The following is a 115343-nucleotide window of genomic DNA, read 5'->3' as shown; positions in this document are numbered from 1 at the left end:
ATTCGAGGAGAGGGCGTTTCCACGATTGGATTATTCTCACAGTCCCGTGTAACGTATCTGACACTTTCCTGCGGTAGCAGTCCTGCGAGTGCAGGCACGTGTGTCGTGACCAATATCTGTCGGTGTGGTTGTGTTGCGAGTTGTAGCAACGAGTGCATGAGCATTTTCTGATAGTTTGGATGCTGGGATGTCTCCGGCTCCTCAATCGCGTAAATCACATTACGTTGAGTCCCGTGGGCGCTTTTTTCTGCCTCTGCGCGAAAAAAGTTCAACAACACCAGCCTGCGTACGCCACTTCCTCGCTTGTTTATGGGAATGCCATTGTCCCCTTCGAGGGAAAAATTAAAGACCCACTTAGGTTTCTCTTTAAACACAGGGGTAAGGGCTTGAGCTATGTCAGGAGCCATCTCAGAAAGCTTAATTAGTGTGCGATTGGCAACATCTAGGACGCTTCTAGTTACCTTATCTTCTAGTTCATTTATCTCTTTCTGGTACGCTAGTTGTGCTTCCTTTACTGCCTGTTGCAGGGGGTTTTTTGCCTCAGAATCTCCGTCGTTACTTTCTCGGTCTGCTTTGAATAAGGCAAATGTAGGCAGAAGGTCTTGTATTTTCTGCCATATCGCCTTGCTGTCGAGAGACAGGCCTTTATTTACGTCGAGGAGAGTCTCATGGAGCGTCGTAGGGGTGTATGAGGCGCGAATCGCTCTTCGCCAAAAGCTCGCGACACGTTTATCAGGGACATGCTCCGCGACCCCTCTCGTCTCCCCTAATTTTCTGAGTTCTCCTATCTTGGTTGCGAGAAGCGTTGAGATGTCGGGGTGGTTTGGATGACTACAACGTAGGTAAGTTCCTTCTATCTTCCCCGTGCTCGCTTTGTATTGCTTTACAACCTCAAGTAGTCCGTCTTCATTGAGGAGGCACTCTTCCGAGAGAGACGTCTCGACAGTATCATCTAATACGATGCTTGGAGGTAGTCCGTCGAAGATGCAGGAAATCTCAAATTGCTCTTCAGAATCTTGGACTGCGAAGCAATTCATATCACTTTTGTCAGATTTTATCCCTTCGGCTTCGAAAAATATTCCTAAAGCTTCGAGGATAGTGGACTTTCCGTAATCATTTCTGCCTACAAGCCCTGTTATAGTGGGTTCGAAAGGCACAGTAGTAGACTTGCGATACCCTCTAAAATTTTTTAGGCGCACAGAATGTAGATGCATCTTCGGTCCCTTCGACATTAACGCATTCAAGTCTGAAAGAGACGGTAGCGTCTCTCCACATCTTAGCGTATCAAAATCTTGCTAACTGTAGATCTACGCGTTGTCTTTTCGTTACCAGATCTGGATACTCTCGAAACAAAAGACGAATTGCTGTGCATTGCCGTCCCAAAAACACCTGTTTTGGGAATAGTCCATTTTTGCATGGCTGTGAGTTTGGTCATGCAATTATGGGACGGGGTTTGTGATACGGTTTTCAGGAGTTCATGGCTCGCCATGCTGTCATCTTGGAGACGTGCAGGAGCTTCGCCACCTCGCGTGCTGACAGCCCCTGTGCCTTGAGGCGTCTGGCCTGAGCGAGGTCTTCCTCTGGCAGGGAGGGGCGCCTTCCCAGACGTGTTCCTCTGGCCTTTGCCGTCTCCAGCCCTGACAGCACACGCTCTCGAATGATGTTGCGTTCGAACTCCGCAAAGCCTGCAAGAAGCAACAGGAACAGCTTGCCTCCGGCGCCTGAGGTGTCGATGCCGAGATTGAGGATACGCACGGCCACGCCTCGTTTTTTCAGCACATCGATGAGCGTCAGCACGTCCAGGGCGTTACGTCCCAGCCTGTCCAGCTTGGCGACAATCAGCGTGTCTCCTGCATGGAGCTTGCGCACCAGTTTCCTGAGCGCCGGTCGCGTCTTCCACGAAGTCGCCCCCGAGATGGTCTCGGTCACGATGCTGTCCTCGCTCACGCCCTCACGGAGCAGGTCGCTCACCTGATTGTCTGTCTGTTGTCGCGATGTGCTTACCCTCGCATAGCCATATTTTCCCATATTCCCGTCCTGTCATTGCGGGACAGCTTTTCGGTACGTCTGCACCCGGTTTCGCCATCCTCCCATTATCGTAACAGAATCAGGTGTTTACGGGATATCCTGGGGGCAGGTTCAGCACTGCACAGGGTGTGTGACGGCCTCGTTCTCTTCGGGATGAGCGTCTGTTTTTCCCCTGTTTATCGGAGGGGATGCACCCGGCATGGATGTCGAGATTTTCGGTCGCAAGGTCTGGATTTACGGAATCCAGGGACGGGTCAGCGGTCTGCGGGCATGGACCGAGACCCACACCACAACCTCGGGAGGACAGGTCAGGGATTGCGGACCTGGCGGTCTCCAGGTGGATGCACCAAGGGTCGATGTCCACACCACCCACCACCAGAGCTTTTGGGTCATTTCGCCCTCAGGCCGTGAGTGGCAGGGCAGGGGTAACTATCCCCTGCGAGAGGGTCAGGAGGTGCGTGTTCTCTGGGCGGGGCTCGGTGGTCAAACCACAACGGGTCATGTCGTGATGCATAACCGGACGCTCCAGAAGTTCTGGACCAATCCGATGGATTTACCTCGTGCGCTGACCTTTCATGGCATCAAGCGCCTGACCCTGAAATATCTCGCCATGCTGGCTCTGGTGTTCGGCGTCTCTTTGTACTTCCCGCTCACATACAGCGACGCTGGTACTGGCGCCTTTTTCAAAGGTCTCTTCGTGTGTCTGGTTCTGGTCGCTATCGGCGCCATGCATCGCGCGCGGATGATACGGGACAACCAGAGCGAAGCGCTCTCCGTCATTCAAAAAGCCGTCGCGAATGACCCAGAACTTCAACTGTCGCTTTCGGCCTGACGCACAGGAGCAGGTTTTGCAGTTCCGGCGCCTCGTCTTCTTCTCCACCTCATAAGGACTGACATCTCATGAGACCCTTCGGTTCTCTGCTCTCCTTGCTCATGCTTGCAGGTCTCACCGCCTGTGCCTCGGCTGGTGATGCGTCGATGAAAAACCTCACGGCATCGGAGGTCGATAGCGCCATCCATGATGGTGTCACGACAGGGGACGAGGTTCAGCGTCGTTTCGGTGCGCCTTCGGAAATCTCTCAGGAGAACGGGGCCACCATCTGGAGCTATGCCTACACGTCTGGCCGGGAGGATGGCCTTTCCATGGCCCAGGAGGCCGTGGGTCTCAGCTTCATCGGCACACGGACCAATAACGAGAGCAAATCCCTCGATGTCACGCTGAGGAACAACATCGTCCAGTCCCATCGCTTTGCCGTCAAGCATATCAGCGGTGGTAGCGGGGTGAGGCAATAACCATGAAACACGCTCTTGCCCTCCTCGTCCTGACGATGCCCCTCACGGCTCAGGCCCAGACCATGACCGAATGCATGATGGCGCGTAATCAGGGCATGATAAGCCCTGCCTGTGGCAAACTGCTCGGCCTGTCAGACAGGTCAGCCCAGCCCCCCGAGGATAATGGTGGGGTGCGTCTCAAACAGACGCTCTCCTACATGCCTCTGGGCAATCGTCTGGGGAATGCCAGCATCCTTGGCCTGTCTCTGGGCATGACGCAGGAGAAGGCCACGCAGAGTCTCAGGAACTGGTGCCTGCGTGACCCGAACATCGTGAACACGGCCATCTCGACCACCTACAAGGGCGCGCATGTCGAGACGCAGTTCTTCCCGAGGCAGATGCAATGCTCCAAAGGCGATGACACCATCGAGATAACGCTCTCCGCCCCTGTGATGGGGTCTGTGGTTACGCAGATAGAGCGGAACGTCTCCTTTGCTCCTGACAGCGCGCCGACCTTTGCAACGCTTCAGGAAGAGGTCGCCGGGAAATACGGTCTGCACCTGCCAGCTCCCGGCCCCTATGGGGAAGCCAGTCGTCAGCTCTATGCCAATATGGCAGGGCAGGAGATCGAGGGGGTGATTCACGCTGTCTCGCCCCGAAGCGAAGACATTTCGACCTATGACGTGCCGGGAGAGACCGGGCTGTTGCAGGTGCGTCTCCAAGGCGTGTCAGGCAATCCGGCCAATATCGGCCATATCAGCTTCGACCTGCACGACATGCGGGCCGAACGCCTGGTAGCAAGCGAATTGCTCAAGCAACTCAATGCATCCGTCGATGCGAAACTTGGCAAGGCGTTATCGCTGAAGCCCGAGCTTTGACGCTCTCATCTGGGGGGAGTTAACCCCTCGGCTGACTTGTCCTCTCACACAATGCTCATGATGCCAGACAGGGAAGGGCGGGGACTGGCTGATGTGGGACGGGTTGGAGAAGGCGTATGGGAGGCGTTGCGTGGTCTGTCGCCTCCGCCTGTGCCTGATTGCACATCACGCGTCTCCATCGCCCCTCTGTCTGCTCTCTGACGCAATGTGGTGACACGGGCCTTGGCAGAGAGAAGGTTGATGCGGGCAATCTTCATGACCTCGTCATCCTGCGTGTCTTTGAGATAGCCCAGAACCTCTTTCAGGGCCTGTTTCTCTCTCAGATAGTCCTTCACCTCCGGCAGGTTCATCCAGTCGCGGTGCTTGTGCTCGCGACTGCGGGCAATCCAGTCCGCCATCCATTTCATCGCATATAAAAAATTGCTGTCATCGTTCATGTCCAGCTTGCCGATATCGTGCCTGCGATAGCCGAGAGCTTCCAACGCCACATCGAAGACGGCTCTGGCCTTGCGGGCTTCTGCTCTGTGCCATGGCGTCCAGAGTGTCACACGGGATTCTGCCTCCAGCCAGTCCTGTCTCAATCCAGCCAGACGCTTCTCATGGCCAGCCCTGATATACGCTGTATCACGCGATTTCGGGTCGGGATGAGGTTCGGCAGGGAGATGGGACCAGCGAGACTGGAAGCTTTCTGACAGTTCGGTGAGCAGGTCAGCGAAACGCTTCTGTCCATGCAAATGGTCGCGGAGTTGCTGTTCCTTTTCTGCCTGTGCTTCGTTGAAATCGAGAACGGCCTGAGCTTCTGATTGTGTCATGCCTTTGGTGATGCTGGCGCGTGTCTTGGGGGAAGATGCAGGTATGGCACCAGTCCCAGCGACACTCCGAGTGATGGCGCCGGTTCTCAGGACAGGCCCTGATATTTTTCTCCCGCTTGCTGGTTCAGGTGCTGTTCTGACGGAATCCTCAGAGGGTTTGCATGGGTCTGGTGAAGGTGTTCCATGTTTATCATCAGAGGGGTCAACGGGGGTTTCCCCCTTGCCAGTTGGGTCTCGTGATGTGTCACGAGGGCCAGGGCTGGCTATGTCTTCCTTATTGCTCGCTATGTCTTCCTTATTGCTCGGACGTATCACGCTCTGTTCAGATGTTTCCTGGCCTAAAACGAAAGCGCTGAACTCCGCCTTGCGAACACCAAGCAGGCGGGACAGTGAGCCCACGATAACGCCATGCTCGTCTTTCAAAAGCACCACGTTGGGCTTTTTGTCTCCTGACATCAGAGACCAGCCCTGCGAGGAAATCGCACTCTGGAAGGCCTGCCAGTCGGAGCTCCCGGCATAGAGGTTTCGGACTTGATACTTGATATCGAACGGCTTCCCTCCCTGTCTCTGACTGCGTCTGGATTGCGGGTCCGAGAGGACGGAATTGGGCAAGGCCCCTTCACACAGCACCTGTAATCTCTCGCGATATTCTTCCGGGACTGCGTGATACACAGCCAGGTTATGGCGTCCCTTGGTCAACTCCAGCCCGTGCTTCAGCTCGAACAGACGAGCGACTTTCTCCTGTCTTTCGTAGCGGTGTGACACGTCCAGAACCTTGCCTGTCTCTGCATTGGTTGTGCGGACCAGGATATGGCAATGGCGGTTATCGGCCTCACCATCATGACGTGTCTTGGTATGGATGACGGCAAGGGCAACATCGGACGCCCTGAACCCGAACTCCTGCGCCAGCATGGTGATGCAGTCTGCAAACTGTTCAGTCGTCAGTTTCTCGCGGGATGATATCTGAAAATGCTGGACAGCATTGACGCGATTGAACGCTGTGGCGTCTGCAATGCAGTCATCGATGTCCTGACGTCTGCCTTTCCAGACATGGATGCGTTCATTGTCGCCGGTCTTTTCGACGAGGTGATGCCATATGGCGCCGGAGCCGGATGCGGTCCTGATGGGGTTGCTCTTGAGTATCATCTGACCCTCCCCAGCACGCGATTGATGCGGGCTTTGAGGTCATCGATATCCTGGGGCAGGGAGGAGGCAGGTACCTGTTCGCCACTGTTCAGCCTGCGAGCAATTTGATTGACATTATTGCCTATCGCTGACAGCTCCTGACGCAAAGCCAGAAGCTCTTCAGCAATAAGGCTTCCGCCTGCCATTTCATTAAGCAGAACCCGGCGACACCAGTCTGAAACCCTGCGTGTGCCTGCCTTGCGTTTTATCCTTGCCTGTTCGTCGGGTCTGACCCGGATGTGTAATGTCTCCGTTTTCATGATGTGTCCTCGTTTCTGAGGACTATTGTGACACGGGATTATGCAAGGGAGGCGGGTGGTTGGGTCAGCCCTGCCACTTTGTAGAGCATGCCAATGCTTGCAAAACGAGATGCTCTTGAGCGCCTTTCTGCCTCAAGCAGAGCCGGATACCATGTTCCGGGTTAGTGAGAAAAATTGTCTCTTGAAGCAACGTTGCCAGTGGCGTCACCGGGCTTGCCTGTTTTCACCGGATTACTATCCATGTAGGCAGACCCAAATCTGGTTAGGTCGGTTCCCGTGATAGGGTCCTTACGCATTGCCGATGTGTCATCGGGGTCTGGACCATGAGTTATGTCGGTTGATGGGGTGTCCTGGTATCCGGGAGGTGGATGATATTTTCCCGTAATCTGATAGGACTCTATGCTTTTCATATTCATGTCGAAACCTTCTCCCTTCCTGAGGGCAGGTGCAGGTTTCGCGTGCGAAAGGTGAAAGGGCACGAAGAACGACATGACTGAGAGGGGGAATGCCCAGTGCTTCAACATATAAGTCTCCAGCCTGTCAGGAAGTCATCTCCCCATGCATCATGGAGGAGGCAAGCCGAATCCTGCAAGTCCATGACGATAAGGATTTTCGCCTCGGTTGCAGGAGGAGGCTGTCCTCTGGAGCTCATACATTCGCAAGGCAGACCGCGAGCATGAACACCTTCTTGGTTCTTATATAAACCAGTTGGAACAGGACCAGAGTGAGAGACTGTGTTCTCCTGCTTCGGCGCCTTTGAAATCATGGAATCCCTAGATGTGTTTGTCTCCCTGAAATCCTTCACGACCCTGAAATGAAGGGTATGCAGGAACATGGTTTGCAGTCTCTGGATATCACTTTCGGCATAATGGAAATCAGGATGGCGAGCTGACAGTCTGTTCAGTCTCTCATCAGCAAACCCACGCAAAAGCAGGAGAACAGCCCCGCCTGATGTCTTCTGCTTCATCAGTTGTCTGGCTCTGCTGACACGCCATTCAGAGAGAGCGCTGGTGTCCTTGCCCTCGTATACACCCCGGTAACGGCGCTTGATGTCTTTCCTCATTCCGATGAAGGTCAGGCTGGTTTCAGGCTTGCCATGGTCCTTGGTCGTGTAACGTGACGCTCTGGCGACATCGCGGATATCCTTGATAGCCTCATCTCGTCTGTCGAATTCATTGGGAAAAGCATCGAGTATCTGTTCCTCGACCCATGCCCTGTGTTTGGGTGAGACGTAGAGCTGGATGTGATAATGCGGTGTTTCATCTTCATGCAGTTCCAGCGCTGTCATGCCCAGCAGGAGAACATTCTTGTCTTGGGCTTTACGTCTGACACTCTTCCAGCGTCTGCCGATTTCAGTCTTGGCCTGTTCGTAGGAGCAGTTGCGGTATTCCCCCGGCAGGGTGAGGGTCAGGAATAATCCGGCGTAGTTGAGGAAGTTGACGGCAAGGTCGTGAATCCCATCTGCTATGGCAAGATTTACCGCATAGCTCCTGCGAAGATGGAACTGGCGCAAATCATGAGCTGACAGGCTTCGTTCGGGGTGTTCTGCATCAGGGATGATGATGAAGCTTTTGGCGCTTGCGGTTCTGGCGTTATCGAAGTCCTGTTGAACCTCGTCGTCTTCTGGATGCAGGCCAATGACCCTGCGGAGATTGCGCCGTAATCTGTTGGCCTTGCGTGTAAAGACACGCCCGGTGATTCGTCTGAGTTCCTTCAGCTCGGCGTGAGATTGGGAGAGAAGGTCGAAGCCGGAAACGAGTTCATCTGGCTGTGTTTCAACCCACGCGATGACCTCACAGGCGATTTGTTCGGCTTCGTCATAGCAGGCGAGAAAGACGCATTTTTCTGCGGTTATTCGTGTGATTTGGTCTTTGTAGAACCCATGCAGGGGATACAGCCTGCGCCAGATATCTGGCCTGTCGGTTTTTATATAACTCTCTATCTCTTCATATTGCACATCATCCTACGCATTCCCCATACAAACGGAGATGCGATAAATGATGTATACTGTCTGTCAGTGGTGCCAATCATAGCGTTACTCCTTCGTACAGCCGGTCTGGGTCAACTTCTGGCTGTAGGAGGGAGTATAGCACCCGGACAGGCGTATTTGTTCAGATGCGGTATATTTCGTCAGGGAGACGAATAGACTGTCTGTCTATTGTTGCAGGGCCTTGATGCGCCAGAACTCGGGATAGACGACAGCATCGGCGACCTTCTTGAGGTTTTCCACCTCGATTTCATCGAGATATTCCTTGATGCCTACCGAACGGCTCTGCCCTTCATGTCCAAGGAACTTGTCAATCCAGACGTCACGCAGACCACCCTCGCCATGCTCATGGATATTGCGAAGCTTGGTGGAAACGTAATGACGAAAGGAGTGGAAAACCATTGTGGCAGGGATTCCCAGCCTCTTCTTGTGGGTCGAAAAGTTCCTGCCAAAAAGCCCTGACCGTCTCTTGTCCTTCCCTGAGAAACTCAGCTCGTGAAACAGATAGGTATGACCCGCCTGTTTCGAACGCATGGCAAAATCGAGAAAGCCCTCGTCAATCAGACGCTGGCAGACAGGAACAACCCGTGTGCCAGCTTCGGTCTTGGGGTTCCACTCGGTCCAGGGTTCTCCCTCTGTAGCTTCATGCTCCTGAATGACGATGCAGGGGATGCCCTTGAGGGTCATGATGTCCTGATTGCGTAGGCGACAGATTTCCTCCACCCGCATACCCGTATAGGCGCCGACACCCACGATGAAGCCAAACGTCTCCTTTGAAATGGATGTGGCAATCTCGAAAGGGGCTTCTGCCAGTCGGGCAAGATGCTCGTCGCTCCAGCGGATGCGCCGAAGTTTCTTCTTGGTATCGAATGACCAGCCTGTGAACAGGTTTCTGTCCACGAGGTCACGCAGGAGATAATAGCGCCAGATGGCAGACAGACGGGAAAAGTTGTTTTTGACGGCCTTGCCCGAGACTGTCCTGAGTTTGAGCCGGGTCGACTCTTCCGCCAGTTCGAGTGCGGTCCTTTTGTCGTTCTTTTTTCTGCCGTGGTATTCCGGAAGCTTCTCCATCACCTCCTTGAATCGTCCGGCATCGGCGCCGGTGTAGAGGCGTATCTCCTTGTCCCCGCAGACTTCGAGAAAGCGCCTGATGACATTGCGATAACCTCTGAAGTCGGCGTCCTTCCACTTTTGCGAAGAGGCGAGGATGAAGGCTTCGCTTGCTTCGGAGAACAGAGGGCTTTTGTCCGGCTCCTTCGGTTTGGTCCAGGTTTCGATATTGCTGAAGTGGCCGAGGATGGCAGACATCTTCTCCTGCACGTCGAATGCGGGAGAGTGTTTCACAATGGTCTGAAGCTCTTCCACGGACTCTTTCGCTGTATCGACGAAGGTCATGAACTGCTTATGGTCCCGCATACGATGGAGCAGGTGTTCTGCGTTCATGACGCGATACTGGGACCGTAGCGCCGACAACTCGCTCTCATAGGCAGAGATGAGACTGTCGAGCAGAGGCCGGAGCTGGTCATCGATGCTCTCTCTCAGTGAATCATTGATGTCCTGAAAGAGCTCCTGCGTCACGCGATGCACTCCTGAAAACAGCCTGTCTGTGGCCAGAGAGATTGCACAGGCCCGGCTTTTTGCAAGCGATTTGTCATTCGTGTCGAGCGTGACCCAGAGCTCGCGTCGTCTCATCAGCTCACGCAGATTTGTCGGAATGACACGTCTGAAAGCATATCCGGCAGGGCGTCGAACCAGCATTGCAAGGCCATGATGGGGCACCCGGATGTAGCAAAACACCGGGTTCAGGTTGCGGGAACCTGAAAAACACAATCATTTCAATGCTTTATGTGGTGCGAACTATGGGACTCGAACCCATACGCCCTTACGGACTCGAGATTTTAAGTCTCGTGCGTCTACCATTCCGCCAAGTTCGCACAGCACGGCTCAGGCTCTAGCACGTGGGCGAGGGGGTGAAAATCCCTTGTGGGCAGCGTAGCTATTATCCCAGTGCCATCAGCGCTGTACCATGCTGCCTGAGCCAGGCTTGTGCCGGCTTGCGGTGTTCATGAAACCGCTCCACCAAAGTCCAGAAAGCCGGGCTATGGTCGAAATGCGTCAGATGGGCGAGCTCGTGCACCATCACGTAACGGCGAACAGATTCGGGCATCATAATGAGGCGCCAGTTCAGCATAATCCGTCCGGCCCGTGTGCAACTCCCCCAGCGGGTGCGAGCATTGCTGCAAGCGAAACGCGAGATCTGGCACGACATTCGCTTTGCCTCATGGGCGAGTTCGGCGGGGAGCACCAACCCGGCCCGATGCCTGAGGAAAACCAGAACCCGGTGCTCGAAGCGCTCAACAGGACCGTTGATCCGCAGAATACCCTTTTCCATAATAGCGCTCTGTCTCTGCTCCGGCGCATGAACCAGGGTGACCGGGTAATCATCAAGTAGGATGGTGCTTCCGGGAACAAGGGCGGTCACAGCCGGCAGGGCATTGAGTCGTTCGCGCACCCAGCTGTCGTGAGTGTGTAGAAAGCGTCGCGCATGGGACAGCGGTAAATGGCGGGGGCAGGTCACCACCACCTGACGGTTGGCGCTGTCGATGCGAAGCGAAATGCGCTTGGCACGCGCAGAGTGTCGCCACGTCACCGGGTAGGCGGGGTCTGTCACCAGCGTCGTTTGGTTGAAGGTCGCTTACGCCGTTTTTTCGCAACGCCGGGGGGAATTTCCGCCGGCCACTCAACGATATGGTCTTCCAGCATCCCGGCTTCGCGCTCGCTGATCATGCGGCCCTTTCCCGAGATTTTCGCTTCGTGCACAGAGTCAGCCGAGCTCGTGCGCAAATGGTGCCAGGCTGGGAGGTCCTGTCCGTCTCGGATCAGCACATAAGCGCAGCTTGGAGGCAGCCAGTCGATATCGGCGAGGATTTCCGGTGTGAGCGACACGCAATCAGGTACCTTGCGAAACCGCGTGGGATACTCCGAGCACTGGCAGGTTTCCAGATCAAGCAGACGACACGCGACATTCGTGAAATGGATCGCGTCGGTCTCTTCATCACGCAGTTTGTGCAGGCAGCATTTCCCGCAGCCATCACAGAGAGATTCCCACTGTTCAGTCGTCATTTCCGACAGGGGGATTACCTGCCAGAACGGATGCTTGGGATCAGACATGGGCGATCCTGCCAAGGGCGAGACAGATAGCGAAGGCGGCAACGGAAATCAGGCAGGAAAGCAGGATTGGACCTCTCAGCAGGGGAAGCCATAGCAGGCGCAGACGGGCACGCGGACCAGCGCCAAGACCGGAAGCGGCCCGCGTCAGACCCTCGATCCTGCCCGATACTCTCCCGTGGATTGGCAGGATACAGAAAGGTGCCACCAGAAAACCGCAGCAGACCCACGCGCCATGGAACGGCCAGCGTGGCATGACGCTGCTCAGCCAGAACGCGCTGATTAAAGCAGCAAAGGCGACAGGGGTCAGGAGGGTTTCAAGAAGCGGCTGGATCCTGTTGGGCGCGCCAAAAAAGGAGAAAGCCGCCAGCAGGCTCAGGCAGAAAGCCCAGCCCGTGGTGATGGCCAGCAGGACCGGAATCATGGCGCGGCCGTCAGCCAGGTCTGGAAACGCTTTTGCAGGGCATAATAATTGATGGCCCAGAAGCTGTCGCTAACGGCCAGCGTACGGATATCGCGTCCGTCCTGAGGGGCATCCTGCGTGTCATCATGCAATGGGGTCTGATCGCGCAGCATTTTCAGAATAGTCTCTGTCTGCTCCGGGGGAACATTGCGCGGTATTGCCCAGGAAACCCTCTGACGCAGGGATTGACGCCACTGCGCCGCAAAACTGGCTTTCTCTCCCAGATCGGCCAGCCTGTCGTGGGGGGTGGAGAGCATGAGCGCAGCCCCGCTGCTCATAATGCGCGAGGCCTCCTCGGGGGTACGCCACCAGACCAGATAAGGACGAAGCTGATCGAGCTTGCGAAAAGCGCGGTCCACTCCAGCGGGAGAGGCAAGAACCGTATAGATATCGCCAGGGGAGACGCCGTCAGCCATGAGGGCAATCTCCAGTGTTCCTCTGGGGTCCAGACGAAGAGCGCGTTTGCCAGGATGGCGTGCAATGTCCCAGAAGTCACTCCAGCTCGGAGCATCATCACCGAGCCTTCCTCGATCCCACGCCAGGACAAGGCTGTCCTCGCCTGCGGGGATAGCGCAAGGTGATTCCGTCGAGCTGCGTGTGGTGGGCGACGTGGCAGGAGCCGGAAGGCTTTGGACGACGCCGTCACGACAGGCCACATACAGCGTCATATTGTCCATCATGGCGGCCAGCCAGGCGGGTTTGCGGGTCTGGGCTGCCAGCCGCAATGTGGGGAGCGTACCATCCCATTCGCGCAGTGGATAAGGCTGATCAGGCATCAGGAGAGAATGCGCGTCGAGACTGCCTGACAGTACGGCCAGACCAAGCTGAGCGGAGGCGGGGCGACTGGCTTTTCTGCCTTTGGCATGATGCGTGACATGATGGACATGGTGGCTGGTCGCCGTCGCCTGGCATGGCAATGCAGGCAGCAGCGCTGGCAGGCAGAACAACGCGAGCATCAAACGCGCTGCGTTGCTGCTCGCGGCACGTATCAGGCAGCCATGTCGGGAACGGGAGGGCGCGGCGGTCAGGAAACGGCCTTTCTATGTCAGGAATATGATCGGAATGCCCCTTATAGATCGTCTTTCATCGGAAAGGCCACAGCCTGACTGGCCTGCCATGCAAGTTGCATCATGGCGCCGGGTGCCAGATGGCGCGAGGACTGGATGAGTGGGCGCCTCATTTCAATTTCCACCCCGTCTGAGAGCCGCAGCCGTAGCCGCATCTGCTCGCCGGTATGCAGCACAGACTGAAGGTTCGCCATGAGCGGAGGTGGCCCCTCCTCATCTCCGCCGGAAGAGGTAAAAAGAGGCGTCATGCGATCGGGGCGAATGCAAAGCACGCAGAGACTGTCCTCATTCAGATCGGGGTCAGCCATGGCTTCCACGACACCGCCGCAGGCGAGGTGTACTGTAGCAACATCGTCTTCGATCGAGAGGACCCGGCCGGTCAGGAGATTGGATTCGGCGAAAAGTGAGGCAACCCAGGGGGTGGCGGGGCGGTCAAGCAGTGTGCTGGCGCTGGCGCACTGGACAAGGGTCTGGTGGTCGAACAAGGCGATACGCCCGCCCAGCCAGACCGCATCCTCACGGCTGTTCGCTGTATAGACCAGGGTCAGACCAAGCGCCTTGTGCAGCCTCGTGATCAGCTGCCGTGTTCGAGCGACTGCGCGTAAATCCAGACCGGCTAGAATATCGTCCAGCACCAGCACGGATGGATTGCAGGCGAGGGCGCGCGCCAGGCGCAGTCTCAGATCATATTCCGGAGAGAGACTCTCCGCCCTTTCTGAAGCAAATCCATTCAGCCCCAGAAGGGCGAGCCCGTGGCTGACGCCCGCACTGATTTCCTGAGGTGCCATGCCGCGTACCTGAAGAGGAAATGCGATATTGGCGGTTACATTGAGGTGGCCAAACGAGGGTTCACGTACGGAAACAAGGGCAATGGCGCGCTCTTCGGGGGGGCTATCCCCAGCGTCCACGCCATCAATGATGATGCGGCCAGCCGCCGGAGCGGCAAACCCAGCCAGAATGTCGCAGAACCGGCGAAGCACTTCAGGTGTTTCGGCCAGCAGACTTAGTGCTTCGCCCCGTGTTATCTGCAGCGAAAAGTCGGGAGCCTTTGTGGTCAATGACAGCGCTTGCACCGAAAGGGGGGGCTGACGCCCCCGTATTGAACCCGACATGAAACCTCGCCTGAACTAGGAACGTTATATCCGAAACCGTAAGATGCGGTTCAGACCGTATGAGGAGTTGTGACATGAGCAAATCTGACGTCAAGAAATCTGTGGACGATGCCAGCAAGTCGGCTCAGGAGCAGATTGACAGCTTGAAGAGTCAGCTGGAGCAACTGCTCAAGGATCGTATCAATCCGGCGCTGCTCGACGTAGCTGGTCGTGCTGACCAGGCAGTTGCCAACGCGCGTGAGATCACGGATGTCCAGTTGCACAACGCCGAGACGCGTGTCCGTGCCCGCCCGATTGCCGCTGTTTTGATTTCTGCCGTCATTGGCTTTATTGCGGGACGTGTCTCCAAATAAGCTGTCTCTCCCCTGCGGTGAGGCGGCTTCCTGTTCCAACCCGTCTCAGGGGTGGATGTTCGGTGGCCGGCTCGCCCGGGTTGATTTCTGGCGGGTTCGCCGCTGGCACGTCCAGCACTGGTACGACCACACCGTAAAGGCTTGCGAATCTCCATGAAGGTCATTGATGTCGGGCAGGAAGCCCTTCAGGCTCAGGGCGAAGTTTTGCAGCGCGTCGCGATGCGTATCGGTCGCCGCGTGGCCTATTTTGTTATCGCAGCTATCTTCGGATTGTTCGCGCTGGTTTCATTCCATGCTGTGCTCTGGGCCTTCGCCTATAGCGTCCTTCACTTTTCCGCTTTCGCTGCAGCGTGCTCAGTCCTGGGGCTCGACCTGCTGTTTGTGATCATCTTCGGTCTGCTCGGTACGCGTAATGTTGCTGACCCCGTCGAGTTCGAGGCCAGATTGCGCCGTGATCGCAAAATGATCGAATTCAAGCAGACGCTGGCGCTTTCGACCATTGCCGGTCTGCTCGTTGGTCCGATTGGTCGTTTCACGGGCAGGCAACTGTTCGAGATCCTGCGCAACATATTTACCCGACGATAAGCCTGCTAACTGCGTTGTGAGGTTTGTTGCGTCATATCTAATGCAAAATTCAGGTTTGCTTCTGGCGGCGAGCCTGGCTTTCCCCTATGACCTTCCATCAGTTGCCTCAGGCGTCGGGTCCGGGGCTCGTCCGGGTTCGGTCAGGTCGTCCGGTGTCTGCGTCCCGATAGCATTGCGGGAATTTCCGCGTTTCATGCTTTCGGGCTTGGCTCTCTCCCTTCTGATCCCGCAAGGTTGATACTGGAAGGAAGAGGGAGGCAGATGCTCGCGGAATTCAACCTTTTCGGCGTGTTCATATCTCCCATTGCCGTCTATTCCCTTGCCGCTATCCCCGTCACGCTCTTTATCCGGTTCCTCCTCTGGCGCACGGGCGCCATCGAGTGGTTCTGGCACGTCGCCCTGTTTGAGGTGGCGCTCTATGTCTGCGTGCTCTGCCTGATGGTGCTTTATGTATGAGGTCGGGAAGCGACATGGTGCCTTGTCCGCCTCACGGAGGCGTATGATGAATCATGTCGCTTATGGTGTCTGGCGTTTTTCCATGAGCGCTCCCTGCATCCCCGCCTCAAGTAAACTGGCCTTTTACAAGGAACTGCCTTCGTGTTGCTCGCTCGTACACTGATCCGGGTCTTTCTGACATTCGCAGTGCTCGGTGTGACGATCCTGCTCGGCTACACGTTGTGGGAAACCTATATGATCGCGCCATGGACGCGTGATGGGCGCGTTCGTGTGTATGTGGTCGATGCAGCGCCTGAAGTGTCAGGGACGGTGGTCAGTGTGCCGGTGCACGACAATGACTTCGTTCATCGTGGTGACCCGCTTTTCGTGATCGACCCGGTAAGGTTCCGCCTCGCGATCAAGGAGGCGGAGGCTCAACTTGCGAGCACTGAGGAAGACCTGAAGCTACGCCGCAATGATGCCAAACGCCGCATGGGGCTGAGTGGCATCGTGTCGGCGGAAGAGCAGGAGATCTACAACTCCAATGTTGAAACGCAGGAGGATGCGGTCAATGCAGCGCGTGCGAAACTCGATGTGGCAAGGCTTAACCTCCAGCGTTCCATCGTCTATTCGCCGGTCGAAGGCTATGTGACCAACCTTAATCTGCGCGTGGGTGACTATGCGCATGAGGGACAGTCCCGCATGGCGGTCATTGATGCGGACAGCTTCTGGATCAACGCCTATTTCGAGGAAACGAAGATGTGGGGTGTGCATGTGGGTGACGTTGCCCGTGTGAAGCTCATGGGTTATCGCGAGATTATCCCAGCCCATGTCGTTTCCATTGCACGGGGGATCAACGACCAGAACGGCTCGCCAGACAAGCTCGGGCTGCAGGACGTGAACCCCATTTTCACCTGGGTTCGTCTGGCGCAGCGTATTCCCGTGCGTATCCACCTTGATCGCGTGCCACCCGAAGTCATTCTGGCGGCCGGAATGACCTGCACAGTCACGGTAGGTACCCCGCCGCAGGGGCAGCGGGGCCGTCTGACCACCTGGTTGCAGAACCATCTCTGATCATGGTGTCTCTCCCCTGCAGGCTTTGCGCCTTCACCCTAGCCGCTTCGCTTCTGGCCGGATGTACGGTCGGGCCTGCCTACAAGCCTGACCACATGAAGCTGCCCAATGGTTTCGTCGAGACCGATCACGCGGCCACCGCAGAGGAAATCGCCCGCACTGAGGCCGAGATGAGGGAGTGGTGGGGGCAGTATAACGATCCGCTACTCAACAGGCTCGTGGCTCAGGCGATCAAGGGCAATTACGACCTGCTCATTGCCGACCAGCGTATCATCGCCGGTCGCGCCATGCGTGAAGAGGCAGCCTCGGCCTGGTACCCGCAGCTTGATGTCAACGCGGGCGGCGGCTCAAGCCGGTATTCCATCAATATTGATAACTGGCCCATAAGGCCTGGCAATCCGCAGAATCGGCCAGAAGCGTCCGTGCTGACATACGGCGCCCAGGCCAGCTGGGAGATCGATGCGTTCGGGCGCATCAGGCGCGAGGTAGAGGCCAGCGAGCGCGCCATCGATGTGAGCATCGAGGACCGACGCGCCACGCTGATGACGCTGCTTTCGGATCTGGTGCGGGCCTATATCTCGCTCCGGGGGGCGCAGCTGCGTTTCTCGATCGCGCAGGCCAACGTCAAGAATGCCCAGAGTGAAGTGGATCTGACCAAACGTCTCTATCTGGAGGGCATAGGCAACACGCTTCAGACCGCGCAGGCGCAGAGCGAACTTGATAGCGAACTGGCTTCACTCGAACCCCTCAGGGCCCAGATCGACACCCTGAGCCACGGGGTGAGCGTCCTGCTGGGCGACATGCCGGGCGATCTCAAGGCAGAACTTGAGGCATTGCCCGATGGCACAGCCTCCCTGCCGGTCATGCCACGCTTTCCGGCCACATTGCCCTCGATCGTCGTGGCCAATCGCCCCGATATTCGTGCCGCCGAGCGTGGTTATGCCGAAGCGACGGCTCGCATCGGCGTGGCCGTGGCCCAGCTCTACCCCAAATTCTCGATACCCCTGACATTCAACCCGAATGCATCCGCCATGTATCAGGCGTTTCAGGTCAATGCGATGAGCTGGTCTTTCATAATGCTGGCAACCCTGCCTGTCATGCACGGGGGGCGTTTCACCTCGCAGGTGGTCGAGGCGCGCGCGCGTGCCGAGGCGAGCCGTCTGACCTATCGCAAGACCGTGCTCAATGCGTTCCGTGAGGTTGAGGACGCCATGACGTCATGGCTGCATAACGATCATTATGTCGCCCAGCTGCATCAGGCTGCAACCGATAGCGGACTGGCTGCTGACCGGGCAAGGCGGCTCTATGCGGCGGGTCTGACCGATTATCTGAATGTCCTGACGACGCAGCGCACCTTGCTGGGTGCTCAGGATCGTGAGGCTGTGGCTCGTACGGCCAGGCTGCACGATTCCGTGGCGCTCTATACGGCGATGGGTGCAGGGTGGCAGGGTGTCGCGATGCGTGATACGGCCTTGCCAATCGATGCGGCAAAGCAAAGTATCCTTGCAAAGGCCTTCTCGCGCTAGCTCACTTGAATTGCGGATGATGGGCACAATATACAACTTATGAATTCTGTAGTATTCACGGAAAGCAAGGAGAAACAGGCGTGAAAGATCCTTATGCAGCGCTTGGCCTGACGCGCAGCGCCACGGATAAGGAGATCCGCAGCGCCTATCGCAAGCTCGCCAAGGAACATCATCCGGACCATAATCCGAACAACAAGAAGGCTGAGGAGGCCTTCAAGGCCGTTGGTGCCGCCTATGCCATTCTGGGCGACAAGGAGAAGCGCGCGCGCTTCGATCGCGGTGAAATCGATGCCGAGGGGAACGAGAGAGGCCCCTTCGGTGGCGGTGGCTTTGGGGGCGGCCAGGGTTTCCATGGCGGCGGCAACCAGTTCAATCAGGAAGATCTGGGGGCTTTTTTCTCGGACATGTTCAGCGGCGGTGGCACCGGCGCCGATTTTGGCGGGGGGCCGTTTGGGGGGCGTCGTCGGACGCGCCGCGGGGCAGACCGTTCCTATACACTCACGGTCTCGTTCGAGGATTCCGTGCTGGGTACGACGAGCCGTGTGACCTTGCCTGAGGCGGGAACGGTTGAGGTCAAGATTCCTGCCGGGATCGAGGATGGTCAGACCCTGCGCCTGAGTGGCAAGGGCGGGGCCGGTATGGGAGAGAACGCCCCTGCCGGTGATGCGCTGATCACGATCTCGGTGACGCCAAGCACGGTCTATACCCGTGATGGCCGCGATCTCAGGGCAAATGTGCCGGTTGATCTGGAAACAGCCATTCTTGGCGGCAAGATCGTGATCCCGACGCCCAAAGGGCAGGTGACCATGAAAGTGCCACCCCATTCCGATACCGGTACGGTACTTCGCCTGGGTGGTCGCGGTGTCGCCGAGCATGGCCAGCACAAGGCGGGAAATTTGTACGTCACGCTTCAGGTCAGGATCGGTGACGTCGACCCCAAACTCGAAGCGTTCTTCGTCGAGCAGCGCGCACAGCAGGCACAGGAGGCCTGATAACGGTGGCGAGGGCCGGGTTTTTCGACTGGAAGCTGATCTTCACCCGTGAGGTGATGGGGGCACTTGTTGCCCTTCTTTCCACCGCATTGCTGGTTGTTCTCTGCTATGGCGGGATGAGGATCTCGGGGATCTGGGCCGGACTTTAGTCTTTCCATCACGGGGGAGTGTGATATCTCGGGTCCACTGATCTGATTTCTTGACCCGGACCCCCCTTATGAGCGCATCCTCTCTCACAGAGCTTCCGACGCGACGACAGGCCTTCTCGGTCGTCTTCGCAATCGAACTCTGGGAACGTTTTGGCTATTACGGCATGCAGGCCGTACTGACGCTCTATCTGGTTCAGCGTCTGGGGCTGAGCGACGTGGCAGCCAATGTCATGATCGCCGCCTTCGTTGGTCTTACCTACATCACCCCCGTTCTTGGCGGCTTTGCCGGCGATCGCATCCTTGGCCCGAGGCGCACCATGCTGATGGGTGCGTTTGCGCTGGTCTTCGGTTATGCGGCGCTGGCACTTGCTGACCAGCATCGCTCACTGCTGTTTTTCGCAATGGCCCTGATCTCGGCAGGGAATGGTCTGTTCAAGCCCAATGCGGCCAATCTGGTACGCCGCATCTATGAAGGTGACGACGCCGCGCTCGATGCAGCGTTCACCATCTATTACATGTCGGTCAATGTAGGCTCGACCGTCTCGATGCTCATCACCCCGCTGCTACAGGATCGCTATGGACCTGCAAGCGCCTTCCTGACCTGTTCGGGCGGGCTTGTCGTGGGGCTGGCCTATTATTTCTGGCGTCGCCGCTGGATTCATCATGCAGGCTCAGCGCTGGATCAGGGGCCTTTCCAGTTGAAACCGTTTCTGACTGTGTTTGGCGGGTTTGTCCTGACCGTACTTGTGCTGACAGGCATCATCGCGAGCCCCGGGATCGCGCGGCTCTGCGTCTGGTGCGCCACGGCGGCCATTGCCTTCCTGTGGGGGCGTCTCTACTGGCGCTCGGGCCATGCCGCCCGACCCGGTTTGCGCCTGACTTTCCTGCTCTGTCTGGAGAGCATGGCCTATCTGATCTTCTATCAGCAGATGATGACATCGCTCACGCTGTTTGCGCTGCGCGCTGTCGATGGTGATCTTCGTATCGGTGGCGTCACCCTGGTGCATCTCAGCGCTGGCCAGTTTCAGGCGCTCAATCCGATCTGGATCATGCTGGCGAGCCCGGTTCTGGCGGCCCTGTATAACCGTCTGGCCCGTCAGGGGCGCGACCTGTCCCTTGCGCACAAGATGGTGCTTGGCTTCGGCCTCGTGACGCTGGGCTTTCTCATCTGGTGGATTGCCGCTTCTCATGCCCAGCCTCTGGTTTCGGCTTGGGTCATGGTTCTGGGTTACGGCCTGATCTCGATTGCCGAGCTTCTTACTATGGCTCTGGGGCTGGCGATTATCGCTCGCTACACCCTGCCCGAAAGCAGCGGCTTCATGATGGGGTCACTGTATCTGCTATGGGGCGTGGCCATGTACGCTGGCAGCCTGGTTGCCAATTTTGCTGCGGCCACGGGCACACCAGCGACGGGCGCGGCGGCGGCGGCGCTCTATGTGCCTCTCTTCCGCGATCTGTTTGTGGCAGGGTTGATCCTGACGGGTTTTCTCGTATGCCTCTTGCCGCTGGCGAAGCGCTGGGATCGTGAGCATGTTCTGGCGACAGGGCTGCACGCCAATCCTGATACCCGCCCCGCCATGCCTGCCGAAATGGAAGGCTAGTGTCCCCCGGGGCGGTGGGTTTCTACGGGCTGCCCCGCAGCTGTGCTCCTGTTTTTCTGGTCACAGGGGGCGGCAGGAGCATTTGTCGCTTTATCATGGCTCCTTTGTCGCAATGGGCAGTTCCTGTTGCTCGGTAGAGGAGCGTGCTTATAGCCCAGTCATGGGTACGAGGCCTAAACGTACCGTTCTGCGGCTTTCGAGAGCAGGCATCTCTTGCGAGCACTCCTACTCTCGACGTGATTCCTTTGGTGCGTGCGAGGCCGAGTGCCGCAGGCGTTGACCAGGTAACCTGCTTCAGGCCCGTTTCCGACATCCTGATATCTCTGAACGATGAGAGACAGAACGGCGCTGCACGCTCGGGTTTTGCCAATTGCTTCGCATGATGCCTATGATCCTGCCGTTCAGAATGACCCTGTTCAGAAGGACGACAACATGAAGCCGAACTCCCGTCTCGCTCTCGCTGGTCTTGCTCTCATGGCCGGTACGGCGGCGCTGCCCTGCCTGCCCGTTACAGGGCTCGTTTCACCGGCATTGGCTGCCAGTGCCCCGGCTGCCAATGCACCGCTGACGCTCAAGATTCTCAAGGTTGAGGGCAACAAGGCCGTCTCGACTGACGATATCATGGCAGCGCTCCCCTATCATGTGGGTGATACCGTCACGCGCGATCAGCTCGATGCAGGCGTGCAGAAAGTGGCTGATCTCTACAAGGCCAAGAATATGGGTGCCAAGTTCAGCGAGAAGGAGCGCTTTGTCAAAAACACGGTGCAGTTCTATCTCGTGATCGAAGAGCAGGCACCGCAGGCCGCCGCAGCCCCCGCGCCGTTCGTGCTCGACAAGGTCGAGTTCGTTGGCAACAAGAAAGTGCCGACCGCCGAACTCGAAGCTGTGACGAAGCTGCGTCCTGGTGCCACTGTAACGGCAGAAGCCGCAACTGCTGACACGGTGGCCATCCAGAAGGTCTATCAGAAGCACGATCTGGGTGTGCAGATCCAGCCAGTCGCTACCCAGCCCAATCACGACAACCATGTCGTGCTGACCTATCAGATCACTGAGAAATAAAGGGGTCCGATATCGTTTCCCGATATCAACCGGTGCAGGGTGCCGCGGTACCCTGCCTGCCGGATCACCCGACCGCTCCCGTCAAGGGATGGGCTGACCATCCAGCGCCTTGAAGAAGGCTTCATCGAGCCGGACAGGCGACAGGGCAGACGGGAGGTAGAGGGGATGCTCGGGTCGGCCGCCCTTACTCAGCCTCAGGACGAACAGGGGGACCCCGGCGGCGTGAAGGGTCTGCGCGACATGGTTGCCGCGTGCCCGCAACGAGGGGTGGGTGGGTGAGCCATAGGCCAGTATCACCTTGTCGGCCTGCTGCGCCATATCGAGCAGCGCCGAGTCATTCCCCGGTCCCACAGGGTCCTCTACTTCGAGCAGACGCTTCTGGTCCGTGCAGCGATAGCCAAAGCTATTGCCGACAAACATTGCACCATACCCCCACTCGCGAGCATAGCGCTGGCATTTGGCAACGGTGCGGTCGTCGCCATACTCGGTGGCAACAGACGGGTTCATCATGAGCCACATGATGCTGGGCTTCTCCGGCGCCCATATTCTGTGCAGGCGGTAGCGGTAGCAGTCACCTGGGCCATCGTAGAGAGCGGTGCTGGTCACGTCGTCCTGCAGGCGCAGGGGGCGCGAAGCACCAACATGGTGGGTCTTGTCTGATGAAATCATGAATGAAGTGGCCACTCGTCACAGCGCGTGGCCCGATCCCTACTTACGGCGGTTCTTCATGGTATCGGCCTTGAAAGTCTTCAGCGCGGCCAGTGCCTGGCTGACATGATTGCCGGGAGAGTCCGTGCTGATTGTTTCGATAATCTGCCCTTCGGGTGCGATTACGTAGGTAATACGCTGCGCAATATCGAGCATGGGCATCTTGGCGTCATACAGGCGCGTGACCTTGCCGTCCGTATCGGAAGCCACAGGGAACTGCCCCTTGATCTGACTGACCGAGAAATTATCCAGTTTGTGGATGTTGTCCATTGATACGCCGATGACGCTGGCGCCAAGTGCCTTGAACTGGGGCATGGCGTCTGCAAAACCATGCGCCTCGGCCGTGCAGCCCTTGGTGAAGGCCGCCGGGTAAAAGTAAAGCACCACGGGGCCGTTCTTGAGGGCATCGTGCAGCGTGTAGCTGGTTTCCTGCCCATTCTGCGTGGCGGGGAGTGTGAAATCCGGTGCTTCACCTCCCTGTTTCAGCGCAGCGTGGGCCGGGGGGGGCGCTGCTGCCATCGAGAGTGACAGGAGAGCGGTAGCAACAAAAAGAGAACGGCGCTTCATGGTGTCTCCACAAGGAGCAGGGTCAGAATGATGATCCCGGAGAGACGACGACGCAGGGTGTGTCGCGGCCCATTTTCCGGCAGGCAGCCACGGCGCTGTCATGGGACAGGTTGACCAGACGCGCACGGTAGAGATGCGCGCGGCCTGATTGCACCGTGGAAACCTGACTACGCGCGCCAGAAAGTGAAGTTCCTGCATGATTCTGGGCCTGTGCAACAGCCCGCGTGGCCTGTACCGCAGAATTATAGGCTCCAACCTGTATGGCCCAGCTGCCAGGTGTCGCAGCTGCATGGGTTGAAGCAGGCTGGCGCGACGGACGCGGGGTCATGACAGCGAGTACCGGCTCTGCGGAGAGGCGACGTCCGACCGGGATCGGCTGCACAGGGGCACGACCGGCCCAGGCCTGCGCAACATTATCAGGGGAGCCTTCAGAAGAATCTGATGCCGAGTTTGTCAGGCTTGCCATCTGTACGGGGGCAGGCGAGGGGGTCGCCACGACACCGCGCGCTGCCCAGGCAGAACTGACCGAGGCCCGGCTGGAAGAAGGACCAGGAGCCTCTGCAACCTGCATGTCCTGCTGATCGGCGTTATAGGTGGCCGACTGCGCCTGGCGCCTCCAGGCTGCACGAACAGACGCGGTTTCGCTGTCGTTCTGGGCCACCATGGTGGCTGCTGAAGGATCATGCTGGGCAACCAGAAGATCGGCTGCCGAGCGGTTGCGTGGCCAGATTCCTGCGATCTGCGGCCCAACGTGGGCGACGTAGCGTCTTGTCTCGCGTGGCAGGGCGCGCCCGCGACGGAGATAGGAATCCAGACTGCCCGGACCGTCATTATAGGCCGCAAGGAAGCCCGGCGAGCCATAGATATCATACATCTGACGGATATAGGCCGTTCCCGCCATGATGTTGTCATGGGGATCATACGCATCATCGCCCAGACTGTACTGCACGCGCATATCATCATAGGTGGGGGGCATGAGCTGCATCAGCCCCATGGCGCCGGGCGCCGATGTCGTGAACTGGCCGTTGCGGTCATAAAGTCTGCCGCCCGATTCCTGCATCATGACAGAGCGAATCCACATGGTCGGCACGTCAAAACGTTGCGAGGCTTCCTCGATATAGGGCCCCCACGGGTCATCAGCCGGTCCGGGCGGTGCATAATAGGATTTGGCGTGTTCGCGGTAGTGCGCGGCTTCCTGTGCTACGGGCACCTGAGGACGTTGCGGGGTCGTTGCGCAGGCAGTCAACAGGGCCGCAAATCCGGTCATCAGCAGGACGCGGTTGGGCGCTATCCCCTCGAAGCGGGACCGGCCAGTACGATCTTGTACAGCCTCAATGGTCGAGTGACGGGAAGGAGCCATGATGGATTTCACCTGATGCAACCGAGCGTGATCCGTAATGTGGGGCAGGATTGAGGCAAAACTACGGAGTGCACCAAGAGAAAGAAAGCCAAAAATGGCGTTATCACACGACCTGGCATGATTCGATGCCGTCTGCAGTGCCGCAGTTGCGGAAACAGGGCTTATCCGCTAGGCGAATTGTCCAGCACACAGGGTGTTTCAGGCGCCTGTCCCAAAAGAGACTGTCAGCAATTCCCGGAGAGACATGAGCCAGCGTCGTTATGCCCTCGCTTGGAAGGATATCGTGTCAGGGCTGCTCATGTGGCGACTGGCAACGACACTCGGGTGGAACGATATTCGTCTGCGTTATCGTGGCTCAGTGCTGGGGCCATTCTGGCTCACCCTCTCAGCGCTCATCATGATTGCCTCAATGGGGGTGATCTATGCGCGCCTGTTCCACATGGTGCTGCGTGACTATCTGCCTTTCCTGTCGCTTTCCCTGGCGCTCTGGCAGGTTGGTCTGTCAAGTTTGCTGACGGAAGCCTGCTCCTGCTTTGTCGAGGCGGAAGCCACGATTCATGCGATAAAACTGCCTTACACGCTTCATGCCATCAGATTGCTGGTACGAAATCTCATTGTATTCGCTCACAGTATCATCGTGCCGATCGGTGTCTTTGTGCTCTATGGTGTCTGGCCGGGACTGATCAGCCTTGCGGCGTTGCCGGGCCTTGTGTTGTGGGCACTCAATGGGTATGCGGCCTGTCTGCTTTTAGGGGCTTTCTGCGCACGTTTCCGCGACATCACGTCCGTCGTCGGGGCGTTCATGCAGATCGCTTTTTACGTTACCCCGATCATATGGCAGCCAAGCCAGTTGGGACCACGTAGTCGTTACCTGCTGCTCAACCCTTTCTATGACCTGCTGGAAATGGTTCGTGGCCCGATATTGGGGCATCTTCCAAGTCCGGGCGTTGTTGCCGTCTCGTGCGGTGTCAGTCTCGTCTGGTGCCTGCTCGGGTTCCTGACATTCGTCAGGACGCGCGAGCGTCTTGCGTTCTGGGTGTAGGAACGATGTCCACCATTACCCTTCGGGATTACTCCCTGATCTATCCCATGTTTCATGGGAGCGCGCGGTCATTCAAAAAGAGCCTGTTCAAGGGGGTTCGACAGAAAATCCAGAACCGTCAGGCCGTGGGTGGCAGCATTGTCAGCCAGGACGATACAACAATCGTCGTGGCTCTGGATGCGATCTCCATGACCATCAGGGAGGGTGAACGCGTCGGGCTGATCGGCCATAACGGCGCGGGAAAATCCACGCTGCTGAGGGCACTGGCCGGAATATATGAATCGTCGATCGGTCATCTTGACGTGCAGGGTGAGGTACATGCGCTGCTCAGCCCGCAGGCCGGTATGAACACCGAGCTGACCGGTCGAGAGAATATCCGGCTCTACGCGCGCGTTCTCGGGATGAAAATGGAAGAGGCTGCAGCGCTTGAGGCCGACGTGGAAGCATTTGCCGAGCTCGGTGCCTTTCTGGATCTCCCTGTGCGGCATTATTCTTCGGGCATGGCCATTCGGCTGGGCTTTGGTCTGGCCACATCGCCGCGTCCCGAAATCCTGCTCATGGATGAATGGTTCATGGCAGGTGACAGTCATTTCCAGGAGAAGGCACGGGAGAGACTGACCCGCCTGATCGAATATGTTCGTATTCTTGTGGTTACATCTCATTCGTTGCCCATCCTGCAGAAATGGTGCACGCGCATCATCTGGATGGACGGGGGGCGTGTTCGTATGGATGGCCAGCCCGTCGAGGTGATTGAAGCCTACGAGGCTGCTGGGTTGGGCTGAGTACTGACATCTATGCCCCCTCCAGAAACAGCCTGGAGGGGGCGCATGGGTCCTGATGTAAACCCGCGCCTCAGCTCTTGAAGATGCCGGTGATGGTGGAGAGGAGAGACAGGGCTTCCTCACGCGGGCGCTGGAATGTGTTGCGGCCGATGATCGAGCCAAACCCGCCGCCAGCATGGATGCCACGGATGGTATCCAGCAGGGCCTCGGTGCTCTCATGCTCACCACCCGAGAAGATCACGATGCGACGCCCGGCGAAGGTTGACTGCACGACGTGACGTACACGGGCCTCCATGGTCGAGATATCGATTTTCTGTTCCAGATAGACCTTCTTGGCTGCGGGTAGTGACAGAACGTCAGTTGGTGGTTTGACCTTGATAATGTGCGCCCCACATTCAGCGGCCATATGCGCTGCATAGGCGCAGATATCGATGGCGGTCTCACCGGCCTTGTCGAGCATCGGGCCGCGGGGGTAGCTCCAGACGATCACGACGAGGCCAGCGGCCTTTGCCTCCTGGGCCAGTTCACGCAGCTCGTTCATCTGATCAAAGCAGTATTCGCTGCCGGGGTAGATGGTGAAGCCGATGGCAGAGCAGCCCAGCCGCAGGGCATCGGCAACCGTGCCGGTGACGGCCTGGTTCTTCTCGGTGGCCAGTGAGTTCGAGCTGTTGCATTTGAGGATGAGGGGAAGCTGACCAGCAAACGTCGAGGCACCAGCCTCAAGCATTCCGAGGGGAGCTGCGAAGGCATTCAGCCCGGCCTCAATGGCAAGCGAAAAGTGATAATGGGGGTCGTAGGCGGGCGGGTTGGCGGCAAAGGAGCGGGCAGGTCCATGTTCAAAACCCTGATCGACAGGCAGGATGACAAGCTTGCCGGTGCCGGCCAGAACGCCCGTGTTCATGAGGCGCACGAGATTGGCCTTCGTGCCGGGATTATCCGACTCATAATTCGCGAGGATTGCTTTGACCTGCGGCGAAAGTGACATGTGATGCTCCTGTTTTACTGGCATGCCCGCCACTTCTGGCTCCCGGGCGGCCATCGTACGGTTGTTTAACTGATGCGCACCCGCTCCGTTTCTTTCGCCGAGATAACGAGCATTCACAGTTACGATATCAGTCAACCAGCCGATGGATCTGCAAGCAACTTGTAGCGTTCCTGAGGAAGCCTCAGGCAGCCTGTATCTCACCCGGATATTCATGGCGTGGCGGGCTTCCGAGTGCAGCAAAGGAGTTTTCATGCGACACCCCGGCCAGGTTTCGATAGTGCCGGTACGGCGCAGCGTTTTGACAATGCCGACATTTGCACTTCTGGCAGCTTTGACGGTTTCACTGGTCAACGCGGCGTCTGCCAGGGCCGAACCGGTCGCCTTGACCCATATGCGCCTTGTAGACGGCTCCGGTAATCCGGCACGCACTGATCTCGCAATGGTGGTCGATCACGGTCAGATTGTCGCTCTTTCTGCGACACCGCCGACCGGGATCAAAATCGTTGATCTGCAGGGCAGGACTCTGATGCCTGCGCTGATCAGCGACCATAGTCATGTCGGGCTGGTGGACGGTATGAGTGCCGCTTCGGCGAACTATACACGCGCCAATATCCTGGCAGCGCTGAACCAGTACGTACGCTACGGGGTACTGACCGTGACGGCACTGGGGTTGAACAAATCCCCCCTGTTCGATCAGCTCCGCCGTGAGCAACATGAAGGGGTCAATCAGGGGGCGGATCTCTTCGGTGTTGACCAGGGTATTGGTGCCCCTGCCGGAATGCCACCCGAGGCCATGATTGATGGGATGGGGCGTGACCAGATTTTCCGCCCGTCCACCCCGCAACAGGCGCGTCAGGCTGTCGACCGGATGGCCGACGAGGGGACGGATTTCGTCAAGATCTGGCTTGATGATCTGCGTCTGACCAATCCGGGCAAACCGCCCTTGCCGTTGCTCGGCGCCTCTGTCTGGGAAGCAGCCATCAAGGAGGCTCACCGGCGCCATCTGCGCGTGGCGGTCCATATTCACGATCTGGATCTCGCCAAAACAGCCCTGCAGCATGGCGCCGATATTCTGGCGCATGGAGTGCGGGACAAGCCGGTCGATCAGGGCTTCATCACCCAGATCAGATCCACCGGAGCGTGGTATATCCCTACATTGTCGCTGGATGAGTCGACCTATTACTTTGCCGAGCATCCGGAAACACTGGGGCAGCCGGTGGCACATGATGCGATGTCGCCAGCCCTTCGCGACAGGGTTGCCGATGAGCAGTGGCGCAAGGACAGTCTGGCGAAGCCTTCGGTCAGCGCGGCACGCGCAGCCTTGGCAATGAACGAACGCAATGTTCTTGCCCTGTATCGTGCTGGAGCAAAGATCGGGTTTGGAACCGACTCAGGAGCGACGCCGCTTCGCCTGCCCGGCTACGCCGAGCATCGCGAGCTTGTCCTGCTGACGGAGTCAGGTCTTACGCCGTTGCAGGCTATCAATCTGGCGACGCAGAAGGCAGCGGCTCTTCTGGGACTAGAGGATCGCGGCGTGTTGGCTGTCGGGAAACGAGCTGATTTTCTCGTCATTGACGGCGCGCCAGACCGCACCATATCTGATATCGACCTGATCTCTCAGGTCTGGCAGCGCGGCAAGCCGGTCTCGGACGGGCTCGTCATTAAAGGGAAGACATTATGATTCGTCATTTCGGGTCAAAGCGTATTCTGGGGGTGGCCCTTGGGGCGCTCTCTCTGGCTGCCTCCTCGCTTGCGTTCGCGCAGCAAGGCCCGGCACCCCATCGCTATGCGGACGGGACTGGCAACAACATGATTGAGCAGCTGAATTCGTCCCAGCTGAACAACAATTACAAGGGGCCGTATTACAACCGCGGAGAGGCGCCACCGCCGTTCAGGCCCGTGCAGGTGCAGCCACCGCCACCACCCCCACCCCCTGTACGCCCGCCCAGGCATCATCATCGCCCGCATCCGGTACCTCCCGGGGCCATGCAACCAGTTCCCCCCGGCGGTCCACGCTGAGCAGGTGCTGCCCATGACCCCTGCTGTCATTCTGGCAGGGGGACAAGGCAGTCGGTTGGGGTATCGGGACAAGGCGCTCATTCCAGCCGGGAAGGGGGCTTTGCTCGATCAGCTCCTTGACCGATTACGGCCACAGGTCGGTCTGGTTGCGCTCTCGACACGACGCGACTGCGAAACACGCTATGGCCGCAACCTGCCACTGCTTCAGGATCGATACACCGGGGCAGGCCCGCTCTCCGGTGTCCTCGCAGCGCTTGAGTGGGCACAGGATCTCGGCGAGACGGCCGTATTGACTGTGCCGGTAGACACCGCGTTTGTCCCGAACGATCTGGTCAGACGGATGAAAGCACCGCCATGTTGCGCCATGAGCCGAGGACGCATTCATCCTCTCGTTGCGTTGTGGCCCGTATCGTCTCTGCCCCTGTTGGACGACTACCTGAGCGCGGGCGTGGCATCGGGCGATCACCGGCAGTTGGCCGTCTGGAGCTTTGCACGACATATCGATATGACCCCCATCTCCTTCGATGATGAGGGGCCGGATCCGTTCTTCAACGTCAATACGCCAGATGATCTGCTGGCTCTGACAACGCTTCTTGAGGCGTGATTACGCGGACTCAGTCATCAACAGCCCGAACTCACGCAATGCCGGAACAAAATTCTCATTTTCATGGCGTGAGCGAGCAAGCTTGACCAAGGCAAAGCGTTGCAGCGACGTCAGCGAGCCCCATGCCTCGCGTGTTGGCGGTGAGACGTCATCTGAAGCGGCCTGCTGAAGGACACAGTCAGGAATCGCCGCGCTATCACGCCAGAGATGATCCTCATTTGCCGGGAGGGGCTTTGGTGGCGCGTCACAGCGTTGCGCGATAAGGGACATGAGGTGAGCATGGTAGCGGCTCTGCTCGTCTGGCGTGACACAGGCGCGTTCCAGTAATTCACGCCGTTCGTCCGCAAGAAGCTGACTCCACTGGCGCAGGCTGAGCTTGATACCTGTCAGATCAAGTTTCATCCGCACGCACATCGGTATGCAGCGTAACGATCCTGCAAAATCCTGCTCGAAACCGAAGATTGCCTGTGAAGCTGGTAAGGCGCTGGGTGTCATGTGGTCATCATTTCCAGAGTTTCGGGTCTGACAAGGCGATGGCCGCCGCAGAACACAGAGAAGCGATCCCGCCGCGCATTGCCGATCAGGGTCATATCTGCCTTGCGGGCAATCTGGATGGCGCGATCCGTCGGAGAGGAGACCGCGACCAGCGTCGAGATACCAAGAGTCAAGGCCTTTTCAACCATTTCGTATGAGCAACGGCTTGTCAGCAGGCAAAAGCCTCGCCCCGGATCCCTTGGTGACTGGCTTAGTATGCCGATCAGCTTGTCCAGCGCGTTATGGCGCCCGACATCCTCACGCACGTAATGGATGATTCCATCGGGTGAAGCCCAGGCCGCAGCGTGTACCATATGCACCTGCTGGTTCAGGACCTGCTGGTCTGGCAAGGCATTGAGCGCCGCACGTATGGACGATACCGGAATACTATGCGCGGGAAGGCTCGGTGTTGCAGTGGCAATATCGTCAAGCGAGGTCACCCCGCAAAGCCCGCACGAACTGCCCCCGGTCAGCAGGCGCTGACCCCGACGGATCAACCGGCTGAAATCGGCACCGGTGATGCGTATATGCGCCGTAAGCTGCTCCTCATGACGTTCGATATGGCAGGAGATCATGTCGCTCGGTGCCGCAATGATCTTCTCAGTGAGGACGAAACCGAGCACGAAATCATGCAGATCAAGTGGCGTGACCATCATGACGGCATGAATATGGAATTCATTGAAAATCAGGGTGAGCGGTATCTCTTCGGCAATGCCAAGCTCGATCCGCTCCTGAACGCCCTCGGGGCCAATTTCGATGGCGTGGCGCAGCACATGGGCCGCTGCAAGACTATCCGGTCTCGTCGTCATGATGCTCCCTCCGCGAGGAAAACACGCACCGGGATCGATTTGGCAGCGGGTGTGCCACTGATCTCGTCGAAATGGTTGAGAGGCAGCAACGGGTTGAGTTCGGGGTAGTAGCCCGCAATCGCGCCGCGCGGCACGGGATAGGCCACCGCCACGAGGTCGCCCACGCGGCGACGGATGCCGTCCGTCGAGATCGTTTCCAGATTGACGACCATTTCCTGCGTAATGCCGCGCTCTTCCATGTCCTCATCATTCATGAACACGACCATGCGGGTGTTGTAGATGCCCCGATAGCGATCATTCATGCTGTAAATGGTCGTGTTGAACTGATCATGAGAGCGTATGGTGGAAAGACGCAGCATGTCAGGATCATCGACCGCATCATCGACGGCAAGGCCCGGGAAGAGCAGGAACTGCGCCTTGCCGGTCGGAGTTTTCCACGCGCGACGACGCGGTGGAATGTCGAGATGAAATCCCTGGGGGTTGCGTATGCGTGCGTTGAAATCGGCATAGATTTCGGGATAGACCGCCGCGATCTTGTCACGGATGAGACTGTAATCGGTCGGGAACAACGCCCAGGGAATGGCGCTATCCGGCAGGGTGGCCTGTGCCATGCCACAGACGATGGCGACTTCCGAGAGCAGGTCCGGGCTGGCGGGCTCAAGCACCCCGCGCGAGGCGGTGACATTCGACATGGCGTCTTCGATCGTCACGAACTGCTCGCCGGTCGCCTGACGGTCGATCTCCGAGCGAGCCACGACCGGCAGGATGAGCGCATCGCGCCCGTGGACGATATGGCCTCTATTGAGCTTGGTTGCGATACCCACGGTCAGGTCCAGACGGCGCATGGCCTCATAGGCGCGCGGTGTGTCCGGGATGGCATGCACGAAATTGCCGCCCATGCCGATAAAGACGCGGGCCGCACCGGCAAGCATTGCCTCGACCGAATCAACAGCATGATGGCCATGGTCCCGCGGAGGCTCGAAACCAAAGACATCGCGCAGTCGGTCGAGATAGGCCTGACTTGGCTTTTCATCGATGCCGACGGTGCGATCGCCCTGAACGTTGGAATGGCCCCTGATCGGGGCAATTCCTGCGCCCTTCTTGCCAAAATTGCCCCGCAGCATGAGAAAGGCCGCAATCTGCTGGATCATGCGGGCACCCTGCTGATGCTGGGTAATGCCCATGCCAAAGCAGATGATCGTGGCATTCGATCGGGCATAGATGTCGGCTGCGCGCTCGATCTGGGTCCTGTCGACGCCGGCGATACGCTCGATTTCCGCCCAGTCCTGCTGCATCACCTCCTGGCGCAGGGCCGCAAAACCTTCAGTGTGGGTGGTGATGAAGTCATGATCCAGCACGCTCTCGCCTGCCTGATCCCGCTCGAACAATGCCTTCATCATGCCTTTGAAGAAAGCGAGATCACCACCGATCCGGATATGGACAAATTCGGTCGCAATCGCTGTTGACCCTCCGGTTGCCATCTGCACGGCATCCTGTGGCTCGGTAAAGCGTATCAAGGCGCGCTCTGGCATGGGATTGACCACAACGATCGGCACGTTGCGTTTGCGGGCATGGGCCAGAAGCCCCATCATGCGCGGTGAATTGGTGCCGGTATTCTGCCCGACAATGAAAATGGCTTCGGCATGGTCGAAATCATCCATGACCACTGTGCCCTTGCCGATGCCAATGGCACCCGGAAGGCCGCGACTTGTCGGCTCATGGCACATGTTGGAGCAGTCGGGGAAATTGTTCGTGCCATAGGCCCGCACAAAGACGGAATACAGAAACGCCGCCTCGTTCGAGGTTCGTCCCGAGGTGTAGAATTCGGCCTGATGTGGCGAGGCAAGTCCCTGTAGATGCTGTCCGATCAGGGCGAAGGCCTCGGGCCAACTGCACGGAACATAATGATCCGTCTGGGCATCATAGCGCATGGGCTCTGTCAGGCGGCCCTGTTCCTCAAGCCAGTAATCGCTTTGAGCGGCAAGATCGCTGACGCTGTACTGCGCAAAAAACTCCCGCGTAACGCGTCGCTTGGTGGCCTCGACCGCCAGACCCTTTACCCCATTCTCGCAGAACTCGATCTTCTTGTGCCGCGTGGGGTCCGGAAAGGCACAGCTCGGACATTTGAAGCCGCCCGGCTGGTTCATGGCCAGAAGCGCCCGCGATCCCTTACCCACCACGCTCTGTTCCAGCAGAGCCTTGGCCGTTGCCTTGACCGCACCCCAGCCACCCGCAGGATGGTGATAAGGGCGATAGACGGTCTTGCGTTCGGACATGGACGGGTCTCCGGTGAGGGGGCAGAACCTCACCTTAAACGCACGAACCTTGCCAGCGTCGAAATCGCAGTCTCATTTCTGCGTGAGGGAAAGCACAAAACGCCTCATGCCGCAGCCCCGGCGTTGCCCGTTGGTTCAGAAACTGCTGACCATGGAGAAGAACATGCCCCGCCGCTGGCCGTACTGGGCCTGGGTGACGCCTACACCGCTGCCGTCGCGCAGCTGGTAACGATGGTCGAACAGATTGACCACATCGGCTCTGACCTTGAGGGAATGACCAACCGGCACCCTCGTGAAGGTATGGGCGTAGCCGATGTTGAAAATGGCGTAGGCGGGCTGCTTCTCAAGATTGGCAAAGCCGCTGCGCAGACCGTAGCCATACATGAAATCGAGATAGGCCATATCGTGCTTATTGGCATAGGAAACCCCGGCTGAGGAGGTGAATTCGCCTTGGTGATCGAGCTGTATGCCGTGGCGTTGGATATAGGCCAGTTCTGCTGTCTCGAACTGATATTGCGCCGAATTGATGTCCTTCGCCCAGGTCTTGACGAAGGAGAAATTGCCATAGACCGACCAACCTCCGTGACGCCATGAATTGCCGATTTCCGCCCCGTAAACGCGGCCGCGGCGATAACTGAATGGCGCAAGAATGACCGCGCGCCCGAACTGCCCCAGATCGCCCTGGTCATGTGCCCATTTGCCAAATGCATCGATCGTGATCTGATAGTCGCGCGTGACATGCTGGAGAACACCGACATCGACGTAATGGGATTTCTCAACCCGTGTGGGTGTGTTGAGCATCGTATCGGGCGCATTGGTCGTGCCCGCGAATTTCTGGAGTGTCGCATCCGATATGTATTGCGGCGAGGGTGGCGCGAAGTAACGGGAATAGCCGAAATGTATTGTGGTCGAGGGGCTGGCTTTCCAGACCATGTTGGCGCGCGGGCTGACCTGTCCCTCACTATGGAAGGACGAGGCAAAGCGGTCATAACGCAACCCGTAATTGAACGTCAGGCGCGGCGTGATGTGAAATTCATCCTGGATATAGGCCCCGGCCTCGACGGCCCAGTTTCCGCTATGATCGATGATGCGCCTCGGGTCGATCGTGCTTTGGGCACCGGTCTCATCAACAGGAAAGGCCAGCGTGTCGGTATCGAGCGTCTCGGCCGTGTATTGCGCGAGCAGGCCAAAGCGCAGCACGTGATGGGGGGTGATATCATAGGAATTGTCGATTTGCAGACCGCCCGTGGTGAAATCATTCACTTCGTGCTGCGATATGCCTGAAAAAGCGAGATCCCTGCTGGGGTCATTGCGATAGTCGATGCGTCCGTAGCGGAAATAGGGCGAGATCTGCAGGTTCGATTTCTCTGTGCTGCGCTGGTAGGACATCACGGCATAATAATTCTGCTCGCTCTGACCGTCGCGCAAAAGGCGCGACTGGATGTCCGGATCATCGGGCGCAATGGTGGAGGACTGATAGAGAATGGGCAGGGCGGTTGTGTTGGGCAGCTCGAAATCGGCGTAGGAAGCGCTGGTCAGGAAACTCAGCCGGCTTTCATCGTCAATCTGATAGGCGGCATAACCGAAGGCCTTGCCCTGCTGGGTCGTGTCATGGGTGGCGCGAAAGCTGTTCGTCGGGTTTTCAATGCCGATGTCATTGCGGTTGTATGAGGCCGTCACGAAGTAGTCCCACCGGCCCTTCGATCCCCCCAGTTGCAGCGACGGAATGAACGTGTTGTAGCTCCCGCCATAGAGCGAGACCTGATTCTCCTTGAGCGTTGCGCCACTCTTGGTCTTGACGTCGATGACGCCCGATGTGCGAAAACCGAACTGGGCGGGTAGCGTGCCTGTCAGCAGGTCCACCGACCGGATGATACGACTGTCGAGTTCCTGCCCGAAACCGTTCAGCCCCTCAGGCAACAGGACCCCATTCACGCGATAGGTGAGGCCACCATGCTCGCCACGCACATGCACCTCGCCATAGCTGTCCATCACGACACCGGGGAGCCGGAGCAGGATCTGGCTGAACGCGGCGTTTTCACCACCCGGTGTGACCTGTATCTGCCGCTGGTCAATGCCATAGGCAACCGCCCCCAACCCCGGTGCGAGACGGCCACGGGCCTGATCCATATGGGCAGTGACAGTAATCTCCTCCGGATGCGGGGGAGGGGCGGCATTTGCCACGGCAGGCTCGCTGCCTGCTTTCGACGGCTTTGCCCTGTCCTTCGACGTTGCGACAGATTGGCGGCCTGCATTCGTGGCAGACGGTACCGCGCGATCCCGATGCGCAGGCGGTTCAGGCGGTGATGCCAATGGGGATTTTTGCAAGGGATCGGCAAGGGTTGTCCCCGACATAAGAAAGAGGGCCGTCGGCAGGCTAAGCCAGAACGCAGGGCGACAAAAAAAGCCTGAATTATGAGTGAGTGCTCTACTGAATCCCATATGCTCATTATTATAGCATTTGCTAATTCCAAATCCGAGACGAGGCATGAAAAGGTCCTGAACAGGGTTGAGAGGCCAGAAGATGAAAGGAAGCGGTAAGATGCGGGATTGCCGAGGCGTCATGGTCCGCCGTGTTGCAGGCTGAGCCAAGACGCGGCGGAAAGTGCGGGGATCAGCTCATGAGCGTATCGTAGAGTAGCTTGAAGTTGAGCAGCAGGATCACGCCAGCGACGCCCCAGGAGAGCAGCTTCATGGGTGTGCCAATCGTGAATTGACCCATCTTGCGCTTGTCAGAGACGAACATCACGAGTGGGATGACAGCAAAGGGTAGCTGCAGGGACAGGACAACCTGACTGAAAATAAGCAACGTGCCCACGCCATGATTGCCATAGAGCGCCGTGACCACCACGACGGGCAGAATGGCGAGGCCACGTGTGACGAGGCGCCGGGCCCAATGGGGCAGGCCAAGCTGGAGGAAGCCCTCCATGACGATCTGTCCGGCAAGTGTGCCGGTAACTGTCGAGTTCGTGCCCGCAGCAAGAAGCGCGACCGCAAACAGGGTCGAGGCCATGCCCATGCCCAGAATGGGCGAGAGCAGGCGATAGGCGTCCTCGATTTCTGCCACGTCCTGATGGCCGGTATTGTGAAAAGCGGCGGCCGAAACAATCAGGATGGCGGCGTTGATGAAGAGCGCCAGCATCAGCGCCACGCTGCTGTCGAGTGTCGCCCAGCGAAGGGCCTCACGCCGTCCGTTCTCGGTACGCGGGTAATCACGGGTCTGCACGATGGATGAGTGCAGGTAGAGATTATGGGGCATGACCGTCGCGCCGATGATGCCGATCGCGATATAAAGCATGGCGGGATGCGTGACGATTTCAGCCCGTGGGATGAAACCGGCCAGCACTTCTGCCACAGGGGGGGCTGCCGCCACGATCTGTGCTGTGAAACACAGGGCAATGATGCTCAGAAGCGCGATGATGAAGGCTTCCAGGTAGCGGAAGCCCCGATTCATCAAAAACAGGACGATCAGCGCGTCAAAGGCCGAAATCAGCGCGCCTGCCAGTAGCGGAATATGGAACAGGAGTTGCAGGGCCACGGCCGTGCCGATCACCTCGGCCAGATCGCAGGCAATGATCGCAAGTTCGCATGTGAGCCAGAGCACGAGATTGAGAGCGGGCGGAAAGTGTTCACGACAGGCCTGCGCCAGATCGCGTCCGGTCACGATACCCAGACGCGCTGCAAGGGCCTGAAGGAGAATGGCCATCAGGTTGGAGATCATGATGACCGAAAGCAGCGTGTAGCCGAACTGCGCGCCACCCTGCAGATCGGTCGCCCAGTTGCCAGGGTCCATATAGCCCACAGCCACCATGTAGCCCGGACCGACGAAGGAGAGGAAACGACGTATCCAGCCCGACCCTTCCGGCGCAAGACGCACGGATGAGAAGACTTCCGGCAGGCTTTGTCCCTCACTGCCCAGTGCACGGACGAACCGCCGGGCTTTGGGCCCGGGAGGAGCCGGGTTGGGATGCGTCCCGCGAGCAGGTGGAAGAGAGGACATGATGCGTTACTCAAACCCAAGGCTTAGAAATATGCAATATACTATATTCACGAGTGATCAGTTTTATGGACGCTAACGGTCCTGATGGCGCGAAGTTGACCGGTCATTTCAGCGAGGGTTGATGAGACTGCGAGCTGCGACGTCTGGACTGATCACGCAGCTTCGTCATTGGGAGGAGACAGGCAGAATAGAAGGGATACGCGGCGGGCGAAGCGATGTCGTCCGGTAGGGGACGTTGTCAGTTCACTATATTCCCCAGACGAAAGGCAGGGTTTCTCTACCGTGTCAGGGCGGTTGCACTGCGAGCGACGCGCGGACTGCAGAAGGGGGAGAATGTTCGTTCAGCCGATCTGCCGCCCAAGGCTGCCGCAGGCGGTGAAGACACGCATGAGATGGCTGGAGCGCTGGCGCTACCGCGTTCCTGTTACAGGGTTGCCAGAAAGCGTGGTCAGGACCGGGGGGATGGCGTCATGAAAGCGATCAGACCTGCTTCCAGAGCCTTGTGGAAAGCGGCCAGGGTCTCGTCACTGACATAATGCTCGATCCCCTCTGCATCGACCCGCACCGTCTCTTCGCTGATACCCAGAGCCCGGAGAAAATTCTCGACGATCTGGTGACGGTTCTTGGCCTGATTGGCAACATCCTGCCCCATTTCGGTCAGGAACACGCCCCGATAGGGGCGGCGATGCACGTAGCCCTCATTGGCAAGGCGGGTAAGCATCTTGGCGACTGTTGGCTGTGAAACCCCCAGGCGGGTTGCGATATCCACCTGCCTCGCCTCATGGCCTTCAGCCAGAAGATCGGCAATGAGCTCCACATAGTCTTCTATCAGGGCATTGCGCCGCGCCGCCCGATTGAGGCGAAAGCCTTCGGACTGCGTGTCGATATCGGGCAGGGTCATGTCACCTGCGCCGCTATCAGGCAGACCCGGCAAGGCAAACGCCTTCTCGCCCGGCTTTACATCCGCCTTTCCGCCTGCATCCTTGCCCGATCGTGTCTTGCCGCCATTCATGGGTTTCTCATCGCAGATTAGGCGGGCAAGCTCAACCGTGGCGCCCATAGGGCACAGCCCAAAAACAGGCGGCGTCATAGGGCCGTAGCCCCCCGTCATCACGTCACGGTGCCTGACTGCTCCCTGCCTGATCCGGCATTGTGCGCCGCCCGCGTGCATGTCATGTCTCTGGCCTCAGCCGGCTGTTTGGACCGGGTGATGAAGGGCCGATGTCTCGCGACTAATGTGGACCCCACGACAGAACAGGAAAAGGCAGGAAGGACAGGATATGGCCGATCTCGACAGCATCGTTGCCGAAATCGCGCGTGACATGCAGATGATCACCGAGCGTGGCCATGTGGCCGATTACATCCCGCCGCTTGCCTGCGTCGATCCTGCCAAATTCGGTATAGCGGTCATTGACGCCGGGGGCACCGCCCATGTGGCGGGCGATGCGGATGAAGCCTTCTCGATCCAGAGTCTTTCCAAGGTATTTGGCCTGACCCTCGCCCTTACGCTTGAGGGAAGTGAACTCTGGAGCCGCGTGCGTCAGGAACCTTCGGGAAGTGCCTTCAACTCGATTGTCCAGCTGGAGAGCGAGCACGGTATTCCCCGCAATCCGTTCATCAATGCCGGGGCCATCGTCATTTCCGATATTCTGGTCTCCCGGCTGGGTCGTCTGGGTGCGCGTCAGGCGTTGCTCGATTTTGCGCTTTCGCAGTCCGGCGCGCCACAGGGGCTGCATATCGATGAGAACATGGCCCGTCAGGAGCGCGATACGGGGTTTCGCAATGCCGCCCTCGCCAATTACATGCGTACTTTCGGCAATATCAGAAATCCGATCGAGGACACGCTCGATCTGTATTTTCACCAATGCGCGCTTACCATGTCGTGCCTTCAACTGGCTGAGATCGGTTGTTACCTCATGACGGGCGGGGTGGATCTGCGCTCGGGGCGGATGATCACTTCTGTGCCCGATGCCCGTACCACCATGGCCCTCATGATGATGTGCGGCCATTATGACGGGTCTGGTGCCTTTGCCATTCGGGTGGGGCTGCCGGGCAAATCCGGCGTGGGCGGCGGTATTCTGGCCATCGCGCCCGGGCTTGCTTCGGTGGCCGTGTGGTCGCCGGGGCTGAACAGCCAGGGAAATTCCCTGCTGGGAACGCTCGCGCTTGAGCGTTTGGTGCAGCGAACCGGCTGGTCGGTGTTCAACCCGTTCCCCCTCTCGGTTCAGACTATTCCCTGATTAATGCGTTAGGTCTGACAGGATGACGCTGCGCAGTGGTGTTGAAGAATGGAAGGAGAGTTACCGTCATGAGCCGTATTACCCAGTTTTCAACCATCGGGGCCCTGATGGCCGGACATCTGCAGGCTGAGCAGAAAATCGCATCGCTATGCGCCTGCCACGAGACCGGGTTCGGTCTCGGCTGTTCTGCCGAGCTCAATGGCGAACTCACGATCTGCGAAGGGCGTGTTTATGAAGCAACGGCGGGCGAGCCCCTGCATGAGTTGCCGCAGCACGACGCGGTTCCTTTCGTGCAGATAACGGCGTTTCGGCCTCAGCTTCAGGTCGAGGTCGAGAACATCACCCATGAGACGGCCTATGACAGGCTTTGCACCCTGATCGCGCCCGATAATGTCTTCATGGCGGTCAGCGTGACGGGGCTGTTCGACCATCTCGTGCTTCGCCGCCCCCATCGGGCCGCAGGTGAGAGCGATCAGCATCGCGATGTCGAGACTGTTGCCGCAAGCCAGAAAGTGGACAGGTTCGAGGGGATACGGGGCCGATTGATCGGTTTCTGGACGCCCGGTTTGTTCGGTCGTATTTCGGTTCCCGGCTTTCATTTCCATTTTCTCGACGATGAGCACCAGATAAGCGGGCATGTGCTGGAATTTGCCTCCAGTCATGCAACGCTCAGCGCGGAGGAAAAGCCGACCATCGAGATTACCAACCCGCAGAGCGACTCGTTCCGGAATCGAATCATTGATACAAGCAAGCTCGATGACATGATCCACCGTATCGAGAAATAACCCGTTTCGGGTCACAGGATGCAGGGCCGGACAGGCCGAACTGGTGAAATGCTCAGGCCGTGTGCTTGCCATGATAGTGTTCTTCGCCATCATGGGCACCTATTCGCTTTTCTGCCAGGTCTGACGCCATGCATCCGCTCGATCGTCTTGTCATCCTGCTCTATTTCGCAGGGCTATCTTTCCTGGTCTGGCGTGTCAGCCGCCGCTCTGTAGGCTCGTCGCGGGATTTCCTCTCTGCGCATCATGACCTGCCATGGTGGGCCCTGTGTCTCTCCCTTGTGGCGACCGAGACATCGACCCTGACATTCATCAGCATCCCGGGTATCGGCTATACGCAGGGAATGGTTTTCCTCGGTATTGCCGGGGGATATTTCATCGGGCGTGGCCTGGTCGCCCTGTGGTTTCTGCCGCGTTATGTCGAGGGCTCGATGACGAGCGCCTACACCGTACTGGGCGCCCGTTACGGGGCACCCATGCAGCGCCTGGCGTCCAGTGCATTTCTGGTCACGCGTTTCATGGCCGAGAGTATCCGCCTGCTTGCCGGCGCGCTGCCCATCGTCTGGCTGTTCACACAAAGCGGGCTGCCTGTGGGCCGCTGGGGCGTCCTGTCCGCCATTCTGGTTTTCACGTTGTTCTACACAATTCTTGGCGGACTTCGTGCGGTTGTGTGGTCAGACGCGATCCAGCTTGGCATTTACGGGTTTGGGGCGGTGTTTTGCGTGGTGTATGTCTGGCTCGGCATGGCAGGGCATGGCGCGCCGGGATCTGGTGCAGCAGGGCAGGGCTGGTCCACGGCGGTACAGGCGGGCAAGCTCGCGGTCTTTCATCCCCTGACCGCACAGAACTGGCTGGGTGACCCCTTCACCCTCGCCGCCTCCCTTTTTGGCGGGGCTGTGCTCTCCATTGCTTCTCACGGCACAGACCAGCTCATGGTGCAGCGTATTCTGGCAGCGCGTTCATTGCGGGAGGCCCGCATGGCCCTGATTGGCAGCGCTGTTGTGGTGGCGGCCCTGTTCGGGCTTCTCTCCCTTCTCGGGGTTCAGCTCTGGGTTGCCCGCGCAGGGCGCAGCCTTGCTGCGGATCATATGATGTCTTCCGACGCGCTTTTTCCTCATTTCATGATTGAGGCGTTACCCGCCGGAATTGCCGGTCTGCTCATGGCCGGGGTACTGAGCGCCACGATGGGGTCGCTCTCTTCCACGCTCAACGCCATGGCCGGGGCAAGCCTGACTGATTTCGGTCCGAGACCCCGTCGCTGGATCGAACAGGCGATGCACCATATCGGCTATCGGCCCGGCCCGCTCTCTGCGCCACGCTTCATGACCCTTTTATGGGGGGCTGTGCTGCTTGTCGGGGCGGCCCTGTTCACGATGGGAAGCAAATCGGCGGTTGTTCTGGGGCTTACCATCGCCGGGTGGTCCTATGGGCCAACACTGGGGGCGTTTCTCTGCGCACTTTTTTTGCCCGGCCTCGGGGCGCGGGCGGTCATGGCGGGATATGTCGCATCCCTTGCTTGCATGGCGCTGGTACTGATCGTTGGCCAGTTGCGTGGTATCGCGATTGCCTTTTCATGGCTTGTGCCACTGGGCATCCTGTTTCACCTTGGCGCAGCGGGACTGTATCGCGCTTTGGCGGGACAGCGCGCCGCTTGCCCAAAAGCCGCCAGTCAGGAGCCCCAACGTGACTGAAACACCGTCAGATATCCTTCCGCAGAAGCACGCTGTGGAGAAACTCCAGACGGAGCAGCAGGACCCGCGCTACGCCACGATCGAGCTTTGGCCAACGGCTACGATCCTCGATGCGCTGGCTGAAGCGCAGCTGGCGGCCACGGCGCTTGTCCGGGCGGCTGTTCCATCGCTTGAAGCGGTCGTTGAGGCGGCCCTGCCGCGTTTACGGCGGGGAGGAAGGCTCTTTTATGTCGGTGCCGGCACGGCGGGCCGGGTGGGTATGCAGGACGGGGTGGAACTGACCCCCACCTATGGTTGGCCGCCTGAAAAGCTGGTGATGCTGCTGGCAGGAGGCAGTGCCGCCGTATCGCAGGCCGCCGAGGGTGCCGAAGATGATGAGCAGGCGGCCTGTGCGGAGATGGACGCCAATCATGTAGGGCCCGATGACGTGGTGTTTGGCATCGCGGCGAGTGGCAACACGCCTTACAGCTGCGCGGCGCTTGGCTTCGCGCGCAGCAAGGGGGCGCTTACCATCGGGATAAGCTGCGTGGCGGAGGGACGCCTGCTGCGTGAGGCCGAACTTGGCATTGCGCTGCCAACAGGCGCCGAAGCGGTCGCGGGCTCGACACGGCTCAAGGCAGGGACGGCGCAGAAAGCAGCGCTCAACCTGCTTTCGACCACACTCATGATTCGTCTCGGGCATGTCTATCAGGGGTTGATGGTGGATATGCGTGTCACCAACGCCAAGCTGGCACGGCGTGCGATCGGCATGGTGCGCCGCATTGCCGGGGGAACTGACGCGGAGATCGGGAATGCGCTGAAACAGGCCGACGGCAACGTCAAACGCGCTGTGCTGCTCCGTCACGGCATGACGCTCGAAGAGGCCGAACTTGCCCTGAGGGTGCATGGGGGTGATCTGCATGCGATACTGGGGCGCAAGGCAGAGACCGATTCATGATCCCGTCCCGACAGGATGACGGGCCCCCAACGGGTCATAACGGCAGATTTGAAGGCACGGGCAGATTCCTGCGCGTGATCGGGCTGATGAGCGGTACATCGCTCGATGGGGTGGATGCTGCCCTGATCGAGACGGATGGCGTGAGCGTACGGTATCGCGGCGCTGCGCTCAGCCTGCCCTATGATGCCTCATTGCGTGAGCGTGTTTATGCCTTGTTCGGCCGGGCAGCCGCCTTTGCCGGTGAGACGCCCGAAGCCCTGCCGGAAGAATTCAGGGCGGTCGAGCGCGATCTGACCGACGCCCATGTGCGGGCCGTGCTGCAGGTGCTGGAGCAGGAAGGCGCGGCCGATCTTGTCGGGTTTCATGGCCAGACACTGTATCACGCGCCGGAACGGGGGCGGACATGGCAGATGGGCGATGCCTCTCGTCTGTCTTATCTGACCGGGCTGCCGGTCATCCATGATTTTCGTTCGGCCGATGTCGCGGCAGGCGGGCAGGGCGCCCCTTTGGCACCCTGGTATCATGCGGCCTGTCTGGGCGATATGCAGGGGCCAGTGGCGATCCTCAATATCGGCGGTGTGGCCAATATCACCTTCGTCGGGGCGGATGGGACCATTCTGGCAGGCGACACTGGCCCGGGGAACGCGCTGCTTGATGACTGGGCCCTGCGCCATACAGGCGTGGCGTGCGACCGGGATGGCGCTCTGGCACGTGCGGGGCGGGTCGATCAGGCTATTCTGGCCGGTCTGATGGCCGACCCGTTCTTTGCACGGCCCCTGCCCAAATCGCTGGATCGGCAGGCTTTTGCGATGGCGCTGGAGCGCGTGTCGGGACTGGCGGCAGAGGATGGCGCGGCGACCCTTGTGGCCTTCACGGTTCGCAGTATCGCCCAGAGCGCCCTGCCGGAGGTGCCGAGTGGCTGGTTCGTGTGCGGAGGCGGGCGTCACAATCCGTCGATCATGCAGGCGCTAGGCCAGACTTTGCCGGGCACTGTCGCGCCGGTGGAAGCGCTAGGGTGGAATGGTGATATGGTCGAAGCCGAGTGCTTTGCCTTTCTCGCCATGCGCAGCTTGCGCGGCTTGCCGCTCTCATCGCCCGGTATCACAGGGGCGCCCGGTTTCGGCTCGGGGGGCAGGCTGAGTTGTTCAGCGCTCGTGTCCTCGTCGGTTCTTGGAGGGGCGTTCGCCCGCTGAAGGTGTTTCGGGGGTGGGGCTGCGCGTTCTTTCATCGTGCCACTCCGGCCATCCCCAAGGCGTGATGCGGATCATGACTGACCCCGATTGACACTCTGTGCAGGCTGGTGCGTTGATGACCTGTAGCAAAGGATGGAACGAGCATGGGCAAATTGATGGCATTTCTGGTGGGCGCACTCGCTCTCACTTCCTGTAACGGGATCGATCATGCGGCCTGCGCCAATGATCCGACGGCCACCTCCTATCAGGTGACGAGCGCAAAATCGGTCCTGCACACCTGCAACTGACCCTGCATTTCCCGGCTGGCCGGCGTTCGCGCAGGCTGCCGGCCTTGCTTCAGCCGGTCTCCATGATCAGCGGCGCAACTCTGGCCGTGCCTTAGGTCATAGGACCGGAGATGCGATGATTTCTCGCTATTGTCAGTAGAAATTCACGTTGCTGAAATATTAACAAATCAGACCAAAAATAGTCATCAAACTATAGTTTGATACGCGGGAACCCCTCGCACAAAGTGCCGCCCGATATCGCAAGCGTAACGACACGCATGCCGTCACAGTATCGGAACCGGGTTATGTCGCGTCCTATTTCCTGCAAAATGGCTTCTCTGCTCGCGTCTGGCGCTCTTGTGGCCCTGCTTCCGCCGCGACCCGCCTGGGCTGTGCATCATGCCCCCCATTCGGCGCATAAGGGCATGCCCGTCAGTTCAGGCATACGGCCTGCGGCAAGCCGGGCCAAACGGCATGAGTCGGTAAAGGGACAGGATGAAAACGTCAGAGTCTCTGGGCGTCGTGCCGTTCTGGGGGGCGGCTTGATGGCGCGGCAGACCGTTGCGCGTTCGATCAGTACGGTGACGCAGGAATATATCGCGAGGCAGTCGCCGCTGGTCAATCCGGGCGTGCTGGTCTCCAGCCTGCCGGGCGTACAGGGTAATAACGAGGGACCGCTCAGCACGAGCTCGGAGACAATTCATATCCGTGGTCTCGACCAGACCCAGATCGGCATGATCTATGAAGGCATGCCACTGGCTGATCCTTTCACCTATAGCGCCTATACATCGGCGATGGTGGATAACGAGGATCTGGCGAATGTCTCGGTCAGCCAGGGATCATCGGACCTTACGGCGCCAACCTATAATGCCGATGGCGCCCAGATGACCATGAGCCTGCGTCATCCCTCGGACCATTTCGCTCTATACGCCGAAGGCTCAGGTGGAACGCACAGCACCAACAAGGAATTTGTACGCGTCGATACGGGCGAGCTGGGCCATAGTGGTGTGACTGGTTTCGTTTCCGGCTCGTATTCCAGCGGTAATCTGTGGCGTGGCCCCGGAAGTCTCTATCGCTGGCATCTGGACGCAGCGCTTTTGAAACACTGGACGGCCAAAAGCAGCTCAGAGGTGATTTTCGGTTATAATTATGCAAACCAGACGGAGTGGGTCTATCCCAATCTCGCGCAATGGCATCAATATGGTACGGGCTATAATACGCATGGTCAGTATACACCGGGAGACACGCTGTATTACAAGTTGAATACCAAGGCCACCAATGCCGTGGTCGGCACCATCAAGAATCATTTCGATCTGGGGAGCGGCTGGTCGCTTGATGCCCAGCCTTACGCCGTCGAGACTTATGGTCCCAATAATTATGGCGCGAATATCCCTGTGACGAACGGGTATCGGGGTACCGAGAAATATGCTGTTCTGGATGGCTATACGCCGCAATCCGGCACGATCACGGCCATCAGCATTCACCCCTGGGTACAAACCTCAAGCGGGCTGAACATGATCGCTGCCTGGCACCGTGGCATCAATACGCTGAAATTTTCCTACTGGTATTCCTATGCCGTGCATACCGAGTTCCAGAACCATTATCCGGTCAATGCCATGGGGCAGTACACGCAGAATAACGGCTATCTGACTGTGGGTGGAAAAGCGGTCACCCAGTATGACATCAACGGCTTCCAGCAGCTCAACGCGCTCGGCATCGAAGATCAGATTAAGCTGTTTCATGACCGCCTGACCATTGATGCGGGTTTGCGCGCCAATATGATCTCGCGCCAGTTCACTGAAGATCTGCCCGGATCGACCCCGTACAAATCGACCAAGAACATGTTCATCCCTGCGCCGCAGGTGCTCATCAGCTATCAGATCGACCCCGATAACCAGATCTATGTGAACGGCACCACAGGTTATCGCGCCCCCTCATCGTTTCAGGCGCAGGTGCCGGTCTATACCTTCACGACGCCCGTACCTGTCACGCAGCCTCTGGCAAATTTCACGCCCGAATACATGATTGGCGAGGAAATTGGCTTCCGGCATTATGGGCCGGTCATGCTGAGTGTGGCGGGCTTCAACTACAATCTGACCCATCACCAGATCAGTTCTGTCTCCTATATTCCTGGGACTAGCATCCTCACCTCGCAGCCTATCGATGCCGGGGGTGAATCAGCGCAGGGCGTGCAGGCTGAGCTTTCGACCCGTCCCTGGCATCATTTCAGCGCCTATGCCTCGGGTCAGTACATGCACACCCGTATCGGCAATAATATCGCCTATATGGGCGATATCCTGCCCACCAAGGGGAAGCAGGAGGTGGCTTCTCCCAAATTTCTCGGAGCGCTCGGACTGACCTTCGATGACGGCACGACGTTCGGCAATTTTAATTTCCGTTACTCCGACTCCCAGTATTCAACCCTCATGAACGATCAGGGCATCCCGTCCTATTTCACGGCCGATGCCTCGATCGGCCGTTATCTGCCCCGCTTCGGGCATGTAAGACCCAAGGCGATGCTCAGCCTGATGAACATCGGCGATGTGCATTATCTGTCATCCATCACGGGTTTCACGCCGAGCGCTGCGAGCCGGATCAAGGGGCTGGGGGGCAAGACGCTTGTCGGGTCTCAGCCCGCCTATGCCGTAGGGACCGGCTTTGCAGCCATCGCGACCGTGTCTGCTACCTTCGAGTGAAAGGCAGACGGAACACGGCGATGTGAGAGCCTGCATGCGGAACATGCAGCGCGTCGCAGCCTTTCTTTTGGCAATCACTGCGAAAGGCTGTTCCGACCCATGAGCCAGGCTCTCATTATCCACGCGCCCCATGATCTGCGCCTTGAGACATTCGAGACGCAGCCCCTCCAGGCCGGTGAAGTCATGGTGCGGGTCGAGGCAGGGGGTATCTGCGGATCGGACCTGCATTACTATCATCACGGCGGCTTTGGCGCGGTGCGCATCAGGCACAAGATGGTGCTCGGTCATGAAGTGGCTGGACGCATTGCGCAAAAGGCCCCGGATGTGCAGGGGCTCGAAATCGGTGATGTCGTGGCCGTCAATCCGGGTCTGGCCTGTGGCCATTGCGCCATGTGTCTGGCGGGACTGTCCAATCACTGCACCGATATGCGGTTTTATGGCAGTGCCATGCGCAACCCGCATGTGGATGGTGCCTTCAGGCGGGACCTTGTCTGCAAGGCCGTTCAATGCGTCAGGGGGCATCACAAATCACCGGCCGATCTCGCCTTGGCCGAGCCCTTCGCCGTTGCGCTCCACGCTGTCAGACGGGCGGGCGCACTGCTTGGCAAAAAGGTGCTGATCACGGGGGCAGGGCCGATCGGAACGCTCGTGGCGGTTGCCGCCCGGCTGAATGGTGCGAGGCGGGTGATCGTGACCGATATCCTCTCCGAGCCGCTCGCAATAGCGCGCAAGGCTGGCGCAGATGAGGTGATCAACGGGCGGGAAGAGCCTGATGCGCTGGCGGCGCTCAAGGGGCAGGTGGATGTGATGATCGAGTGCTCAGGCAATGAGCAGGCGCTCAGAAATGGTATCAATCTGATGAGCCCTTGCGGGACGATCGTTCAGCTTGGTCTTGGTGATGATGTGACTCTGCCGCAAAGTCGTATCGTGACGGGCGAGCTGAACTGGGTGGGGTCATTCCGTTTTCGTGAGGAGTTTTCCCTTGCAGTCGAACTCATCGATAGCGGCAGGGCCGACCTCTCGGCCCTCGTCACGCACCGCTTCGCGCTTGAGAGAGCGGAAGAAGCATTCGATCTGGCCTCGAACCGCAAGGAGGCCATGAAAGTGCTGCTCACGCTCTAGGCTTGATCCCGTCAGAAGGCTGCGGCGATCGACCCGATGAACTGCCTTGGCGATGCGACAAAGAGATTGCTGTTGTTATCGCCCGATACCGATGCCGCGCCATACACGCCACCGATGTAATTCTTGTCAAAGAGGTTGGTGACGCCAAAGCTTGCCTTGAAATGCTCGGCAAAGCCAATGCGGCCGAAATCATGAGCAAGAGTCAGATTGGCGAGCCAGTAGGACGGAATGCTCAGATCATTGAGAAATGTCATGGGTCGTGAGCTGATATAGTTCACGTTGAAATTGAACTGTGTCGCACGCCATGTGTAGGCCAGATTGGCCTTGTACATATAGGCTGGATAATACACCTGACGCTTGCCCTTCAGGCTATAGATCTGACCGCCGTAATTGATGCCCGTTCCCTGATAGCGCGCATTGTTCCAGCTGAAGCTGTTGGTGATTTCGAGCCCCTTGACCGGACGGATGGCACCGAGGATATCGACCCCATCCATGGTTTCGCGGCCGACATTCATATAGGCATTGCGCGTGTTGTTCGATGTGCCTTCGGTGATCGAAGCCAGACGATTATAGTAATCTGTATGATAGTAGTCGACTGTACCGGTGAAAAAACTGGTGTCGTAGCGGTAGCCCACGACGTAATTCCATGTCCGCTCGGGCTTGAGAATTTTCTTGTTCGCGTCAAACACCTGTTGCGCGGGCTGCGAGGCATTGCCGAGCCCGCCCCAGGCTGTGCCGGAAGCGACCTGCGAGTAGTAGTCATAGGCGCGCAGGTTTTCGGCAATATCCCAGTAGATCTCATGATGATCGAGGAAATGATAATCGAAGCTGAAATGGGGCAGGAAGGCGCCTGATGCCGTCAGGGAGCCACTGGCAGGGCGTCGATAATAGGTGTTCCAGCCCTCAGCCTTGAGGCGCTGCGTATAGTCATTTTTCGTGCCGCCATGCGTGGTCTGGGTGAGTGATTTGAAACCCGCCAGCAGTGTCATACCCCTGATGATGGTCCAGCGATCCTGCAGGAAGAACTGGAAACTGTTCGAGTTATAAGTGTTCTCGAACCACGTGGCCCCTGTTCCCTTCCTGAGGTCGGACATCATGTTGTGGGCGCTGGTTGGGGTGTCCTCGTACAGGCGTGCGTTGTAGATCCAGCGATTGTTTTCATACCACAGCCCACCCTCGACGAGATTATGATGCGGCGCTTCGTAGGAAAGCTTCTGCGTAAAGCCGATGCGCTGCATGCCGGCATGGGCCCTTTGCAGCGCCATGGGAACACCACTCACCGTACCATCCGCCAGAAGCATGGGCACACCGTAGCTTGGTGACGTCACGAAATTATTCGTGCCGCCATAAACGCCGCTGGCCACATTGCCATAGGCCACCGTGTCAGAATGCAGGCGCGTAGAGATATCGAAATGACCGTTGACCGAGGACAGGTAGCTACGCTGGATCTGGGAGCCATCCCATGCGTAATTCCCTACCTCGCTGTTGGAGAGAACGCCCTCATAGCCGGGCGGCACATCATCGGTGAACTGGGCATAATAGGCCCAGAGCTTCGCCTTCTCGTAATCGGGTTTGAGGTAGGTGGTATCGCGCCCGAGACGCTCCCACATGTTTTTCGTCAGGCTCAGATAATTGGCCTGGGTGAAATTGCCGAACCCGAAGAACCCGGTGATCTTGCCGTGGTCTCCCACAGGCTGCACGAGTTTGGCATCGGCCTGTAATTCGCGCTGATAGCCTTCGCCCTTCCAGAGTTTGCTCTCGGTGCGGGCAAAGGACGCATAGAATTTCGTACCGCTCGGGTTGAGGATGCCGCTATCGGCCCTTCCATAGGTGCGAAAGGCGTTATAACTGCCAAAGCTCTGACTCACCCGACCGCCGGCCTTGTCCGCAGGGTCGGAGGATGTGTACGTCATGGCGGCGCCCAAAAGCTGCCCCGAGAACGTATCAAGTGAGCCTGCGCCCTGCGAGATGGTCATCCCCGCCAGATCATCCTGAATCATGGCCTGGGTGATCGATACGCCGTTCTGGTTGGTAAAGCCCTGCGTGCCGAGCGGTATGCCGTCAAGCGTTGCGCCGATCTGTGTCTGCGTGAAGCCGCGCACGTAAAAGGTATTGGCGGCGGTATCGAGGCCGAAAGCATCGGACGACGTGAAATTGGCCCCCGGTGTAGTGAGAGAAAGGACCTGCATCGGGTTCGTGCCGGGAATGAAACGATCCATGACGCTGCGCGAGATCGCGACTTCGGCAGCATGGCTGCGCAGGCGCTTGCCGCTGACAGAGATCGACTCTTTCTGCGCAGGGACGGCCAGGGCAGCAGTCTTTCTGGCCGTTCCGGGTGTCTTCTTACGTGCCGAAACGGATTTTTCCGCCTTCTGGCTGGCGTGAGACGCGGCCATGACAAGAGAAGGATTGTAGCCGAGAGATATGAATACCATGAGGAAAGTGCCAGAACGGAGTCTGTTGTCTGGTATCATCACTTTCCATCGACGCATGATCGCTTTTTCCGTAATCAGTTTCTTTCTAATTACGATAAAATGACGATATCGAAATGGTCAATCGCTTTTCGTTACGGGAAGTCACCAAATTTCCAGGTTCGTGCCGGGGTCTCAGGCAAGTGCGCCTGCGTCACGCTCTCTCGCTGGCACCGACAATCAGGCCTTGCCTGTCCACCACCAGCACCCCGATTTCACAGTCTGGATAATCAAGCGTTTTGCGGGCGGTGGCGCAGGCCGCTTCGGCAATGAGGTTGCCCAGCCTTTCATCAGCGAGGGCGGCGTAGCCCTGCGCGATGGTCTTGGCTGCGTCGAGTTGTGCCATGCGGGAGGCGGATAAGCCCAAAGGCGCGGCAATGCTGCGCAGTGCGGCCGGATTGGCCAGGGTGCGGCTGGAATGCAGATCGAGATGGCCCTCAGCCAGCTTGGTCATCTTCGCGATACCGCCAGCGAGGGTCAGGCGCGGCACCGGATGCCGATGGAGATATTTCAGCAAACCACCCGCAAAATCACCCATCTCGATGAGGGCGGCCTCGCTTACTCCGTAGCGCAACCGCGCAGCATTTTCCGAGGTCGCACCGGTGCTCGCCACGATATGGGGGAGATTGAGAGCGCGTGCGACATCGATGCCGCGATGGATCGAATGGATCCAGGCCGAGCAGGAATAGGGTATGACAATGCCGGTCGTTCCCAGAACGGAGAGACCGCCAATGATGCCAAGGCGAGCATTCAGCGTCTGTATGGCCAGCGCCTCACCATCGGCAATTGAGACCGTCACGATGGCATCCGCCCCTTCTGGTGTGACCTGCAGGAGCGCTGAGCGGATCATCTGTCGGGGCACCGGGTTGATGGCGGGCTCCCCCGGCGGCAGGGGCAGGCCGGGCTGGGTGATGGTGCCAACGCCTTCGCCAGCGCGAAACGTGACACCCGTGCCCGCAGAGGCTTGCTCTACCGTCACGCGCATTATGGCACCATGGGTTACATCCGGGTCGTCACCGGCATCCTTGATCACACTGGCCCATGCGGTTCGGCCGTCTTTCCCATGCCCGTTGAGCGCAAAACAGGCTTCCTTGCCGCCGGGCAGGCTGATCGTCACCGGGTCGGGGCAGATATCGTGCCGCAGCAGAGACCAGGCTGCCTTGGCTGCTGCCGTAGCGCAGCTTCCGGTTGTCCATCCGCGACGCAGGGCCGTGGCTTGCGTCATGACGGCGTTGGCTCCTCTCATTGCGGGGGAGGACATACCTCCTGTTGCAGGTCTGTGTGTTCTTTACATAGACGGCCCCGCGCCGCCAGTGCGGCATGGCAGACCGACGGCAACGGAAAGGCGCACGTCTTGTCTGGTGCGCTCAACAATGCGGACGTAACAATTCTCTCTGTATTAGCTGGATAACACGGCTATGGTTGGGGGCTTCTCCTGCAAGAAGGAAACACTGACCATTCCCGCACCCGTTCTTCTCACCATTGTTGTGGTTCTCGCTCTCTTCCTTGTCTTCTGTCTGTTGTTCGGCGGGATCATGATCGTGCCGGGGCGGATGGTTTACGTCACCGAGTTTCTCGGCAAGCCGCAGCGCAAGCTTCTCGAAAGCGGCCTTCACTTCCGTATTCCGTTGCTGACACGCGTTTCGTACAAGGTGTCCCTCCAGCAGATGCAGGTAGAGACCTCTTCAGAGGTCAAGACGCTCGATGACGTGTTCATCGAGATACGCTGGGTGCTGCTTTACAGTGTCCGTGATGATAGCGAGGCCGTGTTCAACTACGCCTACAAGGTATCGCAGCCCGTCAAGCGTCTGGTCTTTCGGGTAGAGAATGAAATCCGGCAGATTGCGTCCACTATGACGCTGGCCGCGCTCTACTCGCAACGCAACGAGATTGCCCGCCGCGTCATTGCCGATCAGGTAGCCGATGCCCTTGAATCGGGTCTCGATATCCATGGCGTTACGATCGAGCAGCCCATGCCACCGCGCGAGATTCAGGAGGCCATGAACAACAAGCTGGCCGCCATTGCGCGCAAGGACGCTGCGCAGGCTGAAGCCGAGGCTGAAATGGTGCGGCGCGTCGGTATTGCCCGCGCCGAGGCCGAGAGCAAGAAGCTGCAGGGTGAGGGTATCGCCAATGAACGCAAGGCGATAGCAGCGGGGTTTGCCGAGGCGGCAGAGCTGTTCCGCCAGAGCGTGCCGGGTGTGAGTGAAGAGGCGATCCTGACCCTCATGCAGAATGTCAATCAGGCCGATATGGTGGTGACCGCCAGCCGCTCGGGCAAGGCAACCGTTATCTTTGTTCCAACCGACATGAATGTCGGGCAGATCGCTGCGGCCACGTCAGGGCAGTTCGTCTCATCAAACGTCTGATCTGCGCGTGACAGATGCGGCTCAGGGGGGTGTGGGGTGTCCCTGACCGTCATCAGGGGCGTCGGTCAGGGTGTCGAGAAAATCCACAATCCTGTCGCGTTCGGCCTCCGTCAGGGCAGGTTTGTCACGCGGCCCGAAAGGCGCGTCATTCCTGTCGATATTGGCGCGGTATTGCCTGGGCAGATCGTCATAAAGGGCGACCGTTCCGTCTCTGTTGCGAGGATAGAAGCGCGCGGGCTCGATATCGCGCAGCACATAGAAATCCATCACCTCACGCAGGGAGGTGAACACGCCATTATGGAAAAAATGCCGACGCGTGGCGCTGTTGCGCAGTGAGGGGGTGCGAAAGAACCCGCAATAGCCGGAAGCGGCGCCGATATCGGTCCGCCCGGCAGCGCACAGGCCCAGATCCACACTGCCGGGCAAGGCGAGTTTCTGTCGTGGCGCGGCTAGGGCCTCGTATTGATGATCGGTAAAAAGCGGTGGTCGCCCCTCCGCATCGACCGTGCTGAGATGACAGGCGGCGCAATTTCCCTTTTCCGGATTATTGAAGAGTGTCAGACCCTCGGCTTCATGAGGTGTCAGACGCGCCTTGCCCTCAAGCCAGGCATCATAGCGGCTGGAGTAAGGGTGAAAGCCGGGGGACTCGATCTGGTACCGGGCAAGGGCAAAGAGGGCCTCTGCGACCAGCATGTCATCGGAGGCTGAGCCACCGACCAGCGCCATCAAAGAATTCGTGTAGGGTGCATGACGCAGGCGCTGAACGACATCAGCCTGCGTGGCGGCCATTTCGCGCGGATCGAAAAGGGGTCCTGCTGCCTGCGCCTGTAGCGTATCGGCCCGGCCGTCCCAGAACAATCCGCCCTGAGGCACGAGGGCCAGGGCAGAGGCCGCCGTGTTGCCTGCAGATTTGGCCGCGTGCGGCGCATCCGGGCCTGCCTGCGCAGGAGCGGCGGGTGCGGCCTCACTGGTGGCATCATCCGGCCCGACACTGAAGGGCGGCTGGCGCTCCCGATAGGTGAGAGACGGTACCGCCCTCACGCCGGCAGCCTGCATCGTCCGTCCACCGCGGGCAAACACACGGTCATCATCGGGCGCGTAATGAGCCTTTGGCACATGGCAGGAAGCGCAGGAAAGCTGCCCCGACCCCGAGAGTTTGGGGTCGTTGAACAGATCGCGGCCCAGTCGGGCCATCGCGGAAAGGGGCGCTGTTACCGGACGCAGCAGTGTGACAGGGCAGGGATTGCTGCCATCGGCACGGATGCTGCATTCAGGTGCGGCGCTTTGCGGGGTGGCAAGGGCCAGACCGGGATGACATCCCAGCATCCAGACGGCCCCGATCCAAAGCGGAAAAACCCGCTTGATCAGACGGGCACGCCAGCCTTGCAAAGGCCTTGGTGCGTCAGTGCGGGATGCAGTGGGTGCAGGCGATTTTTCAGAAGACCGTCGGCGCATCATGCAGGATCGAGCCGTCTCTTGGGGCGAGATAGAGCGGCGACAGGTCGGGCTGTCCCTTGAAGTCGAACAGCGTATCGAGGTCGTTCGCGTCCTGATCGAATGACCCGCCACCAAGGCGCGCCCCGGCAAGCCAGTTATTTTCGATGAAGCGCAGGACTGAACTCTGGGTCAGCAGGGTATGGTCAATCGCATTACGGCGTGCCCAAGGGGAGAGAACCAGAAGCGGCGTCCTCGTGCCCGGACCGCATCGCCCGTTGACCGGTTTGCCCTTCAACCCGGCTGGGGCAGGCGCGTTGCCGCACTGGCCGGGGCCATCCAGCTGATCGGCCTGCGGATCATGAGAGCTGTGCTCGGGTTTGACGAAGGTATGGTCATACCAGCCATCGGAGTCATCATAGGCAATGATGATGGCCGTGTCTTTCCATTCAGGACGGGACTGGATGAAATTGACAAGACGCACCACGCCTTCCTGCTCGTCCAGCGGGTTGGAATAGCCCGCATGGGCATCCTGAAAGGCGGGAAGTTTGAGGAACGATACCGCAGGCATATGACCGGCCCGTGTGGCGGTGATGAAATCCTCAAGATCATACTGGTGGTTGGCGGGGTCTTTCGTCCTGCCGTCCATGCCAAGCGTCTGTCCAATGGCCGCAACACCCGAAGGGCGCAGATGTTTGGGATTGGCGGTGGAGGGATAATACTGGAACCAGTTGTGATGAGGAATGTAATCCACCACTGTCTGGGCGACGATGCTCGAATAGGTGGCGCGCTGGCACCCGGTTGTCCCGTTGCGGTTGCGGGCAGACAGGTCGAACCCGGCCATGAAGCCGCCCCAGCTTACGCCTTTTGCCGTCAGCAGATCACCGATATTGCGGCCTTCCATCCAGACCTGCTCACCGGGAAGCGAACAGACATCCCCACTGGGGTCGATATCGTTGATCATGGTCATACTGCCCTGACCGTCATTGATGAACGGCGAGACGGCCTTGACCGTTGAAGGCTGCTGCGACGAGGCCGTAATATGCAACCCATTGGTCTGACCCGAGACGATTTCAAGCGCGCCGGGCGTGGAGGGGCCATAGGTGTCGGTAAAGGCATTGTCGCTCATGGCGAAACGCTGTGCGTAGCGCCAGAGTGCTGTTACTGTGTTCCCATCAAAATAGCCCATGACCTGCCCCCGCGTGGCAAAAGCCCCGACACCGCCGGGTGAGGCCCTGCCGGTATGGAGCGGGAACAGGTCGGCCTTGCCGCCATTATAGGCCATCTGCTCGGCCGTGTAGCCGTGATTCTGGTCGGCCGTGCTGGCCTGCGTCCGGTCCAGCCGGAAAGGCAGTGCTGCGTCCGCACCATTCGCCGGGTTGGTGTTGGGGTTATGGGTCAGAAGATTGGCGCGCAGAAGGGTATTGGCAGGCGGTGTGCCAAGCTGCGGTAGAAAGATCGGCTCCCCCTCCAGATTGGCTGCCTGGGGATAGGTGGCGAAATAATGATCGAAGGAAACGTTTTCGTCAAAAATGACAACCACATGCTTGATGGGTGTCCTGGTCTGGAATCCTGCTGCCGCATCATTGGCGGTCTGTGCCTGTGCTGGTTTCGCAACAAGGCTAGGGCTCAGGCAGGTCAGGGCGAGAAGGGCAACGGCGAGAGAACGTGTCGGACGAATCATGGTCAACGGCGATAACATCTGTGTGGCGAGGAGAGAAGCGGCCTCTTGTCTGAAACGTGGGACCGGATGTAAGGCGGATTGCGCCTCAGGTCTGGTCATCCTCTCGCAGGGGCTCTTCATCCAGAGCCATGAGCGCGCCGCGACGCGATTGCATGGAAATGGCTGTCAGACGGTGCTCCCGCCATGCCGCAACCAGCGTCTGGCGCCAGCGATCTGAAGGGGCTGAGAATCTGTCGTGCTGAAGCTGAAGTTCCATTGACCTGCTCCTTTTCCAGAAGAGTGCCGGGTTACGGCGCCTCGATAAAGGATTCCCGCCAGCCAGTGTGTGACCGTTGCATGAATTTGCCTGAGTACAGGGCCCATTGATCTGGGTGGGCAGATCTGACTCAGGCTCTGCGAGGAGGCTGGGTATAAGCACCCTGTATTGGCTGACGGACGAGCATATGGCTCGTATGGAGCATTCCTTCTGAAAAGCCCTGGCAGGCCGCGCGTCGATAATCGGCGCGCATTCAGCGGGATCATCTTCGTGAACCGCAACGGGCTGCGCTGGCGGGAGGCATCCCGGAAACATGAATTCCCCAGGACGCTCTACAATTGCCGGAAGCGCTGGGGGGGGGGGGGCTGCCCGGGGTTTTTTGCCCGCATGATGAACGGCCTGGCTACTGGCAGGTCGGGCCATCAGACGATCATGATCGAGGCAACCTGTCTGAAGGCGCACCGCACGGCCGGCAACCTGCGGGCTGAAAAGGGATGCGGGCTGCCTGATCGGGCGAACGAAGAGGGCATGGACACGACGTTGCACGCGATTACCGACAGGAACGGCCAGCCGCTCAGCCTATTCATGGCAGCAGGCTCGATCGGTGATCGCACAGATGCCGCGGCCCTGCAGAACAGTCTTTCCGCGGCGGAATGGCTTCTGGCCGATTGCGGCTATAACGCCGACTGGTTCAGAGACGGACTGGAAGAAAAACGGATCAGATCCTGCATTGCAAGCCGGAGATCCCGCACGACGCCCGTGAGCTCCGGCAAACGTCAGTACCGGCGCCGCAATCGTATCGAGATCATGTTCGGCCGGCTCGAGGGTTGATGCTGCGTCGCCACACGCTACGACAGATGCCCGACCGTGTTCTTCTGCGGCACCTGCCTTGCCGCTACCGTCATGTTCTAACTACAAGGCCTGAGCCTGAACATCCAGGTATCACTAGAAATTACAGACTGCATCTTACTGATCATGAACAGCCATGCAAACCCACCTTATTTTCAGGATATAACGGGTTTAAGTTGCCCACAGATTTAGATTGCCTGAAAAATTGCAGATGCAGGTCCAAAACCGGGCTATTGGTCTATAAAAAGGCATCGAATGCTGAGTGCGTCGAGGCGACATCGGCAATTATTGAAAAATATTTCTTTATTTTGAAGTAAAGAAATTATTTTTTCTCGTAGCAGATATTTACGTATTTGAATAACCAATATCATATAAATTATCTACATATAGTTAATAAAAATTTCATCAAATACCCATGTATCTGTTTGTAGTCGGATGGGGTTCTCACGGCTGTGTGCATCGTGCTAAGCTCACGATAATAGATTGAACTGAAGTATCGATAGGTTGCGACGCACGTGGCGCGTGTAAGATATTCTGCCATTGAAAGACCGAAGCAGTCGCTATCATAATAAGAAGGAATATCAGATGTCAGTTGTGGTAAGCAGTGGTGCGTCTGCATCGGTCAGTAGCACTCTAAACACGAGAGCCGCAGTGGTGCGCGCAACGTCGGGTCCCACAACATACGAAACTTCTGTTCGTATCAATTCGATGTCCAATGGTGGAACGATTTCGGGATCTGCCTGGACCGATAGTAGTGGTACTTTTCATATCCAGGAATATTACTATCGTCTGGGTTCGGTCACTCTATCTGGGGCAACGGCGGTTGGTTACGGTGCCTTGATGGTCGATGGTACCGGCGTGGGGCAGAACCTGAGTGCTACCGCTAGCGGCGCCTTGATAGGAATAGGTGGAACGCTGAACAACGCCGTGGTGAAAGCGCCCGATGCCGCAATTTTTGCTTTGAAAGGTGCGGTCGTTAATGGTTATCAGGTTGATTCGGGTGGCCGAGTTTACGCTGGCAATGTGAGTGGAACCGAGGCTGGCAACATATTGACGGCGAAAGGCCTGACCGACCTTGGTGGGCCGGGAGCTCTTTCAGGAGGCACGGTACTAACCGGCGGCACCAGCTATATTCTCCCTGGTGGAACTGACACGAAATCCATAATCCAAGGTGAGCAATATGTCTCATCTGGAGGGAAGACTGTAAATAATACAGTCAATTCGGGGGGTGCGCAAAATGTCTATTGGAGCGGAACGAGCGTCAGTACGTTTGTGGCCAGCAGTGGTACTATTGTGGCGAGCTCTGGTGCGACGGTCACAGTGCCAACTATTTCGGGCGGCCAGGTTTTTCTAAATCAAGGGGCGATACAGCTTGGGGGTGTGGTTCTTGCTCATGGAACGTTGACGGTCTCGAGCGGCGCAATCGTGTCGGGGGCTTCTGTTGGCGCTGGTGGCACAGAACTCGTCATGTCCGGCGGCATCAATTCGGGCGGTAGCGTCCTTACCGGGGGAACCGAGATTGTATATTCAGGAGGCTCTGCCGACAGCCTGAGCGTAGGATCTGGCGGATCGCTTATCCTCCAAGCGGGCTCGATTCTGACAGGAACCAACATTACCTCCGGCGCTGTCATAGATGTTGACTGGATGCAGTATGTCTCTGGTGGAACAGTTCACCTGAACGGAAATACACTTACTGTCACTCAGGGGGGTAATACATGGACTACGACATTCAATGGAACATTCAAAGATTCTGATTATTTCATTCTATCGGAAGATTCGGACGGCAGTACAATATTGACCTTTATATGTTATCTGGCCGGCACGATGATACGCACTGCTGCCGGCGAGAAGGCAGTAGAGGACTTCGAAATTGGCGACGAAGTTGTGACCTATGAAGATGGCCGTGAGGTTATCAAGACCGTTACATGGGTGGGTGAAAAAACAGCGCAGATCAGGAGAGATCTACCTCTGGATCGGGCAGGATATCCTGTCTGTATCATGGCGAATGCGATTGCGCCTGGGGTCCCAAGTCAGGACTTGTTCGTAACCCCTGAGCATTGTATGTATTTCGAGGGGGGATTTGTTCCGGCACGTATGCTCGTGAACGGCCGAACAATCTATTACGATACCAGCGCAAGCACTTATAAATACTATCATATCGAAACGTCATCGCATTCTGTGCTCTGGGCGAATGGGGCTTTGAGCGAAAGTTACCTCAATACGGGCAATCGTAGAGAGTTTACTCAAAACGGTAATATCGTCCGGTTTGCTGGTGATACGGCTTCGAGTTGGGCCGACGACGCTGCAGCACCCCTCCTAACTTCGCGTCATGAAGTCGAGTCTCTCTTTGAACAGTTGCTTGAAAGAGCAGTGTCAATGAATGTGACACCACGCGAGGCCCAGTCGAATCTGACTCAGGATATGGATCTTCATCTTGTTACTCCTGCCGGGCAACGCATCGATTTCACACGCTCTACCGAAGGCGGACGATTTGTGTTCGTTATACCAGGAGGCGTTGATGAGGTCCGCCTGGTCTCACGTTTCGCACGTCCCAGCGACGTTCATGGGTCCTTTGTTGATGACCGACGTGTTCTTGGCGTGCTGATAGCAAATATTGAGCTTTGGACGCATGGCGGACGTGCTGATCTTGACCATCTCATGACGCATGAGGGGCTCCCGGGGTGGAATAACGTGGAGGACGGAAATGCACGTTGGACCACTGGAGATGCGCTTTTGAAGCTCCCTGATCTGGGTAGCACGGAACAATCAGTTCTTTCGTTCGAAGTCCGGGCAGGTGGCCCTTATACCCTTCACGACAGTGAGCCTCGGCTGCTGTCCGCCAAATGAAAAAGGGCGCCAGACGATATGATCAGGTCTGGCGCTGATTGCCTTTCAACCCGGCTTGATAAATATGAAGAGGTGTTGCCTAGATGTTCGGTCGCTTGACGCTTCGCAGTATAGGCAAGTCACCAGATCAGATAGCAGTGAGTTCACTTGGTTATGAGATCACCTATCAACAGTTAGAGCGGGATATTACGTGTGTTGCAGCTGCGCTGCATGCGCTGCTTGAGTTGTCTCCCAAAGTTGTCGCAATCAGCTACGCTGATAAGTATGTGCATTTGGTATTCATTCTTGCGCTCGCACGGATTGGTGTACCATCTGCATCATTGCTCGATCTGGAAGGGGTGAGATTCCACAAGGAACTCGATCTCATCCGGCCTGACCTCATCATAACTGATCGCGACATACGCTCCGTGACGACGCGTCAGCTCTTATTGGACACGCCGTGGTTCGAACAGGCTCGGCGCTGGAGCGGTACGGCCCCGCCGCCGGCAGTTGTGCATCCGGATCAGGTTGTGCGCGTTGCTGTAACAGATGGAACGAGCGATCTTCTCAAACGCCTCGATTTGACGTCTTCATACATCGAGATCTCGGCGTACCACATTTATTTTGAAGGTGTTTTTGGGCGCGGCTTCGAAATAGATGATCTACGAGTGATTCCTGTATTGTCATTTTCTACGGCGACAGGATTTTTGACGGTCATATCCTGTCTGCTGGCAAAAATTCATGTGCATATTCTGGATGCAAGCCAGCTTGGCATAGCTTTCAGTCAAAGGAAAACCACAGCGGCATTGATTTCTCCAAGACATGCCGAGGCAATTATCTCGCAATTGCCACCAGGCATGCAGCCTATGCAGAATCTTTATTTGACGATCGTTGGCGGTAAGACTCCCTCAGCCTTGAGAAAGTTGATCAGGGATAAGCTGACGCCAAACGTAGAAATTGTCTACGGCGCCGATGAGTGTGGTGCAATTGCCTCGATCTCACGTGACGATCTGCCGGACTCTGCTGTTGGCAAGGTTCTGCCATGGGTGGGGCTTGAGCTGGTTGACGGTCATGGCAGGGTAGTCGGTGCTCAGAGCCTGGGGGAAGTCAGAGTATGTGGTACGGGAATCGTGCGTGAACGAAGTAACTCTTCGGGAAACGCCAATGACCAGTTCAGGGATGGATGGTTTTACACCGGTGACCTGGGATATCTCGATGCGGAGAACATTCTGCATATAACGGGACGTATTGACGATTTGATCAGCCTCGGAGGCGATAATTTTAATTTCGCAGAGATTGACCGTCATATACTTGACTGTGAGGGGGTCAAAGAATGCGCGATGTTTACTGTGCCTGACACCCTCGGTATGTCGATGCCTCATGTGGCTCTTGTCGCTGAGGATAATTTCTCACTGGATCACCTTTCCTTCTGGATACGAAAAGTCTTCCCCACGCTGCCGCCGGTCACTGTCATATGGGTAGACAATATTCCCCATCTTCAAAATGGCCGCCCCGACCGCCTGTTGCTCTCGCAACTTCTTCAGGTTGCATAAACAAAACCTTTGAAATCACCCCAAAAAGGAAAAAGAAACTATATGGTAGACCGGGAAAGCGAAATTGCAGTTGTCGGTATCGGGCTTCGTTTTCCAAGCGGAATTGATACAACTGAGAAGCTCTGGGACTTTCTGTGTAAGCAGGGGGATGCGTCTTCTGATGTTCCTGCAGATCGTTGGGGAAGCAGGCGCTACTACAGCGCAGATATCGCTGCGCCCAGTAAAACATACATGCGACGAGGCTCTTTCATTGACCAGAATATTGCGGAGATGGATCCGTTATTCTTTGGTATTTCGCCGCGTGAAGCAGCCTGTATGGACCCACAACAGCGGCTGACACTGGAAGTTGTATGGGAGGCCATGGAGGACTCAGGCATTCTGCCAGCAGTCTATGCTGCTGGTCGGACTGGCGTGTTTATGGGGACCTTCTCCCTAGACTGGATGGGGGTAAGTGGCTCCGTTTACAATCGCCGCCTTATCAAGGATCATTACTCCGCGACTGCTGCCTCGGTGACCATGCTTGCCGCGCGCGTATCCCACAGTTTAGGTCTCAAGGGACCAAGTATGTCGATTGATACGGCATGCTCATCGTCCTTGACTGCCATCCATCAGGCCTGCCTGAGTCTCTTGACGGGAGAAAGCGATGCGGCGATTGCCGGTGGGGTCAATATCATGGTTTCCCCCATATCATCTATCACGATGTCAAAGGGGCATTTCCTCTCACTGGATGGAAGATGCAAAAGCTTCTCTTCAACGGCGGATGGCTATGGCCGAGGCGAGGGGTGTGGGATCGTCGTCCTCAAACGTCTTGCCGACGCAGAGAGGGACGGTGACAAAATCCATGCCGTCATCGTTGCGACTGGTGTTAATCAAGACGGTCGCACACCTACTCTTACTACCCCTAGCGAGGAAGCGCAGCGCAGTCTGATACTCGAGGTCCTGTCGAAAGCGGGCTATGCGTCTGCCGATGTGAGCTACGTCGAAGCTCATGGCACGGGCACCCCTGTCGGTGATCCTATCGAAGTCAACGCGCTTGGAAGATCGATCGGTCAAGGGGAAGACCGAGAAACACCGCTTCTGATCGGTTCTATAAAAGCGAATATAGGACATCTTGAGGGAGCAGCGGGAGTTGCCGGTTTGATTAAGGCGATCCTGTGTCTTGATAAGCGGGCAATTCCGCCTCAGGCAAATCTTGTCGAACTGAACAAGACAATACCCTTCGCTGATCTCGGGGTCAAAGTTGTAGAGGGGGAACTGGCATATCTCCCGTCAGGCAAGAGCGAGACGATTGTCGGGGTAAATTCATTTGGATATGGCGGCACAAATGCAGTCGCATTTCTGCGGTCTCCATCCGTTCGCTCTTGTTTTGATCGTTCTGAGGCGGCTCGCTCACGCCATACATTGCTCCTCCCACTGAACACAATGGCCGAAGCCGCAACAAGCAAGCTGGCTATTTCTTACCTGGATTTTCTAAAAGGCCCCCAAAACCCTGCAATAGAGGACATCTGTTTTTCAGCTGCCCTGCATCGCGCACGACTACAACTGCAAACTGTCATATGCGGTGAAACTACAAGCGATATTGTCGCCGGTCTTGAGGCGGTTATCGAGAAAAGAGCGTCCGATCATATTATCACAGGTCGACGACAACGCGAGACGACGCGAGATCCTGTTTTCGTGTTCTCCGGGATGGGATCCCAATGGAAAGGTATGGGTCACTCCATTCTGCGAGATCCCGAGCAAAAGGTTCAATCGCTCATTCGGCGTGTGGACAGCTTTTTCACGGAGCTGTCCGGCTGGTCGATCATTGATGAGATATTACGCCCTGAGCCGGAATCCAAGATAGATGAGGCTATCATCACCCAACCGGCAATTTTCGTCATTCAGGTCGTTTTGATAGAGGCCTTGAAGGTAAAAGGTATCATACCTTCTGCGATCGTCGGTCATAGCGTAGGGGAGGTCGCAGCAGCTTATGCGGCTGGCGCTCTATCTCTCGAGGATGCGATAACGGTCATCTACCATCGCAGCCGCCTGCAGGCCTGCTTGTCGGGGCGGGGTGGAATGCTCGCTGTTGCCCTTTCGGGAGCAGAAGCCACATCGAGGTTTCTGGGCAAGTATCCTGGTCTCGTTGCCGTTGCGGCTCTCAATAGTAATGGTTCCTGTACTCTTTCCGGCGATACCAGTGCGCTGGGAATGATTTCCGAATCTTGCCACAGGGATGGTATTTTCAACCGAAGGCTCAACGTCACAATCCCTTATCACAATCCTCTGATGGATGAGATCCGCGACGAGTTGCTGAGTTCACTCGCGGGTATTGACCCGCAAGTGCCGCAGATTCCGCTTTACTCTACAGTGACCGGAGAACGTTGGACCGACGAGGGGCTTCACAACGCTGAATACTGGTTTGCCAACGCACGTAAGCCAGTGTTGTTTCATGATGCGATACAGCGATTGCTTGATGATGAGCATCAGATCTTTCTTGAAATCGGCGCTCATCCTGTCCTGTCATCCTTGATTCGTGAGTCAGCCCGGAACGACGGCAAGGACCTGACGGTCATTCCTACTCTACGTCGTAATGAAAGTGAGAGTTTGGCTATATCTCGCTGTATAGCGCGACTGTACATCGCCGGCGCTCCACTGGATTGGTATAATTTGACCGGAGGTAAGCGTATAACATTACCGCATTACCCTTGGACGCGTGAATATTTCTGGTCAGAAACTGAGGAATCCAGAAGAGATCGACTGGATATCGTCGTTCATCCGTTGCTCGGTAATCCGGTCTCAGCATCTATGCCCGTTTGGCATTATGATTTGGAGAAGGACTCTGCACCCTGGGTTGAGCACCATAAGGTTGATGGAATCTGTCTGTTTCCTGCCGCTGGATATATCGAAGGCTGCATTGCCCTGTGTGACCAGATCGAGCCGTCATCAGCTCTGATTTTCGAGGATTTTGTAATTCCGCATGCGTTGGCGCTTGATGAAACTGGGTCCGTTCAGATGGAGTGGGCATTCGATCCAGGCAAGCGAACACTTACGGCCTCTTCAACGTGCGACCTGGAAGAAAACAAGAGGTGGATAAAGCATGCTTCTTGCACGCTGTTAATAAGCAGGCCTTGGGAGGATCGAGGGGCTTTCAAGTTTGATACACATGCCACACAAGAGCTACCATTAGACGAGTTCTATAACCGATTGAGCGGCTTGGGTCTCGAATATGGTCGATATTTCAGAGTATTGGATGCTATTAATGTCGGAAACGACATTGCTTCTGCTCATTTGAAACTTCGTCTGGTCGAAGAAATCAATGACTACCACCTGCATCCAACCCTGCTTGATGGCGCATTTCAAACGCTTATTGGGGCTGCATATAGTCAGGATGAGCACACCCTGTATGTGCCTACCGGCATTCAGCAGCTTGTCTATTGGGGCGGAAAGCATGAAGAGCTTATCGCATATGCGCAAATCACAAGTAAATCTCACAAATACGTGGAAGGCGATATAAGACTGACGACTCTGGATGGGAAAGCAGTAGTCCAGATATCTGGCTTTCGAGCTACATCGATTCCGAACGGAAAAAAACGTCAGAAAAAAGAGGCGTCGGGAATAAGGCTTTATCATCAGGCCTGGATTGAAGTCGAGCAACAAGCGCTGTTAATCGAGGCTATGAAAGTGACTGTGCTGACAACAGCGCCGGCATCAGTTTCTCTCCTCCGGCAGAAATGCCAGTCATACGGGCTGACGGTAGACATTCAGGATATTGATAGACTGGCAGACTCAGCCTTGCTGGATATCTTGTCTGACCAAGAGAGTGTACTGATCTATATTTCTCGCAGAGAAGCAACCGGAGCCGGTGAAGAGGCCATCGGGGATCTCCTACGTCTTGCGCAGCTTTCATCTGCGGTCGATGGGGAAGTGAATCGCAAGAAGCTGATGATCATAACTCAGGGTGCTGTGACTCCCGAGGGCTTCGGCAAAGAAGATGTCGATGTCGCGCAAGCCTGTATTCGTGGGTTTGCCAAAGGCTTGTCTTCCGAGCGGGCTGATCTCCGGGTGCAACTCGTCGATGTTGGCAATTTTCTGCAAGATGAGGCCACTGCTTTGAATGTGTGTGCCGAGATCTCTCAGCAAGACCAGGAAGATGATGTTATCTTGCGGCCCAATTTCAGGGCTGTAGGAAGAGTATCTGAAGTCCAATCAGCGAAGGCCCATGAGCAATCGTTGTTTTCCCAAAATGAAGAGGTAGCCGGCGACCCTGTTGGAGTGCGCCTCGTGCCAGATTCCAGCGGTTTGCTGGATCGAATGCATTATGAGCGCATGATTTGCAAAGCGCCGCCTCCGGGAAAGATTTTATTTAGAACAATTGCGAGCGCCCTGAACTTCAAGGATGTACTAAAGGCAACGCAATTACTTCCTGATAGTGTCGTCGACGGAACCTTCAATGGCAACAAGTTGGGTATGGAGGCCTCTGCCGAAGTTATATCAGTAGGCGCCGGCGTAGAGGGTTTCGTGCCGGGAGAACGTTACCTGATGCCGTGGCCAGGGTGCTTCGCGACGCATTTCTATGCAGATGCCGCAACGGTTCTGGCATTTCCACTTGAAGAGCCCTATTCACCGAAAGATGCGGTGACACTACCGATTGCTTTTGTCACTGCGTATTATGCCTTGATTCATCTGGCTCGTCTTCAGGCTGGAGAAACCGTTCTGATCCACAGTGGTTCTGGTGGGGTTGGCCTCGCGGCGATACAGTTGGCCAGATTGGTTGGTGCCAAAGTTTTCACAACTGGCGGTAATGAAGAAAAGCGGGATTACTTGAGATCGCTGGGCTGCGAAAATGTATATGATTCCCGGACCCTGTCTTTTGCTGAAGAAGTCAAGACAGTTACGAAGGGCAAGGGTATAGACGTGGTGTTGAACTCTCTGTCAGGAGATGGGCAGGCGCATAGTCTCGCACTGCTTGCCCCATATGGTAGATTTGTGGAGATCGGCAAGAAGGATATCGTGGAAGCTGGATCGCTTCCTTTGACCCAATTCAACAACAATCTGTCCTTCTTTTCGCTGGACCTGGACAGGCTTATGCTGCAGCGCCCCGCTTTGATGAGAGAGCTTCTCACTGAGGTCGTCAAGCTTGCCAGAGATGGGGGTGTTGAACCTCTGCCGTACACGAGTTTTCCAGCGTATCGAACATCCGAAGCGTTTCGGTTCCTGGCGTCCGCAAAGCATATCGGTAAGGTTGTCATTGATTATTCCAACCTTGATGAACTCCAGGCCGATGTGATGCTGCGCCCTATACCAACGGTTCAGGGCGACGGTGTGTATCTCGTAACAGGAGGCTTGGGTGGGTTTGGCTGGGCCACGGCTAAATGGCTTATCCAACACGGCGCGACCCGTCTGGTTCTCGTAAGTCGACGTTCTGAAGAGCAGTCAGACTACTATGAGGAGATTGTACAATATCGCAAAAAGGGCGTTCAAATTTCCACGTTTGCGCTCGATGTTTCGGATCTGACCTCGATGAGAGTCATGTTCGATGAGATCTCGCGATGGGAAAGACCACTCAAGGGTATCTTCCACTGCGCGGGGGTGCTCGATGACGCGTTGATACATAATCTTGATCGAAACAGAATCGCAAATGTCATCAGACCCAAGGTGATTGGCGCGATGATTCTTGATGAGCTCTCTGCTGATTTCGATCTGGATTACTTTGTCCTGTATTCCTCAGTTACGACATTGCTCGGCAATCTCGGGCAGAGCGCCTATATTGCTGCAAACGCAGCACTCGCGGCCATTGCGCTCAATCGCTTCGAGCAAAACAAGGCAGCACTCTCGGTGGAATGGGGAGCTATCTCCGGGATCGGAATGCTGCATGCAAATGAGGCTGCTGCACGACTATTCGAGACTGCGGGAATAGGCAATATGTCCGCGGACGAAGCGCTAGAGCAAATGCCATATATGCTCTCCCTGCGTTTTCCTGTGTTGTCATGTGCCAAGATTGACTGGGAGAAGTGGGCTTCCGTTTTCCCTGCGATGGACAACATGCCCAGATTTTCGCTGCTACGCTCCACAAGGTCTGGCGACGGCCGAGATAGTAAGCACCTGACGCGCTTGCGAGCATTAAACGAAAATCAGCGTCTCGATTATGTCGTGGCCCAGGTAAAAGAGATCGTCTCCAAAATACTTTATGTTGACGTCTCGAAAATCAGTGACACGGCACGCCTTTCAGAACTGGGGATCGACTCCCTTGCCGGTGTCGAATTGCAAAGTGCATTACGTATCGAATTAGGAGTCGACATCTCCGTGCTTATGCTCGCACGTGATGAGACAATCCAGCAGATGGCCCAAAGCTTTCTCGAAAAATTATACGTCGAACATACTGTCGAAAAATAATGAGTAACGATTTCGTAGTTTTGGCACGGGCTAACGGGCAGGAAATTCTCGATTGGCGTTATAGTAGCCTGATTGATCTCCTTGCTTTCCAGGCGGAAAGAAAGCCTGATCAGCGTTTGTATACATTCCTTGGAGATGGAGAGAACGAAACCGAGAGCGTGTCCATGAGCGAGTTTGCAAGGCTTGTGGCATCCTTGTCAGGGTGGCTCACAGGTCTGCTTCCGCAAAGCGCTCGTGTGATCCTCCTGTACGATAACGGCCTCGATTACATGATTGGGCTACTGGCTTGCATAAACGCAGGCCTTGTTCCCGTGTCCGGCGTACAAGCCACAGCTTTCGGGGCTCGAGATCGTTTCCTGACGATCAAAAAAGATTCCGAGGCGGTCGCTACCATCGGAAATCAGACAACTCTGCGTAATTTCCAGAAAGCATGTGCGGACGTAGAGAAGGATAACGGTTTCCGTTGGATTTCTACTGACGGTAGAGGGCAGAATGCTCATTTTAATCTAAAGTCAATTCCGGCAAGTTCTATAGCCATGGTGCAATATACATCTGGGGCGACAAGATCACCCAGGGGGGTCGAGTTAAGCCATAGGAACATCCTTTTCAATTTATATAAGCAGGGAGAAGTGTTCGGCTATGAAAACGGTGATTGCGGGGTAAATTGGCTGCCTCTTTCACATGACATGGGGCTGATTGGCGGTGCCCTGATGGCATTGGCGGCAGGAGGGCATTGCGTGCTATTGCCCCCGGAAACTGTGGCAGAGGAGCCTGCGCGATGGTTGAGAGCCATCAGTCGCTATCGTGCCAGTTTTTCCGGCGGCCCTGACTTCATGTATGATACGTGCACACGCACGATCGACCCCACGCAGTATGCCACTCTAGATTTGTCATCATGGAAAGTTGCCTTCACGGGTGCGGACCATATCAGGTCACAAACGATCAAAGCCTTCGGAGAACGTTTCTCGAACTGCGGGTTCGATGGCCAATCGTTCCTGTCGTGTTATGGCTTGGCAGAAGCTACGCTATTAGTGACAGCATCTCATCAAGGAGGAGGTATCTCCTTCATGGAAGTCTCGAGATCCGGTTTGGCCCAAGGTGTTGTCGCATCTCCAATCGATGATCAAGACACGCGCATATTGGCTGATTGTGGGAATCTTATCGACGATATTAGCGTGTCCATTATCGATGGTGATACCAATGCTGCCGTTCCAGAGAAGGTTCTGGGAGAAATAATCATAAAGAGCGCTAGCGTCTCTAGAGGGTATATTAAGAAAAATGAAAATATTGATCAAATATTTAAAAAATCAGAAGATGGAAGTGAAAATTATATCCTGAGGACGGGAGATCAAGGATTCATTTTCGACAATCATTTATTCGTTACAGGACGAGCCGATCATCGGATCGCCGTGGACGACTGTGTTTTTGACTCGAACGATCTTATTTCTTGCCTGAGCCCTTTCGGTTCCGAAATCCGACTCTCATCTATTTGCATATTTGTCGAAGCGAGCCGTATTGCCCAAACCTTATTTGTTCTTGTCGAGATGAGCCGCTTGTCTGGGACTATCCGTGACGGATTGGCGAACGACTTGGTTAGAAGGATATACGCAAGTTTCCCTGTCGAGGATGTTCGCGTATTCCTGTTGCGTCCCGGTAGCGTACTCAAGACACCTAGCGGTAAGGTACGGCTAGGTGACACGCGCAATGTATTCCTTTCCGGTGATCTTCTTATATTAGGGCAGTCCGAGCTAACGATATCAAACAAAAAACGCATAAAATTGAAAAAAATTGTCAATCAGAAGATATGAATATTAATTCCATGTTATTGTGTAGGTTTGTGATTTGCAAAATATAGTCGTATGTTGCAGAGAGACATACCTCTGACTTATCGCGGTATATTTTTTCAACCAAGATAGGCAGGGTAACGATATGCATAGATGCCGCATATATGTGAATACGAAATATATAATATATGAATAAACTGTATATTTCTGCAATATTCTAACGAGACTATCTTCAGGTAGCTTGGTCAAGGAAGTAAAATAGTGTCAGTAAAAAAGACCCGATTTGATGTAGCGATAATTGGCGCCGGCTTTGCCGGACTGACTCTTGCTTATCAAATTACAAAAGAAAACTCTGGCATAGATATTTGCGTCATAGATCAGAAAGAGTTTCCTAGAGATCCCTCACTTCATACTATAGGCGAGTCATTGAATGAGGTTGGAGGTATATATGTTTCCTCTATACTTGATTTGAAAGATCACATGGCGTCATCTTTTTTCTCGAAAAAAGGAATGAGATTCTTCTTCGAAAAAGAAGATGGTTATTGTGAGCTCGGTATAAACAGTACACCACTCAACGCATCGTTTCATTTCAGACGAGGTCAATTTGAAAATGACTTGTACGAAATGCTTAAACCCAATGTCACGTTCTTAACAGGATATAAGTGCATTGGTACGGACCTGGAAAAAAATCTGAAAACGCTGACCGTTATAGACGAAGCTGGGGTAGAAAAACACTTGAGTGCCGAATGGCTTGTCGACGCTTCAGGAATGAAGAAGACGATTGCGAGAAAATTAGGAATTACAAAAAAATTACCATTAAATCATTCATCTGTCTGGTTCAGAGTTGATGGGGATCTGGATATAAACGAGATCTATCCTGTCAATGATGAAAATACATCAATGTTCTCCGCAGATATCCGCAACAAAGCTTCGGTGCATCTGGAGGGGCCGGGGTATTGGGTCTGGATCTTGCGTCTAGGCGCAGATGTTACGAGCGTAGGTATAACCTTCAACGAAGACAGCTATAGCTTCGGTGATTTATCTGATCTGGATCGGGCCCTATCATGGCTTGATTCAAGAGAAAAATATTTCTCTGCTTATCTAAAAGAGAAACAATTCAAGATACTTGATTTCAAGACGCTTCGTAGATTTTCGAGTCAGTCGGAAAGATCGATTTCCGAAGAAAACTGGGCCCTCATAGGGGACGCTTACGGTTTTTGGGACCCTTATTATTCAAATGGTTTCGATATGATTGGTGTGCAGAACACTATCCTGACTCGTATTATTGCCGATAAAACGGACCACGGTTATAGGGGGGAACTCATCGATTTCTCCAATAAGTTTGTGGAATTAATATTCCAGTCGATGAAAATCATGTTCAGTGATTTTTATGATAGAAAAAACAATTGGGATTTTATTGTCTATAAGTACTTAGTTGACTCGATATTTTATTTCTCTTTCGGTTGCGTTATAATGATTGGGTTTGATTTCAAAAGCGACGAAATCAATGCGCGCGGGTTGAAAATATTCGAGGAGGCACTCGTAATCTACGACGAGATCGTTTCGTTCTTGGCAAAGCGATTCGAGGCCGGCGGACTCAGTGAGGCGAATCAATACATTTCTCTCTCTGGAACAATTTTCACCGATGTCAATGCAAATATGCAAAGCGTCGTTGGGAGCCCTGATAAATCATTGGAGCTGCTAGGTAAAAACCTTGAGATGTTTATTCAGATAAAGGACGAGATAAAATCAGGTGCCAAGATATCAGACATATTACAGAGTGGCGCATTTAATAGGGTGCACCATGGTTTGTGAAATCTAAATATTATATATTCGGCCAAGCGTATTGCGTATCAGATGTTTTGTTTGGTTCCCTTGCTGATGCGGGTTCATAGCCAGAACATGACGGTAGCGGCAAGGCAGGTGCCGCAGACGAACACGGTCGGGCATCTGTCGTAGCGTCTGGCGACGCAGCATCAACCCTCGAGCCGGCCGAAAATGATCTCGATACGATTGCGGCGCCGGTACTGACGTTTGCCAGAGCTCGCGGGCGTCGTGCGGGATCTTCGGCTTGCAATGCAGGGTCTGATCCGTTTTTCTTCCAGTCCGTCTCTGAACCAGTCGGCGTCATAGCCGCAATCGGCCAGAAGCCATTCCGCCGCGGAAAGACTGTTCTGCAGGGCCGCGGCATCTGTGCGATCGCTGATCGAGCCTGCTGCCATGAATAAGGCTGAGCGGCTGGCCGTTCCTGTCGGCAATTGCGTGCAACGTCGTGTCCATGCCCTCTTCGTTCGCCCCATCAGGCAGCCCGCATCCCTTTTCAGCCCGCAGGTTGCCGGCTGTGCGGTGCGCCTTCAGACAGGTTGCCTCGATCATGATCGTCTGATGGCCCGACCTGCCAGTAGCCAGGCCGTTCGTCATGCGGGCAAAAAAAACCGGGCAGCCCCCCCCAGCGCTTCCGGCAATCGTAGAGCGTCCTGGGGAATTCGTGTTTCCAGGATGCCTCCCGCCAGCGCAGCACGTTGCGGTTCACGAGGATGATCCCGCTGAATGCGCGCCGATTATCGACGCGCGGCTTGCCAGGGCTTTTCAGAAGGAATGCTCCATACGAGCCATATGCTCGTCCGTCAGCCAATTCCGCCAGCGTCTTCGCGCCCCGGATTACCTTCAGCGCAACACGGGACTTGAACTCGCTCGAATACCGTTCCAGCGTAGCCTTGCTCATAAATCCGCCTTCCTTCAGGCCGGTCGATCACTTAACCCTCGGTCTGAAAAACCGGGTTCATCTCTCTTCCTGCACTGTCACCAGAAGGGTAGAAACGGGTCCGTTTGGTGCAGCATGGCGAATAGCGGGGCAGGGACGGAAAATGGCAGGCGAAGCTTATCTTGATGAATGGAAAGCAGCGCTCAGCCGGGCAACGGGCGCGCTCTATCTTGTCATGGTCGAATGTATTGCCCACGCGATCCGCAAAGGGGATTTGCAGGAGGGTGAGAGACTCCCTCCTCAGCGCGAGATGGCTGCCCGTCTGGGCACCAATCTCAGTACGGTGACCCGCGCCATTGGCGAGGCGCAAAAGCGCGGCCTGCTCGATGCAACGGTCGGACGCGGTACATTCGTCAGGATCAACGCAGGCGACGGTTCGTGGCGTCAGACCGGCGCCAGCGTGATCGATCTCACCATGAACTCACCGCCTCTTCCCCGCGACCCGTCACTACAGGCCATGATCCAGGGTGAAATCGCCTCTATATTTCGCCATCAGGATGTGCAGTCTCTGATGTCATACCGCGTGACTGGCGGAACGCAGCAGGATCGCCAGCTTGGAGTCAACTGGCTCGCTCCTGTTCTGGGGCGCAGGCGGGCAGGTGAATTGCTGATTGTGCCGGGTGCCCAGGTCGCGCTGTCGGCCATCATGAGTTCGCTTGTCAGGTCGGGTGAGGCGATTGTCACGGATTATCTGACCTATCCGGGCATGAGGTCGATTGCCGCCCAGTTTGGCTATGTGCTGCTTGGGGTCGAACATGATGAGGAGGGCATGAACCCTGAAGCGCTGGAGGAACTCTGCGCGCAGCACAGACCCCGGGTTCTCTATTGCACCCCGACCCTGCACAATCCGACCACGGCCACCTGGTCAGTCGCCCGGCGTGAGGCGATATTGGGTATCGCCAGACGCTATCAGGTGCAGATTGTCGAGGACGATCCCTATAGTCTCCTTCTCAAGGCGTCGCCGCCAACGTTGGCGATGCTCGATCCGACGCGTGTCATCTATGTCGCCACCTTGTCCAAAGTGCTCAGCCCCGGTTTGCGCACGGCTTATATCGTTCTGCCCGGCGCGGAGATGACCCGCCGCATCACCTCGGGCGTGCGGGCCATTTGTCAGGCCAAGGCAGGCCTGCTGGATGCGCTCGTGTCACGCTGGATCGAGACCGGTATCGCCCAGCAATGCCTGCGCAGCATCCGCGAGGAGCTGACCCAGCGCCATTATGTGCTGAGGCAGGTGATGAGCGATCATTTTCATGACCGTTCACCCAGCCCTCATGTATGGCTGCCTTTGCCAGAATGGTGGACCAGTGCCGATTTTGTGGCATTCGCGAGGCGGCAGGGGCTGGCGCTTGTGCCCGGCTCTGTCTTTGCGGTGACCGGGCATGCACCCCCGGCGGTGAGGATCGCACTTGGAAGCGCCCCTGACCTCTCCGGGCTGCGGGACTCGCTTATCAATCTGCGCTCCGTACTGGATTATCGCCCCGCAGGCGGATTTTCAGATATCGTATGAACGAGATAGTGCGTGCTGTGGTTCACGAAAAAGAGAGCGAAAACCTGTTCGTTTTCAATGGCATAGGCTTGTTGCAATGATTTGTCATTGAATGATTAGTATATTGTTTGGTGTTGTATCAGATAATATCCCCTAAAATCCTCAATAGTTCCGTTTGTATGGCCTTTCGGTCCATACAATATTTTGCATTTGCAGTCAGTTTCGGGCACGGTGCGAGAGAAGGGAACAGGGCGTTCCGGTTCTGCCATACGCGGCAGGGCAGAGTGGCCCTATCCAGGAAAACCAGCAACGGGATGGCGCCGGGGATATTCGCTCCACCGTCGACGCCTCTCCGTCAGGGAGAGTAAGAATGACCGCAGAAGTCGCCAACATGACGCTGGAAATGAGAGAAGAAAAGGCGCAGCGCCGTCTGCGCTACCGCATGATTGCCATGGTGGTCGGCGTGCTTATGTTCCATGTCTGTCTTGCCTGGGCCATCGCGGGCACCTCGGTCGATATGCAGGATCACTTCCACACCAATTACTGGGCTCTTGGCGCCACTTTGTTCTGGGCCATGTATGCCGTTTACAACATGAGCGTCTCGTAAGAGCGCTTATCCTCTCTTCCGCGTGACGAGGCGGCCATCACGCGGCGATAGATCGCCTCGTAATTGTCGATCATCGTCTCACGGCTATAGAAAACCTCTGCCCTGTGCCGGGGAAGCGACCTGTCAACGCGTGACGCCTCCCGGATCGCGAAGGCCAGGCCGTCAACATCCCCCGGTGCCGCATAACGTCCGGCTGTCTCGCCGATAATCTCTCTCGCAGCACCCTGATCGAACGATGCCACAGGCAATCCGCTCGCCATGGCCTCGACAGCAATCAGGCCAAAAGGCTCATCCCAGCAGGGCGTGAATAGCAACAGTGCGGCCTGCTGCATCTCACTCGACAGGGCGGCGCCTTCCAGAACACCGCCATACGTGATGCCCTCTCCCAACTCAGGTGCGATCTCCTGATCGAAATAGGCTCTGTCCTCCAGATACCCGAAGAGACGAAGCGACATATTGGCGCGTTTTGCCGCCGCGATGGCAAGATGCGGACCTTTGTTGCGTGTAATCCGCCCGCACCAGATGGCGTGATCGCCTCCTGAGGCACCGAAGGGCCAGCAGGCCATGTCGATCCCGTTATGCACAACCAGGCTCTCGGGCGGGATGGCCTGCCCCCACCATGAGATATTCTGTCGGGCGGATGTCACTGTGACATGATGGGTGTCACTCAGCGTGTCACGCACGATGCCGTGTATGGCGTCAAATGGCGGGACATGCAGCGACGTCACGCAAGGCAGGCCCGTGCGTTTTGCTTCCTGCATCACGAAGCGATGGAGGGAGTTGTTGTGAACAATGTCATAGTGTCCCGAAAAAATCCGGTGGCGGGCTGCGCCAAACGCCTTGTCGAGAACGGTGTAGAGCTCCGGATGGGGGTTCGTATTTTCCCAAGGGTAGTCGCGGTCATAGTGAACAGGCAGCAAGGGGTCGATCGTAAAGACGGGATTGCTGTCACCCGCAGCGAAAAGCGTGACGTCATGCCCTCGCGCCATCAGGCCTCGCGCAAGATGAAAACTATGCGCTTCCATCCCACCCTTGAATGGTTCGGCAATCGGGTGGCGCGGATGCGCCACGAGGGCAATGCGGAGCGGGTGGTTCATGATGACGACCCGTCACTCAGCCGCGATGGCGACAGGGTTCACCGCGTCGGGGCGTAAAGAGCCATGAGGTACTGGCAGGGGCGGGGCAGTTTCAGTCGGTCGCAGCGCAGCGAAAGCGGCTTCACGTGTTGCCTGACGCTGCTCAAGAATTCTGATGACCGAAGCCGTATTGGCATAGGGCTGATGAGCCTGCTGTCCTGTCAGGGCCAGATCGTCTGCATTGGGGGCACGCAGGATACGGATGGGCTGGCCAGGCGTGTCATCAATCAGCCCCATGAGCCGGAACGCATGAAGCCAGTGGCCCATGGTACGGTAGCCCCATTTGCTCTCGAAAATCTCGGCGTTCCGCACCACCGTCTCAAGGTGGTGGACGGGCGGCATATGATGCGTGTGGTGCTGATGATAGACGCGTGCGCCGTTGACCCAGGCCAGGGCATTGCCGGCCAAAGTGAAACCCTTGGCAAAATCCGTGTCCTCACCGCCATAGCCGGTAAAGCCTTCGTCGAACCCGCCAGAACTGGCGAAGCGTGTCCCGCGAATGGCGAAATTGAGCGACCAGAAGCAGCGATAATCTGGGCAGGATTCCACCCCATAGGCCGGGGGCCCCCGGCGGTCGGAATGACGCTCGCTGACGGCTTCGAAAGCGGCATAGGTCCAGCCTTCATCATTTGCCCCAGCGGGGAGGTACATGACCTCACCCATCAGCAGCCCGTCGCAGGTTTCCAGCGCATCGCGGTAATCCCGCAGGCAATGCGGTGCCGGGATACAATCGATATCGAGAAATACGAGAGCCTCACCGATGGCTTCCGACGCGGCAAGATTACGCGCGGCAGATAGGTTCATTACCCCGGCAGGGGCAAGGATCTGACGTACGGGAAAATCCACCTCTGGCAGGTTTTCATAGGGCGTATCCTGCATCACGATAACGATGAATTCGTCAGGCTGGACGCTCTGGCGCGACAGACCGTGCAACATATTGGCCAGATGGCTGGCGCGCCCTCTGGCAAGGGTCAGAACCGAAAGCGTGTTCATGGCAGGAAGCTTTCATGCGCGGTAGCGCCGGTCATGGTGGAAGGGGGCTCGTTCCAGAGGCGGGCAATCAGGGTTTCAAGCCAGTGCGCAACACCCTCGGCGGGACGATCATCGATGGCGCTGCGCTGGATGCCGGGATGGTGGTTCGCATAGGTCTCATCAAGCGCTTTTCTCCATGCGAGCGCCGAAGCCGGCATGTGCTGGCGTATGACGGCCATATGGGCGGCTTCGAGGCATTCAGCCTTGCGACGCTGTTCATCGAAATAGCGCCATTCAGGAATGGCGAGCCACGGCTTGCCGGCAGCGAGAATTTGTTGGCAGGTCGTATTGCCTGTGCTTGCAATGATGCAATCGGCCGCGGCGATATAGTCCGTCGCGTTCAATACCCACCCGCGATGAACAATATTGCCAGGCTCTGTTGCGTGCCAGTCGCGTTCCAGCGCGCCGATTGTGACCCACAAAGCATCGGGGTGGTGGCGTGCGCCGACCGTGATGGGGGCCAGAGTGAAGCCCGATCCGCCGCCGCCCGTCATGACAAGGATCATCTCCCGGTCGGGAGCAATGCCGATGCGTTGTCGGGCCACTTCCTTTTCTGGCAGGATCTCGGGCTTGCCGAGGCCACCGGCGAAGAAAATCTGCTGTAGCCGTGAGGCCGTCCATTCAGGCTGTGCAAGCTGGGCCGAAAACGGCGCCAGCAGACCGACCGCGCCATCATAAGCAGCCTGATGGCCCTCGTCGTCACGGTCGCCATGTTGCAGGATCTTGATATGCGGCACACTGCATAGGCGGCAAAGCTGGGCAATTTCGGCCGAGACATCACAAATCATCAAGGCCGGGTCTGCCTCGACAAACCATGCCACTATCTGCCCCATGGCCTGACGTATGCCGGGCCAGCCAAGCGGCGCACAATGCAGGGTGCGCGGCGTGGGCACATCTGCCAGCGCCGCGTTTTCCGCCCCGGTCGCTTCGAAAAGCGACGGAATGACGGTCAGGCTGACATGAGCGGGCAGGTCAGGAAACAGATCGGCGCGGGCACAGAAAATGCGTACCGGTCGCGTATCGGGCAGAGCGTTGATAATCGCGAGGCAACGCTCGGCATGACCGCGACCCTGATGATGCACGAAATAACCAATAGGGCGTGTCATGCGGACCATCCGGACCGTTGCGGCTGGATTGCGCCGTCAAGCAACTGGGAGAACGCAGGCAAGGGAAGAACCGATGGCGCGATGCTGCCCGACGGCAAGACAGTTGCCGCGACCCTGCGCGGTGCAGGGCGTGCCACGCGTTGGCGCTGGCGTCCAAGCTTGCGGTAGAATGCAACAGAGTCTGCGGCGTAGTTTTCCCAGCCCAGAAGCGCCTGATGACCGATCGCTGAGCCTGAAAGCCGTGCCCATAGTTCAGGCGACGACAGCAGATGGTTCAGCCGTTCCGTCAGGCTGTCTGATGAATCAGGGGAGAAAAGCAGGCCATGCCCCAGTCTGGCGATGATATCGACCGGACCACCCCGATTTGTGGCGAGGACGGGCAGCCCGACCGAGGCCGCTTCGAGCAGGGTAAGACCGAAGGGTTCGTGACGCGCTGGATTGACAAAAACGCCTTTTGTATGCGCCACAAACCGGTAGAGACCGGCAACATCACGCGCCTCATGAGCGGCAGGTAGAGCAAATTGCGCCTCCAGCCCCGCTTCATGCCGAATGTGATGCAGTTGTGCGATCACATCGGCTTCTTCCGTGCCGGGTTGCACACCGGCATGTTGCCCTGCGAGGATGACCAGATTGGCGCGCTCGCGCAGGCCAGGGTCACTGGCATAGGCCTGAGCCAGAAGAACAAGGTTCTTCTTCTCGACAGCGCGGGCGATGGCCAGGATGACGGGGCGATCAGGATGAGCCAGATGGTGGGCGATGAAGGCCCGCCCTTGCGCGGCGGGTGCGGGATCGAGCGTGGGGACGCCAGGTGTGATCAGGCGAAGGCGTGAGCGGTTGAAGGCGACGCCGTAGCGGGGGATCTGGTGGCTCGCTTCATCGCGAGTTGAAACGATGATGCCATCGGCCTGAGCGATGGCGCTTCGCTCCATGGTGATACGTGCGTGAAGAGCCGGGCAATTGCGCCCTCCCGCCTGCAATTTATCGATGCCTAGCGCATGGGGCGTGTAGATGACGGGAATATTCAGCTTTTGCGCAAGCGCCAGACCAAGCTGGGCAGCATCGGCAAAATGCACATGAATAGCGTCGTAATGCTGGTCCGGGCGGCTCGCATGGCGCAGCAGGGCTTCGGTCAGGGCAGGGAGGTCCGCAAGGGCGGCATCTTTTTCGCGGTAAGGCGAGGCTGGTGCACCGATGCGCTGGATTGTGATCTTCTCCGAGACACTTTCGATTTCCTGATCGTGAATCAGACCGAGGGAGTCATTACGAAAACGTCTCGTAATGATTGTGATATGATCAACGTCAGGACGGGCAGCCTGTGCATTGGCTGCCGCAAGCACATAAGCGATATGACCGCCCGTATCAGGTGTAATTCCGTAGGTAACCGGGGGCGCACGCAAACAGCCGCCCAACGCAATGTGGAGTATATGCACGCGTCACCTCGCTCATGGGGCAATGTAACGTTTTCGGGAGAGAACGGGTTGCGCCGCTCAGGGACACATTCCTCGTCCGGCTCCCTCTTGTGGCGCTTGGGAGACTCTCGCAGAATCACGAGCGGTCTTGCAAAGCCGACTGCGGATGGTTGCCGACGCCAGTTCCTCGCGGCAGGGCGTCCGGTGGGGATAGGGATGTGTATGCCCGAAGGTGTGCGACAGGCAGCATTGTCTCAGCCTGTCGCACAAGAAAAAAATCAGTCCCGATTGATCAGGATATCAATTGGCGGGCGGCCATTGAGATAACCCAGCGAGAAAGTACCTGTCTCGGGCGCAATACCGTCATGCAGCAGGCTGCGCCAGGCGCCCTGAACAGGAAGCATCGTTTCGCTCAGGTCACGATGGTGGACGCATAGACCTTCATCCGGGGCCATCCCCATCGTCAGCCGCGGCGCAATGATGAGGCAGGAGCCTTCCATCGTTTGCCGCTGGAAGGCAATCACATGCTCTGCCAGAGGGCCGGTGGCAATGAGTGGCAGATAACGCCCGGAAGCAAATAGATCCGTGTTCTCGAGGCGAAGAGCCAGAACAGTTGTGATCAATGCCTGCTTGATGCGCCCATTCTTCCACCCGGCGCTACTCTGGGAGAAGGGCAGGGCTTCATCGAGCATTGCCCGATGGGCGGGATAATCGACGGGTCGACGGTTATCCGGATCGACAAGGCTAAAATCCCAGGTTTCACGGCCCTGATACAAGTCCGGAACCCCGGGGCTGGTCACACGCAGCAAGGTCTGGGACAGGCTGTTGAGCGTGGCCGCCGGGCTGATGCGCTCGACATAGGATGACAGGCTTTTGCCAAAATCCCCGGTCATGCAGCGATGGGCGAAATTCAGACAGGCTTTTTCATAGGCTTCGTCAGGATTGCTCCACCCGGTCTGGCTGCCTGCTTCGCGCAGCGCCTTGATCAGATAGGCGTCAATACGTTCGCTGTAATCGCTGACACCAGCCTCATCCAGGGGCCAGGAGGAAATCAGCGTCTGGAAGATGAAATAGGCATCGGCTGGTATGGGGGAGGGGCCATGGGCAGTCTTTTCAAGGAAAGCCTGGCTCTGGTCCTGCCAGCGCCGCGCTGTTTCCGGCCAGTCGGCTGCGGGCTCACTGAGAACCATGAGCCGAGCCCGCCCATCCTCTCCGCGCTTATGGTCATGCGTTGCGGTGGTAAGGAGTGCCTGGGGGTGGTTGGCCAGACGCTCGATATTCAAGCTGTGAAAGCTCTTCACAGAGGCGGCGAACCGATCGGGGCTACAACCGACATCGTTGCGCGAGAGAAGGCGGGCATAGCGATAGAACGCTGTATCCTCCCCAGCCTTGGCCGTGAGAGGCGCTGTGAGATGTTCGAAGCGTTCGAGAATATCCTGCCTTTCCGTCGTGTCGATCCGGGCATCGGCAAGGTACTGGCAAATCTGGTTCAATATCTCGTGCTGATAGACGGGCAGAATCTGCTGTGCTGCAAGACGCGCCCTGTCGATGGCGCGGAAATCGGCCCCGGAATCGCCACCATCGGCGAAATAGCTGCGATAGACCGGAAAGACGGTCAGCAGGGCGCGCAGGGCAAGGCCAATGGCGTGCGAGGTAAGGTCACGCCCGGAAGGGAACTGCCCCGCAAGCCTTGTGGTCAGCGCCTCGAAATCGCCTACGAAAGAAGTGTCGAGTTTCTCATGCCGGGCAGCGTGCTCGACAGTCTCGAAATCAGCCGGACCGTAAGCGGACCAGAACGTGGTCAATGGTGCCTCGCCACTCGGGTCGTGAAGGGCGAGATCAACCTGCTCAAGAAAATCGTAACCAGTCGTCCCCGTGACCGGCCATTCCAGTGGCAGGATTTCGTTCTTCTGAAGAATCTTCTCGATGAAGAAAGGTGCCTGATCGCGCAGACCTTCAGGCCGTTCCCGCCGCAAGGTGTCCAGACGGGCGCGTAGTCTCGTGCAGTATTCCGCCGGGCGAGCGAGGCCATCGACATGATCCACGCGCAAGCCGTCGATCAGGCCGTCACGATAGAGCTCAAAAACGAGTTTATGCGCGTCATCGAATACGTCTTTCCGGTCCATACGCAGGGCAACCAGAGAGGTAACATCGAAAAACCGGCGCCAGTTGACCAGATCGCCTGCAACGCGCCACCAGGCCAGACGGTAGTGCTGCGCCTCAAGCAGGGCTTCCAGTCTCTCCCGCCCGCTCTTGCTGTCAGGGGTGATCAGTGCATTGAGTTTCGCCAGGGTTTCATCGGTCATGACCGACATTCCAACGCTTCCGGCTTCGGCAAGCAATGCGGCTTCGCTTTGTGCGGACAGAGGATAGAACTGATCGCCGTAATGGATGGCGAGATGGTTGGACGCCTTATGAAAAGCTATCTTAAGGTCACCGCTCCTGATGGTGTCATCAAGGGGGTCGCCGAGAAATGGCAGCAGCACCTTGTTGTGCAGCATCGGGCTGGCTGGTGACCAGTCGATGTCGAAATGCTGGGCATAGGCGCTGTCTCGCCCGTGGCGCAGGACATCCATCCACCAGTGATTGGCGCAGCCGACCCCCATATGGTTGGGGACAATATCGAGGATAAGCCCCATGCCCTGGTCACGTAGCGCCGCAACCAGATTCTGCAGCCCTTCAATGCCGCCACGATCAGGGTCGATCGTGTGGCAGTCGACCGTGTCATAGCCGTGCATGGAGCCGGGGGTGGAGGACAGGAGCGGCGATGCATAGAGATGGCTGATCCCGAGTTTTCTGAAATACGGAACCAGCGGGATGGCGTCATTCAGGGTGAATTCACGATGAAATTGCAGCCGCAGGGTTGCTGTCAGAGGCAGATAGGTCATGCGCGTCACTCCAGTCCGGCCACCAGACTGCCGGGTGGCAGTTCTTCTACGGCGCGTCGCGCTGCCGAGCTATAAAGGAGCGTGGCAGGTTCGGAAATCTTGCAGGTCTCGTGGTCAGAAAGATTGATGGCGATCGACAGGATTGATCCATCGTCGAGTTTCCAGCGCGCCAGCACCGATTTATCGCCGATCACGCTGGCATCGAGGCTGTGCACATTCGAGAGTCTTGGCACAAGAAAGCGTTTGCGCAGGGAGAGGAGACTATGGGTGCGGTCAAGCCAGATACGCCCATCCAGCGTGGCGCGCTCATCACGATCCGGGCGCGACTGATCGAAGGTCGAGAGCGCATTGGGGTCAGGGATGGTCTTGCGCTTTTCGGGATCCTGAAACGAGGCGAATTTGGCAAATTCCTTGCGTCTGCCCTCACGCACGGCGTCAGCCAGTTTATCATGAAAATCGCAGAAGAATAGGAAGGGTGTGGTGCAGCCCCATTCCTCCCCCATGAACAGCATCGGGACCATGGGGCTCAGCAGCAAAAGAGCATAGGCTGCATGGAGGGCCTCGGGCGCTGCGAGTGAAATCAGACGTTCACCCATGGCACGATTGCCGGTCTGGTCATGGTTTTGAAGGAACAGGATGAATTTGGTTGCGGGCAGGTCACCGCTCGGCATGCCGCGTTTCTTGCCCGAATACGGGTTCATCTCTCCCTGATAGGCAAATCCCTCATGCAGCACGCGGGCGAGTATGCGCGTGGGGTTGTCGGCGAACATCTCATAATAGCCCTCCTTCTCCCCCGTGAGCATGACATGCAGCACGTTATGGCCGTCATCATTCCATTGGGCGGTATAGCCATCACGCAGGAGGCCTGCGTCGTTGTTTTCGTTTTCGAGAATGAGATGCACGTAGCGACCGGGCTCGATTGTCCCGGTGACGCGCTTGCGCAGCTTGCCGAACCACGCATGATCGGTAATGGCCGAGGCCGCATCAATGCGCGCACCGTCAAACCGGAATTCCATCAGCCAGTAGAGCACATTGTCGATGAAGAAATCGGCCACTTCGGGCTTGGCAAAAGCAATGCCAGTGCCCCAGGTGGAATTGTTATCGTGATCGAAAAATGCTTCGGCGTAGTCATGCAGGAAATTCCCGTCCGGGCCAAAATGGTTATAAACCACATCCAGCAACACCATCATGCCTTTGGCATGAGCCGTGTCGATGAGCCGCTTCAGCGAATCAGGGTCGCCATAGGCCTGCGTCGGGGCGTAGGGCAGGACACCATCATACCCCCAGTTACGCGTGCCGCCGAAGCTGTTGACGGGCATGATCTCGATGGCCGTGATACCCAGCGCCTTGAGCTCATCCAGACGATCGCGCACGCCATCAAAACCGCCGAGCAAGCCTGCATGAAGCTCGTAAATGACGGCTTCGACCCAGGGGCGGCCAGCCCAGTTCCGTGTTTTCCAGACATGGGAAGATGGGTCTGTCACGACGCTCGGCCCATGCACGCCATCCGGCTGACTCCGGCTGGCCGGATCGGGAACGGCAAGATCGTCACGTACGCGATAGCGATAGCGGGCACCTGACGGACATGACGTTGTCAGGGTGAACGTACCGTCAGGTTCGGCCTGCATGGGCAGGGGCGCCGCGTTTTCCAGTTCGAGGCTGACGGCCTCGCATGACGGCGCCCAGAGCGCGAAACGTGTTGTTCCGTCACTCTGGGGGGTGGCACCAAAACGGGTCTGGTAGAGATACGCTTCTGGCATTGGTGCCTCCGGTTGGGGACGGGTCAGCCGTGCTTCGGGACGAGATACAGAACGGCGAGAGGAGGAAGCGTCAGGACGAGTGAATGTTCCATGCCATGAGCAAATTCTTGCGACGCCATGACGGGATTGTCATGAACTACACCAGAGCCACCCAGCTCGCTGCGGTCGGTGTTGACGCGTTCGACCCACGCCCCACCACACGGCACGCCGATGCGATACGCGTGATGGACCACGGGCGTCATGTTGCACACGACGAGAACAGGGTTAGCCCCCGGGGCCTGACGCAGCCAGGCGAAAACCGTATTTTCGGTATCGTCTGCGATGATCCATCTGAAACCGTCATGGTGGAAATCATGGGCGCTAAGCGCCCTTTCCTCGCGATAGACCGCGTTCAGCAGGCCGACCGTATCGTGCATACCCTTGCCGAGATGATCGTGCAGGCGGTTCCAGGCGAGTTCGCGGTCATTGTGCCATTCTTCCCACTGGGCGAGTTCACCGCCCATAAAGAGCAGCTTCTTGCCCGGATAGGCCCACATCAGGGCGTAATAGGCGCGCAGATTGGCGTGTCGGCGCCAATCATCACCCGGCATGCGCGATAAAAGAGAGCCTTTGCCGTGCACTACTTCATCATGAGACAGCGGCAGGACGAAGTGTTCAGTGTAGGCGTAGACCATGCCGAAAGTAAGGTTGGACCCGTGGTGACGCCGCCATAGCGGGTCCTGCTGCATATAGTGCAGCGTGTCGTGCATCCATCCCATGTTCCATTTGAAGCGGAATCCCAGTCCACCAACCTCGGCAGGCGCCGTAACACCGGGCCAGGCTGTGGATTCCTCGGCAATCAGGGCTGCGTCATGACAATAATCACGGATGATACCTGAAAGCTCGCGCATGAAACTCACAGCTTCGAGGTTTTCGCGCCCACCGTGGATATTCGGGCGCCATTCCCCTTCCTTGCGGCTGTAATCGCGGTAAAGCATCGAGGCCACAGCATCGACACGAAGCCCATCAATGTGAAAATTCCGAAGCCAGTAAAGTGCGCTGCCTGTCAGGAAATTGCGAACCTCGGTCCGGCCGAAATTGTAGATCAGCGTGTGCCAGTCCTGGTGGTAGCCCTCCATGGGGTCGGAGTATTCGTAGAGATGCGTGCCGTCGAACTGAGCAAGACCATGCGTGTCGGCTGGAAAATGCGCCGGGACCCAATCCATGATGACCCCAAGACCGGCCTGATGGCAGCGATCCACAAAGCGTGCGAATTCGGCGGGTGTGCCGTGACGCGACGTGGGGGCATACATACTGAGCGGCTGATAGCCCCATGAGCCCGAAAAGGGATATTCCGTGATCGGCATGAGCTCGATATGAGTAAAGCCAAGTTCGGTGACGTAAGGGATGAGCTTGTCGCCTAGATCATTCCAGCTCACATAACCAGTCGGACTATTGAGACGCTGCCATGAGGGAACATGCACTTCATAGATCGAGATTGGTGCCTCAAGCGATTGTCGCGTCGCACGATGGGCCATCCAGTCCTGATCCTGCCAGTCGTGTTCAAGCGGCGGTGCCACGATTGAAGCTGTAGCTGGGGGCAACTCGGCATAACGTGCATAGGGGTCAGCTTTGGCCGGGAGAATAATGCCAGCCTGTGTCATGACCTCGAATTTATAGCGCTCGCCAGACCCGATGCCGGGAACGAACAGCTCCCATATGCCCGCGCTGTGGCGCAAACGCATGATGTGACGGCGGCCGTCCCAGATGTTGAAGTCACCGATAACCGAGACCCGATGGGCATTGGGTGCCCAAACACTGAAACGAACCCCCTGGATCCCATCGATCTCGGAGATATGCGCCCCCATGATATGATCGATATCACGGTGATTGCCCTGAGAAAAAAGATAGAGATCGAGATCACCGATCACTGTACCGAAGCTGTAGGGGTCGTAGGTTTCCTGCCAGCCATCCGCCCAGAGAACGCGCAAGCTGTAGCGGGGGGAGGTGGCTGCTATGGTTGCCTTGTAGATGCCACGCGCGTCGATGCGATCCATCTTCTTTTCGAGAGGGGGTTTGTTCTTGCGTTCCGCCAGAAGCCTTACCTCTACGGCGTCGGGGTAGAATACCCGGACGACCCCGTTGCGCCCTTCGCGATGGCGTCCGAGATAGGCGAAAGGGTCATGGGCGCGGCCCTCGACAATTTCATCGATTATGGACTGTTCCCGAGGCTCTATGGCCCTGATCTCAGTTTGCAAGGGTGTCGTGTCGGTCATGGAGAAATGATCTCGCTTCGGGGTGTGTACGAACGCGGCTCGGTTCGCGGGGAATCGGACCCCGCGAGGCAACTGGAGCAGGCTATCGTTGAGAATTATCAGACACTGGTGCCAAAGCGGGGCAGATCCGTACGGCCAAGACCAGGATTGCGCGGGCGACTTTGCGGCATTCTGGCCGTGCGCGCGAAAGAGGTATTGGGCGCGAGTGGAATGCCGACATCACCTAGCCGCGGCGCAATTTCCCCGTCACCCATTGCGCGCGTGGGCGCACGACCGGCCATCTCAAGCAGGAGGCGCGCATAATGAGCGGCCTTGCCGTGCCATGAGACATCATGCAGTGAACCGTTGCGTTGCAGACGCGCCCATACGGATTTCTGGCGATACAGCTTTTGTGCATGGCGAATGGCACGATACAGCGCGTCCCCCTGCGTCGGAGAAAACAGAAAACCGTTGGCCACGCCTTCTTCAATAGCGGCGGCGTTGGCATCGACAATTGTGTCTGTCAGGCCGCCCACACGTGCAGCGATCGGCACCGAACCATAGCGGAGGGCATGAAGTTGTGTCAGGCCGCAAGGCTCGAACCGTGAGGGAATGAGCGACGCATCGACCGCGGAGTGGAGACGATGACCCAATACCTCATCATAACGCAGATGGCATACGAGATTGCGTGGGTAGCTTAACTGCAATGTGCGGAACGCCTGCATGATGTCAGGATCGCCTACACCGACAACAGCGAGCTGAATATTGGCCTGGAACAGGCGCGGCGCGATTTCGGCAAGAATATCGACGCCTTTTTGACGTGTCAGGCGACTGACGATGCCAAGCAGCATGGCATTCGGGTCCTGAGGAAGGCCGAATTCTGCCTGGAAGACGCGCTTGTTAGCCCGTCGGCCAGCAATATCGCCTATTGCATAGGGAAAGATCACGGCGGGGTCGGTAAGCGAGTTCCATTCATGCAGATCAATGCCGTTGAGGATGCCATGCAGATCGGTCGCACGCGCACTGAGCAGCCCCTCCAGACCCATACCATTGTCGGCAGTCTGTATCTCTTCAGCGTAAGTCGGCGACACCGTTATGAGCTTTTCTGCAAGCTGCAGACCAGCCTTGAGGTAGCCTACCCTGCCATAGAACTCGACGCCATCAACCGTGAACGCTTGCTCAGGCAGACCGATACGCCCCAGAATTTCCCGCGGGAAAAGGCCCTGGAACGCCATGTTATGGATCACATGGGCCACGGGGGGCGCCTTGACGGCATCATGGCGCAGATAGGCACTTACGAGCCCGGCCTGCCAGTCATGGGTCATGACGACATCGGGTTGCCAGTTGGCGAGGCACCCCTGCGCGATACAGGCTGCCACGCGGGACAGAACGGCAAAGCGCATGTCGTTGTCAGGCCAGTCACGCCCGTCAGGGCCGAGATAGGGGCCGCCGGCGCGCTCATAGAGGTCGTGGGCTTCGATGGCGTAGAGATGATGTCCGTGTGCCTTGCCTTCCCACAGGGTCACATGATGGCCAAGCATATTATGGAAGACATAGGCCTGAACCTTCTGTGTCAGGGCCTTCATCACCGCTGGATACCCGGGCAGGATTGTGCGCGTGCGCACACCGTGATGGCGCAGGGCCGTAGGTAGCGAAGCTGCCACATCTCCCAGCCCGCCCGTCTTGACGAAGGGAAACATCTCCGCAGTGACAGAGAGAAGCTGCAAATCTGTCGGTAGCGTAACGATTTGGTCTGAGGTCATGGGAAGCCTCGGTGGGTCATTCGGGAAGAAATTGCAGAGCCTTTTAGGATGCTAATACTTCTGAAACGCTCCGTGCCTGAAATCGTTAATTGCTCGCGTTTATGTTATCGCCACTTTCCCGTTCCGTAGCGTTAGGCCCCTCGAACCCGGGAGCAGATAGGGAAAATGCCGGTCTATCGGGTCATGATGGAAAGAAGCTCATGAGTGATTCTTTTGCTAGACGCCTGAAAGAAGGAAGCCCGGCCGAGAGAGGCGCTGTTTATGACGGCAAGGGTGTGAATTTTGCCGTATTCTCAGCCAATGCCGAGGCGGTCGAGATCTGCCTTTTCGACCAGAATGGCGAAAAGGAAACGGACCGGATACGCCTGCCTGAATACACGGACCAGGTTTTTCACGGTTGGATACCGGACCTTCGTCCGGGACAGCTTTACGGCCTGCGTGTTCATGGGCCTTACGAGCCTGACGCGGGACACCGGTTCAACCCGAACAAGCTTCTGCTTGATCCCTACGCTCGTGAGCATTTTGGCGAGATCGAATGGAATCCCGCGCTCTTTGGCTATCAGATTGGCCATGCCGACAAGGATTTGAGCTTCGACGAGCGTGATAGCGCAGCTTACATGCCGAAATGCGTGATTACCGATCCTGCCGCTCAGAACCTGCGCCCGCTGGGTACGCGGTGGTCAGATACGGTGGTGTATGAAACCCATGTCCGGGGCTACACCCTCAATCATCCTCGCGTTCCCCGGCGCCTGCGCGGTACTTATGCGGGGCTGGCCAATCGCCATGTGATCGAGCACCTGAAATCGCTTGGCATCACGACAATCGAATTGCTGCCCATCCAGAGCTTCGTCGCGGACGAGTATCTGGTGAACAAGGGCCTTACGAATTACTGGGGCTACAACACGATCGGCTTTTTTGCCCCCGACACGCGCTATGCTGCGGATCAGGATGATGCCCTGACCGAGGTACGTCGCATGGTCGCCGCCTACCATGAGGCGGGCATCGAGGTGGTCATGGATGTGGTTTACAACCATACCGCAGAAGGCAACGAACTCGGCCCGACCCTCTCCTTCAAGGGGCTGGATAACGCGACCTATTACAGGCTCATGCCCGACAACAAGAGATTCTATATTAATGACACGGGTACTGGAAACACGTTCAACCTGACGAAGACTGCATCATTACAGTTTGTTGTTGATAGTCTGCGCTACTGGGCCAACGAAATCGGAGTGGATGGTTTCCGCTTCGATCTGGGCACCATCCTCGCGCGTGAGGTCGACGGGTTCGACAGTCAGTCGGGCTTCCTGCGCATCTGCCAGCAGGATCCGACCCTTACCCATCTCAAAATGATCGCCGAGCCCTGGGATATTGGACCCGGCGGGTATCAGGTTGGCCAGTTTCCTCCGGGCTGGGCTGAATGGAACGACAAGTTTCGTGACACGGTGCGCGATTTCTGGCGCGGCGAGGCAAAGGCTGATGTGCTGGCGCCGCGCCTGCTTGGCAGCCCTGACCTGTTCAACCATCTGGGTCGTCAGGCCTGGGCCAGTGTCAATTTTCTCACGGCTCATGACGGCTTCACGCTGTGGGACTGCGTCTCGTATAACGAGAAGCACAACGAGGCGAATGGCGAGGACGGCAAGGACGGCACGTCGGATAACCGCTCATGCAATTACGGCGTGGAGGGTGAGACGGACGATGCAGCCATCAGCGAAGTGCGTTGGCGTCAGTGCCGCAACATGATGGCGACCCTGATCTTCTCGCAAGGCACCCCCATGATTGTGGCGGGGGATGAGTTCGGCAGAACCCAGGGCGGCAACAACAATGCCTATTGTCAGAATAACGACATCTCCTGGGTTGATTGGCGTCTCAGCGAAGGAGGGGCACGTCTTTCCAAATTCACCACGCGACTTCTCGCGCTCCGTCGACGTTTCCCGATCCTGCGTCGTGCCCGGTTCCTGACCGAGGCCTATAATCCTGAACTTGACGTCAAGGAACTGACCTGGATCAGCGCGTCAGGTGGCGACATGCAGCAGGATGAGTGGTCATTGGCGCAGTGTTTCGGGCTTATGCTGGATGGCCGGGCCCAGCCCAGCGGTATCATGCGTCGCGGCGCTGATGCTACGCTCTTGCTCATCCTCAATAGCTGGCACGATGTGGTGGAGTTCACGCTGCCGAAGGCGGAAGGAGACGAATGGAAGCTGCTGCTGGACACCAACCGGCCAGATGACGGCGAGGCGCTGGAATCCGAGTTGTTTGAGCAGGAGCAGGTTTATACCGTGACAGGGCGCTCGGTTCTTCTGTTCGAACTGATCACCAAACCTGAAGCAAGCTGAGCCTTTTCTAGCCTGGAAACTGATGATGGGCGGCGCCCTTGGAGCGTCTGCCCATCATCAGTGTTTGTATGTGTCAGCGTGGCTGTGGCGAAAGGCCTTGCCGTCTCGCGCAATCACACAGGCATGTCACGATTATCGGCGATAGCCTCCATCGAGAGATAGGAGGTGACGGTGTCCAGCTCTACCTTGCTGATGAGCATCTGATAGATGCGGTCGAATGCGTTCATGTCCTTGGCGACGACCTTGAGCATGTAGTCGTAATCACCCGCCAGGCGGTGGAAATCCACGATATTGGGTATGGCCAGAACGGCTTCGCGAAACTGGCTCAGCCATTCGCGTGAGTGGTAGCGCGTGCGTACCATGACGAATACCGTCACACCCAGCCCTATGGCCGTTTGCGACAGCCGAACGGTTTCCCCCTCGATCACACCGCTGGCTCGAAGCGCATTTAGCCGGCGCCAGCAGGCATTCTGCGACAACCCGACTTTCTCGGCCAGACCCCGCTGGGAAAGCGATGAATCCTGTTGCAGGGCTCGGACAATGGCGCGGTCTATATGATCCATGAAAATGAGAAAAACAGATCATTTGATAGAAAGAAAGCAGAATCTACGATGAAATAGGGTGAGTTTTTCACCATTCTATCGCTCTATCCTGTGTTCATCCGATCACAGGAGCCATTACCATGTTGAACCCCGATACTTGCCTCGATGATTTTGCCGCTTCGCTGAAGGGCGAAGAGGGGCTGGCGGGGCTTCGCCATGGGGTCATTGGCGAGGGTGTGCCTGTGCCGGGTCCGTTTGGCGATCATCCGCTTCTCTATGCCGATTACGTGGCATCGGGGCGTGCGCTTCAGCAGGTCGAGAGCTTCGTCCTCACGCAGGTTCTGCCCTACTATGCCAACAGTCATACCCAGGCATCCTATTGCGGGCGCATGATGACAAGGCTGCGTGCCTCGGCGCGCGCTCACATCGCCCGGCTTTGCAAGGCATCAGAGGCGTACAGCGTTGTCTTCACCGGCTCAGGGGCGACGTCAGGCATCAACCGTCTTGTCAGCCTTATGGGCGTTACACAGGCCGTCACTGAAGGCAGAAAGCCGCTCGTTCTGATCGGGCCTTACGAGCATCACTCCAACATTCTTCCGTGGCGCGAGAGCGGGGCGGAAATCATCGAGATTGGCGAGGCCGTGCAGGGCGGGCCTGATGTGGCAGAGCTCACCCACGTGTTGGAGGCCCTCATCCCGGGTCGGCTGGTGGTGGCGGCCTTTTCCGCAGCCTCGAATGTGACTGGTATCCTGACCGATGTCGCGGCCATCACGACCCTGCTCAATGCACATGGCGTGCGTTCGGTCTGGGACTATGCGGGCGGCGGGCCGTATCTCGCCATCGATATGGCAGCCGGCACGCCTGCCCAGCTCGATGCGGTGGTCGTATCGCCCCACAAATTCGTCGGCGGGCCCGGTGCTTCAGGCGTGATGATCGTTCGTGAGGCTGCTGTGGCCATCACACGCCCGAGCCTGCCCGGTGGTGGAACGGTGCGTTTTGTCTCCCCTTGGGGGCATGATTACTCCGATCGCGTGAGCGACCGTGAGGAAGCGGGCACACCCAATGTGGTGGGCGATATCCGGGCGGCGCTGGCATTTCTGGTGAAGGACGCCATCGGTCAGGATTTCATGGATGAACGTCATGCCGAACTGCGCGCGCGGGCGCTGAAGGCCTGGGGCGACGTGGCAGAGATCGAACTGATCGGTGCCTCACCCGACAAGCCGGCTCTGCCCATCTTCTCTATGCGCATCCGCGATCATCAGCGCGGCGGTCATATCCATCAGCAGCTTTTTACTCGCTTGCTGTCCGATTGCTACGGTATTCAGGCTCGTGGCGGCTGTGCCTGCGCCGGGCCTTATGCGCATCGGTTGCTTTCCATCGATGAGCCCGCCTCGGCAATCCTGCGCCGTGAGATCCTGTCGGGTCATGAAATCGAAAAGCCCGGCTGGACCCGGCTGAACTTCAGCGTTCTGATGAGCGACGAGAAGGTGGATCGGGTCATCAGCGCGGTGGCGACGCTTGCGCGACAGCCATACCCGATGGCCGATATTTATCGTTGTGACGAGCAGACAGCCCGCTTCGAAGCGCTCTCAGCCTGAAGAGCAACCTCTGCGGGAGCGAACAAGGCAAACCCTGTGTCCCGTTAGGCTCTGGCCCGGCGGGATGGTCGTCAGAATATCAGGCGTCCTCTTCGGTCTCGTTCTGGGCAATCTGAAAGGCCCCGGCATTGAGCTTCGAGGCGGCATGATGCCCCAGCGATACCGCGCCAAGGCAGAGCACGGCTGAAAGAATGATGTTGAGCATGGCGCGGCCCCATGCATCGGCACGCATCAGATCCAGTGTCTGAAGGCTGAATGACGAGAAGGTGGTGTACCCTCCGCAAATCCCGACCATGACAAAGAGCCGCATGTTTTCCGAAACGGGAAAGCGGCCATGGGCGAGCGTCAGCGTACCGAAAAAACCGATGACGAACGATCCGACCGTATTGATGGCCAGGATCGTACCCCACGGCATGGAGCGGCTATAGGGCGCGGTCGCGACAGAGACGAGATAGCGCCCCAGCGTGCCAAGGGCCCCGCCGAGCATGACGAAAAGACAGGCGGTGAAGGACATGAGAGGGAATAGCTCCGGTCTGGTTCGTCGGGATCACCGCCTTATCATAGGGTGGCCGAGGCTTACAGGGCTGTCTCGCGCGGCATGACCTTCCTGAGCCGGTACAGGCCCAGCGTCTCGATGCTTGCCCCTGCGCCCGTCGCCTCAAGCTTGAGGAAGCTGAGCGGGTTGGCTGGAAACAGCAAGGCAGTTCCTACCGAAAGGCCACCATTGGCGAAGACCTCAAGCGTGCAGGCATCAAGCACCAGACGTATGTCGAAATGGCGGTCATCGGCATTGAGGGGGGTCGAGAACTGCCCGGTAAAGAAAGGCTGCTTGAAACCATTGAGATCGGCTCGATCAATCCAGAGCTGACCGCTGAAGGCGTCAAAACCGATGGTCAGATTCTCGCCCATATCATTGCCGAACACGATGACGAACCTTCCTGTGCGCCCCTTGTCCCCCAGCGGCAGATTGGGGGGCATCTGGTCAACGGTCGCACTCAGGACGAGTTCGAGCGCCACGCCTTGCGGGAGGGGCACCGAGGCACTGGCACCGGCGGCCAGACGCTGACAGGTGAGAGCGATGGGCGCTTCACGCAGCGTTTCCAGACCTCTCGGGGCCTGGGCGAGGCGCAGCCAGCCGGCTGAATCATGGCGCAGTGTCATGAGTCGGGGCAGGGTCATGCAGCCGCGCCAGCTCTGGGTCGGGAGTTCCTGACAGTACTGCCAGTTCCCAAGCCAGGCGATAGAGACGGCCTGCTTGCCCGGCATGTTCTGGTAACACTGAAGGGCATAAGCATCCTTGGCGAAATCCGTCAGCCCGATCACGGTGTCATCGGGGGTGAAGCGACTGCCATCGAAGCTGCCAACGAAATACTGGGTGATGCTGCCCCCCGTCGGCCCGCCGGGATTGACCGAGATGAACAGAACCCAGCGCGACCCGCCGCCTTCAACGGGAATCTCGATCAGATTGGGACATTCATAATCGACGCCATACAGTCCAGACGGACCGAAATCACTGAGATGCACCCAGTGCCGGAGGTCGATTGAAGCGTAGAACGCAATCTGATGCTGTCGTGATTTTGCAACCACCATGACCCATTGCCGAGTAGGTTCGTGAAAGATCACCTGCGGATCGCGGAATGAGTTGCTACCGATATCGAGCACGGGATTCTGGGCGATATCGTGAAAACTTTGTCCCCCGTCCTCACTGATCGCCAGATACTGCGACTGCTTCTTGGGGGTTGCGCGAGTGTAGAGGGCGACCAGTCCACCTTGCCCCTCCTTGAACAGACCCGAACTGTTTTGTTCGTCAAGTACGGCGCATCCGGTAAAGGCCTCACCAGCCGGCGTTTCATTGATCGCAATCGGCTGATCCTGCCATGACAGCAGATCCTTACTCGTCGCATGCCCCCAATGCACGTGACCGGCATAGGGGGCAAAGGGGTCATATTGATAATAAAGATGAAAAACCGACCCATCATGAATAAGCCCGTTGGGGTCGTTCATGAACCCGCTCTCGGGTGAGAAATGGATCGTGGGGCGATAGAGGGCATCGCTTTGCGTGCGAATGACCGGATGGGCGGTGGCTCCTGGCTGGTCAGCAGGGGAGGGATGCGAGGCGTTGGGCTCGGCCTTTCTTTCCCCGTCCGGTGCCTTGGGGGCTGCCACAGGGCCGGGAGCTGCCTGCGCCAATGCCGCTCCCATCAGGCCACCACCCGTCGCCGCGAGGGAGACGAGGGCACGGCGGCGGCTCAAGCCGGGGAAAACGGGACGCTCGGTCATCAGAACTCCTTCTGTCGGCATTGGGGGAGGGCCGGGGCGCACCCCGATGGAGAACCAGCATAGGTCAGCGATGACCCAGCGCCAAACCGGGTCGCTACGCAGTACCTCGGGTCAGTGCGGTGCCTGCTCACAGAGGCTCTCGTTGAAACCAAAAATCACGGAGTGGTGTTCTGCTCACGCAAGAAATCATCGTATTTTGTGAAGAACAGATCTATTTTATGAGATAATGTCGTTATATCTAACAATTCTGTCATGTTCGCGTATCGCTGGAGCATGTCGGGACCTGTAAGGAATGACGAGATGGCACAGGCACTGGTTCTGGAAGAGCGTGGCAAACTGTCCCTGCGGGACATTGCCCTTGATGACACGCTTGGCCCTGATGATGTGCGTATTGCCATCCATACGGTCGGGATCTGCGGGAGCGATGTGCATTACTATACGCATGGCGCCATCGGGCCGTTCGTCGTGTGCGAGCCCATGGTGCTCGGGCATGAGGCCTCAGGGACAATCACTGCACTGGGCAGCCGCGTCTCGGGATTGAAAATCGGTGATCGTGTGTGCATGGAGCCGGGTATCCCCGACCCGCAATCGCGTGCCTCCCGTCTAGGGCAGTATAATATCGACCCTGCCGTGCGCTTCTGGGCAACCCCACCTGTGCATGGTTGTCTGACCGCCTCTGTCGTGCATCCGGCGGCTTACACCTACAAACTGCCTGATCGTGTGAGCTTTGCTGAAGGGGCGATGGTCGAGCCGCTGGCGGTCGGGGTTCATGCCTGCGTCAAGGCCCGCCTACAGCCCGGCGACGTCTGTCTGGTGACAGGGGCAGGGCCGATCGGGATCATGACAGCGCTTGCGGCGCTTGCCTCCGGGGCGAGCCGGGTTTTCATCAGCGATTTCTCGGCCCCCAAACTCGCTATCGCCGGGGCTTACCCCAATATTGTGCCGATCAATCTGGCAGAAGGGAAAGCAGATGAGCGCATTGCCTTGCATTGTGGCGAGGGCTGGGGGGTTGATGTCACATTCGAGGCGAGTGGTTTCGAGAGCGCCTATGACGATGCGATAGCCTGCACGCGCCCCGGTGGCCGTCTCGTTCTAGTCGGCATGCCGCCGCGCAAGGTCGCTTTCGATATCGTGGCGGCCCAGGCGAAAGAGCTGAGCATGGAGACGATCTTTCGTTATGCCCACGTTTATGATCGCGCCATTGCCCTGATTGCCTCGGGCAGTATCGACCTCAAGCCGCTTGTATCGGGTACTTATCCCTTCGGTGACGCCATCGCCGCCTTTGAGCGCGCGGCAGAGGGGCGCGCCGAGGATGTCAAATTGCAGATCACGCTCTGACGCGCCGCCATTTCCCCTGAGCGAGACAACACCGTGCTGTCTTCTGCGCATCATCCGAGAGTACCGAGACGACCAGCGGGTGGCGGTGGGCGTGGGGCCGTCAATCCGGCCGTGCTCGAACTGATCCCGGAGCGGAAATCGTTCAGTTTCCGCTGGCATCAGCACGATTATCCGGCGGTGCTTGCCCGCTGGAACCATCACCCGGAATATGAGCTCCACCTGATCACGCGTGGGACCGGCAGGGCAATGATCGGTGATCATATCGGCCCCTTTGAAGCCGGACAGCTGGTGCTTGTCGGCCCCGATCTGCCTCATGCATGGTTCAGCCCGCTTGCTGAGGGGGAGGTGCTGAAAGGCCGCGATGTGGTGCTTCAGTTCAGCCAGAGCTGGATAGAAGGGTTGATCGCCCTCTGCCCTGAACTTGCGGGCCTGACACGTCTGCTGGCTGATGCCCGCTACGGCGTTGAGTTTACGGGCGCGCAAGCCCTCGCCAATGGTCTGGCGCTCAGAAATCTTGGTGGCTCAGTTGGGGAGTCCATGGGCGAGCAGCCTTGCACGCCGGATTGTTCGACCGATGACACGATGGAGCGTGCTGCCGCTGATCGCGGTGCGCGTCTGGCTGGTTGCATCGCCCTGATGGCGCGTCCTGCGGCGTCCCCTTGGAGGCGCCTTTCCGGCAAGTGCCAGAAAATGCAGGACCCCTCCGCACAGGGGGGCTCGGGCGCCGTCAGAATCAACCAGCTGGTTCGTGCGCTTCTATCTGCCGATCCGGCAACGCTGCGCCATGAGGATATTGCCGCCACCCTGGGCATGACGGCATCGGGGTTCTCGCGTCAGTTTCGCGCGGTTACCGGTGAGACATTCATGAGTTTTGTGCAGCGTTTGCGCATCGATCATGCCTGCCATCTTCTGAGCACCACGCATGATGCCATCACGGTGGTCTGTCTCAAGGCCGGTTTTGGCAATCTCTCGAATTTCAACCGGGTTTTCCTGAGCCTGCGTGGCTGCACGCCGCGACAGTTCCGGAACCATTCGCGCCAGATTACCGCCCCCTGTTTTCCCGGGTGCCACAAGGCGCCTCTTCCCGAAGGACCGACCCTGTCATGAACGCTCTCTCGAACCGCTTTTCGCTTGAAGGAAAAATTGCCGTCGTGACCGGTGCCTCACGCGGTCTGGGGGTCACGATCTGTGAGACCCTGAGCGCAGCTGGCGCCGATATCGTGGCTGTGGCGCGTGACGAGGCCCTGCTGGAAGAGACACGAACCCGCGTAACGGCGAACGGACGTGAATGTCTGGCTCTGGCCGCAGATCTGCTGGATGCCAGGGCCGCCGAGGCAGTAACGGCCCGGATCAAATCGACGCTGGGTGACGCGACGATCCTGGTCAATAACGCGGGCATGAGCATCCCGCGCTCGCTGACGGAACAGAGCGTTGAGGAATGGGATTCCATCCTGAACCTCAACCTGCGTGCGCCCTGGCTCATGGCCCGTGCGCTGGCACCTGGCATGATTGCCGCCAAGGCAGGCAAGATCATCAATATCAGCTCGATGGCCAGCGGTGTGGCGCTCGTCGATCATGGTCCCTATGTCGCGTCGAAGGCAGGGTTGAATGGCCTGACCAAGGTGATGACCGCTGAATGGGCCCAGCATAACATCCAGGCCAATGCGGTCTGTCCTACCGTGGTCTGGACGCCCATGGGCGAGCGCGTATGGGGGGAGGGGGACAAGCTCCAGCGTTTCCTGGAAAAAATCCCCGCAGGCCGTGTGGCCACGCCGCAGGAAGTGGCCGATCTGGTGCTTTATCTCGCCGCGCCCGCCTCGGGCATGATCAATGGGCAGGAGATCTTTGTCGATGGCGGTTATACCGCGCTGTAAGGGGTATCACAGGGCCCGTTATCACCCCCATGGGAGAAACGGGTCTGGCATATCGGCATAAAGACCGGGATTGAAAGCGCCGGTATCGGGCGGTGTGATCAGGCACGCGTCAAGCGCCTGACGCAAGGCGGCCTCGTTCAGGTTGGCACCGATAAAAACGAGCTCCTGCCTGCGGTCGCCATAGCAATGGTCCCATAGCGCATCGAGTGTTTGCCGCCATTCAGCATCATTCGGCCAGTCTGCTGCAGGGATACTCACCCACCAGCGCCCGGCGGCCTGATTGCGCGCCAGCGAGCCGGCAATGCTCAGCTCGCCCACCCAGTCGGGGCGGGTCGCCAGCCAGAAATACCCCTTGGCGCGCACAAGCCCCGGCCATGAGCGGGCGATCAGTGAGGCGAAGGCTTCCGGCTCGAAGGGTTGTCGGGCGCGATAGACGAAGCTGGTCACCCCATAGGCGTCGGTTTCTGGCGCATGCATGTGCGGGTGGTAGAGTTCCTGAAACCAGCGGGCATGGCGATGGGCCCGCTCGAAATCGAAAAGGCCGGTATCAAGCACCTCCCGCGAGGCAAGACGGCTTTCCGAGGTTTCGATCACCCGGGCCTCGCTATTGAGGGCGTTGATGATGGAGCGTGCGACCCGGCGCTGTGCCTTGCTTGCCGTATCGATCTTGTTGAGCACAATGACGTCGGCAAATTCGATCTGCTCCGTCAGGAGATCGACAAGGCTGCGATGGTCATCCACGCCAGCGCTCTCACCCCGCTCATGCAGGAAATCGGTGGAGGAGAAGTCATTGAGCAGATTGACCGCATCGACCACCGTCACCATCGTATCGAGCCGCGCCACGTCGCTCAGACTATGCCCTGCCTCGTCACGAAACTCGAATGTGGCGGCAATGGGCATAGGCTCTGCAATGCCTGTTGACTCAATCAGCAGGTAGTCAAAGCGATCGAGGGCGGCAATGCGGCTGATTTCCGTCAGAAGGTCGTCGCGCAGGGTGCAGCAGATGCAGCCATTGGTCATCTCAACGAGGTTTTCCTCCGCACGCGTCAGATCGGCATGACCCGCGCGAATGAGTGCGGAATCGATGTTCACCTCACTCATGTCATTGACGATCACCGCTATCCGCAAGCCTTCGCGGTTATGCAACAGGTGGTTCATCAGCGTGGTTTTCCCTGCGCCGAGATATCCTGAGAGGATGGTCACGGGCAGGCGCGTGTCACGGTTTCCCTTGTTGGTCGCGAGGGTTTCGGCGGTCTCGCCGGACAGATGAGCGGGGGAAAGGCTGGATGAATCGGGCATGAGGCGCTCGGGGCAAGGAAACGGGGAAGGATTGAAATCTTTACTGGAACTGTTATGTTATAACATAACTTACTCTGAGGGCTACCCATGATTGCTTCCTGCCCGACGCGACGTATCCTCGCCTTCCGTAAAAGCCCGCTGGCGGTCACACTCCCTTCCGGCGACCTGACGACGCTGCCACTGGGCTTGCACACAGAGGTGCGCGACGCGGCCTATCGCTACCTAGCAACCCGCCCTGCCGTGATTGTGCTGCGCGGTACGCCCAACGAACTGGGGGCGAAGTTGGCCGATGCCATGCAGGGCACGTTCGACGCCTTGCGTGGGGATATCATGTCGCTTGTGGCGCTCTACGCCGATATGACGGGGTACTCTGTCATGCGGGTCAGGCTTGAGCGGATCGTGACGGATAGCTGCCGCAAATTCCATGTCGATCACCTCGCCTTGCGTCTGTTGCGCAGCTATGTCGGGCCGGGCGTGCAATGGACACGCGATGACGGCGCCCATATCGAGGATACCCCGCCCGGGGCGGTTGTCTTTCTGGCCGGGACGGCCCATCCCGACTGGTCCGAACAATGCACGGTGCGACATCGGTCTCCACCGATGACAGCGGCACAGCTTCAGGTCGGGGGGAGGCTGCTGCTGACGATTGACGAGACCGCGCTGGGGCATGACGGTCTGATCGATGCCTGCTGCGAAGAGGACCATGACACAGCTGATCGCGGCCTGACCCTGCAGGACGGGCACGCGCCGGACGACGATGCGGGGTTGCATGTTCGCCATTGAGAGCTGGCCCGACGGGCAGGATATGCTGCACGGGATGGCTTCCCTGTCAGGCCAGGTTCCCCATGTCCGCGCCGGTAATCTGGAGGACACACTGGCAAGCCTGACCCGTCAGGATCTCGATATGGTCATCTGGACGCGCCAACCTCCACAGAGCTGGGTGGAGGCCATGAGAGACGCCTTGCCGCCTCTGGAGCCGCTTTCGCTCTCAGGAACGGTCGAACAGGTGATGCAGGCGGCTCAGGCTCTTGTTTCGGAGGAAGGATATCCGGATTTCCTGGCAGAGGACCTTGCCCATTGCGCATCGCTTGCCGCGGCTCTTTCAGGATCGAACCGGATCAGCCTCGTTCTTACAACGGGTGTGGCCGGGGGGCAGCCCGAGCCGGGAGGGCGTCTGTCGCTGTTCTGCGCCTATGGTCATGATGAAGCCAGCTGGAACTCGGGCGAGCCTTTCACAGGTCCGCGCCTCACCCGGTTTGCCCCATTCAGTCTGGCTTTTATGCCCGTTCGGGATGAAAGCCGGGTGAGGATCGATCTGGACAAGGCCTCGCTCGGCGTCGTGCTGTTTTTGCGCGCTGACTGAGGGCCCTGCGTCAGAGGGTGATCAGAGCGAGATCTTTCCCTGACGATGCAGCGTCTGGATGCGGTCGGCGGTGCGCAGGGCAATGGCGGTGATGGTCAGTGAGGGGTTGACGCCCCCTGTGGTCGGGAAAATCGACCCGTCGCAGATCCACAGATTAGGGACATCCCAGCTGCGACAATCGGCATCTACGACCGAGGTTTCTGCCGAAAACCCCATCCGCGCCGTTCCCGCCAGATGGTTGGTATCGTTTTCCTGACGCCAGATATCCTGTGCGCCAATGAGTTCGAGTGAGCGCTGCATTTCGCCCAGAGCGTGCTGGATCATGACCTTGTCATTATCCTGCCAGCCATAGGTGATACGTGTGATGGGCAGGCCATACTGGTCTTTCTCATCAGCCAGCGTCACGTGGTTATTCATGCTGGGGAGCATTTCCCCTACCATCTTGAGGCCGACCTGATGGTTGTAATCCATCATTTTCTGGCGCAGCGCCTCGCCCCATAGCCCGCGCGATGAGGACACGGCAGAGGACCATTCCAGCGGCAGGGGACCCTGGGCCATCCAGCAATACCCGCCAAAGAAATCCTTCTTGTCCTCATAGTTCCAGTGCTCGGTGATGGTGAGAGAGGGCGGCCCCTTGTTCCAGCGCACCGTCTCTCTCATCTTGCCATAAACAGCCTGATTGGACTGCACCATGAGGTTGCGCCCCACATAACCCGACCGATTGCCGAGCCCTTGCGGAAAGCGGTCTGTGGCCGAGTTGAGCAATAGCCGCGGCGTCTCGATGGCATAACCGGCAACGATGACCTGTTTCGCCTTCTGGAAATGCCACGTCCCTTCGCGATGATAATGCACACCGGTCGCGACACCCTGCGCGTTGGTCTCGATACGTCCCACCATGGCAAGATCACGTATCTCGGCACCGGCCTTCAGGGCACGGGGAATATAGGTTACAAGCTGGCTCTGCTTGGCGTTGGTCGAGCACCCGACACGACAGAAGCCACGATAGACGCAAGAGGGGGAGTCGCCGCGCGGTGCCGAAACCGTGGCGAGAGGCGTTTCAGACCATTGATAGCCCATTGCCTCGGCACCACGCGCCAGCCACTCTGCCGCGCCGCCAATTTCATGCGCACGATAGGGATAGCGTGGCCGTTTTGGCCCCCATGGGTAGGAAATCGGCCCGGCAATGGCGAGGTCGCGTTCAGCCTTGTCGTAATACGACCACATCTCGCGCCAATCGAGCGGCCAGTCGACCGCATAGCCCAGCTTGGTGCGTGACTGGAACCATTCGGGCCTGAAGCGTAATGAAACCATAGCGAAATGGACTGTTGAGCCGCCAACAGCCTTTCCGCTGTTATTGCTGCCCATCTTGATCGGATTTGCCCCGTCGATCAGCCGTTCATCGGTCCAGTAAAGCTGGCTCTGACTGGTCTCGTCAGAGGCAAAATCCTCAAGCGGCCTGAAGTACGCACCTGCATCGAACCCGATGACTGAATAACCCATCTCAGCCAGACGGGCGATGAGGGGACCGCCACCCGCCCCGGTGCCAATCACCACGAAATCCACCGGTTCATTCTGCGCATAGTCGCGCATGGGCACCCATTCGCCCTTGCGAAAGACATCCGGAGCGCGGCCATTGATGGCGCGCGGTGTGAGCAAGGGATTATCGGACATGACGGTTTTCCTTGCGCACTTTCTCGACCGTTTCGGGCGTGGCTTCGATCGCCTCCCAAGGGTCGCGGCGGTCATTCTGCATACGGACGTAGCCCCGTGGGCTTGCTGGACCCCCAAACCCGATCTCGCTCCAGGCGGTGGGATGGGCGTAATAGGCGGAGAGGATGTCGGTCAGTACATGCCCATTGAAGAAAAGCTGCATCTGCTCAGCGCTCCACCCGGCATGGCCCAGACGACCGGCTCCGGCTTCGCGCATCAGGTTTTCCTGATCGGCGGCGGATAGACGGTGGAATGAGGCGTCGTGGCGTGCGCGGGCTTCGGCTTCGAATACCGCCAGGCCGCTCTTCCATGTTTCGCGCTGGGGGGGCAGGGCTGCATCGCGAAAACCGGGGCGCTCATCCTTCAGCAGCTTCTGGTCAACATAGGCAGCAAGCGGAACGGGCGGGCGGTCATTCGGCTGGGGCATAACCCTGTCGCAAAGGGCGCAAAGCGTCAGCCATTCCGCCTGCTCCAGAAAGCGCGCCTCACGTGGTACAGCGAGGCGCTCGTCAATCACGCGGCGCGTTGCATCGTTCCACGAAGGACCGAGACGCTTATTCAGCACATCATAACCCGGATAGCGCTCAGACATCGCGGTCATCCTCCATCAGATCGAGCGCGGCCAGCCCGGCGAGGGCCAGTCCGGTGAAGGCGGGCGGGGCCGGAATAGGGGGGCCATTGAGCAGGTTCTGCTGGATGTTGCGCCAGCCATCCATGTCACGCCCAACTCCGATCGTATGAAAAACGGTGCCGGACACCCCCATGATGGCGGTAGCGCGCAGCCACCAGCGTGTCAGGCGGCGGTCCGTCCGGGCATCGCCCAGCGCGGCATGGGTGATGGCCACGGCAGCGGCAGGCGGCATGGCAACAGGCAGGACCATGAACGGGTCGTGGAAACTGCCGCGGAAATGGAGCAACCCGGCCTCACCCGTTGTGCCGACCATGCCAGCGCCGGTAACCGCGCCGATGACGCGCCCCGCGGGCAGGCCGAACAGTTTTGGCACGTCGCCCGGTTTTGTCTCGCGCACTCGTTCAGAAAAAAAACCGAGAAGGCCAGAGAGCCCTATGGCCATGGGCGCACCGAGCGGTGCCCCGTAAAAAAGGTTTTGCCAGATGAATCGTCCCGGTTTCTGGACGACATTCCAGATGTGAAACCCAGTGCCTACCAACCCCACGAGCCCTGTCAGAGCATAAACTCCGTCACGGACCAGATGCGCATGAGCGCGTCTATCCGCCGTGCCATGCGCCGAGACAGCGAGGGCGAGGGCCGAAGTAACAAGGGGGGTGTACATCGCCTTGTTCGCAAAATCGCCCCGGTAGTGCTCGACGGCACTGTCGAAAAGAACCGAAGCGGCCAGCGTGCCAGCGGAACGGTTGAGGCGTCTCGCAGCGAGATTGGCGCGATCCGCCGAGGGAGGCGGCTCTGCCGCAAGGGCAGGGAGGGCGGATTTCCGGCTTATGCGCCCGCCCCGCGTTGCGGCAGCGAAGGCCGCCGCTGTGAGCGCGCCGGTCAGGCCGAGGGCCCAGCCAACCGCGCCACGCGGGCCACTATAACGCGGCACTCAGGATTTCTTCGAAGGGAGGAACGTGGCCAGCATTTCCTTCGCTGACCCGCGGATCACATCGAGCAGTTCCGGTTCGGTCGGCAGGGAAGAGAGGAAAGCCTTGGCCTGTTGCAGGGTGATGTGCGGCGGCAGGGGCGGCACGTCGGGATCGGTGCGGGCTTCCAGGATAACAGGTCGATCTGCGTTCAGGGCCTCTTCCCATGCACCGGCAATCTGATCGGGGTGATCGACCAGAATACCCTTGAGGTCGAGCAATTCGGCGTATTTGTGATACGGGAAATCGGGAATGGATTGCGTGGCGGTCGTCTTGCCCTCGCCAAGCTGGACGCGCTCTTCCCATGTCACCTGATTGAGGTCCTGGTTGTTAAGCACGAGAACGATCAGTTTAGGATTTTCCCATTGCTTCCAGTATTTGGAGATCGTGATCATCACGTTCAGGCCATTCATCTGCATCGCCCCGTCGCCCATGCAGGCAATGACGGTCCGTTCAGGAAAGGCCATTTTCGCGGCGACCGCATAAGGTGTGCCAGCCCCAAGCGAGGCAAGGCCGCCCGAGAGCGAGGCCTTCATGCCACGACGGATTTTCAGATCCCGCGCAAACCAGTTGGCGACCGAGCCTGAATCGGCGGTGATGATCGCGTTTTCAGGCAAACGGGGTGACAGTTCCCAGAACACACGCTGCGGGTTGATCGGGTTGGCATCCGTCATGGCGCGGGCTTCGAGAACCTTCCACCACGTCTCGACTTCCTTCTCGATTTTTTCGCGCCAGCTTCGGTCGCTCTTGCGCTGCAAAAGCGGAATCAGGGCGCGCAGTGTTGCGGCGCTGTCGCCTTGCAGGCAGACCTCCATCGGGTAGCGCAGAGAGAGGTTGGAGCCGTTGATATCGATCTGCACGCCGCGTGCCTGACCCGGATTGGGCAGGAACTTGCTATACGGATAGGCCGAGCCTACCATCAGGAAGGTGTCACATTCCTTCATCAGATCCCAGGACGGTTTGGTGCCGAGCAGGCCGAGTGAGCCAGTCACATAGGGCAGTTCGTCTGGCACAGCGGCCTTGCCCAGAAGCGCCTTGGCAATACCGGCGCCCAGCAGGTCGGCGATCGCAATCAGCTCATCTGTCGCTTCCAGCGCGCCTGCGCCGGCCAGAATGGCGACTTTCTTGCCTGAATTCAGAATTTCCGCGGCGGCCTGCAGGCCATGCATCTCCGGCACGGGGCTGATGACTGTCTCGCCAATGCCGGTATGGGTAAAGCCATGCGCGACAGGCGCTTCCTTGTAAGGCAGCTCCTGCAGGTCGTTGGGGACAATCACGATGGTGGGGGCACGTTTGTCACGAGCGATGCGCACGGCGCGATCGATGGCGTGCCTCATCTGCGAAGGTTCGGTAACGGTAACGATGTATTCCGAGCCGACATCCTTGCAGAGCGACTGCAGATCGACTTCCTGCTGATAATTCGACCCGATACAGGTGCGCGCCTGCTGGCCCATAATGGCGACGACACCCACATGATCGAGCTTGGCGTCGTAAAGTCCGTTGAGCAGGTGAATGGCACCCGGCCCGGAGGTGGCGAAACAAAGCCCGACCTGACCTGTGAACTTGGCATGGGCGGAAGCCATGAACGCGGCCATTTCCTCATGGCGCACCTGAACATATTCCACACGCCCGGCATCGATCTCGCGCTGAAGCGCCACATCAATCCCGCCTGCACCATCGCCGGGATATCCATAGGCCCTTTTCAGGCCCCATTCCTGAAGGCGTTTCCACATGAATTCGCTGACATTCATGGACATGGCTCTGATGCTCCGGCGATTGGCTGTGTGCCAGAGCAACGTCGCGTCAAGCGGGAATGTTCATTTTCATACTTTGTAAAATTATTTTATATTCATGAACCGGAATGATCAGAATTCGCTGTTTCCTGCGTTATCCGATGCTGAAAACGGGATGAACCGGGATAGGATCAGCGTGGTGCGCGAGATGTCACTTTAACGTGACGACGCTGCAAAAGCGCCAGAAGCCTCCGGCCCCGTTCCTGCTCCATTGCCATCGTATCCGCATGAACCTTCGGGAGATCTTTTCATGTCCATCACGGCCAAACGGCGTTTGAAAGATATCTATCAGCTTACCGATTTCGAGAAGGCCGTTAAACGCTATCTGCCCAAGGCTGTGTATGAGTATGTGCGCAATGGCGCCGGGTCGGAGATAACCCTTCGCCGCAACAGGGCCGTCTTCCAGCGCTATTTGTGGCGGCCCTATCGCCTGCGCGATGTGTCCTGTCTCAACACTAAAATTACCCTTCTGGGTGAGACCTATGACCAGCCTTTCGGGTTCGCCCCGACGGGTGGTGCCGCCATGACCCGTTATGACGCAGACCGGATCGAGGCATCGACCGCGCGTCGCCATAACCTTTTCTATGCGCTCTCGGCCAATTCGCTTACACCTCTTGAAGAGATCATACGCATCAATCCCAAGGCCTGGTTTGCGGCCTATCTGCCCAGCGATATGGGCATCATCGATGGGATGATCGATCGTGTGCAGGAGGCGGGCTATCCCGTCCTTCTCATTACCTGTGACGTGCCTGTTCCTGCACAACGTATCGCCGAGACACGGGCAGGCTATTCCATGCCAATCCGGCCCAATCTGCGCGCTACACTCGGTGGCATGGCGCATCCCGGTTGGACCTTCGGCACGTTGGGCCGCACGATCCTGCGCGATCGCAACCCGAAGATCGTGAACATCCGCCCTCAGGGTGGGCCAGGCCTCTTCTCCAATGAGATCGCCGCTGTCGGCGGGTCGCCTCACTTCACCTGGGACCATATCCGCCACATCCGGTCGCGATGGAAAGGCAAGCTCGTGCTCAAGGGGCTGCTGCGTCCGGAGGATATTGCCGAAGCGGCCCGGATCGGGGCCGATGCGGTTGGCATTTCCGATCACGGTGCCCGTCTGCTCGATTCTACCATCGCTCCGCTTGAGGCTCTTGGCGAAATCAGGCAGGCCGCGGGCGATATGGCCGTGATTGTTGATAGCGGCTTTCGTTGTGGCGGTGATGTGCTCAAGGCCCTCACGCTTGGCGCCGACGCGGTCATGCTTGGGCGTCCGTTCCTTCAGGCCTGTGCGCTGGCGGGCAGTGCCGGGCTCGACAAGGCCATTTCCATTCTCAGCACCGAAATCAGCCGGGATCTGGCCCTGCTGGGTGTCACGGGTCTGGAGTCCCTTAAGGAGGATTTGCTCAAGGATCTGGGCGATGTCCGTTTTGCCGAACAGGCAACGGAAAAAACCTGACCGATTGGGCAGAGGGGGTATCGGAACGCGGGGCAGCTTGTGTCATGATCGCGCCCACCTCCCACCCCTGGCGTGAAAGACTGGGCTATGAATGCGACCGAACGCGGCATACGTGAGCAGTTCTCCTTCTGGCGGGCGCTGTCGTCTCCCGGTTCTTCGCCCGAGCCCGGTTTTGCCCATGTGGTGATTGGCTGTGGCACTTCGGTGCATATCGCTGACAGCATTGCCTGCGCGCTGAACGAGGCCGGGTTTGCCGCGCGCGCGGTGCCGGGCAATGAGTGGACGCGTCGTGCCTCATCCTATGTACCGGCCGGGACACCCACCCGCATGCTGGCGCTGTCGCGCAGTGGTGAGTCGACCGAGACCGTGGCAGCCGCCGCGGCAGGGCTCAGGGCAGGGCTCGATGTTCTGGGCGTTACCTGTGCGCCCGGCAGCGCCCTGACGCGCGTTTCGAGCGAATCCTTCGAGGCTGAGACCCACCCCGAGGAAGGGATCGTGATGACCGCCTCGGCCAGTCTGATGCTGATGACGGGCCTGCGCTATGCCGGGCTGTCCATTACGCCTGACACGATCGTCGCTGCCGAGGCCCTGCTGGAGGCTTCCGACCCGCATCTCGTTTCACTGATTCAGGGGCGCTCGCATTTCGTGTTTCTTGGCGGCGGCGCGTATTATGGCGTAGCCCGTGAGGGGGCGCTGAAGATGCAGGAAATGAGCCTTAGCCAGAGCGAGGCGCATCATCCGCTCGAATATCGTCATGGCCCGACCAGCCTGATCGATGAACATTCCTTCGTGGTCATGCTCTATCATCCTGATACCCGCGAAGAGGAAGAGCAGGTAGCGCGTGAGGTGATGGAGAAGGGGGCGGTCGTGCTTGGGCTTGGCGGTCTGGGTACGATTTCTCTCCCTGTGGGCGGCGATCATGGCGCGGGACCGCTGGTATGTCTGCCAGTGCTGCAACTTCTGGGCGAGTACGTGGCGCGCGCCAACGGGCTCGACACGCTGGCGCCGCGTCATCTGACCAAGGTCGTCACATTCGACGCCTGACCGGTTAATCCCGGGCAAGGTGCTCTTGGCCGGTGTTGCATCCGATGGGGCAGCCATCGAGCTACAGGTGGGGTCGTGCCTCGGGTGTGTCTGACACCGATGGCACGAGCCTATGGCAACCCGGACGGTCGCCAGACGCTGGGAGCGAGGAAAATCGAATTCCTCGCCCAGACCTGCCGGAGCCGATCGATGCGCGCACCCATCGCCTACCACCCCGACATCGAGAAAGGCTCGACAGATGAAGGGGCCACTCACGAGCAACTGCGTCGGACATTCCGGCGCATCATTACGGCGACGCATCGTGATATCGGCACGGCTTCGCGCGGGGTTCATGCCAAGAGCCATGCCCTGCTTGAAGGGACATTGCATGTGGCGGCCAATCTTCCGCCGGAGCTTGCACAAGGGCTTTTTGCGACACCCGGTGCCTATCGCCTGACGGCACGGCTTTCAGCCATACCCGGCGATCCGCTGCGCGATGCCGTTTCAGGTCCACGTGGCTTTGCCCTGAAAATTCATGACGTGCCCGGTCCGCTGCTGGAAGACAACAAGGGGGTGGCGGTACAGGACTTCCTGTTTGCCAACGGTGCCGTTTTCGGGGCACCCGATGCCAGGGGATTTCTTAAGAATCTGCGCGTGCTGGCGCTGACAACCGATCGGGCAGAGGGCGCCAAAGCGTGGCTTTCGCGCACGCTGCGCCTGATACAGCGTTTATTGACGCGCTTTGCCAGACCCAGTGCCACGCTTGCTGCGCTGGGTGGATTCACACCCACTCATCCGCTGGGCGACCGGTTTTACTCGCAGGTGCCGGTGCGTTTTGGTGATTATGTCGCGAAGCTCGATCTCGTACCTGAGTCAGAGAGCTTTCGTCGGCTGACAGGCCGCTTCATCGATATCGATCATGATCCGGTTGCGATACGCCGGGCGATCAGGCGCGTCATGGCGCAGGAAGGTGGGCGCTTCAGCCTGCGTGCGCAGTTGTGCCGTGATGAAGAGCAGCAACCTATCGAGAATGCCGCAACAGAATGGAGCGAGGCTCTCAGCCCTTTCCACACTGTGGCAACGCTCGAACTCCCGCCACAGGATAGCTGGAACGAGGCGCGATCATACCAGATTGATGAATGTCTCTCGTTTTCACCCTGGCATGGGCTCGAGGCGCACAGACCGCTTGGCAATATCATGCGCGCCCGACGCGCGGCCTATCCGTTCTCCGCGGGGTTGAGGTCCAGGCTAAACGGATGCCCTATGAAATTCTTGCCGTGATAGATGGCTGATTACACGCGTGTAGTCGAAACGTGCGTTAGGTGAGACTTTGTGCGGGCGATAGTGGAGTCTGTCTGGTATAAGTGCTTTGGTTATTGTGCTACTGATTTTTAAGACAAAACATTTCTTTCGTTTGATTGCAAAAAGTTCACTTTGTCATAAAACAGTCATTCAACTGACTTATTGGGTCGTCTATAGCATCGCGCATACGGTCCAGAGGTAAAGTCAGTCAAATTCATGCGCGCGCGTTCCCTTACTTCCCTGCTGCTTTTATGCGGCGTTGTCATGCCGGAAACCGGTTTTGCCGCGGGGCAATCAGATGACATTGCCGCCCTGCGCCGTGAAATGCTTGAAATGCGGGCGCAGATGCAGGGGCAGATCAGCGATCTGCGTCGGGAACTGGCGAAGGAACGCACGCTGCGCCGTCAGTCGGAGCTTGCGCAAAACAAGGCGGTGTCTAACCATCATGGTCATGTCACCGGCGTTGTTGGAACAGCCAGCACTCATGATGTCGCTGATGCGCGACCGGGTTTGCATGCGAAATCCACCGGACCGCAGCGCATCGGGCCTCATGACGATGCGTCTCGTGTTCTCACCGCATCAGCCCGGGGGGGTGGCGCTGTCTCGCAAACCGCTAGGGAAGGGCAAACCTCGGCGTCTCCTTTCAGCCCGGGGAGCGGGGCGGTAGGGCAGGGCATTGCATCGCCGGGCACTGCATCGACCGGCCCTGCATCGCCTGCTCAGGCGACCGGTGCAGGTGGGGGAGGCATACAGTTGGCCTTGGCCCGGTCACGCGGGGAGGGTAAGCCCTCTGACCCACAGGTAGCTTATGATACCCATCTGATTCCGCCGCCCGATCATGGTCTGAACATGTCATTGGCCGATTTCCGCCGGGCCACGAAATCTGCTGAAACGGTCGATATCGGGGGGATACGTATTGGCTTTCCTGCCGGACGTCCGACTATTGCATCCAGTGACGGGCTCTATGCCTTTTCGGTGGGGCTGGTCATGCATCTGGATATTGGCGGTTTTCCGTCAACGGGCGGTACGGCGCAGGGTCAGACCGGTCGTTTCCCCAAAATGAACGAAAATGCCCGTCGTCTGCGTCTGCCGCTGACATGGCGTTATGGCAATCTTCTGGCCAACCTTACGCCAGAATGGGGGCGCACGGTCGACGGGACGGCTGGGCTCTATGAGGCCAATATGGTCTATAGTGGTATTCACAATTCGCAGTTCACTCTCGGCTATTATCAGCCGCGCGTGACGATGCAGGATTCAGAATCGTCCAACGGCTTTATTTTGATGGAGCGTGCCTCGATTTCAGAAGTGGTGCGTCTGATTGCTGCGGGCGATACCCGCATGAGCCTTGGTGGGCGCACGCATGAAAAGCGCTGGTATCTCGGCGCTTATCTGACGGGTCAGACCTATGGTGATCGCACCAATGACCCCACAGTGTCCGACAGCCAGATGGGTGGTTTGCTGCGTGTGGCGGGTCGCCCGGTGGCAACACCCAATGTCGATCTTCACCTTGGCATGTCCTCCACCATGTCTTTCAAACGCAACCAGACATCGCAAGGACGTGTCCTCTCGCTCAGCGATCGTCCTGAGACACGCCTGACCAACGAGCGCCTCGTTTCTACCGGGACCATCGCCGATATCGGCAAGGTCTGGGCGATCGGCCCGGAAATTGCCCTGCGCTACAAGGCCGCGCTCATCCAGGCGGAATATTATCATATCGGTGTCGACCGTACCGCGGCTGCAAGGGTCAAGGGTCCCGCGCCCAATCTTGGCTTTGACGGCTATTACGTGGCGGGCAGCTACACCCTGTTCGGACAGCCGCGGCGCTACAGCCCTAAGGATGCCGCGTTTTCGTCGCCCGCCCCGAAAGAGGATTTCGATATCTGGAACAACAAATGGGGCGCGCTCGAAGTGGTCGGACGCTGGAGTGTGCTCGACTTCAACAGCAATCTGCGCGGCGATACGCCTGCCTCGGTGACGGGCGGGGTGCGCGGTGGCACGCAGACCGTCTGGTCGGGCGGGCTGAACTGGTACATCAACCGGCATTATCGCATCCAGCTTCAATACAGTCACATCGATGCCACGCGCTCCCAGACGGTCGGCACGGTCAATAACAAGGGCCGTTCGATCAATGCGCTGGGCAGCCGTATTCAGGCTGCCTTCTGAACCTGTTGACCGGCTCGGGACGACCCGGCGGGAAGGGCAGCCCCTTTGTTCAGGCGGTCTTCAGCGTTGGGGCAGCGTACTTGCGATGCGGTCAGCCAGTTGCTCGAACAGTTTCTGCAGCAGGGCCGCCTTGGCCGCATCATCGGCCACACTGCCCTGCACGCTGAGACTGGCACGGCCCTGACGCGCCGGGCGGGCGTCGTCGCTAGGCAGATCGCTCCATGAGGCAAGCAGAATAGCCTGACCCTGCTTGGTCAGATCCATACGCTCAATGGTGATGCTCAGGCGTGACTCAGGGGTTTCCAGCGGCGAATGGGCGGTGATCGTGCGTTGCGGCCAGTCCTGCGAAAGGCGCGCCACGATCAGATCGGTCGCTGATTGTGACAGGCGACTGGCCCATCGTCCGTTGCTGCTGCGTATCAATCGGCTACCATCTCGGGCAAGGATATCCTGTGTATCCAGATAGTCCGGCATGACGATACGCGGAACATAGACCACCGCCGTTCCCGTGCCTGCCGGTATGGCCGTGCCCGGATCCGGGGCAATTGTATAGAACTGTACGGGCGCCGAGGCACAGGCCGTCAGCAGGCCCAGAGCGATGGCTGGAATAAGCTGGCGCGTTTTCATTGGCGGCGTCCTGTCAGCAGAAGTTGCGGGTTGCGCTCCACATCATTGGCAAAGCCGCGCAGTGCCGCAGCCGCCGAGGCAATATCGCGCAAGCTGGCATCCAGATTGGCGCGATCGATCGAGCGGGGTGAGGTCAGGCCTTGCAGGTTCGACAGTGTCTTGTTGGCGGTCACCATGGTTTCGCGGCTGTTTTGCAGCAGCAGACGCAATTCCTGCCCGCGAGCCGTCAATTGATCGGACCCGGTCGTGGCCAGCCGATCCACGCTGGCCAGGGTACGCAGCAATTGCGGCTGAACGGCTGTGATCATGTCATGTGCCGCATCGAGTGTCGCGCGTGTGCTCTGCGAGGTCTGTTGAAGGTTGTCGGCAAGGGCCGGCAGGCGCTCATCAAGCGTCTCTGCCAGATGGTGCATGATGGCGATTGTCGCAGCGGCATCATCGCTGAGCTTGCGCAGAGGCAGGTGAGTGATGGTGTTGGTAATGGCCTGAATGGACGATTGGCGCGTCGGGATCTCGGTCTCGTTCGTGAGTTCGGGATGCAGGATTGCCGGCGTATCGGGCGAGATATCCAGATCGATCTGCGACGTGCCCGTGACGAAGCTCTTGAGGTTCATCTCACCCCGCAGACCATGATCGACGAGGCTTTTCAGGCTCGGAAGATGGCCATGCTTCTGCCCGGCCACCAGAATATCGTCGCGTCGCAGCGTGACATAGACCGGGATATAGGCCTCGCGATTTTTCGGGTCGTATTCGATGGCAATGCGATCGACTGCGCCGACCTGAACACCACGGAAATTGACCGGCGCACCCACAGAAAGACCGTTGGTTGACCCACGAAAGATCAGGACTGCCCGATCTGTATGGGTGAACGGATGGAAATTGCCGAAAAAGACAAAGGCCGCCACCATGAGGGCCATACCACCCAGCACGAATGCGCCGACAAGGGCTTGCCTGTTCATGAGGGGGATCCTTCTTCGTTGCGTTGCCGGTTCATGAAAGCATGAACCTGACTGTCGTCGCAGTGATCGCGCAGAAAGCGCGGCGAGCCGTGGGCGATGGGTCTTTTGGTGATGGCATCGAGAAAAATGCCATCGTCTGCGATACTGAACAGACTGGGCAGTTCATGGCTCACGATGACGATGGTCGCGCCCAGACCGTCACGCAGATTAAGGATGAGGTCATCCAGACGCGCTGAAGTGATCGGGTCGAGCCCTGCAGAGGGCTCGTCGAAAAACAGGATATCGGGGTCCAGGGCCAGAGCGCGCGCAAGACCAGCGCGCTTGCGCATGCCGCCGCTGATTTCCGACGGTGCCAGATCGATGGCGTCAAGCAGGCCCACCAGAGCGAGTTTGAGCTCCACCAGCCGTCTGATGGCCTTGGCATCGAGAGACGTGAACATCTGCAGGGGCAGGGCGACATTCTCGCCCAAAGTCATGGAGCTCCATAGGGCACCGCTCTGGAACAGCACCCCAAAGCGGTGATTGATCTGCGTGCGATCGGCATCCGTGCCTTTCCAGTAATCACGTTCACCAACCATAAAGCGGCCCGTCGTGGGACGCAGCAGGCCGATCATGCTTTTGAGCAGGGTGGATTTGCCGCAGCCCGAGCCCCCCATCACCGCGAAAATGCTGCCCCGCCGTACTGATAGATCGATATGCGACTGAATGACCTTGGGGCCGAAAGCGAGGGTTGCGTCCTGCATTGTCAGGATGGCGGACGCGCGGGGTTGTGTGTCTGTCTCGTGGCTCATGGCTCAGACCCCCAGACTATTGGCGAGGACAGCAAAGATGGCATCAAGCGCAATGACCCCGACAATGCCAATCACCACGGCTCGTGTAGCGGCAATGCCGACATCAGCCGCCGAGCGCCCTGCCTTGAGACCGATGCGGCAGCTCGTCAGCCCGATGAACGCGCCAAACACGATGCTCTTGATGAAGCCGAAAATGAACTGGCCGATGCCAAAGGCAATGACGGTCTGATGAAAATAGCCAAGGCTCGTGATGTCGAGCATGGATATGGCCACCACATAACCGCCCAGCATGCCTATCAGACAGCCATAGAGATAGAGAAACGGCATGGTGACCACAAGTGAGAGCACGGCGGGCAGGATGAGGTAGGAAGAAACCGAAATGCCGAAAACCTTCAGCGCATCGATTTCCTCATTGCCCTGCATGGTGGATATGCGTGCGGCATAGGCCCCGCCTGTGCGCCCGGCCATGATGATGGCCGTCATGACCGCTGCCATTTCGCGGACGGTCGCAATGCCGACCAGACTGGCGACATAGATACCCGCGGCGAATTTCTGCAGCTGCACGGCACCGACGAAGGCCAGAATGGCACCCACAAGAAAATTGACCACACCGACGATCAGCAGGGCTGACGGGCCAGCATTGAACAGATCGGAAAACAGGTCACTACGCCGCAGGCCAACACGCCGGAACAGCGAGCGGAACGCCGCCAGCGCCGTGCGTGAGGCCATGCCAGCCACGATTCCCGTCTCGGCGAACACATCAATCGCCCTGCTCCCGACATGTTCGAGAAAGGGCTGGCGGGGTTTTCTCTCCGGGGTCGCGGGGCCAGCCTGATCAGGAAGCAAATCAAGCAATTGCTGCATCGGATGTGGCAGGGGCGTGGTGTCGAA

At 57.9% G+C, this 115343-nt stretch carries 90 protein-coding genes, 1 tRNA gene and 2 pseudogenes (2 of these 93 cut by a window edge); 45 read left to right on the top strand and 48 right to left on the bottom strand.

Annotation, left to right across the window (positions count from 1 at the left end; genetic code table 11):
* Positions 1-1214 carry the 5' portion of an AAA family ATPase gene (locus ACWNRM_RS07185; protein ID WP_485172186.1) on the bottom strand. The gene continues 640 nt to the left of window position 1, outside the view, so only the first 1214 of its 1854 coding nucleotides appear in the window; it begins with the start codon at positions 1212-1214; its stop codon lies off the left edge, out of view.
* 253 nt (positions 1215-1467) lie between these two features.
* Entirely contained in the window at positions 1468-2028 is a 561-nt protein-coding gene (locus ACWNRM_RS07180) for a recombinase family protein (RefSeq protein WP_264813760.1), read from the bottom strand.
* A 199-nt stretch (positions 2029-2227) separates the two neighbouring features.
* On the opposite strand from ACWNRM_RS07180, the gene ACWNRM_RS07175 reads away from it, so the two are divergent.
* From ACWNRM_RS07175 to ACWNRM_RS07165, 3 genes are all read left to right on the top strand, one after another.
* Entirely contained in the window at positions 2228-2860 is a 633-nt protein-coding gene (locus ACWNRM_RS07175; RefSeq protein WP_485170087.1) for a hypothetical protein, read from the top strand.
* A gap of 68 nt (positions 2861-2928) precedes the next feature.
* The gene (locus ACWNRM_RS07170; protein ID WP_485170088.1) at positions 2929-3321 is read left to right on the top strand and encodes a hypothetical protein; all 393 of its coding nucleotides are present in this window, start codon (positions 2929-2931) and stop codon (positions 3319-3321) included.
* A 2-nt stretch (positions 3322-3323) separates the two neighbouring features.
* Positions 3324-4178, top strand: a complete 855-nt coding sequence (locus ACWNRM_RS07165; protein WP_485170089.1) for a hypothetical protein — start codon at positions 3324-3326, stop codon at positions 4176-4178.
* A 44-nt stretch (positions 4179-4222) separates the two neighbouring features.
* Here ACWNRM_RS07165 and ACWNRM_RS07160 read toward each other — a convergent pair whose 3' ends face one another.
* From ACWNRM_RS07160 to ACWNRM_RS07115, 10 genes are all read right to left on the bottom strand, one after another.
* Complete coding sequence (locus ACWNRM_RS07160) at positions 4223-6136, bottom strand: relaxase/mobilization nuclease domain-containing protein (protein ID WP_485170090.1); 1914 nt, start codon at positions 6134-6136, stop codon at positions 4223-4225.
* Positions 6133-6435, bottom strand: a complete 303-nt coding sequence (locus ACWNRM_RS07155; RefSeq protein WP_485170091.1) for a MobC family plasmid mobilization relaxosome protein — start codon at positions 6433-6435, stop codon at positions 6133-6135. Before ACWNRM_RS07155 ends, ACWNRM_RS07160 begins: the two co-directional genes overlap by 4 nt.
* A gap of 517 nt (positions 6436-6952) precedes the next feature.
* Positions 6953-8392 (bottom strand): rolling circle replication-associated protein, encoded by a 1440-nt coding sequence (locus tag ACWNRM_RS07150; RefSeq protein ID WP_485170092.1) that lies wholly within the window; start codon positions 8390-8392, stop codon positions 6953-6955.
* A 198-nt stretch (positions 8393-8590) separates the two neighbouring features.
* The gene (locus tag ACWNRM_RS07145; protein WP_485170198.1) at positions 8591-10180 is read right to left on the bottom strand and encodes a DUF6538 domain-containing protein; all 1590 of its coding nucleotides are present in this window, start codon (positions 10178-10180) and stop codon (positions 8591-8593) included.
* A 90-nt stretch (positions 10181-10270) separates the two neighbouring features.
* Positions 10271-10356, bottom strand: a tRNA-Leu gene (locus tag ACWNRM_RS07140).
* A gap of 65 nt (positions 10357-10421) precedes the next feature.
* Positions 10422-11093, bottom strand: a complete 672-nt coding sequence (locus ACWNRM_RS07135; protein WP_485170093.1) for a M48 family metallopeptidase — start codon at positions 11091-11093, stop codon at positions 10422-10424.
* A complete protein-coding gene (locus ACWNRM_RS07130) occupies positions 11090-11593 on the bottom strand; it encodes a YcgN family cysteine cluster protein (protein WP_485170094.1) in 504 nt (167 codons plus the stop codon). The genes ACWNRM_RS07135 and ACWNRM_RS07130 overlap by 4 nt, the downstream gene beginning before the upstream one ends.
* Complete coding sequence (locus ACWNRM_RS07125; RefSeq protein ID WP_485170095.1) at positions 11586-12014, bottom strand: hypothetical protein; 429 nt, start codon at positions 12012-12014, stop codon at positions 11586-11588. The genes ACWNRM_RS07130 and ACWNRM_RS07125 overlap by 8 nt, the downstream gene beginning before the upstream one ends.
* Positions 12011-13009 (bottom strand): extracellular solute-binding protein, encoded by a 999-nt coding sequence (locus ACWNRM_RS07120; protein WP_485170096.1) that lies wholly within the window; start codon positions 13007-13009, stop codon positions 12011-12013. The genes ACWNRM_RS07125 and ACWNRM_RS07120 overlap by 4 nt, the downstream gene beginning before the upstream one ends.
* Positions 13010-13122: 113 nt before the next feature.
* Positions 13123-14232 (bottom strand): ABC transporter ATP-binding protein, encoded by a 1110-nt coding sequence (locus ACWNRM_RS07115; RefSeq protein ID WP_485170097.1) that lies wholly within the window; start codon positions 14230-14232, stop codon positions 13123-13125.
* A 74-nt stretch (positions 14233-14306) separates the two neighbouring features.
* Between ACWNRM_RS07115 and ACWNRM_RS07110 the strand changes: the two genes are divergently transcribed.
* The 9 genes from ACWNRM_RS07110 to ACWNRM_RS07070 all read left to right on the top strand — a co-directional run bounded on the left by ACWNRM_RS07110 (position 14307) and on the right by ACWNRM_RS07070 (position 22006).
* On the top strand, positions 14307-14585 hold the full coding sequence (locus ACWNRM_RS07110) for a hypothetical protein (protein ID WP_485170098.1): 279 nt from the start codon (positions 14307-14309) through the stop codon (positions 14583-14585).
* 153 nt (positions 14586-14738) lie between these two features.
* Positions 14739-15170, top strand: coding sequence for a hypothetical protein (locus ACWNRM_RS07105; RefSeq protein WP_485170099.1), 432 nt, complete (start codon positions 14739-14741; stop codon positions 15168-15170).
* A gap of 261 nt (positions 15171-15431) precedes the next feature.
* Positions 15432-15626 carry a DUF1656 domain-containing protein gene (locus tag ACWNRM_RS07100; RefSeq protein ID WP_485170100.1) on the top strand — a complete coding sequence of 65 codons (195 nt, stop codon included), beginning with the start codon at positions 15432-15434 and terminating at the stop codon, positions 15624-15626.
* 141 nt (positions 15627-15767) lie between these two features.
* Positions 15768-16679 carry an HlyD family secretion protein gene (locus ACWNRM_RS07095; RefSeq protein ID WP_485170101.1) on the top strand — a complete coding sequence of 304 codons (912 nt, stop codon included), beginning with the start codon at positions 15768-15770 and terminating at the stop codon, positions 16677-16679.
* A gap of 2 nt (positions 16680-16681) precedes the next feature.
* Entirely contained in the window at positions 16682-18205 is a 1524-nt protein-coding gene (locus tag ACWNRM_RS07090) for an efflux transporter outer membrane subunit (protein ID WP_485170102.1), read from the top strand.
* 80 nt (positions 18206-18285) lie between these two features.
* Positions 18286-19197 (top strand): DnaJ C-terminal domain-containing protein, encoded by a 912-nt coding sequence (locus ACWNRM_RS07085; RefSeq protein ID WP_485170103.1) that lies wholly within the window; start codon positions 18286-18288, stop codon positions 19195-19197.
* A 5-nt stretch (positions 19198-19202) separates the two neighbouring features.
* Entirely contained in the window at positions 19203-19346 is a 144-nt protein-coding gene (locus tag ACWNRM_RS07080) for a hypothetical protein (RefSeq protein WP_485170104.1), read from the top strand.
* A gap of 68 nt (positions 19347-19414) precedes the next feature.
* Complete coding sequence (locus ACWNRM_RS07075) at positions 19415-20947, top strand: peptide MFS transporter (RefSeq protein WP_485170105.1); 1533 nt, start codon at positions 19415-19417, stop codon at positions 20945-20947.
* 330 nt (positions 20948-21277) lie between these two features.
* Complete coding sequence (locus tag ACWNRM_RS07070) at positions 21278-22006, top strand: POTRA domain-containing protein (RefSeq protein WP_485170106.1); 729 nt, start codon at positions 21278-21280, stop codon at positions 22004-22006.
* 81 nt (positions 22007-22087) lie between these two features.
* On the opposite strand, the gene ACWNRM_RS07065 is transcribed toward ACWNRM_RS07070, so the two are convergent.
* From ACWNRM_RS07065 to ACWNRM_RS07055, 3 genes are read right to left on the bottom strand one after another with little or no spacing between them, the layout of a single operon-like run.
* Positions 22088-22675 (bottom strand): DUF1643 domain-containing protein, encoded by a 588-nt coding sequence (locus ACWNRM_RS07065; protein WP_485170199.1) that lies wholly within the window; start codon positions 22673-22675, stop codon positions 22088-22090.
* A 39-nt stretch (positions 22676-22714) separates the two neighbouring features.
* On the bottom strand, positions 22715-23281 hold the full coding sequence (locus ACWNRM_RS07060) for a peroxiredoxin (RefSeq protein WP_485170107.1): 567 nt from the start codon (positions 23279-23281) through the stop codon (positions 22715-22717).
* Positions 23282-23303: 22 nt separating this feature from the next.
* Positions 23304-24641, bottom strand: coding sequence for a transglycosylase SLT domain-containing protein (locus ACWNRM_RS07055; protein WP_485170108.1), 1338 nt, complete (start codon positions 24639-24641; stop codon positions 23304-23306).
* Between the two features lie 244 nt (positions 24642-24885).
* Here ACWNRM_RS07055 and ACWNRM_RS07050 point away from each other — a divergent pair, with 244 nt between their 5' ends.
* Together ACWNRM_RS07050 and ACWNRM_RS07045 are read left to right on the top strand one after the other, a co-directional pair.
* Entirely contained in the window at positions 24886-25683 is a 798-nt protein-coding gene (locus ACWNRM_RS07050; RefSeq protein ID WP_485170109.1) for an ABC transporter permease, read from the top strand.
* A gap of 5 nt (positions 25684-25688) precedes the next feature.
* On the top strand, positions 25689-26465 hold the full coding sequence (locus tag ACWNRM_RS07045; RefSeq protein WP_485170110.1) for an ABC transporter ATP-binding protein: 777 nt from the start codon (positions 25689-25691) through the stop codon (positions 26463-26465).
* Positions 26466-26535: 70 nt separating this feature from the next.
* On the opposite strand, the gene ACWNRM_RS07040 is transcribed toward ACWNRM_RS07045, so the two are convergent.
* Complete coding sequence (locus tag ACWNRM_RS07040; protein ID WP_485170111.1) at positions 26536-27450, bottom strand: class I fructose-bisphosphate aldolase; 915 nt, start codon at positions 27448-27450, stop codon at positions 26536-26538.
* Between the two features lie 304 nt (positions 27451-27754).
* On the opposite strand from ACWNRM_RS07040, the gene ACWNRM_RS07035 reads away from it, so the two are divergent.
* The 3 genes from ACWNRM_RS07035 to ACWNRM_RS07025 are packed head-to-tail and all read left to right on the top strand — an operon-like array spanning position 27755 to position 30073.
* On the top strand, positions 27755-29131 hold the full coding sequence (locus tag ACWNRM_RS07035) for an amidohydrolase family protein (protein ID WP_485170112.1): 1377 nt from the start codon (positions 27755-27757) through the stop codon (positions 29129-29131).
* On the top strand, positions 29128-29469 hold the full coding sequence (locus tag ACWNRM_RS07030; RefSeq protein WP_485170113.1) for a hypothetical protein: 342 nt from the start codon (positions 29128-29130) through the stop codon (positions 29467-29469). Before ACWNRM_RS07035 ends, ACWNRM_RS07030 begins: the two co-directional genes overlap by 4 nt.
* A 13-nt stretch (positions 29470-29482) precedes the next feature.
* Positions 29483-30073, top strand: coding sequence for a molybdenum cofactor guanylyltransferase (locus ACWNRM_RS07025; protein WP_485170114.1), 591 nt, complete (start codon positions 29483-29485; stop codon positions 30071-30073).
* On the opposite strand, the gene ACWNRM_RS07020 is transcribed toward ACWNRM_RS07025, so the two are convergent.
* From ACWNRM_RS07020 to mntR, 6 genes are all read right to left on the bottom strand, one after another.
* Complete coding sequence (locus tag ACWNRM_RS07020) at positions 30074-30568, bottom strand: nitrate reductase associated protein (protein ID WP_485170115.1); 495 nt, start codon at positions 30566-30568, stop codon at positions 30074-30076.
* Positions 30565-31416 carry a formate dehydrogenase accessory sulfurtransferase FdhD gene (fdhD, locus tag ACWNRM_RS07015; protein ID WP_485170116.1) on the bottom strand — a complete coding sequence of 284 codons (852 nt, stop codon included), beginning with the start codon at positions 31414-31416 and terminating at the stop codon, positions 30565-30567. The genes ACWNRM_RS07020 and fdhD overlap by 4 nt, the downstream gene beginning before the upstream one ends.
* Positions 31413-33692: an FdhF/YdeP family oxidoreductase gene (locus ACWNRM_RS07010; protein WP_485170117.1), complete on the bottom strand. Its 2280-nt coding sequence runs from the start codon at positions 33690-33692 to the stop codon at positions 31413-31415. Before ACWNRM_RS07010 ends, fdhD begins: the two co-directional genes overlap by 4 nt.
* Before the next feature lie 135 nt (positions 33693-33827).
* Positions 33828-36047: a TonB-dependent receptor gene (locus ACWNRM_RS07005; RefSeq protein WP_485170118.1), complete on the bottom strand. Its 2220-nt coding sequence runs from the start codon at positions 36045-36047 to the stop codon at positions 33828-33830.
* A 259-nt stretch (positions 36048-36306) separates the two neighbouring features.
* A complete protein-coding gene (locus ACWNRM_RS07000; RefSeq protein WP_485170119.1) occupies positions 36307-37692 on the bottom strand; it encodes an Nramp family divalent metal transporter in 1386 nt (461 codons plus the stop codon).
* Between the two features lie 448 nt (positions 37693-38140).
* Entirely contained in the window at positions 38141-38593 is a 453-nt protein-coding gene (gene mntR, locus ACWNRM_RS06995) for a manganese-binding transcriptional regulator MntR (protein ID WP_485170200.1), read from the bottom strand.
* Positions 38594-38972: 379 nt separating this feature from the next.
* On the opposite strand from mntR, the gene ACWNRM_RS06990 reads away from it, so the two are divergent.
* The 8 genes from ACWNRM_RS06990 (at position 38973) to ACWNRM_RS06955 (ending at position 48619) form a co-directional block, all read left to right on the top strand.
* The gene (locus tag ACWNRM_RS06990; RefSeq protein WP_485170120.1) at positions 38973-39932 is read left to right on the top strand and encodes a glutaminase; all 960 of its coding nucleotides are present in this window, start codon (positions 38973-38975) and stop codon (positions 39930-39932) included.
* A gap of 68 nt (positions 39933-40000) precedes the next feature.
* Complete coding sequence (locus tag ACWNRM_RS06985; protein ID WP_485170121.1) at positions 40001-40717, top strand: acetolactate decarboxylase; 717 nt, start codon at positions 40001-40003, stop codon at positions 40715-40717.
* A gap of 128 nt (positions 40718-40845) precedes the next feature.
* The gene (locus ACWNRM_RS06980; protein ID WP_485170122.1) at positions 40846-42405 is read left to right on the top strand and encodes a sodium:solute symporter; all 1560 of its coding nucleotides are present in this window, start codon (positions 40846-40848) and stop codon (positions 42403-42405) included.
* A complete protein-coding gene (locus tag ACWNRM_RS06975; RefSeq protein WP_485170123.1) occupies positions 42398-43342 on the top strand; it encodes an N-acetylmuramic acid 6-phosphate etherase in 945 nt (314 codons plus the stop codon). The genes ACWNRM_RS06980 and ACWNRM_RS06975 overlap by 8 nt, the downstream gene beginning before the upstream one ends.
* Positions 43339-44535: an anhydro-N-acetylmuramic acid kinase gene (locus ACWNRM_RS06970; RefSeq protein WP_485170124.1), complete on the top strand. Its 1197-nt coding sequence runs from the start codon at positions 43339-43341 to the stop codon at positions 44533-44535. Before ACWNRM_RS06975 ends, ACWNRM_RS06970 begins: the two co-directional genes overlap by 4 nt.
* Positions 44536-44678: 143 nt before the next feature.
* Positions 44679-44822 (top strand): hypothetical protein, encoded by a 144-nt coding sequence (locus ACWNRM_RS06965; protein WP_023979983.1) that lies wholly within the window; start codon positions 44679-44681, stop codon positions 44820-44822.
* Between the two features lie 284 nt (positions 44823-45106).
* Positions 45107-47497, top strand: a complete 2391-nt coding sequence (locus tag ACWNRM_RS06960; protein WP_485172181.1) for a TonB-dependent receptor — start codon at positions 45107-45109, stop codon at positions 47495-47497.
* 99 nt (positions 47498-47596) lie between these two features.
* Complete coding sequence (locus ACWNRM_RS06955) at positions 47597-48619, top strand: L-idonate 5-dehydrogenase (protein WP_485170126.1); 1023 nt, start codon at positions 47597-47599, stop codon at positions 48617-48619.
* An 11-nt stretch (positions 48620-48630) separates the two neighbouring features.
* Here the strand turns inward: ACWNRM_RS06955 and ACWNRM_RS06950 are convergent, their stop codons facing one another.
* On the bottom strand, positions 48631-51054 hold the full coding sequence (locus tag ACWNRM_RS06950; protein ID WP_485170127.1) for a TonB-dependent receptor domain-containing protein: 2424 nt from the start codon (positions 51052-51054) through the stop codon (positions 48631-48633).
* Between the two features lie 190 nt (positions 51055-51244).
* Positions 51245-52315 (bottom strand): cobalt-precorrin-5B (C(1))-methyltransferase, encoded by a 1071-nt coding sequence (locus ACWNRM_RS06945; RefSeq protein WP_485170128.1) that lies wholly within the window; start codon positions 52313-52315, stop codon positions 51245-51247.
* Positions 52316-52508: 193 nt separating this feature from the next.
* Here ACWNRM_RS06945 and ACWNRM_RS06940 point away from each other — a divergent pair, with 193 nt between their 5' ends.
* The gene (locus tag ACWNRM_RS06940) at positions 52509-53459 is read left to right on the top strand and encodes an SPFH domain-containing protein (RefSeq protein WP_485170129.1); all 951 of its coding nucleotides are present in this window, start codon (positions 52509-52511) and stop codon (positions 53457-53459) included.
* A 21-nt stretch (positions 53460-53480) separates the two neighbouring features.
* On the opposite strand, the gene ACWNRM_RS06935 is transcribed toward ACWNRM_RS06940, so the two are convergent.
* The 3 genes from ACWNRM_RS06935 to ACWNRM_RS06925 form a co-directional block, all read right to left on the bottom strand.
* On the bottom strand, positions 53481-54785 hold the full coding sequence (locus ACWNRM_RS06935) for a cytochrome-c peroxidase (protein ID WP_485170130.1): 1305 nt from the start codon (positions 54783-54785) through the stop codon (positions 53481-53483).
* 109 nt (positions 54786-54894) lie between these two features.
* A complete protein-coding gene (locus tag ACWNRM_RS06930; protein WP_485170131.1) occupies positions 54895-56577 on the bottom strand; it encodes a phospholipase C in 1683 nt (560 codons plus the stop codon).
* Positions 56578-56662: 85 nt separating this feature from the next.
* Positions 56663-56833, bottom strand: a complete 171-nt coding sequence (locus tag ACWNRM_RS06925) for a hypothetical protein (RefSeq protein WP_485170132.1) — start codon at positions 56831-56833, stop codon at positions 56663-56665.
* 154 nt (positions 56834-56987) lie between these two features.
* Here ACWNRM_RS06925 and ACWNRM_RS06920 point away from each other — a divergent pair.
* From ACWNRM_RS06920 to ACWNRM_RS06895, 6 genes and pseudogenes are all read left to right on the top strand, one after another.
* Positions 56988-57745: pseudogene (locus ACWNRM_RS06920) on the top strand (IS5 family transposase).
* 477 nt (positions 57746-58222) lie between these two features.
* The gene (locus tag ACWNRM_RS06915; RefSeq protein WP_485170133.1) at positions 58223-60529 is read left to right on the top strand and encodes a Hint domain-containing protein; all 2307 of its coding nucleotides are present in this window, start codon (positions 58223-58225) and stop codon (positions 60527-60529) included.
* A gap of 83 nt (positions 60530-60612) precedes the next feature.
* Entirely contained in the window at positions 60613-62061 is a 1449-nt protein-coding gene (locus ACWNRM_RS06910; RefSeq protein WP_485170134.1) for an AMP-binding protein, read from the top strand.
* A gap of 42 nt (positions 62062-62103) precedes the next feature.
* Positions 62104-68436 (top strand): SDR family NAD(P)-dependent oxidoreductase, encoded by a 6333-nt coding sequence (locus ACWNRM_RS06905; RefSeq protein WP_485170135.1) that lies wholly within the window; start codon positions 62104-62106, stop codon positions 68434-68436.
* Complete coding sequence (locus ACWNRM_RS06900) at positions 68436-70244, top strand: AMP-binding protein (protein ID WP_485170136.1); 1809 nt, start codon at positions 68436-68438, stop codon at positions 70242-70244. The genes ACWNRM_RS06905 and ACWNRM_RS06900 overlap by 1 nt, the downstream gene beginning before the upstream one ends.
* 237 nt (positions 70245-70481) lie before the next feature.
* On the top strand, positions 70482-72035 hold the full coding sequence (locus ACWNRM_RS06895) for an NAD(P)/FAD-dependent oxidoreductase (protein WP_485170137.1): 1554 nt from the start codon (positions 70482-70484) through the stop codon (positions 72033-72035).
* A 74-nt stretch (positions 72036-72109) separates the two neighbouring features.
* On the opposite strand, the pseudogene ACWNRM_RS06890 reads toward ACWNRM_RS06895, so the two are convergent.
* A pseudogene (locus ACWNRM_RS06890) lies at positions 72110-72836 on the bottom strand (IS5 family transposase).
* A gap of 251 nt (positions 72837-73087) precedes the next feature.
* Here ACWNRM_RS06890 and ACWNRM_RS06885 point away from each other — a divergent pair.
* Entirely contained in the window at positions 73088-74491 is a 1404-nt protein-coding gene (locus ACWNRM_RS06885; RefSeq protein ID WP_485170138.1) for an aminotransferase-like domain-containing protein, read from the top strand.
* 349 nt (positions 74492-74840) lie between these two features.
* Complete coding sequence (locus ACWNRM_RS06880; RefSeq protein WP_485170139.1) at positions 74841-75077, top strand: hypothetical protein; 237 nt, start codon at positions 74841-74843, stop codon at positions 75075-75077.
* On the opposite strand, the gene ACWNRM_RS06875 is transcribed toward ACWNRM_RS06880, so the two are convergent.
* The 8 genes from ACWNRM_RS06875 to glgA form a co-directional block, all read right to left on the bottom strand.
* Entirely contained in the window at positions 75056-76174 is a 1119-nt protein-coding gene (locus ACWNRM_RS06875; RefSeq protein WP_485170140.1) for a glycosyltransferase, read from the bottom strand. The genes ACWNRM_RS06880 and ACWNRM_RS06875 overlap by 22 nt on opposite strands.
* A gap of 12 nt (positions 76175-76186) precedes the next feature.
* The gene (locus ACWNRM_RS06870) at positions 76187-77206 is read right to left on the bottom strand and encodes a glycosyltransferase family 2 protein (RefSeq protein ID WP_485170141.1); all 1020 of its coding nucleotides are present in this window, start codon (positions 77204-77206) and stop codon (positions 76187-76189) included.
* On the bottom strand, positions 77203-78351 hold the full coding sequence (locus tag ACWNRM_RS06865) for a hypothetical protein (RefSeq protein ID WP_485170142.1): 1149 nt from the start codon (positions 78349-78351) through the stop codon (positions 77203-77205). The genes ACWNRM_RS06870 and ACWNRM_RS06865 overlap by 4 nt, the downstream gene beginning before the upstream one ends.
* Complete coding sequence (locus ACWNRM_RS06860) at positions 78348-79781, bottom strand: glycosyltransferase (RefSeq protein ID WP_485170143.1); 1434 nt, start codon at positions 79779-79781, stop codon at positions 78348-78350. The genes ACWNRM_RS06865 and ACWNRM_RS06860 overlap by 4 nt, the downstream gene beginning before the upstream one ends.
* A gap of 257 nt (positions 79782-80038) precedes the next feature.
* Positions 80039-82648, bottom strand: coding sequence for a malto-oligosyltrehalose synthase (gene treY / locus ACWNRM_RS06855; RefSeq protein ID WP_485170144.1), 2610 nt, complete (start codon positions 82646-82648; stop codon positions 80039-80041).
* A gap of 5 nt (positions 82649-82653) precedes the next feature.
* Positions 82654-84408 carry a malto-oligosyltrehalose trehalohydrolase gene (treZ, locus tag ACWNRM_RS06850; protein ID WP_485170145.1) on the bottom strand — a complete coding sequence of 585 codons (1755 nt, stop codon included), beginning with the start codon at positions 84406-84408 and terminating at the stop codon, positions 82654-82656.
* A gap of 23 nt (positions 84409-84431) precedes the next feature.
* Positions 84432-86663, bottom strand: coding sequence for a 1,4-alpha-glucan branching protein GlgB (glgB, locus tag ACWNRM_RS06845; protein ID WP_485170146.1), 2232 nt, complete (start codon positions 86661-86663; stop codon positions 84432-84434).
* A gap of 98 nt (positions 86664-86761) precedes the next feature.
* Positions 86762-88405, bottom strand: a complete 1644-nt coding sequence (gene glgA / locus ACWNRM_RS06840) for a glycogen synthase GlgA (protein ID WP_485170147.1) — start codon at positions 88403-88405, stop codon at positions 86762-86764.
* A gap of 200 nt (positions 88406-88605) precedes the next feature.
* On the opposite strand from glgA, the gene glgX reads away from it, so the two are divergent.
* The gene (gene glgX, locus ACWNRM_RS06835) at positions 88606-90738 is read left to right on the top strand and encodes a glycogen debranching protein GlgX (protein WP_485170148.1); all 2133 of its coding nucleotides are present in this window, start codon (positions 88606-88608) and stop codon (positions 90736-90738) included.
* Positions 90739-90851: 113 nt separating this feature from the next.
* Here the strand turns inward: glgX and ACWNRM_RS06830 are convergent, their stop codons facing one another.
* A complete protein-coding gene (locus ACWNRM_RS06830) occupies positions 90852-91301 on the bottom strand; it encodes an Lrp/AsnC family transcriptional regulator (protein WP_485170149.1) in 450 nt (149 codons plus the stop codon).
* A gap of 119 nt (positions 91302-91420) precedes the next feature.
* On the opposite strand from ACWNRM_RS06830, the gene ACWNRM_RS06825 reads away from it, so the two are divergent.
* On the top strand, positions 91421-92878 hold the full coding sequence (locus tag ACWNRM_RS06825; protein WP_485170150.1) for an aminotransferase class V-fold PLP-dependent enzyme: 1458 nt from the start codon (positions 91421-91423) through the stop codon (positions 92876-92878).
* A gap of 79 nt (positions 92879-92957) precedes the next feature.
* Here ACWNRM_RS06825 and crcB read toward each other — a convergent pair whose 3' ends face one another.
* On the bottom strand, positions 92958-93392 hold the full coding sequence (gene crcB, locus ACWNRM_RS06820) for a fluoride efflux transporter CrcB (protein WP_023979964.1): 435 nt from the start codon (positions 93390-93392) through the stop codon (positions 92958-92960).
* 62 nt (positions 93393-93454) lie between these two features.
* Entirely contained in the window at positions 93455-95158 is a 1704-nt protein-coding gene (locus ACWNRM_RS06815) for a glycoside hydrolase family 32 protein (protein ID WP_485170151.1), read from the bottom strand.
* 300 nt (positions 95159-95458) lie between these two features.
* On the opposite strand from ACWNRM_RS06815, the gene ACWNRM_RS06810 reads away from it, so the two are divergent.
* From ACWNRM_RS06810 to ACWNRM_RS06800, 3 genes are read left to right on the top strand one after another with little or no spacing between them, the layout of a single operon-like run.
* The gene (locus ACWNRM_RS06810) at positions 95459-96496 is read left to right on the top strand and encodes an NAD(P)-dependent alcohol dehydrogenase (protein ID WP_485170152.1); all 1038 of its coding nucleotides are present in this window, start codon (positions 95459-95461) and stop codon (positions 96494-96496) included.
* Between the two features lie 33 nt (positions 96497-96529).
* On the top strand, positions 96530-97603 hold the full coding sequence (locus ACWNRM_RS06805) for an AraC family transcriptional regulator (protein ID WP_485170153.1): 1074 nt from the start codon (positions 96530-96532) through the stop codon (positions 97601-97603).
* On the top strand, positions 97600-98370 hold the full coding sequence (locus ACWNRM_RS06800) for an SDR family NAD(P)-dependent oxidoreductase (RefSeq protein ID WP_485170154.1): 771 nt from the start codon (positions 97600-97602) through the stop codon (positions 98368-98370). Before ACWNRM_RS06805 ends, ACWNRM_RS06800 begins: the two co-directional genes overlap by 4 nt.
* A gap of 21 nt (positions 98371-98391) precedes the next feature.
* Here ACWNRM_RS06800 and ACWNRM_RS06795 read toward each other — a convergent pair whose 3' ends face one another.
* Positions 98392-99669, bottom strand: coding sequence for a GTP-binding protein (locus ACWNRM_RS06795; RefSeq protein ID WP_485170155.1), 1278 nt, complete (start codon positions 99667-99669; stop codon positions 98392-98394).
* Between the two features lie 87 nt (positions 99670-99756).
* Between ACWNRM_RS06795 and ACWNRM_RS06790 the strand changes: the two genes are divergently transcribed.
* Both ACWNRM_RS06790 and ACWNRM_RS06785 read left to right on the top strand, forming a co-directional pair.
* Entirely contained in the window at positions 99757-100452 is a 696-nt protein-coding gene (locus tag ACWNRM_RS06790) for a DUF1826 domain-containing protein (RefSeq protein ID WP_485170156.1), read from the top strand.
* Positions 100439-101032, top strand: coding sequence for a DUF1826 domain-containing protein (locus ACWNRM_RS06785; protein WP_285532247.1), 594 nt, complete (start codon positions 100439-100441; stop codon positions 101030-101032). Before ACWNRM_RS06790 ends, ACWNRM_RS06785 begins: the two co-directional genes overlap by 14 nt.
* Before the next feature lie 21 nt (positions 101033-101053).
* Here the strand turns inward: ACWNRM_RS06785 and ACWNRM_RS06780 are convergent, their stop codons facing one another.
* Genes ACWNRM_RS06780 through ACWNRM_RS06765 form a run of 4 tightly spaced genes read right to left on the bottom strand, consistent with a single transcriptional unit; the run spans position 101054 to position 106092 of the window.
* The gene (locus tag ACWNRM_RS06780; RefSeq protein WP_485170157.1) at positions 101054-102703 is read right to left on the bottom strand and encodes a GMC family oxidoreductase; all 1650 of its coding nucleotides are present in this window, start codon (positions 102701-102703) and stop codon (positions 101054-101056) included.
* Positions 102693-103334 (bottom strand): gluconate 2-dehydrogenase subunit 3 family protein, encoded by a 642-nt coding sequence (locus tag ACWNRM_RS06775; RefSeq protein WP_485170158.1) that lies wholly within the window; start codon positions 103332-103334, stop codon positions 102693-102695. Before ACWNRM_RS06775 ends, ACWNRM_RS06780 begins: the two co-directional genes overlap by 11 nt.
* Positions 103327-104304: a hypothetical protein gene (locus ACWNRM_RS06770; RefSeq protein ID WP_485170159.1), complete on the bottom strand. Its 978-nt coding sequence runs from the start codon at positions 104302-104304 to the stop codon at positions 103327-103329. Before ACWNRM_RS06770 ends, ACWNRM_RS06775 begins: the two co-directional genes overlap by 8 nt.
* On the bottom strand, positions 104305-106092 hold the full coding sequence (locus ACWNRM_RS06765) for a thiamine pyrophosphate-requiring protein (protein ID WP_485170201.1): 1788 nt from the start codon (positions 106090-106092) through the stop codon (positions 104305-104307).
* Positions 106093-106384: 292 nt separating this feature from the next.
* Between ACWNRM_RS06765 and ACWNRM_RS06760 the strand changes: the two genes are divergently transcribed.
* The 4 genes from ACWNRM_RS06760 (at position 106385) to ACWNRM_RS06745 (ending at position 112075) form a co-directional block, all read left to right on the top strand.
* Entirely contained in the window at positions 106385-107587 is a 1203-nt protein-coding gene (locus ACWNRM_RS06760; protein WP_485170160.1) for an alpha-hydroxy acid oxidase, read from the top strand.
* Between the two features lie 87 nt (positions 107588-107674).
* Positions 107675-108631 carry an SIS domain-containing protein gene (locus ACWNRM_RS06755; protein ID WP_166928690.1) on the top strand — a complete coding sequence of 319 codons (957 nt, stop codon included), beginning with the start codon at positions 107675-107677 and terminating at the stop codon, positions 108629-108631.
* A gap of 189 nt (positions 108632-108820) precedes the next feature.
* On the top strand, positions 108821-109891 hold the full coding sequence (locus ACWNRM_RS06750; protein WP_485172180.1) for a catalase family protein: 1071 nt from the start codon (positions 108821-108823) through the stop codon (positions 109889-109891).
* A 237-nt stretch (positions 109892-110128) separates the two neighbouring features.
* Positions 110129-112075, top strand: coding sequence for an OprO/OprP family phosphate-selective porin (locus ACWNRM_RS06745; RefSeq protein WP_485170162.1), 1947 nt, complete (start codon positions 110129-110131; stop codon positions 112073-112075).
* Positions 112076-112135: 60 nt separating this feature from the next.
* Here ACWNRM_RS06745 and ACWNRM_RS06740 read toward each other — a convergent pair whose 3' ends face one another.
* The 4 genes in view from ACWNRM_RS06740 to ACWNRM_RS06725 are tightly spaced (at most 3 nt apart) and all read right to left on the bottom strand, a layout consistent with a single transcriptional unit that may run on beyond the window.
* Positions 112136-112702, bottom strand: a complete 567-nt coding sequence (locus tag ACWNRM_RS06740) for a PqiC family protein (protein ID WP_485170163.1) — start codon at positions 112700-112702, stop codon at positions 112136-112138.
* On the bottom strand, positions 112699-113661 hold the full coding sequence (locus tag ACWNRM_RS06735; protein WP_485170164.1) for an MlaD family protein: 963 nt from the start codon (positions 113659-113661) through the stop codon (positions 112699-112701). The genes ACWNRM_RS06740 and ACWNRM_RS06735 overlap by 4 nt, the downstream gene beginning before the upstream one ends.
* On the bottom strand, positions 113658-114452 hold the full coding sequence (locus tag ACWNRM_RS06730; RefSeq protein ID WP_485170165.1) for an ABC transporter ATP-binding protein: 795 nt from the start codon (positions 114450-114452) through the stop codon (positions 113658-113660). The genes ACWNRM_RS06735 and ACWNRM_RS06730 overlap by 4 nt, the downstream gene beginning before the upstream one ends.
* Positions 114453-114455: 3 nt before the next feature.
* Positions 114456-115343, bottom strand: partial view of an MlaE family ABC transporter permease gene (locus ACWNRM_RS06725; protein ID WP_485170202.1) — the 3' portion only. Its footprint extends 219 nt past the window's final position; 888 of the gene's 1107 nt are visible here — the last part of the coding sequence; its start codon lies beyond the right edge, outside the window; its stop codon occupies positions 114456-114458.

It is taken from the genome of Asaia sp. A2, assembly GCF_057319415.1.
This window is presented reverse-complemented; position numbering and strand designations above follow the sequence as displayed.

Excerpts from the sequence above, each read along its gene's own strand:
- ACWNRM_RS07070 (WP_485170106.1), top strand. The coding sequence starts at position 21,278 with ATGAGAGACAGAACGGCGCTGCACGCTCGGGTTTTGCCAATTGCTTCG.
- ACWNRM_RS06830 (WP_485170149.1), bottom strand. The coding sequence starts at position 91,301 with ATGGATCATATAGACCGCGCCATTGTCCGAGCCCTGCAACAGGATTCA.
- ACWNRM_RS06775 (WP_485170158.1), bottom strand. The coding sequence starts at position 103,334 with ATGTCTGAGCGCTATCCGGGTTATGATGTGCTGAATAAGCGTCTCGGT.
- ACWNRM_RS06825 (WP_485170150.1), top strand. The coding sequence starts at position 91,421 with ATGTTGAACCCCGATACTTGCCTCGATGATTTTGCCGCTTCGCTGAAG.
- ACWNRM_RS06910 (WP_485170134.1), top strand. The coding sequence starts at position 60,613 with ATGTTCGGTCGCTTGACGCTTCGCAGTATAGGCAAGTCACCAGATCAG.
- ACWNRM_RS06950 (WP_485170127.1), bottom strand. The coding sequence starts at position 51,054 with ATGGTATTCATATCTCTCGGCTACAATCCTTCTCTTGTCATGGCCGCG.
- ACWNRM_RS06735 (WP_485170164.1), bottom strand. The coding sequence starts at position 113,661 with ATGAACAGGCAAGCCCTTGTCGGCGCATTCGTGCTGGGTGGTATGGCC.
- ACWNRM_RS06740 (WP_485170163.1), bottom strand. The coding sequence starts at position 112,702 with ATGAAAACGCGCCAGCTTATTCCAGCCATCGCTCTGGGCCTGCTGACG.
- ACWNRM_RS06810 (WP_485170152.1), top strand. The coding sequence starts at position 95,459 with ATGGCACAGGCACTGGTTCTGGAAGAGCGTGGCAAACTGTCCCTGCGG.
- fdhD (WP_485170116.1), bottom strand. The coding sequence starts at position 31,416 with ATGACGACGAGACCGGATAGTCTTGCAGCGGCCCATGTGCTGCGCCAC.
- ACWNRM_RS07000 (WP_485170119.1), bottom strand. The coding sequence starts at position 37,692 with ATGTCCTCTCTTCCACCTGCTCGCGGGACGCATCCCAACCCGGCTCCT.
- ACWNRM_RS07145 (WP_485170198.1), bottom strand. The coding sequence starts at position 10,180 with ATGCTGGTTCGACGCCCTGCCGGATATGCTTTCAGACGTGTCATTCCG.
- ACWNRM_RS06935 (WP_485170130.1), bottom strand. The coding sequence starts at position 54,785 with ATGCTGGGATGTCATCCCGGTCTGGCCCTTGCCACCCCGCAAAGCGCC.
- ACWNRM_RS06765 (WP_485170201.1), bottom strand. The coding sequence starts at position 106,092 with ATGAATGTCAGCGAATTCATGTGGAAACGCCTTCAGGAATGGGGCCTG.
- ACWNRM_RS07050 (WP_485170109.1), top strand. The coding sequence starts at position 24,886 with ATGAGCCAGCGTCGTTATGCCCTCGCTTGGAAGGATATCGTGTCAGGG.
- ACWNRM_RS06755 (WP_166928690.1), top strand. The coding sequence starts at position 107,675 with ATGAATGCGACCGAACGCGGCATACGTGAGCAGTTCTCCTTCTGGCGG.
- ACWNRM_RS06780 (WP_485170157.1), bottom strand. The coding sequence starts at position 102,703 with ATGTCCGATAATCCCTTGCTCACACCGCGCGCCATCAATGGCCGCGCT.
- ACWNRM_RS07010 (WP_485170117.1), bottom strand. The coding sequence starts at position 33,692 with ATGTCCGAACGCAAGACCGTCTATCGCCCTTATCACCATCCTGCGGGT.
- ACWNRM_RS07005 (WP_485170118.1), bottom strand. The coding sequence starts at position 36,047 with ATGTCGGGGACAACCCTTGCCGATCCCTTGCAAAAATCCCCATTGGCA.
- ACWNRM_RS07020 (WP_485170115.1), bottom strand. The coding sequence starts at position 30,568 with ATGACACCCAGCGCCTTACCAGCTTCACAGGCAATCTTCGGTTTCGAG.
- ACWNRM_RS06760 (WP_485170160.1), top strand. The coding sequence starts at position 106,385 with ATGTCCATCACGGCCAAACGGCGTTTGAAAGATATCTATCAGCTTACC.
- ACWNRM_RS07160 (WP_485170090.1), bottom strand. The coding sequence starts at position 6,136 with ATGATACTCAAGAGCAACCCCATCAGGACCGCATCCGGCTCCGGCGCC.
- ACWNRM_RS06985 (WP_485170121.1), top strand. The coding sequence starts at position 40,001 with ATGAGCCGTATTACCCAGTTTTCAACCATCGGGGCCCTGATGGCCGGA.
- ACWNRM_RS07180 (WP_264813760.1), bottom strand. The coding sequence starts at position 2,028 with ATGGGAAAATATGGCTATGCGAGGGTAAGCACATCGCGACAACAGACA.
- ACWNRM_RS06790 (WP_485170156.1), top strand. The coding sequence starts at position 99,757 with ATGATTGCTTCCTGCCCGACGCGACGTATCCTCGCCTTCCGTAAAAGC.
- ACWNRM_RS06905 (WP_485170135.1), top strand. The coding sequence starts at position 62,104 with ATGGTAGACCGGGAAAGCGAAATTGCAGTTGTCGGTATCGGGCTTCGT.
- ACWNRM_RS06990 (WP_485170120.1), top strand. The coding sequence starts at position 38,973 with ATGGCCGATCTCGACAGCATCGTTGCCGAAATCGCGCGTGACATGCAG.
- ACWNRM_RS07045 (WP_485170110.1), top strand. The coding sequence starts at position 25,689 with ATGTCCACCATTACCCTTCGGGATTACTCCCTGATCTATCCCATGTTT.
- ACWNRM_RS07060 (WP_485170107.1), bottom strand. The coding sequence starts at position 23,281 with ATGAAGCGCCGTTCTCTTTTTGTTGCTACCGCTCTCCTGTCACTCTCG.
- ACWNRM_RS06940 (WP_485170129.1), top strand. The coding sequence starts at position 52,509 with ATGGTTGGGGGCTTCTCCTGCAAGAAGGAAACACTGACCATTCCCGCA.
- glgA (WP_485170147.1), bottom strand. The coding sequence starts at position 88,405 with ATGACCTCAGACCAAATCGTTACGCTACCGACAGATTTGCAGCTTCTC.
- ACWNRM_RS06875 (WP_485170140.1), bottom strand. The coding sequence starts at position 76,174 with ATGAACCACCCGCTCCGCATTGCCCTCGTGGCGCATCCGCGCCACCCG.
- ACWNRM_RS07110 (WP_485170098.1), top strand. The coding sequence starts at position 14,307 with ATGAGCAAATCTGACGTCAAGAAATCTGTGGACGATGCCAGCAAGTCG.
- ACWNRM_RS06945 (WP_485170128.1), bottom strand. The coding sequence starts at position 52,315 with ATGACGCAAGCCACGGCCCTGCGTCGCGGATGGACAACCGGAAGCTGC.
- treZ (WP_485170145.1), bottom strand. The coding sequence starts at position 84,408 with ATGCCAGAAGCGTATCTCTACCAGACCCGTTTTGGTGCCACCCCCCAG.
- ACWNRM_RS07125 (WP_485170095.1), bottom strand. The coding sequence starts at position 12,014 with ATGATTCCGGTCCTGCTGGCCATCACCACGGGCTGGGCTTTCTGCCTG.
- ACWNRM_RS06745 (WP_485170162.1), top strand. The coding sequence starts at position 110,129 with ATGCGCGCGCGTTCCCTTACTTCCCTGCTGCTTTTATGCGGCGTTGTC.
- ACWNRM_RS06785 (WP_285532247.1), top strand. The coding sequence starts at position 100,439 with ATGTTCGCCATTGAGAGCTGGCCCGACGGGCAGGATATGCTGCACGGG.
- ACWNRM_RS07075 (WP_485170105.1), top strand. The coding sequence starts at position 19,415 with ATGAGCGCATCCTCTCTCACAGAGCTTCCGACGCGACGACAGGCCTTC.
- ACWNRM_RS07055 (WP_485170108.1), bottom strand. The coding sequence starts at position 24,641 with ATGGCTCCTTCCCGTCACTCGACCATTGAGGCTGTACAAGATCGTACT.
- ACWNRM_RS06865 (WP_485170142.1), bottom strand. The coding sequence starts at position 78,351 with ATGACACGCCCTATTGGTTATTTCGTGCATCATCAGGGTCGCGGTCAT.
- mntR (WP_485170200.1), bottom strand. The coding sequence starts at position 38,593 with ATGACCCTGCCCGATATCGACACGCAGTCCGAAGGCTTTCGCCTCAAT.
- ACWNRM_RS06795 (WP_485170155.1), bottom strand. The coding sequence starts at position 99,669 with ATGCCCGATTCATCCAGCCTTTCCCCCGCTCATCTGTCCGGCGAGACC.
- ACWNRM_RS06730 (WP_485170165.1), bottom strand. The coding sequence starts at position 114,452 with ATGAGCCACGAGACAGACACACAACCCCGCGCGTCCGCCATCCTGACA.
- ACWNRM_RS06970 (WP_485170124.1), top strand. The coding sequence starts at position 43,339 with ATGATCCCGTCCCGACAGGATGACGGGCCCCCAACGGGTCATAACGGC.
- ACWNRM_RS07040 (WP_485170111.1), bottom strand. The coding sequence starts at position 27,450 with ATGTCACTTTCGCCGCAGGTCAAAGCAATCCTCGCGAATTATGAGTCG.
- ACWNRM_RS06930 (WP_485170131.1), bottom strand. The coding sequence starts at position 56,577 with ATGATTCGTCCGACACGTTCTCTCGCCGTTGCCCTTCTCGCCCTGACC.
- ACWNRM_RS07065 (WP_485170199.1), bottom strand. The coding sequence starts at position 22,675 with ATGATTTCATCAGACAAGACCCACCATGTTGGTGCTTCGCGCCCCCTG.
- ACWNRM_RS06750 (WP_485172180.1), top strand. The coding sequence starts at position 108,821 with ATGCGCGCACCCATCGCCTACCACCCCGACATCGAGAAAGGCTCGACA.
- ACWNRM_RS06800 (WP_485170154.1), top strand. The coding sequence starts at position 97,600 with ATGAACGCTCTCTCGAACCGCTTTTCGCTTGAAGGAAAAATTGCCGTC.
- ACWNRM_RS06870 (WP_485170141.1), bottom strand. The coding sequence starts at position 77,206 with ATGAACACGCTTTCGGTTCTGACCCTTGCCAGAGGGCGCGCCAGCCAT.
- ACWNRM_RS07175 (WP_485170087.1), top strand. The coding sequence starts at position 2,228 with ATGGATGTCGAGATTTTCGGTCGCAAGGTCTGGATTTACGGAATCCAG.
- ACWNRM_RS06960 (WP_485172181.1), top strand. The coding sequence starts at position 45,107 with ATGTCGCGTCCTATTTCCTGCAAAATGGCTTCTCTGCTCGCGTCTGGC.
- ACWNRM_RS07090 (WP_485170102.1), top strand. The coding sequence starts at position 16,682 with ATGGTGTCTCTCCCCTGCAGGCTTTGCGCCTTCACCCTAGCCGCTTCG.
- ACWNRM_RS06925 (WP_485170132.1), bottom strand. The coding sequence starts at position 56,833 with ATGGAACTTCAGCTTCAGCACGACAGATTCTCAGCCCCTTCAGATCGC.
- ACWNRM_RS06880 (WP_485170139.1), top strand. The coding sequence starts at position 74,841 with ATGACCGCAGAAGTCGCCAACATGACGCTGGAAATGAGAGAAGAAAAG.
- ACWNRM_RS07025 (WP_485170114.1), top strand. The coding sequence starts at position 29,483 with ATGACCCCTGCTGTCATTCTGGCAGGGGGACAAGGCAGTCGGTTGGGG.
- glgB (WP_485170146.1), bottom strand. The coding sequence starts at position 86,663 with ATGACCGACACGACACCCTTGCAAACTGAGATCAGGGCCATAGAGCCT.
- ACWNRM_RS07165 (WP_485170089.1), top strand. The coding sequence starts at position 3,324 with ATGAAACACGCTCTTGCCCTCCTCGTCCTGACGATGCCCCTCACGGCT.
- crcB (WP_023979964.1), bottom strand. The coding sequence starts at position 93,392 with ATGTCCTTCACCGCCTGTCTTTTCGTCATGCTCGGCGGGGCCCTTGGC.
- ACWNRM_RS07120 (WP_485170096.1), bottom strand. The coding sequence starts at position 13,009 with ATGCTCGCGTTGTTCTGCCTGCCAGCGCTGCTGCCTGCATTGCCATGC.
- ACWNRM_RS06965 (WP_023979983.1), top strand. The coding sequence starts at position 44,679 with ATGGGCAAATTGATGGCATTTCTGGTGGGCGCACTCGCTCTCACTTCC.
- ACWNRM_RS07105 (WP_485170099.1), top strand. The coding sequence starts at position 14,739 with ATGAAGGTCATTGATGTCGGGCAGGAAGCCCTTCAGGCTCAGGGCGAA.
- ACWNRM_RS07170 (WP_485170088.1), top strand. The coding sequence starts at position 2,929 with ATGAGACCCTTCGGTTCTCTGCTCTCCTTGCTCATGCTTGCAGGTCTC.
- ACWNRM_RS07130 (WP_485170094.1), bottom strand. The coding sequence starts at position 11,593 with ATGTCTGATCCCAAGCATCCGTTCTGGCAGGTAATCCCCCTGTCGGAA.
- glgX (WP_485170148.1), top strand. The coding sequence starts at position 88,606 with ATGAGTGATTCTTTTGCTAGACGCCTGAAAGAAGGAAGCCCGGCCGAG.
- ACWNRM_RS06900 (WP_485170136.1), top strand. The coding sequence starts at position 68,436 with ATGAGTAACGATTTCGTAGTTTTGGCACGGGCTAACGGGCAGGAAATT.
- treY (WP_485170144.1), bottom strand. The coding sequence starts at position 82,648 with ATGACCTATCTGCCTCTGACAGCAACCCTGCGGCTGCAATTTCATCGT.
- ACWNRM_RS06815 (WP_485170151.1), bottom strand. The coding sequence starts at position 95,158 with ATGACCGAGCGTCCCGTTTTCCCCGGCTTGAGCCGCCGCCGTGCCCTC.
- ACWNRM_RS07115 (WP_485170097.1), bottom strand. The coding sequence starts at position 14,232 with ATGTCGGGTTCAATACGGGGGCGTCAGCCCCCCCTTTCGGTGCAAGCG.
- ACWNRM_RS07155 (WP_485170091.1), bottom strand. The coding sequence starts at position 6,435 with ATGAAAACGGAGACATTACACATCCGGGTCAGACCCGACGAACAGGCA.
- ACWNRM_RS07030 (WP_485170113.1), top strand. The coding sequence starts at position 29,128 with ATGATTCGTCATTTCGGGTCAAAGCGTATTCTGGGGGTGGCCCTTGGG.
- ACWNRM_RS06885 (WP_485170138.1), top strand. The coding sequence starts at position 73,088 with ATGGCAGGCGAAGCTTATCTTGATGAATGGAAAGCAGCGCTCAGCCGG.
- ACWNRM_RS06955 (WP_485170126.1), top strand. The coding sequence starts at position 47,597 with ATGAGCCAGGCTCTCATTATCCACGCGCCCCATGATCTGCGCCTTGAG.
- ACWNRM_RS06980 (WP_485170122.1), top strand. The coding sequence starts at position 40,846 with ATGCATCCGCTCGATCGTCTTGTCATCCTGCTCTATTTCGCAGGGCTA.
- ACWNRM_RS07100 (WP_485170100.1), top strand. The coding sequence starts at position 15,432 with ATGCTCGCGGAATTCAACCTTTTCGGCGTGTTCATATCTCCCATTGCC.
- ACWNRM_RS07035 (WP_485170112.1), top strand. The coding sequence starts at position 27,755 with ATGCCGACATTTGCACTTCTGGCAGCTTTGACGGTTTCACTGGTCAAC.